We start from the raw sequence: 102,743 nt of genomic DNA on the forward strand, positions 1-102,743 counted from the left end.
AAGTTTTCTGTCCTTCGCCAGGATGAAAAGTTCGTCGCGCCGGCAACGGGAAGTGATGGAGACTGGCTCGTAAAACTTCCCGATCCGCAGTTTAGATTGTTGCCGCAGAACGAATTTGCCAGCATGGGATTGGGTCGACGCGTCGGCATTAACGTCCCCGCTGTCCGACTGGTTTCGCGTGACGAGCTTGAGGGCGTCCCCGATCGGTTCTGGAGGGGTGAGACGGAAGCATTCGTGATCGAGCGCTTTGACCGCGAGAATGGGGCACGCACCCATATTGAAGATTTCGCTCAGGTGCGTGGGCTTCGGGTGGACGATCGTTACGCAGGAAACTTCGAGACTCTCGCAGGCTATGTTTGGCGTCGTAGTCGAGACGAGGACTTGATCGAGTTCGTACGAAGGCTGACTCTGAACCTGATGATTGGGAACGATGACGCGCATCTTAAGAATTGGTCGGTCAGATATTCTGACCGAAAGCGGGCCGAGTTGTCGCCGGTCTACGACGTCGTTTCGGTCCAGGTCTACGACAGTGCTGGCCTCGAGCGGGGCACGGGACTGAAGCTCGCTAATTCGAGGCGGTACGAGGACGTGAACCTGGCTGCGTTTGACAGAATTGGCCGCAAGATCGGCTATCACACTATAGATCTTCGAGATGTGGTGCGAGAAACGGTAGGCCTCATCGAAACGAACTGGTCAGAGTATGAGTCGGACCTTCGAGATGACTCGTTTGTGCGACGCGTCCGTGAACATAAGGAACAGATGAAGCGGCGCCTGAGTTAGTGCTTGGCGGGCAGCCCAGTTCGTGCGTTTACGGCTTTGAGGCCGATGCTTTCGCGTGGTGTTGGGTAGCGCAACACAAGTCGGATGACCTCGAGCCTGTGGAACCTGAGCCCGTTCTGGCCGAGGACGAGACTGCATCTTCTGCACGAGAGCACTGTGGGCGCCCGGGCGCGGTGAGGGGGTGGGTCAGGCGCGGGTGGCCAGGAGATCCGCGTGGTGGATCGCCGCCACATCCGGGTGTGCGCGCAGCCGCGACTTCAGCGCATTCTCGCCGTAGCGGGCGTAGATCGGGTTCGTGGGGTCCTCGGTCACACCCCGCGAACGTGCCGCGAGCTCGGGCGGAAGCTGGATGAGCGGCAGCTGGGCATCGAGCGCCGGGTTGAAGAAGAACGGCACCGAGATGCGGTCCTCAGGGTAGCGGGGCGACACGACCCGGTGGTTGGTGGCGATGAGATACCCCTGGGTCGCGTACTCGAGGAGCTCGCCGATGTTGACGACGAACGCACCGTCGACCGGGGGAGCGTCGACCCATCCGCCGTCGCGCTCGACCTGCAGCCCGCCCTTGCCCGGCTCGACCCAGAGCAGGGTCAGGACACCGGAGTCCTTGTGGGCGCCGACGCCCTGCTGCGGCTCGGGCTCACGGCTGCCGGGATAGCGGACGATCTTGATGAGCGTGCCCGGGTCCGCGAAGTACGGGTCGAAGAAGTCCTCCGCGGCGCCCAGCGCCAGCGCCCACTGGCGCAGCAGCGTGATCGCGACCTCGCTCAGCCGGTCGTGCCACTCCTGCACGACCTCGCGCAGCTCCGGAAGAGCCGCGGGCCAGAGGTTGGGACCGGTGAGCCGGTCGAAGTCGGGAGCGGCGGGATCGGTCACGGCCTCCCGCTCCGGCCCGATGTCGATCTGCTCACGCCAGTCGATCTGGCCCTGCGTGCGCTCGCCGCCGATGCGTGTGTACCCGCGGAAGTGCGGACTGTTGACGTTCTCGATCGCCAGCTTGTCGGCCTCGGGCAGTGCGAAGAAAGCGCGCGCGACCTTCTCGAGGCGCAGCGCCAGGTCATCCACGCCGGTGCCGGTGAGGTAGAAGAAACCCACCTCATGGGTCGCGCGGCGCAGGTCGTCGCGGAAGGCGGCGGCCGCATCCTGGCCGCCGGACAGACGGGAGAAGTCGAGGACGGGAAGGCATGGCGTGCTCATGCACCGAAGGTACGTCCCGTCGTCGCGCCGCGGAGAAATGTTGCTGCGCGTTACCGCACGGCGTGGAATTTGCCTCCGGTCGTAACAGGAGTAATCTCGCTCCGGGCTTAGGTAAGCCTTACCAGAAAGAAGGATGTCGCGGTGCTGTCGAGTCTGCTGATCGGTCTGCGTGAAGGCCTCGAGGCCGCCATCGTCGTCGGCATCCTCGCCGCCTACCTCTCCCGGCTCGGCCGGCGTGACGTGCTGCCGAGGCTGTGGGTCGGCGTCGGGCTCGCCGTTCTCCTCTCGCTCGTGGTCGGCGCGGTCCTCACGTTCGGCGCCTACGAGCTCACCTTCCAGGCCCAAGAGATCCTCGGCGGTGGCCTCTCGCTCGTCGCCGTGGCACTGGTCACGTGGATGATCTTCTGGATGCAGCGCGCCGGACGTGGTCTCAAGCGGGCCCTTGAGGGCGACATCGACCGGGCCCTCGCGACCGGGGCGCTGTGGGGCATCGTGGTCATCGGGTTCATCTCCGTCGCTCGCGAAGGACTCGAGACGACGCTCCTGCTGTGGTCGATGGTGCAGTCCTTCGGCAACGCGCCCGCCGCCCTCGGCGGCGCGGTCCTCGGCCTCGCCCTGGCCGTCGTGCTCGGCGCGCTTATCTCGCGCGGCATGATCCGGCTCGACCTGCGGGTGTTCTTCACCTGGACCGGAGCCCTGCTCATCATCGTCGCCGCCGGCGTCCTCGCCTACGGCGTGCACGACCTGCAGGAGGCCGGCGTGCTTCCGGGCCCCTTCTCCGATGCCGCCACGATCGACGCGGCGACCGGTGTCGTGGGCGTGGGTCTTGCCGGATTCCCGTTCGGCTGGGCCTTCGACCTGTCGGCGATCATCGCCCCCGGCGGCCCCGTGGCGGTGCTGCTGCAGGCCACCGTCGGATTCATGCCGCAGATGACGTGGCTGCAGGTCGTCGCGTGGGGCGTCTACATCGTCGTGGTCGGCATCCTCTTCTTCCGCGGTGCGCGTCCGCACCAGCGGTCCCACCGAGCGCAAGAAGCCGTCGCTCCCGCACATCAAGGAACCCCATGACAGCTCCTCGTCTGATCGGCGGCGCCGCGGCGCTCGTCATCACTTCGCTCGCCCTCGCCGGATGCGTTGCCAAGGCCGACGTGGCCGCATCCGATGCCCTCGCCGTCACGGCGAGCGACTCGGGATGCGATCTGCCCACGGCGACCGCAACCAGCGGCACCCTGGCCTTCGACGTCACGAACACGGGCTCGCAGGTCAGCGAGTTCTACCTGCTCGCCGAAGACGGCCTGCGTATCGTCGGCGAGGTCGAGAACATCGCACCCGGCGCCTCGCGGACACTCACGGTCGTCGCGCAGCCCGGCAACTACTTCACGCTGTGCAAGCCCGGCATGGTCGGTGACGGCGTCGGGCGGGCCGGCTTCACCGTCACCGGCGACGCGATCGCCGCCGCCGGCGACGACGCCGAGCAGAAGCAGCAGGCGGTCTCGCTGTACGCCGCGTTCGTGAAGGACCAGGTCGAGCAGCTGGTCCCTGCCGTCGACGCCTTCACCGCCGCCTACGCCGCCGGTGACGACGAGACCGCCCGGACCTCCTTCCCGCAGGTGCGCTCCTTCTACGAGCGCATCGAGCCGGTCGCCGAGTCTCTGGGCGATCTCGACCCCAAGATCGACTACCGCGAGGTGGATGCGGTCGCCGAAGGTCTGGACTGGACCGGCTTCCACCGCATCGAGAAGGACCTCTGGGTTCCCGCGCAGGACGCGCTCAACGCCGACGGCGCCACCCCCGCGTGGCAGGACTGGACGCCCTCCACGCCTGAGCAGCGCACGGAGCACGCCGACCAGCTCGTCGCGGATGTGACGCAGCTCAACGACTACGTCCACTCCGACGACTTCGTCAGCGCGCTCGACGCGCAGGGCATCGCGGGCATCTCGAACGGCGCCATCGCTCTGCTCGATGAGGTCGCGAACGGCAAGATCTCCGGCGAAGAGGACTGGTGGAGCGGCACCGACCTCTACGACTTCGCCGCCAACGTCGAGGGCTCCAAGATGGCCTACTCGCTCGTGCGCGACTTCGCAGAGAGCAAGGGAGCGGACGGGCAGAAGCTCGTGACGGCCATCGACAAGGGTTACGCCGATCTCGAGGCGCAGCTGGCGACCTACGGCAGCGCGGACACCTCGTTCGTCGCGTACTCGACGCTGACCGGAGCCGACAAGCGCACCCTGACCGATCTCATCAACGCGCTCGCCGAGCCGCTGTCGCGTCTGACGGTGACCGTCCTCTCGTGAACGAACAGCAGTCCGACGCCCAGCCGATCGAGCCCGTCGGCGCCCCTTCCGGGCTCAGCCGACGAGGCCTGCTCGGTCTGCTGGGCGCCGGCGCCGCCGGCCTCGCCATCGGCGGTGCCGGCGGTGCAGCCGTCGCCACCGCGGTCGCAGGCTCCGCATCCGCCGGCGATGCGGACGGCGTCCACGCGTTCTTCGGCGAACACCAGGCGGGGATCACGACCCAGGCGCAGGACCACCTGCACTTCGCCGCCTTCGACCTCGACGACGATCTGACGCGCGACGACCTCGTCGCGCTCCTTCAGGACTGGTCGTACGCGGCATCGCGCATGACGCAGGGGCTCGACGTCAGCGCGTCGGGCGCGGTGGGCGGTTCGCCCCAGGCTCCGCCGGACGATACGGGGGAGGCGCTCGGGCTGCCCGCGAGCTCCCTGACGATCACCTTCGGATTCGGGCCGGGGCTCTTCGAGCGCAACGGGGTCGACCGCTTCGGGATCGCCGATCGTCGCCCCGATCTGCTGTCGCCGCTGCCGCGCTTCTTCGGCGACGATCTGGACCCGCTGAACTCGGACGGCGACCTCTGCATCCAAGCCTGCGCCGACGACCCGCAGGTCGCCGTCCACGCCATCCGCAATCTGAGCCGCATCGCGTTCGGACGCGCCCGCATCCGCTGGGCGCAGCTCGGCTTCGGGCGCACGTCGAAGACGACTGCCGCGCAGTCGACGCCCCGCAATCTGTTCGGTTTCAAGGACGGCACGGCCAACATCCTCGCCACAGACACCGCGGCGCTCGACGCATACGTGTGGGTCGGAGACGAGGGGCCCGCCTGGCTCGCCGGCGGCAGCTACCTCGTCGCCCGCCGCATCCGCCAGACCATCGAGACCTGGGACCGTCTGCGGCTCATGGAGCAGGAACGCACGATCGGGCGAGACAAGCGCGAGGGTGCTCCGCTGTCGGGTGGGGAGGAGTTCACCGCACCGGACTTCTCCGCGAAGGATGCGTCCGGCGCCCCCCGCATCGACCGCGCCTCCCATGTCAGCCTCGCCCACCCCGACAACAACGGCGGGATCCGCATCCTGCGCCGCGGCTACAACTTCGTCGATGGCAACGACGGGCGCGGCGCGCTGGAGGCGGGACTGTTCTTCCTGTCCTACCAGCGTTCGCCCGAGCAGTTCATCACGCTGCAGAAGGCGCTCGCGCGCGACCTGTTGGCGGAGTACCTCCGCCACGTCGGCTCGGGCATCTGGGCGGTGCCGGGCGGTGTCCGGGAGGGCTCGTTCGTCGGGGCCGACCTCTTCGCCTGAGCGCGTTTCAGCGACGCTCGGGAGCGCGGCGCGAACCGGTCGGGTCGCTGCGGTGCCCTTCGCGACGTGCGAGGGTGCGGTCGGCGAACAGCCACGACCAGCGCGGCTCGACGAGAGGGCGGAACACCCGGCGTACGGGCGCCGTCGCCAGTCCCAGCGCGATGAGCACGGATGCGGCGCAGACCACCGGCAGCCAGAACCAGGTCGGGTCGAGCCCGCGCAGCACGCCCGACTCCCGGAACGGGTAGAGCACGAAGGAGTGCAGCAGGTAGACGTACATCGTGTACTGCCCGAACGACGTCCACCAGGCGGCCCGCCTGGGCACGAGTGCGAGGAAGGCGGCGGTCAGCACCAGCGCGATCCCCATGAGCGCGACCCGGATGCCTCCGGCCCACCATTGCTCGCCGCCGAGGTCCGAGTAGGCGTCCTCGTAGAAGAGCCACGTGCGCAGATCGATGGCCCGCCAGACATCGATGAAGATCCACGCGACCGCGCCGGCGATCACCAGCACCGCTGTGGCGGCGATGCGGCTCCACCACGGCCGGGCCAGCAGTGAGAAGCGCTCGACGATGTCGTGCTCGCGCAGCCACCAGCCGAGGGTGAAGAAGAACAGGAGCCCCATCGTGCGCGACAGCGACAGGGTGGAGTCGATGTTCGGCAGATAGCCCACGCCGATCGAGACCACGAGCGTCCACAGCAGCGGCCAGCGCAGGAGAGCGAGGTAGGGCAGGACGACGCGGAACATCCCGAGCGCGAGCAGGAACCACAGCGTCCACGAGGGCTGCGTCGGGTTCGGGTTGGCGTCGCCCTCGACGAGGAACTTGGTGATCGTCCAGAGGGTCTCGAAGATGAGGTACGGCAGCAGGATGTCGGTGACGACGCGGGCCATCTGGCGCTTTCCCGGAACGCCCGCCTTCGAGAAGTAGCCCGAGATGACGGCGAAGGCGGGCATGTGGAAGGCGTAGACGAGGAGGTAGAGCGCGAGGGCTGCATCCGAGTCGTAGATGAGTCGCTGCGTCGCGTGTCCGAGCACGACCAGGACGATCGACGCGAAGCGCGCGTTGTCCCAGAACGGCACTCGGCGCTTCGGGCGCCCGGGCGCGGGGGTCGGCGGAAGGCTCATCGCGTGCGACCCTACCGGTGCGCGTGGTGCGCGTGTCGTCCGTTCGCGAAGGCAGTAGGGTGTGGCCACCGGTGAGGGGGTGTCGATGGTCGTGCGCGAGGATGCCGCCTGGCAGGATCGATCTCTCGGCGACGTGGACTGGCATCTCTTCCCGCCGGACGCCGTGCATGATGCCGTCATCACCCCGTCAGGGTCATTGGCCCGTGTTTCGCTCGGCCCCGCGGGCGGGCCCAGGGTTCTGCTCGTTCCCGGGGTGACCGGGTCGAAGGAGGACTTCCTCCTGGTCATGCCGCTGCTCGCCGCAGCCGGCTACCGCGTCGAGTCCTACGACCTGGCGGGTCAGTACGAATCGGCGTCGGCGGGGCCGGAGAACCTCGTGCCGCCCCGGCGGCACTACGACTACCCGCTGTTCGTGGACGACATGATCGCGGTGCTCGAGACAGGGTCCACCCCGGTACACGTGCTGGGATACAGCTTCGCCGGCCTCGTCGCGCAGCTCGCACTCGTCGCGCGCCCGGACCTCTTCGCGACCCTTGCGCTCGTGACCTGCCCGCCGGCCACGGGCCAGGTCTTCCGCGGCGTCAAGCGCATCGGGCGTCTCTCGGATGCGGCGGGGCCGCGCGCGGGTGCAGGGCTGATGCTGTGGGGGATCCGCAACAACCTCAACCGCGTGCCGCCGGGGCGGCTGCGCTTCGTGCGCGAGCGGTTCGCGCTGACCCGCCGTTCGAGCGTGACCGACATCGTGGGCCTCATGATGACGATGCCGGATGTCACGGCCGCCGTCGCTGGTCTCGACCTGCCCAAGCTCGTCGCCACCGGCACTCACGATCTCTGGCCCGAGTCCGAGTATCGCGCCTACGCGTCGCTGATCGGCGCTCGTGCTGTCGTCTATGACACCGGCCATTCGCCGAGCGAGACGGTGCCCCACCAACTGAGCAGGGATCTGCGTCATCTGTACGAATCGGCATCCGATCGCCGGGAATAACCTCGACCCCGACGCGTTATAGGGGATATATTCAATCGCATAGAAACGGATGCGGGCACGCACCCGGGAAGCGGAAGAGGAATCGTGAGCGAGAACACCACCTGGCCGGGAATGCAGTTCGGCATCTTCACGGTCTCGGACATCACCCAGGACCCGGTGTCGGGTCACACCCCGAGCGAAGCGGAGCGCATCCGCAACACCATCACGATCGCCAAGCACGCCGAGGAGGTGGGGCTGGACGTCTTCGCCCTCGGCGAGCACCACAACCCGCCCTTCTGGTCGTCGTCGCCCACCACGACGCTCGCCGCGATCGCCGCGCAGACCGAGCGACTGCTCGTGTCGACCGCCACGACGCTCATCACCACGAACGACCCGGTGAAGATCGCCGAGGACTTCGCAATGCTGCAGCACGTTTCGAACGGCCGCACCGACATCATGCTCGGCCGTGGCAACACCGGCCCCGTCTACCCCTGGTTCGGCAAGGACATTCGTCAGGGCCTGCCCATCGCGCTGGAGAACTACGCCCTGCTGCACAAGCTGTGGCGCGAGGACGTCGTGGACTGGGAGGGCAAGTTCCGCACCCCGCTGCAGGGCTTCACCGCCACGCCGCGCCCGCTCGACGGCGTGCCGCCCTTCGTGTGGCACGGCTCGATCCGCACGCCGGAGGTCGCCGAGCAGGCCGCCTACTACGGTGACGGCTTCTTCGCGAACAACATCTTCTGGCCGGCCGAGCACTACCAGCGCCTGATCGCGCTGTACCGCCAGCGTTACGCGCACTACGGACACGGCACGCCCGAGCAGGCGATCGTCGGACTCGGCGGACAGGTGTTCATGCGCGCGAACTCGCAGGACGCCGTCAACGAGTTCCGTCCCTACTTCGACAACGCCCCGGTCTACGGCCACGGCCCGTCGATGGAGGACTTCACGCAGATGACGCCCCTCACCGTCGGCTCGCCCCAGCAGGTCATCGATCGCTATGCGGGCATGCGCGACCTGTTCGGCGACTACCAGCGCCAGCTGTTCCTCATGGACCACGCAGGGCTCCCCCTGAAGATCGTGCTCGAGCAGCTCGACATCCTCGGTGGCGAGGTCGTGCCGGTGCTCCGCAAGGAGCTCGCGAAGAACCGTCCCGCTGAGGTGCCGGACGCGCCCACCCACGAGAACCTCGTGCGCAAGATGTACGGCGACGCCGAGCCCCGTCAGGCCACCCCGCGTGCCAACCGCGGTGACAACCTGACCTCGGGGTCGCCCTACCAGGACACCCCGCAGCCTGTCGGCGCCGCCTTCGGTGCCGCTGCCACTCGGAGCGCCTGATGAGCACCCGTCGTATCGCCGTCGTCTCGGCGGGTCTGTCGAACCCGTCGTCGACCCGGATGCTGGCCGACCGCCTGCTCGCCGCCACGGCGCGCGAGCTGGCGGAGCGCGACATCGAGATCACCGCTGACGTGTTCGAGCTGCGCGACTACGCGCACGACATCACGAACAACCTGCTCACCGGATTCGCGCCCACGGCCCTGGAGACGATGATCAACACGGTGGTGTCGGCCGATGCGCTCATCGTCGTGACGCCGATCTTCTCCACCAGCTACTCGGGACTCTTCAAGTCGTTCATCGACGTGCTCGACCCCGACGCGCTGCGCGGCAAGCCGGTGCTCATCGGCGCGAACGCGGGAACCGCGCGCCACTCGCTGGCGATCGATTACGCCATCCGGCCGCTGTTCGCCTACCTCCACGCGGATGCGGTTTCCACCGGCGTGTTCGCCGCCTCCGCCGATTGGGGCGGCAGCGGAGACCAGGTCGCGACGCTCTCGAGCCGCGTGGACAAGGGAGCGCGCGAGCTGGCCGAGGCCATCGCCCGCCGCAGCCCCGTCGTCGACGCCGACCCGTTCGATCCGGCGAACTACCTCGGGGAGGGCCGTTCCTTCGGCCACCTGCTCGGAGGCCTCTCGGGAGAATGACCCCTCCTCATCGAGTGAGGGGGCCGCGTCACCGGGGCCCCCTCACTCGTCTCGCGGCCACCGCATCCACGGCGAAGCCCAGACCCAGCGCGAGCACGATGGAGACGATCACCGCGACGACGGGGCCGCCGGGCACGACGGCGCCGACCGCCGCGCCGATCAGGCTCTGATAGATCGCCCAGCCCAGCGCCGCGAGTCCGCACGCGCCCAGGAACCTCGCCGGTCGCACGCGCGTGGCTCCCGCCGTGAGGGTGACGGCGACGCGTGCGAAGGGGATGAAGCGGGCGGTGAACACGACCGTCGCGGCGTTGCGGTGCAGACGCCCACGCGCCCAGGCGAACGCCGCCGCGACGCGGGGATGCCGCATCCATCGCCAGCGTTCGAGCCCGACCGTGCGTCCCAGCAGGTATCCCGCGGCGTCGCCCGCGAATGCCGCGGCGGCGGCGACGGCGACGACCGCGACGATCGGAGGTCGTCCGGTCGACACCGCCAGTGCGCCCATCGCGGTCACCGCGACCTCGCCCGGGATCACCACCAGAAGGGCATCGGCGAACACGAGCAGGGCCACGAGCGGCAGCGCCCACGGACTCGACGCGAGATCGGTCAGGAAGGGATCCGCCACGGGTGAAGCATCCCAGCGGCGGGTGAACGGCGACCCAACGGGGCACGTCCGGTGACGAGCCGTGGTGCATCGGGTGAACTCTCGACGATCCGCCCCGGTTCACGCCGTTCGGGCGCAGCTGCGGGAGCACCCTGGTCTCGTGAGAGTCGCGCTGATCGCCGAGTCCTACCTTCCGCACATGAACGGGGTGACCGGCTCCGTCCTGCAGGTGCTCCGGCACCTCGCCGCCGACGGTCACGAGACGCTCGTGATCGCGCCGCGCGGGGCTGAGTCCGTCGACGCGGTCGCAGCCTCTCGCACCGAGCTGCTCGCCTCGCTCCCGCTGCCGTCGTATCCGCAGGTGCGGGTCGTCTTCGCACGCGTGGCGCGTATCGCGGCGATCCTGCGCGAGTTCCGCCCCGACGTCGTCCACCTCGCTTCGCCCTTCGTGCTGGGGTGGCAGGGCGTGAACGCCGCCGAGTCCCTGCACACCCCATCCGTGGCGATCTACCAGACGGATGTCGTCGCCTACGCCCAGCGCTACCGGATGCCGCAGGCCGCGGCCATCGCTGCCGGCCATGTCGCGCGGCTCCACCGCCGGGCGACCCTCACCCTCGCGCCCTCGACCCCTTCGGTCGCGCAGCTGGAGCGGATGGGGGTGGACCGCCTGCGAATGTGGGCGCGCGGTGTGGACGGCGAGCGGTTCCGACCGGACCGTCGGAGCGAGCAGTTCCGTCGCCGCGTCGCGCCGGGCGAGCGCATCATCGGCTACGTCGGCCGTCTCGCCCCGGAGAAGCAGGTGGAGGATCTCGCGGTGCTGGCCGGTGTCGACGGCGCGCGGCTGGTGATCGTGGGAGACGGGCCTTCCCGGGCGCAGCTCGAGCGGCAGCTTCCCGGCGCGGTGTTCCTCGGGCATCTCGGCGGTACCGAGCTCGCCGAGGCGATGGCGTCATTCGACGTGTTCGTTCATCCCGGCGAGAGCGAGACCTTCGGCCAGACGATCCAGGAGGCGCACGCGAGCGGCGTCCCGGTCGTCGCCACGGGGACGGGCGGACCCGTCGACCTCGTGCGTTCGAGCATCGACGGATGGCTCTATCGCCCCGGCGACCTCGCGGATCTCCGTGCTCGCGTGGGTGACCTCCTGGGTGACGACGCGAAGCGGCAGGCCTTCTCGGTCGCCGCGCGCGACGCCGTCGCCGAGCGCACCTGGGCGTCGCTGTACGGTCAGCTCCTCGGGCACTACGACGACGCGCGGGAGCTGCGCCGGATCGATGACCGACTCCTGGCCCGCGGCGAGACGCGTCCCGCCATGCCGGCGCTGCTTCCGGCGCCGCGCCGGTGGGCGAGATTCGTCGCCCTCGGCGACTCGCTCACCGAGGGACTGTGCGACACCTCGCGCGCGCCGCACGGGCAGTATCGCGGCTGGGCCGATCGCCTCGCGCCGCTGCTCGCGCAGCAGCACCGCGGCGGCGAACCCTTCCGCTACGCCAATCTCGCGGTCCGCTCGCGTCGCGTGCGCGACCTCACGACGACGCAGATCCCGCGGGCGCTCGAACTGCGCCCCGACATCGTCTCGATCCTGATGGGGGCGAACGACCTCGTCGGTCATGGCGCGGCTCCGCGCGCGCTCGCCGCCGAACTGGAGGAGGGTGTCGTCGCGCTGCGGGGGGCGGGCTGCGATGTCCTCCTGGTCACGCCCTTCCTGCCGCACCGTCGGGCCGCGGGACTCTTCGCGCGCCGCTTCGCCCAGTACGCCTCCGAGCTGCGCCGCATTGCGCGCGTCCATGGCTGCATGCTCCTCGACCTGGACGCGCTGCCCGAGATCGGCGCGCTGGAGATGTGGGCCGATGACAAGGTGCACCTTCGCTCACGGGGCCATCGTTTCCTCGCCTACCGCGCCGCCGAGGTCTTGGGAATCCCGGATGCGGAGGCTCTGGGCGATCTGGACGCTGCCCTGCACGACGACGAACCCTCGGCGGCCGGCTGGTGGCGCCGCGATGCGCTGCCCTGGCTGTGGCGTCGGATGCGGGGGCGCACCGCCGGTGACGGGCTGGACGCCAAGCACGCCGACTACGTCGAGATGCCCGGAACAGGCCGCTCTCGCCGCGCCTCCTCGTCCGCCTGACGCGTCTTCGTCTCGCCTGCGGCTCGCTCAACGACCGGCGTCCCTGGTCGTTGAGCGAGCGGAGCGAGCCGAAACGCGGGTCAGTACCAGCCGGTGGCCTGCGAGTGGCCCCATGCGCCGCAGGGGGAGCCGTAGCGGCCCGAGATGTACGACAGGCCCCAGTTGATCTGGGTGGCGGCGTTCGTGCGCCAGTCGGCGCCTGCACTCGCCATCTTGTCGCCCGGCAGCGACTGCGGGATCCCGTAGGCGCCGCTGGAGGGGTTGAGTGCGTCGGCGCGCCAGCCGGACTCCCGGTTCCACAGCGACACGAGGCACGCGAACTGATCCTGCCCCCAGCCGTAGGCGCCGATCGCCCCGCGCGCGTACTCTCTGGCGCCCGCGGGGTCGACGACGACGGCACCGCCGGATGGAGGGACGGGCACCGGGGGCGCCGGGGGAGCGGGCGTGCCGGGGGACGGGGATGTGGGTGCCGGATTCGCCGGTTGCGCCGCGACCTGATTCGCCAACCGGTACCGACGCTCCAGGTCTGCCGTGGTGCCCTTGAGGGTCGCCAACTGCGCGTAGAGGGTGTCGGCCTGCGTCGTCAGCTCCGACACCGCGGTGGCCTCCGCATCCGCGGCCGATTGCGCGTCCGCGGCGGCGCGCTCGGCCGCCGCGGCGGCGTCTTCGCGCGCGGTGCGTGCGAGCGTGGCCTGATCATTGAGCGTTGCGAGGACGTTCGCCGCCCCCTGTGCTCGCGCCGCACGGCCTGCCCAGGCCGCACCCACGGTGTCGAGCAGGCCGAGCCGGTCGAGTAGGTCGTCGGGATCGGCGGCGCTCAGCAGTCGTGCGGCCAGCGGTCCGTCGGACTGCAGCCGGTACATGGAGGACGCGAGCGCTCCGGTGCGGGCACGCTCGGCCTCGGCCTCCGCCTGCGCGGTGGCCACCTGCTCATCGAGCGCTGCGGAGCGCTGCGCGGCGTCGTCCGCGCGTCGGCGGGCATCTTCTGCGATGCGCGCGGCATCCAGCGCCGCGGTGGCCGCGGTGGCGCTGCGCTCTTGGGCGGCGTCGAGCTCGGCCTCGATGCGGGCGACGAGCTCGGCTGCGGCCGCCTGATTGTTGCGCGCGTTCTGCACGTCGTTCCAGGAGGGGGAGTCGGCTGCCTGAGCGGGCGCGGCGGACCCGGCGAGCAGGGCGACGATCGCGACGGCGACAGCGAGCACGGCCGGGCGCAGCGCCCGAGGGCGTGGCGAGCGCTCGACGGTCATGCGCACCACGCTATTGCGTCACAGGCGTCACACCAACCCCACGAGTCACACCGACCAGCGGTACTCGCTCTCCGGGCGGCCCGGGCGACCATGGCGTGCACGTCGTTCGGCGGCACCGATCTCCACGAGGTGTTCCAGGTAGCGGCGGGCCGAGACGCGCGACAGACCCAGCAGGCGCGCCGTCTCGACGGCCGAGAGCGCCTGGCCCTCGCGGAGCGCGCGGCCCACCGCATCCAGCGTGTCCGGCGAGATGCCTTTCGGCGTCACCGGGATCGGGGCCGTGCGACCGGCCCCGAGCAGCGCATCGATCTCGGCCTGTGTCGCCCGCCCACGCGGAGTGCGCAGCTCGCGTGTCTGCGCGTACTGCTCGAGCCTCTCCCGGAACACGCCGAAGGTGAACGGCTTCACGAGGTACTGCACGACGCCGAGACTGGCAGTGGCACGCACGGTCTCGGCGTCGCGCACGCTGGTCACCGCGATCACGTCCACCGTGCTGCCTGCGGCCCGGATGCGGCGCAGGACATCCAGGCCGCTCGCGTCGGGCATCGTCATGTCGAGCAGAACGAGGTCGACGGCCGGTCGGGGTGCAGGGCCGATGAGCGCGCGCAGCGCGGCCGCCGCTCCCGCGCACAGTCCGCTCACTTCGAAACCGTCCAGGCGGCCGACGTACTGCCCGTGCAGCTCGAGAGTCAATGCGTCGTCGTCGACGACAAGGACCCGGATCATGCCCGCCCTTTCAACACGAGGACGAAGCGGGTCGGATCGGCAGCGTCGATGCGGATGCTGCCGCCCGACGCCGTCACGATGTCACGCACGAGCGCCAGGCCGACGCCGCGACCCTCCGCCCCCGCGGGTTTCGTGCTGAATCCCATCTCGAACACCCTCTCGCGCATCTCCGCGGGCACGCCGGCACCCGAGTCGGCCACCGTGAGGATCAGGTCCCGCCCCGACCGCGTCATCGTGAAATCGACGGTGCGCGGCGTGGGGCCGGCGGCCGCCGCATCCACGGCGTTGTCGAGCAGGTTACCCACGACCGTGACGGCGTCGACGGCGGAGAGCACCGAGCGGGGCGCGTCGGGAGCGATCTGCGTGCGCAGCAGCACCCCGCGCTCGGCCGCCTGCGACACCTTGCCGAGCACCAGGGCGCCCACGGTTGCGTCCCCTTCGGTGCGCGCCGTGACCTGATCGACCAGCTCCTGCGAGGCCTGGGCGGAGTCGGTGAGCAGAGCGATCGCCTCCTCTCGCCGGTCCATCTCGAGCAGGGCGACGGCGGTGTGGATGCGGTTGCCGTGCTCGTGCGTCTGCGCCCGCAGCGCCTCGCCGAGGGTGCGCATCGACTCGGCGCTCGAAAGCGTGTCGCGGATCTCGGATGCGGCGAGGTCGCCCGTCACGCGTCGCGCCTGTCCGCGCGCGAGCACCGCACCGACCAGGCCCGCGGCAAGCACGATGAGCGCGACCGCCAGCGCGAACGGCAGCCGGGCGGCGATCCCGTCGCCGATGCTGCCCAGCGTCACCCCCGCCGACACCCACCCCACGACCTCGTCGCCCTCGGTGACGGGGGCGATCGTGCGCACCGAGGGGCCGAGTGTCCCCGCGCGCTCCTCGGTCAGCGACTCAGGGGATGCGGGGATCGTGCCGATGTAGCGCTCGCCGATCCGGGCGGGATCGCGGTGGGTGAAGCGCACGCCGTCGGGCGACATGATCGTCACGAAGTCCAGATCGCTGGCGGCCATGACCGACTCCGCGAACGGTTGGAGGACGGCGGAGGGGCTGGTGGAGGTGACGCCGCTTCGAACGAACGGGTCCTCGGCGAGAGTGCGCGCGACGATCTGTGTCACGCGCTCCGCCTCGGCGCGTTCCGCGCGCTGCGCGTCCAGCACGAGCACCGCGCTGAGCACGGCCGCCGCCGCGACGGCAGCGGCGGCGATCAGCAGGAACAGGCGCGTGGCCGCGCTCGTCGGGAACTTCGTCGGTCTCACCGCATCCTCCGTGATCAATACGACCACAACTCGACCCCGTCCGTCAGCGGGCGTGAAGGTACGAGCGTGGCCACGATGAGGCGGCCCGATCGAGAAGGAGACGATGATGGCTCTGCGACTTCCCCGCACGACGACGGTGACCCTGCCGCGGCTGACACGCCGCCCCGGTCGCAAGAAATGGGACAAGCACACCTGGTTGTACGTCTCGGTGATCATCGCCGTGGTCGCCGGCGCCGTCGTGGGGCTGACCTTCCCGGAATTCGCGGTGGGCCTGAAGCCGCTGGGAACGGCGTTCGTGTCGCTCATCACGATGATGATCGCCCCCATCATCTTCTGCACGATCGTGGTGGGCGTGGGATCCATCGCCAAGGCGGCGACCGTCGGCAAGATTGGTGGCCTGGCCCTGGTCTACTTCCTCGGCATGTCGACCTTCGCGCTCGCGATCGGTCTCGTGGTGGGCAACATCATCCACCCGGGCGAGGGGCTGGACATGTCCGGTTCGACCTACCAGGCGACGGGCGAGGCGACCTCCACGGTCGACTTCCTGCTGCACATCGTGCCCGAGTCCTTCTTCGCGGCGTTCACCGGCGGCAGCGTGCTGCAGGTGCTCTTCATCGCGCTCCTGGTCGGCTTCGCGCTGCAGGGACTGGGGGAGAAGGGCAAGCCGATCATGACGGCTGTCACCCACCTTCAGACGCTCGTGTTCCGCATCCTGGGCATGATCCTCTGGCTCGCACCCGTCGGCGCGTTCGGCGCCATCGCCGCCGTCGTCGGCTCGACCGGTGTCGCCGCGATCCTCGGACTCGGTCTTCTGATGGTCGCGTTCTACATCACGTGCTTCGTCTTCATCGCCGGCGTCCTGGGCTCGCTTCTTTATGCGGTTGCCCGGGTGAACATCTTCTCGCTCATGAAGTACCTGGGCCGCGAGTACCTGCTGATCGTCGGTACGTCGTCGTCGGAATCCGCACTTCCCCGGCTCATCGCGAAGATGGAGCACCTCGGCGTCTCGAAGCCGGTCGTGGGCATCACGGTTCCCACCGGCTACTCCTTCAACCTCGACGGCACCGCGATCTACCTGACGATGGCCTCGCTGTTCATCGCGACGGGCATGGGCGCTCCGATGTCGATCCCCGAGCAGATCGGTCTGCTCGTGTTCATGATCATCGCCTCGAAGGGCGCTGCGGGCGTCACGGGGGCGGGACTGGCGACCCTGGCCGCCGGCCTGCAGACCTACCGCCCCGACCTCGTCGGCGGGGTGGGCATCATCGTCGGCATCGACCGCTTCATGTCGGAGGGGCGTGCGGTCACGAACTTCACCGGCAACGCGGTGGCGACCGTGCTGATCGGCACCTGGACCCGGCAGATCGACAAGGCGCGAGTGCGCGAGGTTCTCTCCGGTGCCCGCCCGTTCGACGAGTCCACGCTGACCGGCGGACACAGTGCGGATGCGCGAGAGACGGCGCCCATCGCAGCGCAGGCGGATGCGGGGGAGATGGCGACCAGTACCCGCTGAACGACGCAGAGGGGCGCCGCGCCCGCGCGGGGGCGGGGCCCCCCACGCGATGCGTGCCGCGCCCCTCTGCGTCGCGTGTCAGCCCTCGATGCCCTGCTCGAAGCCGTCGAAGCGCATCTCGCGTTCGAGCTGCGCCTGCAGCTGGGCCTCTTCGCGCGGGTCAGGGGTCTCGGGGGTGCCGTCGAGCAGCCCGTCCTCGACGAGCTGCTCCTCGCCGGAGGCAGCGGGCTCGGTGCCGGGCTCCGCGTCGCGGTCGGAGCCGGGGGTGGTGTCGTGGGTCATGACGTGTCCTCTCGTCGGTTCCGCTGGCGCGGCTGTGCGTTCCACGATAGGCGGCGTCGACCGGCGTGAGAACAGGTTGCCCTGGTAGGCTGAGGCGGATCGCTCTCTGCGATCGCCAACTCCATACGAGTTCACGGAGCAGGCCGGCGGGAAGCTGGTCCCCTGTGGTGGGTTCCTCGTCGTGCCTCGCACGCCGGGTGGTCTTCTACTGGTGGCCAGCGCAGGCTCTCTGCAGTCATGCCGCGCGCCCATAACCGCAGCCCTGCTCCTTCGCATGTCCGCTCGTCGCCCACACGGGGTGGCGAGCCTAAACAAAGAAGGAGGGACCTCTTGGAAGGTCCGGAAATCACCGCCGCCGAAGCCGTTCTCGACAACGGCCGATTCGGCACCCGCACTGTCCGGTTCGAGACCGGGCGACTGGCGCAGCAGGCACAGGGTGCCGTTGCCGCCTACCTCGACGAGGAGACGATGCTCCTCTCGGCCACGAGCGCCGGGAAGCACCCTCGTGAGGGCTTCGACTTCTTCCCGCTGACCGTCGACGTCGAGGAGCGCTCGTACGCCGCCGGCAAGATCCCCGGTTCGTTCTTCCGTCGTGAGGGACGCCCCTCGACCGAGGCGATCCTGGTCTGCCGCCTGATCGACCGCCCGCTGCGCCCGTCGTTCGTCGACGGCCTGCGCAACGAGGTCCAGATCGTCGTCACGGTGCTCTCGATCGCGCCGGGCGAGTTCTACGACGCGCTGGCCATCAACGCCGCATCCCTGTCGACGCAGATCTCGGGTCTGCCGTTCTCCGGTCCGATCGCCGGCGTGCGCCTCGCGCTCATCCCGGGTCACGGCGAGCACGCCGACCAGTGGATCGCGTTCCCGAAGGCCGAGCAGCTGCAGGAGGCCGTCTTCGACCTGATCGTCGCCGGTCGCGTCCTGGAGGACGGCGAAGTCGCGATCATGATGGTCGAGGCCGAGGCCACAGAGCACAGCTGGGACCTCATCAAGGCCGGTGCCACCAAGCCCAGCGAGGAGATCGTCGCGCAGGGTCTCGAGGCCGCCAAGCCCTTCATCAAGGAGCTCGTCGCGGCGCAGAACGTCGTGGCGAACACCGCGGCGAAGGAGATCCAGCCCTACCCGGTCTTCCCGCCCTACAGCCAGGAGACGTACGACTTCGTCGCCGAGCGCGCCTATGACAAGCTCGTCCCGATCTACCAGATCGCCGACAAGCAGGAGCGTCAGAACGCGGACGACGCGGTGAAGGATGCCGTCAAGGCAGAGCTCGTCGCCGCGGTCGAGGCCGAGCAGCTTCCCGCCGTGGCGACGCTCGAGTTCTCCGCCGCGTACAAGTCGGTCACGAAGAAGATCGTGCGCGGCCGCATCCTCGCCGAGGGCGTCCGTATCGACGGACGCGGTCTGGCCGACATCCGTGCGCTCGACGCCGAGGTGCAGGTCATCCCGCGCGTGCACGGTTCGGCGATCTTCCAGCGCGGTGAGACCCAGATCCTGGGCGTCACCACGCTGAACATGCTCAAGATGGAGCAGCAGATCGACTCGCTGAGCCCCACCACGAGCAAGCGCTACATGCACCACTACAACTTCCCGCCCTACTCGACCGGTGAGACCGGTCGTGTGGGCAGCCCGAAGCGTCGCGAGATCGGTCACGGCTTCCTGGCCGAGCGCGCCCTCGTTCCGGTGCTGCCCAGCCGCGAGGAGTTCCCCTACGCGATCCGCCAGGTCTCCGAGGCTCTCGGCTCCAACGGTTCGACGTCCATGGGCTCCGTGTGCGCCTCCACCCTCTCGCTGCTCAACGCCGGTGTGCCGCTGCGCGCCCCGGTCGCGGGTATCGCGATGGGTCTCGTGTCCGACGAGGTCGACGGCCAGACGCGCTACGCCGCGCTGACCGACATCCTCGGTGCCGAGGACGCGCTGGGCGACATGGACTTCAAGGTCGCCGGTACGAGCGAGTTCGTCACGGCCATCCAGCTCGACACGAAGCTCGACGGCATCCCGTCGTCGGTCCTCGCGGCAGCTCTCACCCAGGCCAAGGACGCGCGTCTGACGATCCTCAACGTGCTCAACGCCGCGATCGACGCTCCCGACGAGATGGCGCCCACCGCGCCGCGCGTCATCAGCGTGCAGATCCCCGTCGACAAGATCGGTGAGCTGATCGGCCCGAAGGGCAAGACGATCAACGCGATCCAGGACGAGACCGGTGCGCAGATCTCCATCGAGGAGGACGGCACCGTCTACATCGGCGCGACCGACGGCCCCTCCGCCGAGGCCGCCCGCGCCCAGGTGAACGCGATCGCCAACCCGACCAACCCCGAGGTCGGCGAGCAGTTCCTCGGCACCGTCGTGAAGATCGCCACGTTCGGCGCCTTCATCTCGCTGCTGCCCGGCAAGGACGGACTGCTGCACGTCAGCGAGGTCCGCAAGCTCGCCGGTGGCAAGCGCGTCGAGAACGTCGACGACGTGCTCAACGTGGGTCAGAAGCTGCTGGTGAAGATCACGAAGATCGACGACCGCGGCAAGCTGTCGCTCGAGCCGGTGCTCGAAGAGGCGGCCGACCAGGAGGGTCGCGACGCGGCCAACCCCGGTCCGGAGGCGCCCGCGGAGGGCTGATCCCCGAACGCCGCTGAGGCCCCCGTCGCGATATCGCGGCGGGGGCCTCAGCGGTTCGCGCGGAGGCCGTGACAAAAGAGTTATGCAATGTTTATCGATCTGTCGCCGTGGCGGGATCCGGTGACCGCGCGCTCACTTACTGTCTAAGTACGCGTCGAGCCACGCGGGAGTTCCACGGATTCCGCGTTCCGCGACACGAGAATGCGGAAGGGGTGCGCGTGAGAATCTTCGGAATCGGCACGGCGACGCATCCGGCCGCGCCGACGGATGTGGCCGAGATGCATCCTTCGGCCCCTATCCCCGTGCAGGGCCCCGGCGTCGGCGCCGGCATCCGTATCGACCTCGGCGAGAGCGGACAGCGCATCTTCCCCCTCATCCTGGGTGGGGCGGAGTTCGGGTGGAACGTCGACATCGACACGAGCCACACGATCCTCGACGCGTACGTCGAACGCGCGGGCAACGCCGTTCACACCGCGGACAGCTTCGCGGGCGGGCGCAGCGAGCACATCATCGGAGAGTGGCTGCGCAAGCGCCGCGTGCGCGATGACCTGGTGCTCATGACCCGGGTCGGCGCGCATCCTGACCACCCGGGCCTCGGCCCCGTCAACCTCATCCGCTCGGTCGAAGCCTCGCTCGTGCGTCTCGGCACCGACCGCATCGACGTGCTCTACATCGACGGCACCGCAGGAGTCGGCTCGCTCGAGAACACGCTTGCGACGCTGGAGTGGCTGATCGAGGCCGGCAAGGTGCGGGCCATCGGCGCGTACGGTTTGCGCGCGGAGCAGCTCGTGGAGGCGCGCATCCTCTCGTCGGCAGGGCTCCCGCGGTTCACGGTGCTCGACGTGCCCTACAACGTGTTGCGCCGCAAGGACTTCGACGGCGACCTCCGCCTCGTCGCCGGTGCGCAAGGTGTCGCGGTGACGCCCTCGCATCCGTTGGAGCACGGATTCCTCGCCGGCGCCCGGCGTACACGCGACAAGGCCGTCACCTCGGTCCGAGCGGCCCAGCTGGCCGGCAGCCTGACCAAGCGCGGCAGTCGCACGCTGAAGGCCCTGGATGCGGTGGCGGCGGAGTTCGGTGTGCCGGTGTCGGCGGTCGCGGTGGCCTGGCTGCTCGCGCAGCGGATCGTCGCCGCACCGATCGCGAACGCCTACGCGCCCGCTCACGTCGAAGAGGTGTTGCAGGGAGTGGGGCTCCGTCTCACCCGCAGTCAGCTGTCGGAGATCGCGCGCGCGTCGGAGTAGCGGGTTAGGGTGGATGAGACGCCGATGAGGCGTTCGACCTACTCGACGGAGCGACAGGCGTGACTCACTACATCTACCTTGTCCGCCACGGCGAGCATCAGGATGCGGAGCACGGCATCGACGACGGACCGTTGTCGCCGCGTGGTCGCCGCCAGGCTGAGCTGCTGGCCGACCGACTCTCGGGCGTTCCGTTCGATGCCGTGTGGCACTCGCCGCTCGTGCGCGCCGCGGAGACGGCCCGCGCGGTCGCCGAGCGCATGCCATCCATCACGCCGGAAGCGTCCTCATTGCTGTTCGACTGCGTACCGACCGGGATGACGGACGAGACCCCGGCGGTCTTCGAGCCGTTCTTCGGCGGTATCACGGAGGCCGCGGTGGATGCGGGTCGAGCGCAGATGGCCGATGCCCTCGCCGCTTTCCTGGTGCGCAAGCAGGGCGACGTGCACGAGCTGATCATCACCCACAACGCGGTGATCGGGTGGTTCGTGCGCGAGGTGCTGGGCGCGCCGGACTGGCGCTGGATGACGCTCAATCAGGCCAACGCGGGGCTCACGGTCATCGCGCAGCGCCACGGACGTCCGTGGACACTCGTCTCGCACAACGACCTCGCCCACCTGCCGTTCGAACTGCGTACGGGCCTCCCCGAGGTCCCGCCCGTCTGACGTTCGGGCACTCGGCCACGGCCGGTCCGGGGGTTCGGACGCTGGCGCGACAAGGCAGCAGCCGTTGTGTTCGAGCGGCGCGTCCGTGCTATCGGCGCGCAGGGCTCGTCGTTCTCAGGAAGCGGCGCGCTGCTTCACGCACGCGAGCGGTCAGTTCTTCGGCTCCACCGCCCATTCCGGTGTCGCTGAGGTCGAAGTCGTCGTCGAGCTCCGCCAGCCGGTCCAGTTCATCCGAAGAGCTCTCGTGGCTGAAGGTGTCGTGAACCCAGCGCGTCAGGTCGCGCTCACTCGTCTGGCCGGACAGAAGTGCCCGACACAACCAGCGCGCTGCGAGCAGGCGTGCGTCCGCATCCGTGTCATCGAGGCCTTCCTCCTCCGACAAACGGTCGATGAGCGCCTCGATCGCGAAAGGGCTCTCATCCGGCGGTGTCCCTGCCAGCTCCGCAAGCGCGGCGCTCTCCGAGCCCGCGAGGAGGGCCTTCACAGCAGCATCCACGAGCACCCGGCGACGTGCACGCCTCCGACGCGCCACCAGGCGATCGCTTCGGCAAGAAACGGGGGCTCTGAAGCCGGTGAGCCGGCCACGACGTCATCGTTCAATCGGGATCCTCGGGTCGCCAGGCGTCGACACGGCCCACGGCCGCCCGCCATCCCCAGACCTGGACACGTGAACCGATCCCGGTATCCCGGAAGTTGTTGGGCAGGGATGTGGGCGTGACCGGCGCGTTGGCGGTGACCTCAAATCCGCCCTCACGGAAGAGCGCCGTGCCCACGAGTGCCTGCTCCACGACGGTCAAGCCCGCGACATCCGGGGCCGTCGGGGTGTGGGCGCCGCGCCACGGCAGGACGCCCGCGATGAACGACACCCGGCTGCCCACGCCCGATCGGCGCAGGTCCACCACGTGCAGCGCACCCCAGAGGCCGTCCGTCCGGGGGATCGCGATGACGTCGCCCACCTCGAGGGACACGGTCGTCTCCGGAACGAACGGGAACTCCGAGGGTCGCGCCACGTCACAACGCCTTGCCGTACCAGCGCGTCGCGTTCTGGTTGTCGTTGTACGGCTCGATGGCGGTGAAGCCGCTGCGAGCGTAGAGCGACCCGGCGGCCTCGAGCGAGTGGTGCGTGTCGAGCACGAGCTCTGCGGCCCCGAAGGCCCGGGCCCGCTCCTCGAGCTCGGTGACGAGGAGACGACCGCCGCCGCTGCCGCGCGCCTCGGGCCGGACGAAGAGGTGCTTGAGTTCGTAACGCGTGCCCGTGGGCCCGTCGGGGATGCGACGGATGCCGCCGCATCCGATCGCCTCGCAGGCGTCGTCGAAGAGAACGAGGAACACGCCGTTCGGTTCCTCGAAGGCCGCGGGGTCGGGAAAGACCGTGCGGTATCCGCCGCCGGGAAATCCCTCGGCGCGACGGGCGAAGTACAGAGTGAGCAGCTCGTGACTGACGGGGTCGTCTGCGGGAAGGGCACGCAGGGTGGGCATACCGCGAGCGTAGCCGGGGTGCGCCTAGGGTGGAGACATGACGACGCGTGTGGCCATCGTGGGAGCAACCGGCAAGCTGGGAAGCATCATCCGCGGCGTGGTCGAGGGTGAAGAGGGCTTCGAGCTCGTCGCCGCCCTGTCGTCCCGCGACGACATCCAGACCATCGACGATGCAGACCTGGTGATCGACGCCTCGATCCCCGCCATCTCCATCGACGTCGTGCGCACCGCGATCGAACGCGGCAAGAACGTGCTGGTGGGCACCAGCGGGTGGTCGGCGGAGCGCATCGCGCTCGTGCGTCCCCTCGCGGATGCGGCCGACGTCGGCGTGGTGTTCATCCCGAACTTCTCCCTGGGCTCCGTGATGGGCTCGGCGCTTTCCGCCGCCGCAGCCCCGTTCTTCGATTCCATCGAGATCATCGAGGCCCACCGCGAGACCAAGATCGACTCGCCCAGTGGCACAGCGGTGCGCACCGCCGAGATGATCGCCGCCGCCCGCCACGGCACGGGCCCGGTCGAGGCGCCGCACGTCGACCAGCGTGCGCGTGGCCAGCAGGTGGCCAGCGTCCCGATCCACTCGCTACGGCGCCCCGGTGTCGTCGCGCGTCAGGAAGTCATCCTCTCGGGGGCAGGGGAGTCGCTCTCGATCGTCCACGACACGATCGAGCCGGCGTTGGCGTACGCCCCCGGCATTCGCCTCGCGCTCGCCGCCGCCCGCGACGCCCGTGGCGTTCACGTGGGGCTCGATAGCTTCCTCGACATCGGTATTCGCCTGCCCGGAACGCGCAGCACGGGCGCCGGGGTGACCGACGGCGCCGCGTCCGGCCAGATCGCCGCGACGACTCCATGAGCGCGCGCATCGGCGTCGCCGTCATGGTGGCGGCGTTCGCGCTGTACGCCGTGTTCGTCGGCCAGCGCGCCTGGCTGCTCCTGACCAGTGGGATGCCGCTGGGCGTCGCCGCGGGTGTCGCCCTGCTGGTCCTGCCGGTCATCGCCGTGTGGGCTGTCGGGCGGGAGCTGTGGTTCGGCGTGCGCGCGCAGGCGCTCGGCCGCCGGCTGGAGGCCGACGACGCACTGCCCACCGAGGCGCTGGAGACGCGGCCGAGCGGGCGCGTGCTGCGCGACGAGGCGGACGCGGTGTTCCCCGCCTACCGCCAGGACGTCGAGGAGGCGCCGGACGACTGGCGCGCCTGGTACCGGCTCGGACTCGCCTACGACGGATCGGGCGACCGGCGGCGCGCTCGCGCCGCGGTGCGCACCGCGATCCGGCTGGAGCGGCGCGACCGCGGCTGAGCGTCAGGCGGCCGGAACCGCCGCGGCGACCGCATCCTCCACCGTGGGATGCGTGAAGCGGTAACCGGTGGAGGTCAGCACCGTCGGCGAGAGGAGCACGTCGTTGGTCAGCAGCGCCTCGGTGGCATCCGCGCCGAGTGCCATGCGCACCGCCCACTCGGGGGCGCGCAGCACGTAGGGCCGGTTCATGCGGCGAGCCAGGGCGAATCCGAGGTCGTTCGCGGTGGCGTGGGTCGGCCCGGTCAGATTCACCGGACCCGTGATCTGCTCTGCCAGGATGTGGCGGATCGCCCCCACCTCGTCGGTCAGAGAGATCCACGGCCAGTACTGCGTGCCGCGCCCGATGGGCCCCGCGAGACCGAGCTTGGTGAGCAGCAGCAGGGGCTTGAGCACACCCTGCTCGTGCACGACGGGCGCCGTGCGCAGCAACGCGACCCTGGCACTCTCGCCCGCCTCACGCGCAGCCTGCTCCCACTCGACGGTGAGCCGCGAGAGGAAGCCTTCGCCCGGACCCGAGATCTCGTCCTGCGGCACCCCAGGGTTCGACCCGTAGAAGCCGACCGCGGAGGCGGAGACGAACGCGGGGGCGTCAGCGCCCAGCGACCGCAGCGCACGAGCAAGCGTGCGGGTGGGCGTGAGACGCGACCACAGCAACGTGCTCTTGTACGAGCGGGTCCACGGGAAGCGGCCGACGCTGGCACCGCTGAGCGAGACAACCGCATCCGCACCCTCGAGGGTGGCCGGATCCAGGGGCTCGGAATCCTGCAGCCACGAAACCTCGTCAGGGCTCTGCGCCGGGCGGCGCACCAGAGTCGTCACGCGCACGCCATCGGCGCGCAGCGACGCCGTCAGCGCTCCGCCGATCAGGCCGGACGCGCCGCCGACCACGACGTGGCGGGGCTCAGGCAAGCGTCGCCTCGAGCGTGATCTCGATGCCCGCGAGCGCCTGCGAGACGGGGCATCCCGTCTTCGCCTCGGTGGCGATACGGGCGAAGTCCTCGGACGACAGGCCCGGCACGCTCGCGTTGACGTTCAGGTGGCTGCCGCTGATCCCGGTACCGGGAACGAACGTGACGGATGCGGTGGTCTCGATGCTCTCGGGAGGGGTGCCGTTCTCGGTCAGTGCGTGCGAGAGCGCCATGCTGAAGCAGGACGAATGCGCCGCGGCCAGGAGCTCCTCGGGCGTCGTCACGGAGGTCGAGCCCTCGCTGCGAGCCTTCCAATTGACCGCCAGAGGGCCCTGGTTGGAGGACTCGAGGGCGACCTCGCCCGATCCCTCTGCGAGGCTTCCCTTCCAGCTGGTGCTGGCTTCGCTGGTGACACTCATGGTCGTCTCCCTCCGGCCGCGTTTCGGCCCTCGGGGCACAGCGTAACCGCCGGAACTTTGCGAAGGCGTCGGTCTTGACAGCGACGCCCGCTCAGACCGCGCGGGCGGTGCCGATGATGCCCGCGCGGGCGAGCACCAGATAGAGCTGGCAGCCGAGGCAGAGACCGAACACGGCGTTCAAGAAGGCGGCGACGAACGCGGCTGCGGCGGCGATCGGCAGCGCCCAGGGCACCCCGAGAAGATGCAGCGCCAGCCCGATCACCGTGACGAACAGCCCCACGCCCTGAGCGAAGCGCGGCGGACGCGGGTCCTCGAACTCCGTCGCCGGGCGCAGGCGCGGCTGCACGAGTCTGCGGTACAGCACGCCCCATGGCGCGGTGCGCGGTGACACCACCCCCCACAGGAAGAGAGAAGCGATCACGGCCAGCAGGATGAAGCCCGGATCCGCGACACGGTAGGCCAGCACCGCTCCCAGGGGCGCTGCTGTGAACGTTCCCTCGGTCAGCGGCTGGTACGCGAACCACCCGTACGCTCCCGCGGAGGGAGCGGCCGAGGCGCCGGTGAGGCCGAGAAGGACGGCGATCAGCAGGAGTACGGCGGTGATCGATGCGGCGAAGCGGGGGCCCCTCACATCGATGCGGGCGGGCGAGCGATCAGACACGGGTCGACTCCTCGGTCACGCGGGCGAGTTCCAGCTCCACCACGTCGCGGCGGGGTGTTCCGCCGAACCGTGTGCGCACGGTGCCCCGGTGATCGAGGATGAGCGTCGTCGGCGTCTGCAGCACGCGGAAATGCTGGGCGATGTCGGTGCGATGGGTGAGATCGACGTCGAGGTGCACGACGCCTTCGCGGTCGGCGGCGATGTCGGAGAGCGTGCGGTGAACGCCGGGGCAGCGTGCGCAGAACTCGGTGCTGAACTGCAGCAGCGTCGCGACCTCGCCGAGGGCGGGAGCACCGAGACGCGCCGGATCCACCACCTCGTCGGGATCCACCCGTCGCGGCCGGTTCTGACGCCAGCGCAGGGCGAGACCGAGGCCGACAGTCGCTGCGAGGAGCGCGGCCAGCACGGCGACGGCGATGAGGGGGTCCACGACATCCCAGGCTAGACCTGCGTGCATGCGCGGGCATCGATTCCGCCCAAGATGACGCACGTACGTAACACAGGGCCGGGATACGCTGGGAGGGTGAGTGACGCGTCCAGTGCCGAGATCCAGTTCCGCAGCGACGTGACGGTCGAGCTCGTCCGTTCCAGTGCCTCCGACTCCGACGTGCTCTTCGCCGCGCGTGTGTCGACGCAGGGGGAGCAGACGCTCGAGTCCGCCGCATCCGGTGACCAGGCGACCGCGCGCGATCGCGGACTCATCAACTACCTGATGCGCGACCGTCACGGATCGCCGTTCGAGCACAACTCCATGACGTTCTACGTGCAGGCGCCGATCTTCGTCTTCCGCGAGTTCATGCGTCACCGTATGGCCTCGTACAACGAGGAGTCGGGCCGCTACCGCGAGCTGCGTCCCGTGTTCTATGTGCCGGCCCGCGAGCGCAACCTCATCCAGGTCGGCAAGCCCGGCGCGTACGAGTTCCTCGCCGGCACCGACGAGCAGTTCGAGCTCGTCGACGAGACCACCCGCGCCGCCAGCATCCAGGCCTTCGAGGCCTACCAGCGGATGCTGGACGCCGGTGTCGCCCGCGAGGTTGCGCGGATCGTCCTGCCGCTGAACATCTACTCCTCGATGTACGTCACCATGAACGCCCGTGCGCTCATGAACTTCCTGTCACTGCGCACGAAGGTGGAAGGCACCCACTTCCCGTCGTTCCCGCAGCGCGAGATCGAGATGTGCGCCGAGAAGATGGAGGCGTTCTGGACCGAGCTCATGCCGCTCACCCACGCCGCCTTCAACGCCAACGGCCGCGTCGCGCCGTGATCACTCCTCGTCGATCGTGACGAGGTAGCCCTCGAGGCGACGGCGGATCTCGCCGTCCGCCCAATCCGGTTCGGGGACCGCGAACGCGTCGCCATCGTCCTCCACCGTGCGGGTGACACCGGGCAGCGGCTCGAGTTGCGCCGTGCCGGGGGACCGTTCGGACGTCAGCACGTACGGGGTCGGTCGTGCCTCGATCGCCCATTCCGCTCCCGGCGACGAGAAGCGCGTGATCTCCGGCGCCGGCGGCTGCCGTGAAACGCGCATCATCCGATGAGCCACGGTGAGTCCCGCCACCGAGCGCACGACGCCCGAGATGTGGAGCTCGGGCTCCCGCTCGTGGTGAGTCTCGACGAACTCGGGCTCCGCCGCGGGCGCGCACAGCTCGCGCACAGCCTCGTCGGCCGCAACGACGCCGAACTCGACGCGGTCGCCCACCGCGAACGGCTCGCCGCAGCACTCCCATTCCCACGCCCACAGCAGCACGTCCACCATGGGTTCACGATAGGCGCCGGCGCGTAGGCTCGGCCCATGGCGAAGACGGCTCTCATCACCGGTGCCAGCTCCGGACTCGGCGCGGAGTACGCCAGGCAGCTCGCCGCGCGCGGCGCCGACGTCGTGCTGGTCGGCCGCGACGCCCAGGCGCTGGAATCGGTCGCCCGCGAGGTGCGCGCCGCGTCCCGTGTCCGGGCTGAGGTTCTCGTCGCGGACTTGCTGGATGCGAGGGCGCGCCAGTCGGTCATCGATCGGCTGACGGATGCCGGGCGGCCGATCGAGATCCTCGTCAACAACGCCGGATTCGGTCTTCCCCTCGATTTCGAGCGCAACGACATCGAGGACGAGGTGCGGCACCTCGCCGTGCACGTCGAGGTGCCGATGCGGCTCATGCACGCGGCGCTCGGTCCGATGCTCGCGCGCGGCAGCGGCCGCATCCTGAACATCGCCTCCATCGCCGCGTTCATCCCGCGCTCCACGTACGGCGCCTCGAAACTGTGGCTCGTGTCTTTCAGCCGCTGGGCCGATGCGTCCTATGCGCCGCGCGGCGTGACGGTCACGGCCGTGTGCCCGGGCTACACGCACACGAGTTTCCACGAGCGGCTCGGTCTCGCCCCTGGGCAGGAGGGGATCGCGGGCTGGATGTGGTTGAACCCCGCCGACGTGGTGACGCCGTCGCTGCGTGATGCGGCACGTGGCAAGGCCGTGTCGGTGCCCACTGTTCGCTACCGCGCGCTCGCCGCGCTGGCGAGCGTGGCCCCTGATCGACTCGCCGCGAAACTCGGTCGACGGGGCCGCTGAGTCAGACGAAACGGCCGAGCCGGATGCCGACGTATGCGAGCGCTGCAACGGTCTCGCCATCGCTGATGCGGCCGTCCGCGACCATCGCGAGGGCCTCGGGCAACGGCACCCGGACGACCTCGTCGATGCCTTCTTCCGCCTGGGCGAGGGCGCTATCCGGGGCGGGGGAGAGGCCGCGCGCGAGGAACACGTGCTCGGGCGCGACGGCGATCCCGTTCAGCGCGTTCATGGTGCCGAGGTGCTCCCACTCCGCCGCGACCAAGCCTGTCTCCTCGGCGAGTTCCCGCTGAGCGGCGAGGAGCGGATCCTCGCCGTCGCTGCCTCCCGCCGGCACCTCCCACGAGGGGCCGGTGGTGTAGCGCTGCATCGACACGAGACAGACGTTGTCCTCGTCGTCGAGCGCCACGATGAACACGGCGGGATGCTGCATCTCGACGACGCCGTAGATCCCCTCGCCGTCCGGGCCGGTGACGTCGTCCTCCCTCACGCGGATCCATCGGTTCTCGTAGACGACGCGGCTTGCGGACGTGTGCCAGACCATGCCGCCACCTTACGGCGGCCGGCACGGCGAACCCGTGCCACCGCGACGTCTGCACGACGGATCGGCGACTATGCGCTCGTCGTGCGCGAGGGACAGCGCGTGCAGCGCGCGATCTCGGCGACGTTGTCACGGCGGCGGATCGCCTCCCTTCAATGACGTGACATCTGCCGCCCGTTGAGTCTCCCGTTGCCCCACATGCCGCGCGGGGTCGCACCAGCCCCAGCGATCGTGCGGATGTCGCAGCATCCGCGCGCCGCCTGCGGAAGGTGATCGGCGCTCATGCGGTGGGGCCGCGGCGGCCGGAACCGATAGCCTGGGACCATGACGCACACGGGCAACCCCTTCGGACAGGTGCTCGTCGCGCTGGTCACTCCCATGACCGCCGACGGTGAGGTCGATTGGCCCGCCGTCGAGAAGCACATGGACGACGTCATCACCGCGGGAGCCGACGGCATCGTGGTGACCGGGACGACGGGGGAGACCTCGACACTGACCGACCCGGAGAAGCTCCGTCTCGTCGAGGTCGGGAAGAGCGTCGCGTCCGGCCGGGCGAAGATCATCACCGGCGGAGGTTCGAACGAGACCGCTCACGCGATCGAGCTGTACCGGGCGAGCGAGAAGGCCGGCGCGGACGGCATCATGATCGTCACGCCGTACTACAACAAGCCGACCCAGGCCGGCATCCTCACGCACTTCCGCCTCGTGGCGGACGCGACGGATCTGCCCGTCATCCTCTACGACATCCCGGGCCGCACCGGCGTGCCGATCAAGTACGAGACGATCCTGCGCCTCGCCAAGCATCCGAACATCCTGGCGATCAAGGATGCGAAGGGCGACTTCAGCGAGGTGAGCCGCGTGCTCAACCAGACCGACCTGATGTACTTCTCCGGCGACGATGCGAACGTGCTGCCGCACCTCGCGATCGGAGCGTCGGGTCTCATCGGCGTCACCGCCAACATCGCGGCCGCCCCCTACCGTGCGATCGTGGACGCGGTGAACCGCGGCGACCTCGCCACGGCGACCGCCGAGCACAAGCGACTCGAGCCGCTCGTCCGGGCCGTCATGACGCACGTGCCGGGCACCGTGAGCGCGAAGTACATCCTCCACGGCCTCGGCCGCATCTCCAGCCCCCGCGTCCGCCTGCCCCTCGTGGGGCCGGAGGAGTGGGAGGCCGCCATCATCGAGGACGAACTCGCCCTGGTGCGCGACGTCCCCGGTGCCGATTTCTCCAACTTCCGTCCCGACCGCAACGCCGCTGCCGGCGGCGCGCTGCCGAAGGTGCACGGAACCACACGCTGACAACCGCTCGCCACGAGGCGAGCCCCATAGCCCGCTCCTTCATTCAGCGGGCAGAACACGGATGCGGCGCAGGCCGCATCCGGAGAGGTACGTATGGCCAACACTGTCTACGATCCGCCCGCACTCGCTCAGGGGACGCTGCGCGTCACGCCCCTGGGAGGGCTCGGCGAGGTCGGTCGCAACATGACGATCTTCGAGTACGACGGGAAGATCCTCGTCGTCGACTGCGGCGTGCTCTTCCCCGAGGAGCATCAGCCGGGCGTGGACCTGATCCTCCCCGACTTCGCGCCCCTGCGCGACCGGCTCGACGACATCGTGGGAATCGTGCTGACGCACGGCCACGAGGACCACATCGGTGCCGTGCCGTACCTGTTGAAGCTCAAGAACGACATCCCCCTCATCGGTTCGGGGCTGACGCTCGCCCTCGTGGAGGCGAAGCTCAAGGAGCACCGGGTCAAGTCGTACACGTTGACGGTCGCGGAGGGTCAGCGCGAGCAGGTCGGGCCCTTCGATCTCGAGTTCGTCGCGGTGAACCACTCCATCCCCGACGCCCTGGCCGTCGCCATCCGCACGCCCGCAGGCATGGCGCTGGCCACCGGCGACTTCAAGATGGACCAGCTGCCCCTGGACGGCCGTCTCACCGACCTCCGTGCCTTCGCCCGCCTGGGCGAGGAGGGGATCGACCTCTTCCTCGTCGACTCCACCAACGCCGACGTCCCCGGGTTCACCCCGCTGGAGCGCTCGATCGGCCCCGTGCTCGACCAGGTCATCGGTCGCGCGCCGCGCCGGGTGATCGTGGCGAGCTTCTCGAGCCACGTGCACCGCGTGCAGCAGGTCATCGACGCGGCGGCCGCCCACGGGCGTCGGGTCGCCTTCCTCGGGCGCAGCATGGTGCGCAACATGACGATCGCCCAGGACCTCGGCTACCTCAAGGTGCCGGACGGCGTGCTCATCGACTACAAGAAGGCGCGCGACCTGCCCGACGATCGCATCGTCTACATGTCGACCGGTTCTCAGGGCGAGCCCATGGCGGTGCTCTCGCGGATGGCCAATCTCGACCACGAGATCGAGCCCGGCCCCGGCGACACTGTGATCCTCGCCTCCAGCCAGATCCCCGGCAACGAGAACGCGATCTACCGCGTGATCGACGGGCTGACCAAGCTCGGCGCCAACGTCGTCCACAAGGGCAACGCGAAGGTGCACGTCTCGGGCCACGCCGCCGCGGGCGAGCTGCTGTACTGCTACAACATCCTGCAGCCGCGCAACGTACTGCCCGTGCACGGCGAGTACCGCCATCTGATGGCCAACGCGAAGCTCGCACAGGACACCGGCATCCCCGCCGAACGGACGATCCTCGCCGAGAACGGCACGGTCATCGACCTCAAGGACGGCGAGGCTCGCGTCGTCGGTCAGCGCGACATCGGCTTCGTCTACGTCGACGGCTCCACCGTGGGCGAGATCACGGATGCAGACCTCAAGGACCGCCGCATCCTCGGTGAAGAGGGCTTCATCTCCGTGATCGTCGTGGTGGACGCCTCCACGGGGCGCATCATCACCGGACCGGAGATCCACGCGCGCGGTTTCGCCGAGGACGACTCGGTGTTCGAGGACGTCAAGCCCAAGATCGCCGCGGCGCTCGCGGAGGCGGCCGGATCGGGCGTGCGCGACACGCACGCCCTCTCGCAGGTCGTCCGCCGCACGATCGGCCGCTGGGTGAACCAGCGTCTGCGTCGGCGCCCGATGATCGTGCCGCTGGTGATCGAGGCCTGACCGCTTCATCGCTATGATCCGGGCATGCCCGCGAGCTTCCGGATCCGCCCCGCCGAACAGGCGGACGGCGTGTTCCTCGCGGACATGGTGGTCGAGGCCGCGAACTGGCGGCCCGGTGCGGCACGTCCGCGGCATGAGATCCTCGCGGCCCCGGAGCACGCCCGATACATCTCTGGGTGGAAGCGGCCGGGCGACACGGGCTTCGTCGCCGTGAGCCCGGAGAGCGACGCGATCGGTGCCGCGTGGTACCGGATGCTGCCGCGCACCGAGCCGGGGTTCGGGTACATCGGCACGGGAGTCCCGGAGCTCGTGATCGGCGTGCGCCCGCTGTGGCGCGCCCACGGGGTCGGGCGCGCCCTGCTGCAGCAGTTGGTGGCGGCGGCGCGGGCCGAGGGCTACGCGCGCCTCAGTCTCAGCGTGGAGCGCGACAACTTCGCCGCGACGCTCTACCGCTCCGAGGGCTTCGCCGTCACGTCTCCCGCCCACGGGCGCGACACCATGGTGCGTCGCCTGCGCTGAGGCGCTTCGCCGCGTGGCTACCGGCCGCTGTCGCGGGTCGGATCTACCGTGGGAGCATGGCACGCAGTACCGCCTCGACGCGTCGCGCCCCCGCGAAGGGTGGTTCGTCGCGCGCGCGCAAGCCCGAACCCGCCACCAAGCGCTATGTGGGCGAGGACGATCGACCCTCGGTCGCCGTCCGCGCCTGGATGGGACTCGCGCACCTCACCGGCGGGCTGTTCCGCACGTTCGGACCCGAGACGCTGGAGAAGGACCAGCGCCGCGACGGGTTCCCGTTCCTGCTCGTCCTTCTCGCCGTCGCCGGCGCCGTCATCGAGTGGTTCTTCATCGGCACCGAGGTCTCCGCTGCCATCAGCGCGTACTCCATCGGTGGATTGGTCGGCCGGGTCTCCTTCATCCTCCCCGTCTTCCTCGTCCTTCTGGCCGGCTGGTTGTTCCGGCATCCCGCCTCGGTGCACGACAACGGCCGTATCGGAATCGGTTTCGCGCTCTTCATCCTGACCATCGCCGGTTTCTGCCACGTTCTCGGGGGTCGCCCGCAGCCGTCGGCCGGCCTTCCCGAACTCAGCACCGCCGGCGGGCTGTTCGGTTGGATGGCGGGGGAGCCCCTCGCGCTTCTGCTCCAGCCGGTCGGCGCCGGCATCGTGCTGACCCTGCTGGCCGTGCTCAGCGTGCTCATCCTCACCCGTACGCCCCCGAATCGCATTGGTCGTCGCCTCGGCGACCTGTATGCGTGGATGTTCGGAGCCGAGCGCCAGGAGCCGGTGGAGAAGGCCGAGCCTTCGAAGGGCGCAGCGGGCTCTGTCGCCGGCGACGACGATGAGACCGAGGCGATGCCGTGGTGGCGTCGCAACAAGACCGGACGCGAGCAGGACCCCGACGAGGGAGCAGGCTCGCAGGATCTGACCGAGCTGCTGTTCACCGACACCCCGGTCGCGGGTGGGTTCGACAACGCACTCGAGCCCGCGCGTCCTGCACCCCCCCTGCCGGGTGCGCCGGATGCCCTCACCGAGGTCATCGATCCCTCGGTGATCGCCGCGGCCGAACGAGCGGTCGCGGACAGCCGCGCCGCTGCCGGCCTGCAGGACGACGGCGACTCCGGTCCGCAGCCCACCCTCGACGGCATCGAGGGCTTCGGCGGCAGCGGCGACCGCGTTCCGCCGGCGGCCTCCTACTCGCTGCCCTCGGTCGCGGCTCTCGCTGCGGGATCGGCGCCGAAGACGCGCTCCGAGGCCAACGATGCGGTCGTGCGCGCCATCATGGGCGTGTTCGAGCAGTTCAAGGTCGACGCGAAAGTCACCGGCTTCTCACGAGGCCCGACGGTCACCCAGTACGAGGTCGAGGTCGGCCCGGGAGTGAAGGTCGAGCGCATCACGGCGCTGACCAACAACATCGCGTACGCCGTCGCGTCCAACGAGGTGCGCATCCTCGCTCCGATTCCCGGTAAGAGCGCCATCGGTGTCGAGATTCCCAACACCGACCGCGAGATCGTGACGCTGGGCGACGTGCTCCGTTCGCAGAACGCGCTGCAGTCCACGCATCCGATGACGATCGGTGTGGGCAAGGACGTCGGCGGAGGTTTCGTCGTCGCCAATCTCGCGAAGATGCCTCACCTCCTGGTTGCCGGCTCCACCGGCTCCGGAAAGTCCAGCTTCGTCAACTCCATGATCACGAGCCTGCTCATGCGCTCGAAGCCGTCCGAGGTGCGGATGGTGCTCATCGACCCGAAGCGCGTGGAACTCACCTCCTACGCCGGCGTCCCGCACCTCATCACGCCGATCATCACGAACCCCAAGAAGGCCGCCGAGGCGCTCCAGTGGGTCGTGAAGGAGATGGACATGCGCTACGACGACCTCGCGTCGTTCGGGTTCCGCCACATCGACGACTTCAATAAGGCGGTCGTGGCGGGGCAGATCCAACTGCCCGCCGGCAGTGAGCGCGTGCTGAAGCCGTATCCCTATCTCCTCGTCGTCGTCGACGAGCTCGCCGACCTCATGATGGTCGCGCCGCGCGACGTCGAGGACTCCATCGTGCGCATCACCCAGCTGGCGCGTGCGAGCGGCATCCACCTGGTGCTGGCGACCCAGCGCCCGAGCGTCGACGTCGTCACGGGCCTCATCAAGGCCAATGTGCCCTCGCGCCTCGCCTTCGCCGTCACGAGCGTCACCGACTCCCGCGTCATCCTCGACCAGCCCGGCGCCGACCGGCTCATCGGTCAGGGAGACGGTCTCTTCCTGCCGATGGGCGCGTCGAAGGCCATCCGCGTGCAGGGAGCGTGGGTCAGCGAGCCCGAGATCGAGAAGGTCGTGCAGCACGTCACCGGCCAGGCTCGTCCCGAGTATCGGGCGGATGTGGCCGCGGTCACCGAGAAGAAGGAGATCGACGCCGACATCGGCGACGACCTCGAGCTGTTGCTCGCGGCGGCGGAGCTCGTCGTCGGCACGCAGTTCGGATCGACCTCGATGCTGCAGCGCAAGCTGCGCGTGGGCTTCGCCAAGGCGGGACGCCTCATGGACCTCATGGAGTCGCGCGAGATCGTGGGTCCGTCCGAGGGTTCCAAGGCCCGTGACGTGCTGGTGACGCCGGAGCAGCTGCCCGGTGTCCTGGCCCGCCTCCGCGGCGAGGACCCGCCCGCAGGCGGTGCCGTCGACGACCGCTACGGAACGGATGCGGTGCACGCACAGTTCGATGGACTCGAGGTGGTCGACGGCGACGAGGGCTCCGAGGACGCCTGGAGTCTTACCGGGCGCGACTGAACGCCCCTCGCTCGCTAGGCTCGCATCGTGGCGGTTCCCCGACAGCTTCCCAACGCGATCACGGTCGTGCGCATCCTGTGTGCGCCGGTCTTCCTCTGGCTCCTGCTCGCCGACGCAGGCGAGGGCGGTGCGATGCGATGGGCGGCGACCGTGCTGTTCATCGTGGCGATCGCCACGGACGGCATCGACGGGTACCTCGCCCGGCGCTACGAGATCGTCACCGATCTCGGCAAGCTCCTGGATCCGATCGCAGACAAGGCGCTCACAGGATGCGCCTTCGTGGGCCTGTCGATTCTCGGTGAACTGCCCTGGTGGGTCACCATCGTCGTGCTCGTTCGAGAGGTCGGCATCACGGTGTACCGCTTCGCCGTCGTCAGCGACCACGTGCTCGCCGCAGCCTGGATGGGAAAGCTCAAGACCGTCGCTCAGGCCGTTGCGCTCTCGCTGGCGCTCGCGCCATTCGCTCCGCTGGTCGGGGAGTGGATCCACGTCGTGAACACCGTCACGATGTGGATCGCCGTCATCCTCACGATCGCCAGCGGCATCGACTACGTCATCAGCGAGGTGAGGGGACGCCGAGCGCGCCGCGGGGGAGACGCGCATGTCGAATGAGCGCTTCATGGATGACAGCACCCTCGACGAGCAGACCTCGATCGTCGGCGGGCGACGTACGGACGCGGAGCACATCGTCCAGCGTCTCGGCGAACTGGGCTGGACCATCGGCATCGCCGAGTCGCTGACCGGCGGTGAGGTGTGCAGCCAGCTGGTTGCTGTCGCCGGCGCGTCGAAGGTCGTGCGCGGCGGCATCGTCGCCTACGCCACGCAGCTCAAGCAGAGCCTGCTCGGCGTCGACCCGCTCGTGCTGGAGCTCGGCGGCCCGGTGCAGGCGAAGGTGGCGCGCCAGATGGCCGAAGGGGTGCGGGAGTCGGTCGCGGTGGACGGCGCCGGCGCGGATGTCGGTGTGGCGACGACCGGGATCGCCGGGCCCACATCGTCGGACGGGCAGCCCGTCGGGACAGTCTTCGTGGCGGTGTCGACGCCGCTGGGAACGAGAGTCGAGTTGCTGCAGCTCGACGGCGATCGGGAGCAGATCCGCCAGCGCACCACGCGCCGCGCACTACGAATGGTGCTCGAGGCGCTCTGAGGGAACAGATCGGGTTACCACTGGGTTACGTTGTGCGATTCTCATCCGTCACCCAGCGGCGCGGGATTAGATTGGCCGCACGCACTGTTGTAGCGTTATGCACCCGGTGCACGACGGATTCGGTAAAAGGAGGGCTCGAAATGATCCTGGTACGTCATGAGATCGGCGAAGTCCTTCGTGAGCTCCGTCAGCAGAAGGGTCGCACCCTGCGTCAGGTCGCCAGCCGCGCGAGTGTCGCGCTGGGATATCTGAGCGAGGTCGAGCGCGGGCAGAAGGAAGCCTCGAGCGAGATCCTCGGCGCCGTCGCCGAGGCGCTGGATGTTCCCATCTCCACGATCATGCGTGAGGTCTCGGATCGGCTCTCGGTGCTGGAGGGCATCAACTCCTTCCCGGACGTCGTGCCGGACGAGCTGGTCGCGATGGCATCTCCCGAACTCTCGCTGCGCTGAATGCGCCGCAGCGAGTTCGATCGCGCCGTCCGAGACGAGTTCGGCTCGCGTGGGGCGTATCTGGTCGATGATCTGGTGCTCGCCGGTGCCGGCGACCGCACGGCCGCGCAGGCGTTGGCGGCGGGGGAGCCGACGCGCGACGTCTGGCTCGCGCTGTGCGCGGAGATGGATGTCCCGCCGAACCGCCGGTACGGAGTGGGGCGGCTCGAACCGGGTCGATGACGACGGCGTGTCGTCGAAGATCTGTTCGATTCACGCGTAGTGTTCTGCACAGACGGCGTCCGAGGGATGTCTGTCCACGGATGCGGAGTGTTCCGACGCGATGTCGGAGGCCCTGCCTACCGTGGGAGATGTCGCAACGACACGTACGCCTTGCCGCCGAAGCCGGACCCTGTGCCGGGTGGACGCGGCAGCCTACAGGCGACCGACATCGAGCAGAAGGAACCCTCATGCCCTCACCCGCAGACCGCGAGAAAGCCCTCGAATCGGCACTCGCCCTGATCGACCGGCAGTTCGGAAAGGGCTCGGTCATGCGACTGGGCAGCGAAGACCGCGCCCCGGTCGAGATCATCCCGACCGGTTCCATCGCTCTGGATGTCGCACTCGGCGTCGGCGGCCTGCCGCGCGGACGCATCATCGAGATCTACGGTCCGGAGTCCTCCGGTAAGACCACGCTGACCCTGCATGCGATCGCCAACGCGCAGCGTGCGGGCGGAATCGCCGCCTTCATCGACGCCGAGCACGCGCTCGACCCCGACTATGCCAAGAAGCTCGGCGTCGACATCGACCAGCTCCTGGTGTCGCAGCCCGACACGGGTGAGCAGGCGCTCGAGATCGCCGACATGCTGGTGCGCTCGGGCGCCATCGACCTCGTCGTCATCGACTCGGTCGCGGCCCTCGTGCCCAAGGCGGAGATCGAGGGCGAGATGGGTGACAGCCACGTCGGTCTGCAGGCGCGCCTCATGTCGCAGGCGCTGCGCAAGCTGACGGGTGGTCTGAACCAGACGAAGACGACCGCCATCTTCATCAACCAGCTCCGCGAGAAGATCGGTGTGTTCTTCGGTTCGCCGGAGACGACCGCGGGTGGAAAGGCGCTCAAGTTCTACGCGTCGGTTCGCCTCGACATCCGTCGTATCGAGACGCTGAAGGACGGCACGGAGGCGGTCGGTAACCGCACCCGCGTCAAGGTCGTGAAGAACAAGATGGCGCCGCCCTTCAAGCAGGCCGAGTTCGACATCCTGTTCGGCACCGGCATCTCCCGCGAGGGAAGCCTCATCGACTTCGGTGTCGATCAGGGCATCGTGAAGAAGTCTGGCTCCTGGTTCACCTACGACGGTGAGCAGCTCGGGCAGGGCAAGGAGAACGCCCGCAACTTCCTGCGCAACAACGCCGACGTCGCCGCCGAGATCGAGCAGAAGATCAAGACCAAGCTCGGTATCGGCCCTGTCGTCGAGGTGCCCGTCGAAGACGAGCTGGCTCAGCGACGCCCGGCATGACCCACGAGGACGACCGGGGCGAGGTGGACGCCCTCGCCCCGGTGATCCCGCTCTTCGGGCCTCGCTCGGCTGCTCCCGCGAGCTCACCCGCGGAATCAGTGCAGCGGGGGACAGGCCCCTTCTTCGTCCCCGGACCGGAGCATGCGCGCGACACCTCGCCGTTCGACGCCTCGCATGACGTCGATACCGATTCCGATACCGATTCCGAGCCCGAGTCCGATGACGCGGCGCTCGCGCAGGCGGCGTCCGACGCGCTGCTGCGCAAGCTCCGGGCGCGCTCGCTCTCCGAGCGTGAGGCGCGCACCTTCCTCGCGCAGCGCGACCTGTCGCGCGATGCCGTCGAGGAGATCGTGGCGGGCTTCCTCCGCCTGTCCTACCTCGATGACGCGGCGCTGGCGGAGCAACTGGTGCACGTCGGTGTCTCTCGGAAGGGTGAAGGCCGCATCGCGATCGCGCAGGCGATGGCCCGCCGCGGCGTGCCGCGCGATGTCGCCGATGCCGCGCTGGAAGCGGTAGGTGACGACGACGCCGAGCGCGCCCTCGAGTTCGCGCGTCGCAAAGCGACCTCGATCGGCGGCCGCGACGACGACGCCGCACTGCGCCGACTCGTCGGTCAGCTCGCTCGCCGGGGCTACCCTTCGTCCGTCGCGATGACCGCAGCCCGGCAGGCGCTCGCGGAGGCTCGGCGCCCCGCTGTCCGCGGGCCGCGCTTCGACTGAGCGGACGCCGCTTCCGGCTGCGGTCCCGGTCGATCGCCGAACGTAGAATGGCTCCCATCATGACGATCCCCTCGAGCGCTCCGACCCTCATCGCCGCCTCGCCCGCCGCGCACGACGCCGACGGACGTGCGCGGACGTATGAGGTGCGCACCTTCGGCTGCCAGATGAACGTGCACGACTCCGAGCGTCTCTCGGGATCGCTGGAGTCGGCGGGCTACGTCCCCGTCGAGCCCGGTGCCGAGGCCGACGTCGTCGTGATCAACACGTGCGCCGTGCGCGACAACGCTGCAGGCAAGCTCTACGGCACCCTCGGGCACTTGAAGTCCCGCAAGAGCACTCACGCGGGCATGCAGATCGCCGTCGGCGGCTGCCTGGCGCAGATGGACAAGCAGACGGTCGTCGACAAGGCGCCATGGGTCGACGTCGTCTTCGGAACCCACAACATGGGCTCACTGCCCAAACTCCTCGAGCGGGCGCGGCACAACGAGGAGGCCGAGCTCGAGATCCTCGAGTCTCTCGACGTCTTCCCCTCGACGCTGCCCACCAAGCGCGACAGCGTGTACAGCGGGTGGGTGTCCATCTCGGTGGGCTGCAACAACACCTGCACGTTCTGCATCGTTCCGAGCCTGCGCGGCAAGGAGAAGGACCGCCGCCCGGGCGACATCCTGAGCGAGATCCGGTTGCTGGTCGACGACGGCGCCATCGAGGTCACGCTGCTCGGCCAGAACGTGAACTCCTACGGTGTGGAGTTCGGTGATCGTCAGGCGTTCGGCAAGCTCCTGCGCGCCGCGGGCGAGATCGAGGGCCTCGAGCGGATCCGCTTCACGAGCCCTCACCCCGCCGCCTTCACGGACGACGTCATCGACGCGATGGCCGAGACGCCCGCGGTCATGCCGCAGCTGCACATGCCACTGCAGTCCGGCAGCGACCGCATCCTCAAGGCCATGCGCCGTTCCTACCGATCGGAGCGCTTCCTCGGCATCCTCGATCGCGTGCGCGCGCGCATCCCGCACGCCGCGATCTCCACCGACATCATCGTCGGGTTCCCCGGCGAGACGGAAGAGGACTTCCAGGAGACCCTGCGGGTCGTCGAACAGGCGCGGTTCGCGAGCGCCTTCACCTTCCAGTACTCGATCCGCGAGGGCACCCCCGCTGCAACGATGGCCGACCAGGTGCCGAAGGAGATCGTGCAGGAGCGGTACGAGCGCCTCGTCGCCCTTCAGGAGCGCATCAGCCTCGAAGAGAACCAGAAACAGGTGGGGCGCCGCCTCGATGTGCTCGTCTCGGCCGGTGAAGGAAAGAAGGATGCGGCCACGCGCCGCCTCACCGGTCGCGCCGAAGACAACCGGCTCGTGCACTTCGAGGTGCCCGAAGCATCGCCGGTGCCGCGCCCGGGAGACGTCGTCTCTGTCGTGGTGACGCACGCGGCTCCCTTCCACCTCCTGGCTGATTCGCCCGACGGCGCTGCGCTCGTGATCCGTCGCACCCGTTCCGGTGACGCGTGGGATCGCGCGGAGGCCGACTCCTGCGGCGTGCCCACCCCCGCGGGTTCCGGGCCGAAGGCGGTCTCTCTGGGTCTCCCGTCGCTTCGTCGGGACCAGTGATGTCCGCGCCCCGGCTGTGGATCGTGGCCGGGGCCACCGGCACGGGTAAGACCGGGATCTCGCTCGCGCTGGCGGAGGAACTGCGCGCACGTGGACGGGCGGCGGAGATCGTCAACGCGGACGCCATGCAGCTGTACCGCGGCATGGACATCGGAACGGCGAAGCTCCCCGTCGCCGAGCGCCGTGGGATCCCGCATCACCTCTTCGACGTGCTCGAGGTGACCGAGGAAGCCGCCGTGGCCGACTACCAGCCGCGCGCCCGGCAGGCGGTCGAGGCGATCAACGCCCGCGGCGCCGACGCGATCCTCGTCGGCGGTTCGGGACTGTACGTCTCCGCGGTCGCGTACGACTTCCGCTTTCCTCCGAGGGACCAGGCTCTGCGTGCGGCGCTGGAGGCGGAGTTGGACGAGCTCGGTCCCGGAGCGCTGTACGAGCGCCTGCGCGGCATCGACCCGGTCACCGCGGGGCGCGTCGATCCGCACAATGGCCGGCGGATCGTGCGGGCGCTCGAGATCCTGGCCCAGGGCGCGGCGACGCACGGTGCTGCGCTGCCCGAGGACCCACGTCTCTGGCACCCGCGTACCCGCCTGCTGATCGCCCATGAGGAGCGCGACGTGCTCGTGCCGAGGCTGGATGCCCGCGTCGATCAGATGTGGCGAGACGGCCTCCTGGACGAGGTCGCGGCCCTGCGCGCCCGGGGGCTCGACGCCGGGGTCACGGCGCGGCGGGCCATCGGTTACGCGCAGGCCCTCGGCGAGCTCGACGGCCGGCTGAGTCGCGACGAGGCGATCGCGCAGACGCAGGCGCTCACCCGGCGGTACGCACGGCGTCAGGTCTCCTGGTTCCGTCGCTACACGGCAGCCCGCCGCATCACGGCGGGCATGGCGGTCGCGGATATCGTCGAGGCGTGACGACGCCTCGACGCGCGGACGGCCCGGCCCTGCCCCGCCCGTAGACTGGCGGCATGTCGCGCACGCTCTCGTTCACCAAGGGCCACGGAACCGGGAACGACTTCGTGATCCTCTCCGATCCCGACGGAGAGCTCGCTCTCAGCGACGATCAGATCGCGGTCCTGTGCGATCGCCGATTCGGGATCGGCGCAGACGGACTCCTGCGTGTCGTGCGTTCCGGGCGGATCCCCGAGGGGGCGGACGCGGCTCGAGCCGGCGCCGAGTGGTTCATGGACTACCGCAACGCCGACGGATCGAAGGCCGAGATGTGCGGCAACGGCACGCGGGTCTTCGCGCGCTTCCTCGAGGACCAGAATCTGGCGTCGCTCGACGCGCCGTTGCGCATCGGTACCCGTGCCGGGGTCAAGACGCTCACGCGCAGCGAACGCGGTTTCGAAGTGGATCTGGGGGAGTGGGTCGTCGACGAGAACGACGTTCTCGTGCGGGCTCGCGGTCTGGACGTCGCGCGCCCGGGCCAGCCGGTCGATGTGGGCAATCCCCACGTCGTCGTGGCGCTCTCGTCCGAGGCCGAGCTGGAAGCGCTCGATCTGACGGTGCAACCCCTGCTCGACCCTCAGCCGCCCGCCGGTGCGAACATCGAGTTCGTCGTTCCGAGCGACCCCCTCGTCGTGGGCGGTGTCGGCGGCATCCGGATGCGGGTGTTCGAGCGGGGCGTCGGAGAGACCCTCAGTTGCGGCACCGGCGTGGCCGCCGCAGCGCTCGCGGTGCGTCACTGGGCAGGCTCCGGGGCGCCCGATGCGTGGGTCGTGGATGTGCCCGGCGGGACGCTGGGCGTCCGCATGCAGGACGGGCACGTGCTGCTCTCGGGGCCCGCGTCGCTGGTCTTCCACGGTGAAGTGACGCTCGCCTAGTGGGATAGGGCGCGCGCTCCTGCCTTGGCGGAGGCAGCGCCGACGACGCCCATCGCGAGCAGGACGAGCGTTGCGCTGAGCACAGGCAGGAATCCCCAGGCAGCCCCCAGGTTCTGCGCCAGCAGCCCGGACAGAGCGGAGCCCGCCGCGATGCCGAGGACGATGCCGCTCGTGGTGAGGGTCAGCAGGATACCCGCCCGTCCCTCGTCTGCGGCGTCGCCCACGACCCGGAAGATCGTCAGCAGCAGCGGGCCCTGGAACGCGCCGGCGACCAGTCCGGCTCCGATGATCCAGACGACATCGTCGGCGACGAGCATGAGCGACGCGCCCAACGTCATCCCGCAGGCGGCTACGCTCCAGCGTGTCCACGTGCCGATCCGCTCCGGGATCAGCACCATCGACAGTGTTGTGATCGCCGAGCCCACCGCCATGACGGCGTAGAGGAGCGCACCCGCATCCGGAATGCCGATGCGCCCCGCGAAGGCGGTCAGACCGGTCTGGCTCGCCCCGAAGAACGTGCCCATGGCCAGCATCCCGACGAGTGCGGTGACCAGCAGGGTCCGGCGGCGGGCCGGCGCTGCTGTCCGGGGCGGCGCCTGTCGCCTCCGCGGCACGCTTCGGTGCGTGCGGTGCACGGCGAACTGCGTCGCGAAGGCTACGACGAGCGCGCCGGCGAGCAGCGTGGCCGCCTGCGGCGAGACGAACGCGGCGGTCAGGCCCACGATCGCGGGCCCGAAGATGTAGGAGATCTCGTCGATGACGCCCTCGAAGGCGAAGGCGGTCGGCAGATCGTCCGGCGCGAGGGAGAGCCACCGCGTGCGGGAGAACGCGCCGACCTGCGGCAGGCTCAGCCCGATTCCGGCGGCAAGGGCGACCGCCCCGGCGTCGGAGACGTGCCCTGCGCCCCACGTCAGGACGAGCAGCAGCGCGACGTGCACGACGACGCCGGCCAGGAGCACAGGACGCTGTCCGATGCGGTCGGCGATCGCACCGGAGGCCGGAGCGCCGACGGCCTCGCCGATCGCGGCAGCGGCGGCGGCGAAGCCGCCGACGGCGATCGACCCCGTGGCGGAGGTCACGAGCGTCAGGACGGCGAGCGGGACCATCGACAGAGGAAGACGCCCGAGGCTCGTGGCGACGAGGTAGTCCCATCCCGCGATGCGCGGCAGGGCACGGTACGAGCGGATGCCGACGGAGGAGGAAGAGGGCATGAGGAGACTCCGATCGGCGCATCCCCCGCCCGAACTGCGCCCTCAGCCCATCAGTCTTTGTGAGGCGAGCGTATCACCGTCACGGCAGCGGGATGGGAGCGGTGGCCTCGGCTCCGTGGCGCCGGATCTTGAGCACGCGGAAACCGCGCGCCGTCGCGGTGCGGTGCACGCTGAAGCCGGCCGGGAAGGATGCGGCGAGCCAGCGCTGCAGCGAATCGGCGCCGAGGTTGCGGGCGACGACGAGCCACGCGTCGGAGCGCTCGTCCAGTCGGGGGATCCACCGCTCGAGCATGCCGTGGAGCTCGTTCTTGCCGACGCGGATCGGCGGGTTCGAGCGGATGGTGCGGAAGGCGATGTCCTCGGGAACATCATCCGGCGTCACAGCGTTGACGTTGGTGAGGCCGAGGTTCTGCGCGTTGCGGCGGACGAGATCGAGGGCACGCTGGTTGACATCGACAGCCCACACCGTGGCGTGTGGCGACGAGAGTGCCAGCGAGATCGAGATCGGGCCCCAGCCGCATCCGAGGTCGAGGAAGTGGCCGCCGGCCGGGGGCGGCGGTGTGTTGCTCAGCAGCACGGCGGTGCCCGCATCCAGTCGATCCGGGCTGAACACTCCGCCGGCGGTCGTCACATCGATGTCGCGACCGGCCACGGTGACACGAATGGTGCGGAGGTTCTCGGGACTGGCGGGTGACGCGGTGAAGTAGTGGTCACTCCCCATACACGAAGCGTAGCGGTAAGTCTCCGAAGGCGGGAGGCTAGAGTGAGCGGGCGCGAGACGCCCCGAAAGGAAACGATGACAGAAACACCCCCGTCCACCGACGAGCAGCGGCTCGACGACGTCGACCGGGTGCTCTCGCGAGCTGATTCTCGCGCACGGACGCGCGGCCCCCTGGCCGCAGCGCAGGCGCTGCAGGATGCGGCGACCGTCGCCGACGGCTTCGACGACGGTGACCAGTTCGACCGTGAGGAGCGTCAGGCGCTGCGTCGCGTCGGCGGCCTGTCGACCGAGCTCGAGGACGTCACGGAGGTCGAGTACCGCCAGCTGCGGCTCGAGAACGTCGTCCTCGTGGGCGTCCACCCGCAGGGCGCGACCGAGGACGCCGAGAACTCGCTGCGCGAGCTCGCGGCCCTCGCCGAGACGGCGGGCGCCGTCGTGCTCGACGGCGTGCTGCAGCGTCGACCGCATCCCGACCCGGCGACGTACATCGGCCGCGGCAAGGCGGAGGAGCTGCGCGACATCGTCGCCGCCGTCGGCGCCGATACCGTGATCGCCGACACCGAGCTCGCCGCGAGCCAGCGGCGCGCGCTCGAAGACGTCGTCAAGGTCAAGGTGATCGATCGCACGACGGTCATCCTCGACATCTTCAGTCAGCACGCGAAGAGCCGCGAGGGCAAGGCCCAGGTCGAGCTCGCGCAGCTCGAGTACCTCCTGCCGCGCCTGCGCGGTTGGGGTGAGTCGATGAGCCGGCAGGCCGGTGGGCAGGTCGGCGCCGGTGGCGCCGGTATGGGCTCGCGCGGACCCGGTGAGACGAAGATCGAGCTCGATCGCCGCCGCATCCGCACCCGCATGGCGCAACTGCGTCGTCAGATACGCGACTTCGCCCCGGCCCGTGATGCCAAGCGTGCCGAACGCAAGCGCAACACGATTCCCGCCGTGGCGATCGCCGGATACACGAACGCCGGCAAGTCCAGTCTCCTGAACCGGCTCACGCGCGCGGGCGTGCTCGTCGAGAACGCGCTGTTCGCCACCTTGGACGCCACCGTCCGACGCTCGGTGACCGAGGACGGGCGCATCTACACGCTGACCGACACCGTCGGTTTCGTTCGCAACCTCCCGCACCAGCTGGTCGAGGCGTTCCGCTCGACGCTCGAAGAGGTCGGCGACGCCGACGTCATCGTGCACGTCGTCGACGGCTCGCATCCCGATCCCGCCGCTCAGCTCGCGACCGTCCACGACGTGATCGGCGACGTGGGGGCGCGTGACACTCGGGAGATCGTCGTGTTCAACAAGGCCGACCTCATCGACGACGACGCGCGCCTCCTGCTGCGAGGGCTCGTGCCCTCAGCGGTGTTCGTGTCGTCCCGCACGGGCGAGGGCATCGACGAGCTCCGGCAGGTCATCGAGGATGCGCTTCCGTTGCCGGAGATCGAGCTGCGGGTCCTGCTGCCGTACGATCGCGGCGACCTGGTCTCGGCCGTGCACGAGCACGGGATGATCTACGAGGAGACGCACGAGCTGGACGGCACGGCCCTCCACGCCCGCGTCGGTGCTGCGCTCGCCGGCAGGCTCGAGGCCTTCCTCGCCTGAGCGCGGCTCATTCCCCGTCGAGGGTGGGGAGGAGGACGAACAGGTCCGGATCATCCTCCGTCGCGGTGAATCCCGCCGCTCGTACGGTCTCGGCCCACTCGGTGGTGTGCGGGCGGACGAAGAGGGGCCTCAGGGGCTCGCGCGAGACGACGACGCGGAGGTCGCGCTCCGCGTGCGCGGAATCGCCCGCGGGGTCTATGAACACCTCTCGTCCGCCGTCGCCGTCGGCGATGCGCAAGGCGCCGATCGACAGGGCAATCTCGGGGGCGTCGGGGACGAAGCCGAACACCTCGCCGAGGAAGGCCAATTCCGAGGCGAGCGCGTGGATCGTGGTCTCCCGGCGTCGGAACCCGTGCCCTTCGCCCTCGTAGAGGACGTACGCGTGCGGAACACCGTGCGCTCGCAGAGCATCGCGGATGGCCTCGGCCTGCGCCGGCGGCACGACCCGGTCCTCGCTGCCCTGCAGGATCAGCAACGGCACGCGGAAGCCTTCGGGGTGTGTCAGCGGCGAGCGTTCGACGTAGACCTCCTCCGTTTCCGGCAGCGGACCGATGAGGCCATCGAGATAGCGCGACTCGAAGTCGTGCGTGTCCGCCACGAGCGCGCGCGCGTCGCCGACGCCGTAGCGCGAGACGCCCGCGGCGAAGACGTCACCGCGTGTGAGCGCCGAGAGCACCGTCCAGCCACCTGCTGACCCTCCTTCGATCGCCAGTCGGTCCGGGTCTGCGAGACCGGCCGCGGCGACGTGCCGGGCGGCCGCGATCACATCGTCCACGTCGGCGACGCCCCACTGCCCGCGCAACCGTTCACGGTAGGCGCGCCCGTAGCCGGTCGAGCCGGAGTAGTTGACGTCGAGGACTCCGATACCGCGGCTCGTGAAGTACGCGATCTTGCGGGATGCGGCCGGGCCCACATGAGCGGTCGGTCCGCCGTGAACCCACACGAGGCAGGGGGCGAGCTCGTCGTCGGGTCCGCGCAGCTCCGGATGCGTCGGCGGGTAGAAGTAGGCGTGCACGGGGCCGTGGGGTCCGTCGGCGGTCACCGTGCGGGGTGCGGGCAGCCACGGCTCGAGCGCAGAGAGATCGTCACCGGCGAGCCGTTCCGGTGCCGCTGTGCCGTCGGCATCCAGGAGCCAGAGCCCGAGCGGAGCGGATGCGGAAGCCGTGGTGATCAGCACACGCGTACCGCGCGCATCCTCGAGGAAGGTCTGGGACGCGCCGTCGACGCCGACGGAGCGGGTCGAGCCGTCCGCGGGATCGATCACCACGACCGAGTCCTCGCCGTTCGTGCGCACAGCGACGATCCGTCCGTCTTCGAGGGGGGCGAACCACCGCATCCCGAGCATCCACAGCGCGCCGCCCGTGTCGGCGTCGTCGTGGGTGAGGGTGCTGCGCTCGCCGGTGTCCGGTCGCACGCGCTGCAGCTGCCACCGACCGGACGCGTCATCGGTGTAGAGCAGCTCGTCGGAGCCGCTCCACACCGGCTGGAGCACCGAAGCCGCGCCGTCGGTGACGCTGACCGCATCGCCGACCACCCCGTCACGCAGACGCCCGACGTGCAGGCGCGTGCGGTCCCAGGGCAGGTCGGGGTGGTTCCACCCGATCCACGCGAGATGCCGACCATCCGGAGACAACGCGGGCTGGGCGACGAAGTCGTCACCGTGTGCGACGACCCGCGCGCCGGTGCCGTCCAGCGAGATCTCGACGATCGCGCGTTCGCCGCCGGATGTCGCCGTGCGCTCGCGCACTGCGAGCAGACGGCCGGCCGCCCACACGAGCCCCCCGAACGCCGTGCCGTCCTCCTCGGTCGTCAGCGGGGTCGGAGCGTCGTCGGAGGCGAGGACGTAAACGCGCTGATCGCTGCCTTCGACGAAGAACAGTCGGCCGTCCTCGGTCGCGCACCACGCGCCGCCGCCGTACTCGTGCACCCGTGATCGGGTGCTCCACGGAGCGGGAAGGACGTCCGCCGTCCGACCGTCGCGCTGTCGGCGGCGCACCGCCATGCGGCCGCCCTCTTCTGGGACCGACTGCGCCCACCAGATCTCCTCGCCGATGAACCGCGCACCGTCGAAGCGTGTGGAAGAGCTCGCCACGTCAGCGGCGGAGACGGGCGAGGGCCAGGAACCGTACGAACTGGAGGCGATCATGCTCCCACGCTACGCGGCGGCCCTCCGACCGCCCAGCGGAAGGAAGGGAGTGGGAGGGGTCAGACCGCGCGCATGAGCGCGACGACCTTGCCGAGCACGACGGCATCGTCGCCGAGGATCGGCTCGAAGGCTGTGTTGCGCGGCAGCAGCCACACGTGTCCGTCGCGGCGCCGGAACGTCTTCACCGTCGCCTCGCCGTCGAGCATCGCGGCGACGATGTCGCCGTTCTCCGCCGTCGGCTGTGAACGCACCACGACCCAGTCGCCGTCGCAGATCGCGGCGTCCATCATCGATTCTCCCGACACCTTCAGCATGAACAGATCTCCCTTGCCCACGAGCTGTCGCGGCAGCGGGAAGATCTCCTCGACATGCTGGTCTGCGGTGATCGGCACGCCGGCCGCGATACGCCCCACGAGCGGAACAAGCGCGGCATCGCCCACGGCGGGTGCGGCATCGGCCGGGTTCTCGGCGGCGGTGCCCGGCAAATCGATCAGGACCTCCATCGCACGCGTCTTGCCGGGGTCGCGCCGGAGGTAGCCGGAGAGCTCGAGCTGGTTCAGCTGGTGCGTGACGCTCGAGAGCGACTTCAGTCCGACCGCGTCGCCGATCTCGCGCATGCTCGGCGGGTAGCCGTGGCGGGCGATCGAGTGCTGGATGACCTCGAGGATCGCGAGCTGCTTGTCGCTGAGGCTCTTGCGCCGGCGGGTCTGCGGCTTCTGGTTGGTGGCCATGCGGCACTCCCGTCGGGTCTGTTCCGTTCGAATGTCGGAGGTCGATGATTCGGTGTCTTCAGCCAAACCGTAGCGGGAATCGGCGGCGATCCAGTCCTTGCCCAGGGCGTGTCGTCTTCGAAACTCGGCCGGTTTCGCGATCGCTTGACAGTACCGTAAATCGAAGATAGCTTCGGAAGAGAAGTTCGTACCCGGCTCTCCCGGCCGGAGCGTCGGGTACGAATCTCTTCCCGTCCTGAAGGAGTCGTCATGAGCACGATCGAGTTCGCCGCCCCCGTCGCCACCCGCCTGCGTCTGACCGCGCGCGGTCGTCGGGTGCTCGCCTGGCTCGTCGCTCTGCCCGTCGTCGCCGCGTTGGCCGTCGGGGTGATCAGCGGCGGTTCCGCGCTCGCCTCCCGCGAGCCCGGCGCGGCCGACGGCTCGTTCGAGATGGTGACGGTGATGGCGGGGGAGTCGCTGTGGTCGATCGCGGAGGAGGTCGCCCCGCAAGACGACCCGCGCGACGTCGTCGACGCCATCATGCGGCTCAACACCCTGCCGGGCGCTCAGGTGAGCGCCGGTCAGCGTCTGGCCATCCCGGCGGAGTACGCCTCGGGCGAGTGAGGTCCGGCGCGGTTCTACGATGGACCGCGTGACGATCAGCCTCGACGATTTGCCGATCCGCGACGACCTACGCGGACTCAAGCCCTACGGCGCGCCCCAAGCGCCTCTTCCGGTGGCGTTGAACGTCAACGAGAACACGCATCCCGTCCCGGCAGACGTGGCGTCCGACATCCTCGCGTCGATCGGCGCAGCTCTCGAACAGGTCAACCGCTACCCCGACCGGGAGTTCACCCGCTTGCGTCAGGCTTTCGCAGGCTACCTCGGCGGCGGTCTCGCAGCGGAGCAGATCTGGGCGGCGAACGGATCCAACGAGGTCCTGCAGCACGTCCTGCAGGCTTTCGCGGGTCCGGGGCGCACCGCGTTCGGCTTCGCCCCCACGTACTCGATGTATCCGCTGCTCACCCGGGCGACGGGTGCGGACTGGGTCGCCGGCACCCGCGCCGAGGACTACAGCCTGAGCGCCGCATCCGCCGCCGAACAAGTACGTCAGGCGGATGCGGATGTGATCTTCCTCTGCGCGCCGAACAACCCGACCGGCACGCCGATGACGCTCGACGTCATCGAGGCGGTGTACGAGGCCAGTCGCGGCATCGTCATCGTTGACGAGGCGTATCAGGAGTTCGCCCCCCGGGACACCGTGTCCGCGATCTCCCTTCTGTCCGGGCGCGAGCGGCTGGTCGTCTCCCGCACCATGAGCAAGGCGTTCGCCTTCGCGGGTGCGCGAGTCGGCTACCTGGCTGCCGATCCCGCCGTCGTCGACGCGCTTCGTCTGGTGCGGCTGCCGTATCACCTCAGCGCGCTGACCCAGGCGGCCGCGGAGGCGGCGTTGCGTCACGCCGACACGATGCTCGGCATGGTCGACGAGATCGTCGCCCAGCGCGATCGCATCAGCCGAGAGCTGACGACGATGGGGTACCGTCCACACGAATCGTGGACCAACTTCGTGCTCTTCGGCGGCGTCACCGATCCTGCTGCTGCGTGGCAGGCGCTCTACGAGCGCGGTGTGCTCATCCGCGACGTCGGCATCCCCGGTCACCTGCGCGTCACGGCGGGGACCGAGGCCGAGACGACGGCGTTCCTGGCGGCCCTGGCGTCGATAGACTCGCAGGTATGACCGCGCAGCCCGCATCGCACCGCACCGCCGAGCTCAGCCGGGCCACGAGCGAGTCGCAGATCGAGCTCTCGCTCGACCTCGACGGCACCGGAAAGAGCTCGATCTCGACGAGCGTGCCGTTCTTCGACCACCTGTTGACGGCATTCGCCAAGCACTCGCTCACGGATCTGACGGTGCGGGCCACGGGCGACACTCACATCGACGCACACCACACCGTGGAAGACGTCTCGATCGTGCTCGGTCAGGCGATCCGCGCCGCTCTGGGGGACAAGAGCGGCATCGCGCGTTACGGCGACGCACTCGTGCCGCTCGACGAGGCGCTCGTGCAGGCGGTCGTCGACATCAGCGGTCGTCCGTATCTCGTCCACGACGGCGAGCCTGAAGGGTACGCGTTTCACCTGATCGGCGGGCACTTCACCGGGTCGCTCGTGCGCCACGCGTTCGAGGCCATCGCCTACAACGCGGCGCTCACCGTGCACGTGCGCGTTCTGGGCGGCCGCGACCCTCACCACATCGCCGAGGCGGAGTTCAAGGCGTTCGCGCGTGCGTTCCGTCAGGCCAAGGCTCTCGACCCGCTCGTCGACGGCATTCCGAGCACGAAGGGTGCACTGTGAGCGATGCGCCCCTGGTCGCAGTCCTCGACTACGGCTCGGGCAACGTCCACTCGGCCGTGAAGGCTCTGGCCGCAGCCGGTGCCGACGCACGGCTCACCGCCGACCGTGGACTCATCCAGGATGCGGACGGACTGCTCGTCCCGGGTGTCGGAGCCTTCCGAGCAGTGGCGGAGGCATTGCGCGCGAGCAGAGGTGACGAACTCATCGGGCGGAGGCTGGCCGGTGGACGAGCCGTGCTCGGCATCTGCGTCGGGATGCAGGTGCTGTTCGAGCAGGGTGTCGAACGCGGTGACGCGACCGACGGGCTGGGGGAGTGGCCGGGCACGGTGACCGAGCTCGACGCGCCCGTGCTGCCGCACATGGGTTGGAACACGGTCTCCCCGGATGCGGGCTCGCGCTTGTTCGCGGGGCTCGAGGACGAACGCTTTTACTTCGTGCACTCCTTCGCGGCGCAGCAGTGGATCATGCCGCCTCAGACGCCGTTCACCGAGCCGGTGCTCACATGGGCCACACACGGCTCCCCGTTCCTCGCCGCCGTCGAGAACGGACCCCTCAGCGCCACGCAGTTCCATCCCGAGAAGTCGGGGTCCGCGGGCATCCGTCTCCTCGCCAATTGGATCAGCACGCTGCGACCCCAGTAGTCTCTTACCTCGTGCCGCACGCCGGGGATCCGCCGGGTGCGCGAGCGCACGAGGAGCCATGAACGATTTCGCGTCCACCCCTGAACTCATCCTTCTGCCGGCGGTCGATGTCGCCGATGGGAAGGCCGTCCGTCTCACCCAGGGCGAGGCCGGTAGCGAGACCAGCTACGGCGACCCGGTCGACGCTGCCGTCGAATGGGCGCGACAGGGCGCGCAGTGGATCCATCTCGTGGATCTCGACGCGGCTTTCGGCCGCGGCAACAACACGGCGGTGATGCGCCGGGTCATCAAGCAGGTGAAGGGGGTCCAGGTCGAGCTGTCGGGCGGGATCCGTGACGATGAGAGCCTCGACGCCGCCCTCGAGTCGGGTGCGGCGCGCATCAACCTCGGTACGGCGGCGCTGGAGAACCCCGAGTGGGCGGCCGATGTCATCGGCCGGTACGGCGAGGCCGTCGCTGTCGGGCTGGACGTGCGCGGCACGACGCTGGCCGCGCGCGGCTGGACGCGCGAGGGCGGCGACCTCTGGGCCGTGCTGGACCGCCTGGAGGATGCGGGCTGCAGCCGCTACGTCGTGACCGACGTCACCAAGGACGGCACGCTGCGTGGGCCCAATGTGGAGCTGCTGCGCGAGGTCACGGCGCGCACCCCGAAGCCGGTCGTCGCCTCGGGCGGGATCTCGAGCCTCGACGACATCGCGGCGCTTCGCGAGCTGGTGCCGCTGGGCGTCGAGGGCGCCATCGTGGGCAAGGCACTCTATGCCGGCGCCTTCACGCTGGCCGAGGCGCTGGATGTCGCGGGACGCTGACGCGAGCTGCGGACACGACTCCGCGGGCGTCCCCTGGGAGGGGCGTCGCTTCCAGCCGAACACCCACGCGGGTGACGACGGCTCCGCGGATGCGGCATTGCTCGCCGCGCTGACGGCCTTCCGTGCTGGGGAGGGCGACGCTGTCGCTGTCGTCGATGCTTATCGCCGTGCGCGCCTGCTGATCCCCCTCATCGCCGAGAAGGGGGAGGAGGGCACGGCTCCCAGCGGGCTGCGCGTGGACAAGACGCAGGAGTTGTCGATCGTCACCGTCGCCGGACCCGACGGGCGCCGCGTCCTTCCGGTCTTCAGCTCCGTCGAGACCATGGCTCGGTGGGATCGGACCGCACGGCCCGTGCCTGCCGACGGCATCCGCACCGCGCTCGCTGCCGCGGGCGACGACACCGATCTGATCGTGATCGATCCGGGCTCGCCCACGGAGTTCGTGCTTCGCCGGCCCGCCGTCTGGGCGATCGGCCAGGGGCACGCGTGGGAGCCGAGCCCTGTCTCGCCCGAGGTCTTCGCAGGGCTGCAGGAGAGCATCGGCGGCGAACTCGCCGTGCTCGACCTCTCGGTGGCTGCGGGCGATCCCGACGCGCGCCTGCGCGGTCCCGAGCTGATCGTGGAGCTCCACCTCATCGATGGTCTCGACAAGGAGCAGCTCGATGCGGTCCTCGCCCGTCTCGCCCGCCGCTGGTCGGTCGATGACCGCATCGCGGTGCTCGTCGACTCGTTGACGGTCAAGCTCCGCCGGTCGCGCTGAGCCGGCAGCAGCCTCCGGTCAGGTGACGGGGCCCGTCCACTTCTCGCCGGGGCCCTTTCCGATCGGGTCGGGGATCACAGAGGCTTCGCGGAACGCGAGCTGCACCGAACGCAGACCGTCGCGCAGCGAGCGGGCGTGCATGTCGCTGATCTCCGGGGCTCCCGCGGTGATCAGGCCCGCGAGGGCGTTGATGAGCTTGCGCGCCTCGTCGAGGTCGGTCTGCGTCTCGGGGTCGTCCGCGAGGCCGACCTTGACGGCCGCGGCGCTGAGCAGGTGCACGGCGGTCGTGGTGATGACCTCCACCGCGGGGACGTCTGCGATGTCGCGGGATGCGGCAGTGGCCGCCGCCTCCTGACGCTCCCAGCGCTCCTGGTTGGCGCGTGCCTGCGCGTCGATGTCGGCGGCCTGGTCGTACGGAGTCGAGTCCACGTTGCTCTTTCTGCTAAAGTGGGCGAGCACCGGAGCGTCTGCTCCGATCGAAAGAGGATCACATCCCACCCGCGCTTGCCGCTCCAGGCTACCGGGTCATTGCACTCCGCCTCCTCGTGAGGGGGCAGTCAGGGTGCGAGAAAGCCGGCGCTTCGCGTCGTGCCGGGTGGCGTGGTCTTCTTCCGCCCGGGAATGTCGTCGACATCCCGGTGGCCCCATCCGCTACGTCAGAGGAGTTCCGCATCAGCGATCCCCGCACCAACGACCGCATCCGCGTTCCCGAGGTCCGCCTCGTCGGACCCGCGGGTGAGCAGGTCGGCGTCGTCCGCATCGAGGTGGCGCTGCGCCTGGCCCAGGAGGCCGACCTCGATCTCGTCGAGGTGGCCCCGAACTCGAAGCCCCCCGTGGTCAAGATCATGGACTACGGCAAGTTCAAGTACGAGGCTGCGCAGAAGGCCAAGGAAGCGCGTCGCAATCAGGCCAACACCGTCCTCAAAGAGGTGCGTTTCCGCCTGAAGATCGAAGCTCACGACTACATCACCAAGCTCAAGCGCGCCGAGGGCTTCCTGCAGGCCGGCGACAAGGTCAAGGCCATGATCCTGTTCCGCGGCCGCGAGCAGTCGCGTCCCGAGCAGGGCGTGCGTCTGCTGCGAAAGTTCGCGGAGGACGTCGCCGAGTTCGGCACCGTGGAGTCCAACCCCACGATCGACGGACGCAACATGGTCATGGTGGTCGCCCCGCACAAGAACAAGTCCGAGGCGAAGGCGGAGCAGAACGCTCAGCGCGCGGCGAACAAGGAAGCCGCCCGTCAGGCACGCACCGGGGACGCCCCGGAGCCTGCCACCGCAGACGCGGCCGAATAAGGCCACACACCTGATCCCGCGCCACGCGGGAGTCACAACGAAGGAAGAGAAGATGCCGAAGCAGAAGACCCACTCGGGTGCCAAGAAGCGCTTCAAGCTGACCGGAAGCGGCAAGCTCATGAAGCAGCAGGCGGGCATGCGTCACAACCTCGAGGGCAAGTCGAGCCGTCGCACGCGCCGTCTGAACCAGGAGCAGGTCCTGGCTCCCGGTGACGCCAAGCAGGCCAAGAAGCTCCTCGGCCTCTGATCGCCGACGCACGTAAGTAAGGGAAAGAAATGGCTAGAGTCAAGCGGGCGGTAAACGCCCACAAGAAGCGTCGCGTCATCCTCGAGCGCGCCTCCGGTTACCGCGGTCAGCGTTCGCGCCTGTACCGCAAGGCCAAGGAGCAGGTCACCCACTCGCTGGTCTACGCGTACCGTGACCGCCGCAAGCGCAAGGGCGACTTCCGCCGCCTCTGGATCCAGCGCATCAACGCCGCTGCTCGCCAGAACGGCATCACCTACAACCGCTTCATCCAGGGTCTCGGCCTCGCGGGTGTGCAGGTCGATCGTCGCATCCTGGCCGAGCTCGCCGTGAACGAGCCCGCCACGTTCGCGTCGCTCGTGGCGACGGCGAAGGCGGCTCTGCCGACCGACGTCAACGCCGCCAAGGCCTCGGCGTAATCCGAACACCCCGAAGGGGCGTCCTCCACGCAGAGGGCGCCCCTTCGGCGTGCCCGCGTCACCCTAGACTGGGAACGTGCTGGAGAATCCCCGATCCCCACGCGTGCGCGCGGTCGCCAAGCTCGCCAAGCGGGCTGCCCGCGACGAGACGGGCCTGTTCCTCCTGGAGGGCCCGCAGGCCGTCCGCGAAGCCCTCGCCTTCCGGCCCGAGAGCATCGTCGAGCTGTTCGCGACCCCGACCGCTCTCGAGCGACACCAAGACCTGCGCGACGCCGCGGCCGAGGCCGGGCTCGACATCGAGTACACCGCCGAGCCGGTGCTCGAGGCGATGGCCGACACCGTGACGCCGCAGGGGATCGTGGCTGTCGCCCGCCAGTTCCCCACCTCGCTGCGCGATGTCCTGGCCGCCGGGCCGCGGCTGCTGGCGATCTGCGAGGAGGTGCGCGACCCCGGAAACCTCGGGACCATCATCCGCGCTGCCGACGCCGCGGGCGCCGACGCCGTGATCCTGACCGGCCGCACGGTCGATCCCTACAACCCCAAGGTGGTCCGTGCGACCACCGGATCGCTCTTCCACATCGCGCTGTCTCGAGCCGGTGAGCTCGCCAGTGCGGTCACCGCCATCCGTGGGGCGGGGCTCCGCGTCGTGGCCGCCGATGTCAAGGGAGACGACCTGCTCGAGGCGCGGTCCACCGGCCTGCTCGCTCAGCCCACGGCGTGGCTGTTCGGCAACGAGGCGCGCGGACTCGAGGACACGGCGCTCGAGCTGGCGGATGCGGCGCTGCGGCTTCCGATCTACGGCAGCGCCGAGTCCCTCAACCTCGCGACGGCGGCCAGCGTGTGCCTCTACGAGTCCGCCTTCGCGCAGCGCAGCTGACGTCACGCCCGGGGCCGGGCGAACGTTAGAAGTCGGTGAGAGATCCGTCAAGAGTCCCCGAGGTGCACTGGGGCGATTCATAGTCTGTCCAGATGACGCCCTCGGATGCCGCACCCCCGACTTCGAACATCACCGTGCGTCGCGGCGACCCGCTCGTCGTGCTCACCGACGTCCAGAAGCACTATGGCGACTTCCAGGCGCTGACCGATATCGACCTCACCGTCAACCGAGGCGAGGTCGTCGTGGTCATCGGGCCATCCGGCTCCGGCAAGTCGACGCTGTGCCGCACGATCAACCGGCTCGAGACGATCACGAGCGGCACCATCACGATCGACGGCGAGAAGCTCCCGAGCGAGGGGAAGCAGCTCGCGGCGCTCCGCGCGGATGTCGGGATGGTCTTCCAGTCGTTCAACCTCTTCTCGCACCTCACGATCCTCGAGAACGTCACGCTCGGCCCGATCAAGGTCAAGCGCATGAAGAAGGCGGATGCCGAGCGCGAGGCGAAGACGCTGCTCGAGCGGGTCGGCGTGGCGCATCAGGCGAACAAGCTCCCCGCCCAGCTCTCCGGCGGCCAGCAGCAGCGCGTCGCGATAGCCCGCGCCCTGGCCATGACGCCGAAGGTCATGCTCTTCGACGAGCCGACCAGTGCGCTGGACCCGGAGATGATCAACGAGGTCCTCGACGTCATGACCTCGCTCGCCGAGTCCGGCATGACCATGATCGTCGTGACGCACGAGATGGGATTCGCGCGCAAGGCCGCCGACCGGGTCGTCTTCATGGCCGACGGACGCATCGTCGAAGAGGCCGCGCCCGACGCCTTCTTCACCTCCCCGACGAGCGAGCGAGCCAAGGACTTCCTCTCGAAGCTCATCACCCATTGACCCCCGCACGTATTTCCCGCACCAATCCCCCCACAGCAAGGAGAGAGAAATGCGCACCACACGACTGACCGCCCTTCTGGGGCTCGCGGCCGTCGCCGCCCTGGGCCTCACCGCGTGCAACAGCGGATCGCCGACTCCCGGCGGCGCCGCCGGTGGCTCGGAGGGCACCGACGAGAGCTCGGTCTGGTTCGAGACCGCCACCGACGTCTCGCTCGAGGGCAGCCCCACCTTCGATCGCATCACCGAGCGCGGCGGCGTGATCGTCGGCGTCAAGGAGGACCAGCCGGGTCTCGGCTTCCTCGACGTGACGACCAACGAACGCACCGGATTCGACATCGACATCGCCCGCTGGATCGCGGCATCCCTCGGCTACGGCGAGGAAGACATCACGTTCCAGCCGATCGCCTCGGCGAACCGCGAGCAGGCGATCGTGAACGGCGACATCGACTACTACGTCGGCACCTACTCGATCACCGACAAGCGCAAGGAGCAGATCGACTTCGCCGGACCGTACTTCATCACGGGACAGGGCCTGCTCGTCGCCAGCGACAGCGACATCGCCAGCGAAGCGGATCTCGGCCCCGACACCAACGTGTGCTCGGCCACGGGCTCCACGCCGATCCAGAACATCAAGGCCAACTTCCCGGGTGTGCCCACCACGGAGTTCGACGTCTACTCGGCCTGCGTCGAGGCGCTGCTGAACGGCCAGGTGGATGCTGTCACCACAGACCAGGCCATCCTGATCGGCTACGCGGCCCTGTATCCGGACGAGCTCAAGGTCGTCGGCGAGCCGTTCAGCGAGGAGCGTTACGGCGTCGGCCTCGAGAAGGGTGACACCGTCCTGCTCGAGCACATCAACGAGATGTTCACCGAAGGCGGCGACATCTGGCAGGCCATCTTCGACAAGAACCTCGGTGCGTCCGGGATCACTGTCGAGCAGCCCGCGGTCGACGCAGCCAGCTGACAGACCCTGAGGTGAGGGCGGTCTCCCCGGCGGGACGGCCCTCACCGGATCACGGTAAGGACCTCTGAGATGAACGTGATCGTAGACAACCTCGACATCTGGGGCATCGCGCTGCGCAACACGCTGCTGCTCTTCTTCGCGGGCGCGCTGATCGCGCTGGTGCTCGGCACGCTCGTGGGTGCCATGCGCGTCTCCCCGGTGCCGATCGCCCGCGGCGTCGGCACGGTGTACGTCAACATCGTGCGCAACACCCCGCTCACGGTCATCTTCTTCTTCTTCGCCTTCGGATACCCCGCGCTGGATCTGCCGAACCCTGGCTACACCGTGCTCGCGATGTGGGCGCTCGGGATCTACACCGCCACCTACGTTGCGGAGGTCCTGCGCTCGGGCATCAACACCGTGCCTGTCGGTCAGGCCGAGGCGGCCCGTGCGCTCGGACTGACGTTCGGGCAGGTGATGACACTCGTGATCATGCCGCAGGCGTTCCGGTCTGTGGTGCCGCCCATGATGAGCGTGCTCATCGCACTACTCAAGAACACGACCATCGCTGCGGGCTTCTCGGTCGCCGAGCTCGGCGTGATCCGCGCGAACCTCAGCGAGCGCGGCGAGAACGCGCTCGTCGTCCTGTTGTGGGTCGCAGCCATCTTCGTGGTCATGGTGCTGGCGCTCTCCGTGGTGCAGCGACGACTCGAGAACCGATGGAGGGTGGCGCGATGAGCTCCGTTCTGTACGACCTGCCGGGTCGCCGCGCGATCATCCGGAACCGGATCATCGCCGCAATCACGGTCCTCGTCATCCTCGGCCTCGGCGGCTTCGTCGTCTACCGACTCATCGTGACCGGTCAGTTCTCGGCCGAGAAGTGGTACATCTTCACCTTCACGACGGTGTGGGAGCAGATCCTCGCGGCCACGGGTCGCACCCTGGCCGCGTTCGCCGCCGCCGCGGTGGCCTCCGTCGTCCTCGGATTCGTCCTGGCCCTGGGGCGAATGTCCGACCACGCCTGGCTGCGGTGGCCCGCCACGGCCATCATCGAGCTGTTCCGAGCGGTGCCGGTGCTGATCCTCATGATGCTGCTCTACTACGGCCTTCCGGTCGTCGGCGTGCGCCTCGAGGCGTACTGGGCCGTGGTGATCGCCCTCGCCGTCTACAACGGCTCCGTGCTCGCCGAGGTGATCCGCGCCGGCGTCGAGTCGCTGCCGCGCGGCCAGAGCGAGGCAGGGTACGCACTGGGGCTGCGCAAGGCGGGCGTGATGCGCCTCATCCTGCTGCCGCAGGCGGTGCGGGCCATGCTCCCCGTTATCGTCGCTCAGCTGGTCGTGACGCTCAAGGACACGGCGCTCGGCTACATCATCACGTACAACGAGCTGCTGTACTACGCCCGTCTGATCGGCACCCAGGCGCAGTTCGACCGCCCGATCCTGCAGGCGGGGATGGTGGCGGCCGCGATCTACATCGCCCTGTGCCTGGTGCTGGCCGGCATCGCGAAGTGGGTCGAGATCCGGATGCGCTCGTCGCAGCGGGCGGGTCGCGGGCCTCAGGCCGCCCCGTTGGGCCGTGCTACGACCGACACGGAGGTCATCGCGGCGCAGCGGGGGGCGGGCAAGTACGACTCCAGCGCTCTCTGAAGTCAGCGCACGCCGCGCGCGGTCAACGCCTCGCCGACGTCGTCGGCGTGCTTGAGAGCGAGAACGAGGAAGGGTACGGCGAAGGGGCGGATGCCACGGCCGGCCCCTCGCGCACGCTGCGCCTCGCGCACCTGATGCGCCAAGCGGATGAGCGTCGGGACCGCGCCGAACGCCACGACGAGCAGGAGCGCGGCCCGGTTCGGGTCCCGCCCGATGACGCGCAGCGGCGACAGCGCGCGCTCGAAGACCTCCCACAGCGCCGTGACGGGCGTCGTCAGGGCGAGGAGTGCCGCCAGTGCGACGGCCGCGGTGATGCGGACCGTGCCGATCGTCGCCGCTTGGAGACCGAGGAAGATCGCCTGGCCGATGAAGCTCATCACGACGAGCAGTCGAAGCGCCCACATCTGGCGCGCCAGTCGCACCCACCCCACCCCGGGTGCGGCGTAGCAGAGCAGGGTGAGACCCGCGGCGACGGCGCACGACGGCCAGGTGGCGGGCAGAATCGACACCCCGAGCACGAGAGCGAGCAGGAGGAGCGTCTTGCGTCCGGCGGGCATCCGATGCCAGGGCCCGGCGCCCGGTCGGTAGAGGCTCAGCATCCGAGGCTCGTCGCGTAGGAGCGCACGACGTCCCGCGCCTCGCCGACGGCGACCACGCGGCCGCCTGCCACGTGGACGGCCGCTTCGCAGCGCTCGGCGAGGGAGAGGTCGTGGGTGACCAGCAGCAGACGATGCCCGGTGTCCGCAAGGAGGTGGTCGGACACGACCCGGGCATTGCGGCCGTCGAGATAGGCCGTGGGTTCGTCGGCGACGACGAGTTCCGGTTCGCGCACGAACGCGCCGCACAACGCCAGCAGCTGCTTCTGCCCTCCCGACAGGTCGTGCGCCGAGCGGTCGCCGAGCCCGCCGAGCCCGAAACGATCGAGCGCGGCCGCCACCCGTTCCGCCCGTTCGGTGTGACTCATCCTCCCCCCGCGCAGCGAGAAGGCGACGTCTTCGGCGACGGTCGGCATGATGATCTGGGCGTCGGGGTTGCTGAAGACGATCGCCACGCGGCGGCGGAGCTCGGCGGCGTCGCGGACCGGGTCGAGCTGCAGCACCCGGGCCGATCCGGTGGACGGTGCGACCAGGCCGCCGACCACGCGCGCGAGCGTCGACTTGCCGGAGCCGTTGTCGCCGACGACGGCGACCGTGCGGGCGTCGAGATCGAGGTCGAGGTCGCGGAGCACCTCGGTGTCGCCGAGGCGCACGCCGAGCCGGTCGAGTCGGATCACGCTCACCTCACCACCTCGACGACCATCGCGATTCCCAGGCCGCCGCCCACGGACGCTGCGGCGACACCGATGCTCCCGGACGGGCGCCCGGCGCGTACCAGTCGTGAGAACAGCCGCACGAGCGCGACGGCGCCACTCGCGCCCCACGGGTGGCCGAGCGCGAGAGCTCCGCCGTCGGCGCAGACCCGCGCGTCGTCGTCGGCGAGCCCGAGCCGACCCAGGACCGCGAGCGACTGCGCCGCGAATGCCTCGACGATCTCGAACGCCGCGACCGCCGCCAGCTCCGTGCCGGATACGGCCAGCGCCGCCTCGATGGCCGGTGCCGCACCGAGCCCGGGGTAGGCGGGGTCGACCCCGACGACGGCGTGCGCGCGCACGAGGAGCCCCGGTACGCGTGCGCGCCGCTCTGCGCTGACGAGGGCCACCGCGGCTGCCCCGTCGCCGATGCGCGTGGCCGTGCCCGCCGTCACGGTGCCGTTCTCGCGCAAGGGTGTGAGCCGCGGGAGCAGGGCCAGTGCTCCGCCGACGGCGTCATCTGCGCTCACCCCGTCGATCGGGACGATCTCCGCCGCGAAGCGCCCCGACTCGCGGGCCGCGGCGGCGCGCCGGTGGCTGCGGGCGGCGGCTGCGTCCTGGCGATCACGGTCGATGCCGTCGAGGCGGGCGAGCGCGTCGGCGGCGTCGATCATGTCGGGGTCCGGCCAGCCGGCGGGAGCGAAGGGGGCCCGTTCGAAGCAGACGCCGTCGATGCGTCGTTCCGGCGCCGTCGAGGCGCTCTCCACACCGCCGGCCAGCCGGGGGCGTTCGTCACCGGCGGCGATCGCCTGTGCGGCATCGACGACCGCGGCCAGCCCGCTGCCGCACTGCCGGTCCACCGTCGCACCGGGGGTGTGCACGCCGAAGCCGGCCGCCAATGCGGCGAGCCGGGCGGTGTTGCCGCCCGGGCCGCGACAGTTGCCGAGGACGACATCCGCGATGTCCAACGGTGCGCCGGTCGCGTGCGCGGCGTCGTCGGCGGCGGCACGCAGCACCGGTGCGGCGAGACGGTCGGCGCTCACTCCTGCGAACGCCCGGCCCCTCGTCGTGAGCGCGGAGCGGCGTGCCGAAACGATCAGCACGTCAGACACGGGGCACCTCTCCCGACGCCAGTCGTCGCTCCACCTCGGCGCGAGCGATCTTGCCGGACGAGGTGCGGGCAATCGTACCGGCGAACCACAGACGCGGCCGGTGGGCCGGCGCGAACAGGCGGGATGCCGCGGCACGGAGCATCGCCGCATCCACGCAACCGGGGCGGACCGGTTCGATGAGGGCGGCCACGAGCCGGCCGACGCCGGGCGCGGGCAGGCCGACCACGGCCGCATCCGCAACGCCCTCCAGGGTGCGCAGCGTCCGTTCGATCTCCGACGGGATGACCGTGGCGCCGGCCGTCTGGATCGCATCGTCCGCACGGCCCGCCACGCGCAGTCGGCCGTCCTTCAGCTCGCCACGGTCGCCGACACTGGCCCATGCGCCGTCGCGCCGGAGCGGACCGGGCTCGCCCAGGTAGCCGAGCGCGCTGTACGGCGATCGGGCCCAGATGACGTCACCGCGCACCGCGATCTCGACGCCGGGGAACGCGCGCAGGCCTCTCCCGTCATCGTCGTACGCCACGAACGACAGCTCTGCTGCGCCGTAGTACTCCACGACGCGGATGCGGCGGGCGAGGGCTTCGGCGCGGATGTCGGCGGGCAGCGTCATCCCTCCGACGAGCGCGGCGCGCAACTGAGGTGCCCCGCCGGAGGCGAGGATCGCGGCGAAATGGGTGGGGGTGCCGTGGAAGAGCGTCGCGCGCGAGCTCGTGGCGGCGAGCTCGGGTGCGGGGCCGCCCGCCAGTGCGTGGGCCAGGGAGAAGAGCGTCAGTGACGAGCTCGGCGGCGCCGGCAGTAGCACGACGTCTCCGGGGAGCGCGCCGAGCAGCTGTTCGACCACGGGGAAAGAGCTCGCCCAGGACGCATGCGTGCGCACCACGACGCGGGGAGCGGCCGAGCTGCCCGAGGTGAGAGCCGCCCACTCCGCCCCGGCGGGCGCGGGCGTCTGCGCGAGGAGGGAGAGGATGCCGGCGCGCACCGGTGCGGGCCAGCGCTCATCGAGCACAAGGGGAACGCAGCCCGATCGCCTGAGCAGGGAGAGGTGCGCCGGCGCATCGCGCGCTTCGACCGCAACGACGAACGCGCTCACGCGGCGGTGGCCGGGCGCGCACGCCACTGACGCCGGAAGGCCCGCGGATATCCGCGCACGAGGGTGCCGACGATCAATGTCGTGGCGATGACCTTGAGGAGATCGCCCGGCAGGAACACGAGGCTCGACAGTGCTGCCTCGCCGAGCCCGATCCGCAGCACGAGGGCCTGCATCGGGATGCCGACGGCGTAGACCACGAGCACGCCGCCCACCAGGGTGCCGAGGAAAGTGCGCCACCAGACCGGGCGGCGTCCGGCGGCGTGCACGATGAGGCCGATGACCACGACTCCGATGAGCCACCCGAGCAGATAGCCGCCCGTGGGCCCGAAGAAGACCCCGACCCCACCCCGTCCGCCCGCGAGGAGCGGGAGGCCCGCGGCGACCAGGGCCAGCACGGCCGTGACCGAGAGCGCCCCCACGGCGGGGCCGAGGATGGCGCCGGCGAGCATGACGCCCAGCGTCTGGGCCGTGATGGGCACCGCGCCGAGGATGGTGAACGCTCCGGGGACGCCGAGCACGGCGATGACGGCGGCGAAGACGCCGGCTCTGGCGATGTCGGTGGCGTCGAGTCGCCGACGCGCCGAGGGGACGAGAGCGGTCATGAATCCTCCTGAACGGCGTTCATGTGAACACTGTTCAGGTACAGTACCCGCATGGTGGCCGACGGCTCAAACTCCTCCCGCGCGCCCCGTCGTTCGAAGACGGACGTCGTGGATGCGGCCCTCGCGCTTCTGGATCGTGTGGGGTTGCCGGACCTGTCGATGCGCCGGCTCGCGGACGAGCTCGGCGTGCAACCGAGCGCCCTCTACTGGCACGTGGAGAACAAGCAGGAGCTGCTGGCCGCCGTCAGCGCGCGCATCCTCGCTCCCGTCGCCGCCGGCGACGTGCTCGGTGCGACACGGCCGCTGGGCGAAGCGGCCCGGATGCTGGGGGAGCGCCTGCACGACCGTCTGCTCGCCCACCGGGACGGCGCCGAGGTCGTCTCCAGCTCCCTCGCTCTCGGTCTGGTGGAATCGCCCCTTCACCTCGCGCTCGCCGAGCGCTATCCGGATGCGGGGCACGCACCGCAGGTCGTGGCCGACGCGGTCACGCACTTCGTCGTCGGGTACACCTTCCACGAGCAGCAGCGCACCGCCGCCGACACCCTCGGGGTCGCCGCCCGCTCAGCCGCGCTCACGCCGGACGGGGCGACGAGCCGGCGCCCGGATCCCTTCGCCACGGCGCTCGCGCTGATCACGGCCGCCGCAGATCTCCCGGCCGCTTCGGAGCCCTCGGCGCGCCGGTAGACTCGATCACCGTGTCCGACGCACCCCAGAACGAGATCACTCCTGATGCGGTGAGCACCGCGGTCGACGAGGCCCTGGCCGCCATCGCCGCAGCCGCCGACTCCGCCGCCCTCAGGGCAGCGCGCAGTGCCCACGCCGGAGAGGGCTCGCCGCTCGCGCGGCTGAACGCCCGCCTCCGCGACATCCCGAACGAGCGCAAGGCCGAGTTCGGCAAGCTCGTCGGGCAGGCGCGAGGCCGCGTGAACCAGGCGCTCGCCGCCCGCGAGGCGGAGATCGAGACGGCGGAGACGGCGGCACGTCTCGAGGCCGAGCGCGTCGACATCACGGCGATCCCGGTCCGCACGCGGGTCGGCGCGCGGCATCCGCTCACTCTGCTGCAGGAGCAGATCGGCGACATCTTCGTCGGAATGGGGTGGGAGATCGCAGAGGGGCCGGAGCTCGAGCACGAGTGGTTCAACTTCGACGCTCTGAACTTCGACGTCGATCACCCCGCGCGCCAGATGCAGGACACGTTCTTCGTCGACCCTGTCGATCGCCACCTCGTCATGCGCACCCACACGAGCCCCGTGCAGGTGCGGTCCATGCTCGAGCGCGAGCTTCCGATCTACGTCGTGTGCCCCGGCCGGGTCTACCGCACCGACGAATTTGATGCCACACATCTTCCGGTCTTCAGTCAGTTCGAAGGGCTTGTGATCGACAAGGGGATCACGATGGCGCACTTGAAGGGCACGCTCGACCACGTCGCGCGCCAGCTGTTCGGTCCGGAGGCCAAGACCCGCTTCCGCGCCAACTATTTCCCCTTCACCGAGCCCAGCGCCGAGCTCGACCTCTGGCACCCCACCTTCAAGGGCGGCGCCCGATGGATCGAGTGGGGCGGTTGCGGCATGGTCAACCCCAACGTGCTGCGCGCGGCGGGCATCGATCCGCAGGAGTACTCCGGCTTCGCCTTCGGCATGGGGATCGAGCGGACCCTGATGTTCCGCAGCGACGTCCAGGACATGAGGGACATGGCCGAGGGTGATGTGCGATTCAGCGAGCAGTTCGGGATGGTGGTGTGATGCGCGTTCCGCTGTCGTGGTTGCGTGAGTTCGTCGAGGTTCCTGCCCACGCCACTCCCGAGGACGTGCTGGCCGCCTTCGTGCGGGTCGGGTTCGAGGAGGAGGACGTCCACCGCTTCGAGCTGCAGGGGCCGATCGTCGTGGGCGAAGTGCTCTCGTTCGAAGAGGAGCCTCAGTCCAACGGCAAGACGATCCGGTGGTGCCAGGTGCGCGTCGCGCCCGAGGGTGAGACGGCGGCTGACGGCGGGGCTGACGTCCACGGCATCGTCTGCGGTGCCCGCAACTTCTTCCCCGGCGACAAGGTCGTCGTGACGCTGCCTGGTTCGGTGCTTCCCGGGCCTTTCCCGATCGCGGCGCGCAAGACCTACGGCCACGTCTCCGACGGCATGATCGCCTCGGCGAAGGAGCTGGGGCTCGGCAGCGAGCACTCCGGCATCCTGCGCCTCGTCGAGCTCGGAATCGACGCACCCGTCGGCACCGACGCCATCTCGCTGCTGGGGCTCGACGACGTCGCCGTCGACATCAACGTGACCCCGGATCGCGGTTATGCGCTCTCGATCCGCGGTGCGGCCCGCGAGTACTCGCACGCGACGGGCGCTGCCTTCCGCGATCCCGCCGATCGCCCGCTCGACGAGCCGGGCACGGGCTTCCCCCTCGCCGTGTCCGACGAGAACCCGATCCGCGGCCGTGCGGGCGTCACGGAGTTCGTCGCCCGCGTCGTGCGGGGCGTCGACGCCTCCCGCCCCACGCCGCCGTGGATGATCACGCGTCTGACGCTCGCCGGCATCCGCTCGCTCGGCATCCTGATCGACATCACCAACTACGTCATGCTCGAGCTCGGCAACCCGATCCACGGCTACGATCTCGACAAGCTGACCGGTGGGATCACCGTGCGCCGGGCTCGAGCGGGGGAGAAGCTGGAGACCCTCGACGGGACCGTCCGCACGCTCGACGCCGAGGACCTGCTGATCACCGACGACTCGGGCCCCATCGGCCTCGCCGGCGTGATGGGCGGCGCCACCACCGAGATGAGCGATGCCACCACGAACGTGCTGATCGAGGCGGCGATCTTCGATCAGGTCTCGATCGCCCGCACCGCCCGGCGCCACAAGCTGCCGTCTGAAGCGTCGCGCCGCTTCGAGCGCGGAGTCGATCCGGCGGTCCCGTACGCCGCCGCCCAGCGTGTCGTCGAGCTCATGGTGCAGTATGCCGGCGGTACCGCGGACGCGACCGGCGCGGCGCTCGGAGCGGAGCTCGAGCGCGAGGCGATCGCGCTCGAGTACGACTTCGTGTCCGGTCTCATCGGCGTCGACTACACGCGAGAGCAGATCGTCGCCGCCCTCGAGCTCATCGGGGCGACGGTGCACGACACCGGTTCGGCGTGGTTCGTCGATGCGCCGACGTGGCGCCCCGACCTGACCGACGCGTGGACGCTCGCGGAGGAAGTCGCCCGCATCGAGGGATACGACCGCATCCCCTCGGTGCTGCCGGTCGCCCCCTCGGGGCGCGGCTGGACGCCGGCGCAGCAGGGCCGGCGCCGCGTCTCGAACGCGCTCGCCGCCGCGGGATACGTCGAGACGCCCTCGTTCCCGTTCGTCGCGCGCGAGCAGAACGAGCTCCACGGCAGTGCCGACGGGGCCCCGGTGCCGAGCATCAAGCTCGCCAACGCACTCGACTCGCAGGCGGCGTATCTCCGCCGTTCGCTGGTGCCGGGTCTGCTCCAGGTCGCGCATCGCAACGTCGCCCGCGGACTCGTGGACCTGAGCCTCTTCGAGGCGGGGTCGGTGTTCCTTCCCGAGCCCGGCGTCACGTACGGTACGTCGTTCGTCCCGCCGCTGGCGGTGCGCCCGGATGCGGCGACGCTCGCGCAGCTGGACGGGTCGATCCCGCCGCAGCGCCGCCACGTGGCCGTCCTCGTGGCGGGCGCCGTCTCGCCCAAGCAGCCGGGGCGCTCCGCGGAGGCCGCGGGTCTCAGCGAGGCGCTCGACGCCGTGCGCGTGATCGCGGCCGCGGCGGGTGTGGAGGTGACGATCACGCAGGGTCTGCGTGCGGCCCTGCATCCGGGCCGCACCGGCATCGTGTCGGTCGCGGGCACCGCCGTCGGTTACGTGGGGGAGCTGCTTCCCGCCGTCTCCGAGGCCGCCGATCTGCCGGGGCGGATCACGGTGGCCGAGCTGGATCTCGATCTCCTCGTCGAGATCGCGGGTTCACGCGTCGTCGCCGCGTCGCTGTCGGGCTATCCCGCGGCGACGCAGGACGTCTCGCTCGTGGTTCCCGCCGACGTCGCGGCTGCGGATGTGCGTGCAGCGCTCGTCGACGGAGCCGGAGCGCTGCTCGAGTCGGCGCGGCTCGTGGACGACTATCGGGGCCAGGGGATGGACGACGGTTCGAAGAGCCTGACCTTCGCGCTGCGCTTCCGTGCGGAGGACCGCACGCTGACCTCGGCGGAGGCGACGGACGCGAAGCTCGCGGGCGTGGCGGTGGCCGCCGAGCGGTTCGGAGCCGTCCTGCGCGACTGAGCTCTCCGGCGTTCGTGCGTCACATGTCGTGGTGGGCGGAAACGGTGCCGCTACCCTGAGCACGTGCGCGCGGTGTTGCGCGTGCCTCGGGAAAGGCGTCTGGGGATGTCATCGTTTCTTTTCCGCGTGGGCCGCTTCGCCGTGCGCTGGCGCTGGGCGGTCATCGCAGGATGGCTCGTGCTCGCTATCGGCGGCGGGGCGCTGTCGCAGGCGCTCGGCGGCACGCTCGCATCGACGTTCGAGATTCCCGGGACGCCGTCGCAGCAGGCCCTCGATCAGCTCCAGCAGCGCCTGCCACAGCTGAGCGGCGCGACCGCCCGCGTGGTGATCGTCGCGCCCAGCGGAACCCCCGTCACGGACCAGGCGGACGCGATCGCGACGGCGTGCGAGCACCTCGCCGCGGTCGACGGCGTCGCGGGTGTGACGTGTCCGGTCGCGATGTCGGCATCCGGTGCCACCCCCGCATCCTCCGGCGAGCCCGCGCAGATCTCGCGTACCGGCGAGATGGCGTTCATCACCGTGCAGCTGAGCGTGGCCGCCACCGACATCGACGAGAGCCTCGTCGCGGCGATCGAGGAGGCCGCGCAGCCGGCCGCAGCCGGCGGCGCGACGCTGGCGTACTCGGGGCTGGTGGCGAGCGCACAGGACGGTGTGGACTGGACGGAGGTCGCCGGCATGGCGATCGCGTTCATCGTGCTGGCGATCACCTTCGGCGCCGTCGTGGCCGCGGGCGTGCCGCTGGTGACGGCCATCATCGGCGTGACCGTCGCGTCCAGCTCGATCCTCATCGTCGCGGCCTTCGCCCCGGTCTCGTCCACGGCGCCACTGCTGGCGACCATGCTCGGACTGGCGGTCGGCATCGACTACGCGTTGCTGATCGTCTCGCGACACAGGGCGCAGTTGGCCGAGGGGATGGACGCGCGCGAGTCGATCGCCGTCGCGATCGCCACTGCCGGAACCGCCGTCGTGTTCGCGGGGCTCACGGTCATGATCGCGCTGCTCGGTCTCGCCGTCGCGGGCATCCCGTTCCTCACCGTCATGGGTGTCGGGGCGGCGGGCGCGGTGCTCGCGGCGCTGGCGGTCGCCGTCACGCTGCTCCCGGCGGTGCTCGCGGTCCTGGGCCGCACGGTGCGTCCGCGGGCGCGGCGTCGCCTGAGGACGCGCTCCACGCGACCGCCGGTGTGGGTACGGCTCGCGACCCGGGTGCCGGCGGCGACGATCGGAGTCGTGGTGATCGCCCTGATGGTGGTCGCGACACCGGCGCTGAGCCTGCGACTGACCCTGCCGGATGCGGGCTACGACCCGCCGTCGTCGCAGGCGCGGATCGCGTACGACCTGCTCGACGAGGGCTTCGGCCCCGGGTTCAACGGGCCGCTGCTGATCACCGCCGACATCTCCGGCACCCTGCAGATACAGGATGCGCTCGACGCGCTCGATGACGCCTTCTCGGGCATCCCGGATGTGGTGGCCGTCTCGAAGGCCTTCACGAACGAGGCCGTCGACCTCGCCGTCCTCAGCATCACACCGGCCAGCTCACCGTCCTCCGACGCGACCACGGACCTCGTTCGCACGCTCCGCGACGACGAACCCGCCTTCGCCGCCGCGCACGGCTTCGGATACGCGGTGACGGGGCAGACGGCGCTGGCGATCGACATCTCCGACCGCCTGGGTGCGGCGCTGCTGCCCTTCGGCATCGTCGTGGTCGGGCTGTGCCTCGTGCTGCTGACGATCATGTTCCGCTCGATCGCGGTGCCGTTGTCGGCGACGCTGGGGTATCTTCTGTCGGTCGTTGCGGCCCTCGGGGTGACCTCCGCGGTGTTCGAGTGGGGCTGGGCAGCGGATCTGCTCGGAGTGGGCAAGGTCGGTCCGGTCATCAGCTTCCTGCCCATCCTCGTGATGGCCGTGCTCTTCGGTCTCGCGATGGACTACCACGTGTTCCTCGTCTCACGGATGCGGGAGCATTACGCCACGTCGGGGGATGCGCACGGCGCCGTCCTCGGTGGGTTCAGCGCCTCGGCCCGGGTCGTGACGGCCGCGGCGCTGATCATGTTCTCGGTGTTCTTCTCGTTCGTGCCGGGTGGGAACGCGATCATCCAGCCGCTGGCGACCGCGCTCGCCGCCGGTGTGCTGATCGACGCTTTCGTCGTACGGATGACCCTCATCCCGGCGGTCATGGCTCTGCTGGGGCACCGGGCTTGGTGGCTGCCGGCATGGCTCGGTCGGCTGCTTCCCGACGCGGACATCGAAGGCGAGGCCGTCGAGCGGATGCGGGCGCAGCGCAGCTGGCTCGCCGGGCGTGCGGACGGCGGGGCCGCCGGTGACGGTGTGCTCGCGCACGGTGTGCGGATCGGCGGCGAGGACATTTCCGATCTCGTCGCGCCGCGCGGATCCGTCGTGCTGGTGGAGGGTCCCGCCGCGGTCGCCGCGCGCTTCGTGGCCGCCGTCGCCGGCCGCACGGCGGATGTCGAGGGCGATCTCGTCGTCCATGGGCGCCTGCTGCCCTTCGAACGCGCGGCGGTGGCCTCCCAGGCCGCGTACGTTCCCGCCGCCCCAGAACGAGCAGACGCGAGCTCGCTGGCGGAGCACCTGCGCCGAAGCCTACGCGCCGACGGCGTCGGTGTGCTTCGCGCCCACGAGGCGGTGATCCGCGCTGCCGCGACGTTCGACGCACTGCTGGCGGTGGTGTCGGGAAGCTCGGCACACGAGGTGAGTGAGAGGACGCCGATGGGACAGCTCAGTGACGCCGAACGCTGGGCGGCCGATGTAGCCGTCGCCGCGACCAGCGGGCTGGCGCTCGTGTCGATCGACCTCGGCGACCGGGCCGATGCGCAGGCGCTGGCGCAGATCGTGGTCAGGGCGATCGACCCGGGCATCACGATCGTCCTCGGCTCCAGCGCAGCCGTTCTCGATGCGTCGCCGGAGAGACCCGTCGTCCGCGTCGACGCGGGCGCGCCCGCCGAGAGCGAAGGGGGACGGCGATGACGACGTTGTGGAGCCTGATCGCCGCGCCCGCTCGCGGCCAGCGGAGATGGCAGCTCGCCGCCGTGCTCGTCCTGGTCGTGCTCGCGCCGCTGGCGATCGTGCTGACGCTCGCTCCCTCGGCCGACGAGCGCCCGCCCGTTGCGCTGGTCAACCAGGACTCCCCGATCCTCACCGGAACCACGCCGGTGGCGGCGGGCAAGCTCCTCACCGAGAACCTCATCACCTCGGTCCCTTCCGTGAAGTGGGTGCTCACCGATGCGAAGACCGCGAGCGAGTCGCTCGCGAACGGCGACGTGCTGGCCACCGTGACGATCCCGACCGACTTCTCGGCGCACGTGACGACGATCGGCTCCGGCGCGCCGCAGCAGGCGGAGCTGACGGTGCAGACCAGTACGCAGCACGGCTACCTCGGGGGCATCATCGCCGAAGCGCTGTCGGCGAGCCTGCCCGCCGGCGTCGCAGCCCAGCTCACCCAGCAGTACGTGACCGGAACGCTCACGGCCATGTCTCAGATCGGCTCCGGCATGGATCAGATGGCTCAGGGAGCGTCCGCGATCACCGGTGGACTGGCACAGGCGCAGAGCGGCGCCGGGGCGCTGGAGGGGTACACGGCTCAGTTGGCGGACGGACTGCGAAGCATGGACGATGTGCTCTCCGAGCTGCCGAGGGGCGCGCGAGGACTCGGAGATCTCACGGCAGCCGGGGCCGTCGCGTCGGGGGATCTCTCGCTGCGTCTGGCCGAGCGTGCTCTCGATGCGGGCGTGGCCGAAGCCGCGCAACAGGACGTGCAGACCCGCCTCGCCGCGCTCGCCGCCTTCTCGGCGCAGTTGACGCCGTCGCAGCAGCAGGAGTTCGCGGCTCTGCTCGCGCCCACGAAGGATGCGGCGGACGGTGTCTCGGCGCTGCTGGCCGGCCAGGCCGATGCGCTCGGCAAGGACGCGGAGACCGCGGCCGGGGTCGCCGTCGGTGCCGGAGCGATCTCGGCGGTCAGCGGCCCCGTGGCGGACGGCCTCGGCCGGCTGTCGGACGCGCTGGGATCCGCCGCGTCCGGGGCGGACGGCCTCGCGCAGGGAAACGGTCAGCTCGCCGAAGCGCTCGGGACCCTGGGGCAGGGCAGCGCGCAGCTCGCCGCCGGGTTGGACTCGGCGCGGGCGGCGATTCCCCGGTACGACGACGCCCAGCAGACGCAGATCGCCCAGGTCGTCGCCAGACCGATCGGCGTGGACAGCACCTCGACGACCGGACCCCGCAGTGCCCTCGCTTCGGCGATGGCCGTCTTCGGGCCGGTGGCGCTGTGGCTCGGAGCGATCGGCGTGATGCTCGCGCTGCTGCCTTTCGCCCGTTCAGCACTGACCTCCGCCGCATCCGCCGCGCGACTCGCGCGCTCCGCGGCGGTGGTCATCGTGGCCGTCGCCCTCGCGCAGGCCGTCCTCGTCTGGGGTGCCGTCGCGCTGTCGGGGGTGGCGCCCGAGCGCGCGCTGGTGGCGGCGGGGCTGACCGCGGTCACCGCCATCGCATTCGCTCTCGTGCACCAGGGGCTGGTCGCCTTCCTCCCGCGCGCCGGACTCGTCGTGTCGCTCGTGCTGCTCGGACTGCAGGTGATCGCCGCGGGCACCCTGGCCGCGCCGGGAACCACGCCCGCCGCGACGGGGCCGCTGGCCGGCCTCCCGCTGAGCCTCGCCCTGCAGGGGGCGCAGGCACTCGTGGGCGGTTCGCTGCATGCGGTGCTGAACGCCGCGGTCGGGTTGATGCTGTGGGGCGCCGTCGGTGCGCTCGCCACGGTGTTGGCGATCCGGCGTGCCCGGGCCCGGGCGCTGGTCGCATCCGTGCTCGCCCGCGCCTGAGCTAGCGACTGCCCCAGTTCCAGGCGGGGACGTCGAGGAACCCCTGTCCGTCGACGACAGTGCCGTCGGAGGTGCGCGCCAGGCGGTGCGCGAGGGCTCCGGCATCCTCGAGTCGGCGAGCGAGCTCGGCCGCATGGGTGACCACGATCACCTGCGTGCGCCCCGACGCCGAGACGATGAGCTCTGCGAGAGGAGCGAGCAGGCTCTCGTGCAGACTCGCCTCCGGCTCGTTCAAGACGATGAGAGGGCCGGGGGATGCGGGAAGCAGGGCGGCGCACAGCAGGAGATAGCGGAGGATGCCGTCGCTGACCTCCGCGACGTCGAGCGCACGCAGCAGCCCGGGCTGATGAAGCCGCATCCGGAGCCGTCCGTCCTCCGCGTCGATCTGCACCCGCATCCCGGGGAAGGCGCGTCCGACCTCCGCGTCGAGGGCGTCGCCCGCACCCGCTTCGCGCACGCTCGCCCAGAGCGCCGCGATGTCCTCCCCACCGTGGGAGAGGGCGCGCGTGCGCGTGCCCACCTGGGGGGAACGGGCGGGAGCGTCCGCATCCACACGGAAGTGGTCGTAGAAGCGCCAGCTCGCGAGCGTCCGCCGCAGCGACAGCAGCTCCGGTCCGGTGTCGCCGTCGGCGAGGTCGACGAGGATGCTCTCGAACGGGGCGAGCGACTGATCCAGTGTGATCCAGGCATCCTCGCGCACGCGCGTGGCGCTCCGGCGGCGATCGATGAGCAGGGACGAGGTCTTCGCGACCGCGCCGGCGAACACCTGCTCGCGCTTGATCTCCGGATCGCGCGAGAAGAGGCTCCGCCCGTCGGTCTGCGGCAGGCCGAGATCCACCAGGTAGCCCAGCTCGTCGGACGCGAAGCCCAGCCGCACGGCCACGGGATCGCGCCGCAGAGTGCCCTGATCGCCGCCACCCTCGGGACCCGCCCACAGCAACGACGACAGGCCACCCTCCCGCGCGACCGCCTCGACCATGCCGCCGGTGGCGGCCCCCGCCAGCAGGCGCAGGGCGCGGTAGAGGTTCGACTTTCCGGTGCCGTTCGCGCCGGTGACGACGGTGAGCCCGCCCAGCGGCACGGCGACGTCACGGAGTGAGCGATACCCGGAGACGGCGATGGTGCGCAGCATCGCACCAGTCTGGCGGGAACGTCCGACGTGCGCCGAGTTGCGGATGCGGTGTGCACACGGCTATCGTCGGCGCATGTCCTCGGCCCGGTTCCACAGCGCACAGCGCGTGGTCGTGCGCCGACGTCTGGGAGACCGCCGAATCTAGGCGATGCGTGCCGCACCGGTCCGGGTGCGCGGGCGTCGCCGATGCCGCCGGTGCGCGCGAGCGCACAGCTCCCAGACTCTAAGGTGGAACCCATGCCCTATTCGGTCGCCGTATCCGGCGCGTCCGGCTATGCAGGAGGCGAGATCCTCCGCATCCTCTCCGCGCACCCCGACGTCGAGATCCGCACGGTCACCGCGCATTCGAATGCCGGGACGCCGCTGATCTCACAGCAGCCGCACCTGCGCTCGCTCGCGCACCTCGAGCTCCAGCCGACGACGCCGGAGGTGCTCGCCGGTCACGACATCGTCGTGCTCGCGCTGCCGCACGGGCAGTCCGGTCAGTACACCGATGCCCTCGCCGACGTCGCACTCGTCATCGACGCCGGGGCCGATCACCGGCTCACCTCCGGCGAGGCATGGGCGGCCTTCTACGGCGGCGACTTCCACGAGCCGTGGACCTATGGCGTGCCGGAGCTTCTCGTCGACGGCGCCAAGCAGCGCGAGCGGCTCGTCGGAGCCTCGCGCATCGCCGCTCCCGGCTGCAACGCGTCGACGGTCTCGTTGAGCCTCGCCCCCGGTGTCGCTGCCGGTGTCATCGATCCGGGCGACATCGTCAGCGTCCTCGCCGTCGGCCCCTCCGGTGCGGGAAAGAGCCTCAAGCCGCACCTGCTCGCGAGCGAGATCCTCGGCACAGCGAACCCCTACGCCGTCGGCGGAACCCATCGCCACATCCCGGAGATCCAGCAGGCGCTCGCCGCAGCCGGTGCCCGGGGCGACGTGCGCATCTCCTTCACGCCCGTCATCGTCCCGATGTCGCGCGGCATCCTCGCCACCTCCACCGCGCCCATCGCGCCCGGCGTCACCGACGCCGAGATCAGGGAGGCCTGGGAGACGGCTTACGCGCACGAGACGTTCGTGCAGCTGCTGCCGGAGGGGACCTTTCCCCGCACGGCGGATGTGCTGGGAGCCAACACCGCGTTGCTCGGGCTCGCCATCGACCGCGCGGCGAACCGCGTGGTCGTCGTCGCCGCCGTCGACAATCTCGTCAAGGGCACGGCGGGCGCCGCCGTGCAGTCCATGAACATCGCGCTCGGCCTTCCCGAACATCGGGCGCTCACCGTGAACGGAGTCGCGCCGTGACCGTCACCGCCCCCGCAGGATTCGAGGCGGCCGGTGTCGCCGTCGGCCTGAAGTCGACCGGCAAATCCGATGTGGCCGTCGTCGTCAACCGAGGACCGCTCAAGGTCGGCGCCGCGGTCTTCACCTCCAACAGGGCCAAGGCCAACCCCATTCTGTGGTCGGAGCAGGTGATCACCGATGGCGTCGTCGAGGCCATCGTGCTCAACTCCGGCGGCGCCAACTGCTTCACGGGCTCCTTCGGCTTCCAGACGACCCACCAGACCGCCGAGAGGGCGGCCGAGCTGCTCGGCGTCGCGCCCGGCGACATCCTGGTGTGCTCCACCGGTCTGATCGGAACCGGCGACGAGACCTTCCGCGCGAAGGTGCTCGAGGGCGTCGATGCCGGTATCGCCGCCCTGTCCGCCGACGGCGGCCTCGATGCGGCGCACGCGATCATGACCACCGACTCCGTCGCGAAGACGAGCGTGTACGCCGGCGACGGGTGGACGATCGGCGGCATCGCGAAGGGCGCGGGCATGCTCGCGCCGGGTCTGGCCACGATGCTCGTGGTCATCACGACGGATGCGGTGCTGACCGCATCCGATGCCGACGCGCACCTGCGTGCCGCGACCCACGTGAGCTTCGACCGCCTCGACTCCGACGGCTGCATGTCGACGAACGACCAGGTGAGCCTTCTCGTCAGCGGCGCGAGCGGTGTCGCGCCGGATGCGGCGGCCTTCCGCGCGGGTCTGGTCGCGCTGTGCGATGACCTGGCGCGGCAGCTGCAGGGCGACGCCGAGGGTGCGAGTCACGACATCACGATCCGGGTCGTGCACGCCGCATCCGAGGATGACGCCGTCGAGGTGGGCCGCTCCATCGCCCGCAACAACCTGTTCAAGGCGGCGATCTTCGGCAACGACCCGAACTGGGGGAGGGTGCTGGCCGCGATCGGCACGACGCAGGCCGCCTTCGACCCCTACGACGTCGACGTCTGGATGAACGGCGTGCGGGTCTGCTCCGCCGGCGGCCCTGACGCCCCGCGCGAAGAGGTCGATCTGACTCCGCGCGCGACCGACCTCGTCGTGGACCTCAAGGTCGGCGACGTCGAGGCGACGATCCGCACCAACGACCTCACGCACGACTACGTCCACGAGAACAGCGCGTACTCCTCATGACAGGTATCGATCTGCAAGACACCGACCCCGCCGCCGCGAGTGCCAAGGCGGAGACGCTCATCGAGTCGTTGCCGTGGCTCAAGCGCTACCGCGAGCAGATCGTGGTCGTGAAGTACGGCGGCAACGCGATGGTCTCCGACGAGCTGCAGGACGCCTTCGCCGCCGACATCGCCTACCTCCGCTACGTCGGCGTGAAGCCGGTCGTCGTGCACGGCGGCGGACCCCAGATCTCCAACATGCTGGACCGGCTGGCGATCCCGAGCGAGTTCAAGGGGGGCTACCGCGTCACTTCCACGGAGGCGATCACGGTCGTGCGCATGGTGCTCACCGGTCAGATCAACCCGCAGCTGGTCGCCAAGATCAACGCGCACGGTCCGGTCGCGACCGGGCTCTCGGGCGAGGATGCGGGACTGTTCGGCGGACGCCGCCGCGGCGTCGTCGTCGACGGCGTCGAGCACGACCTCGGCCGGGTCGGTGATGTCGTCTCGGTCGACCCGCAGCCGATCATCGACCAGCTCGAAGCCGGACGCATCCCCGTCGTCTCCTCCATCGCGCCCGATCTCGACCACACCGGACACTCCCTCAACGTGAACGCGGATGCGGCTGCGGCGGCCCTCGCCGTGGCGCTGGGTGCCGTGAAGCTCGTGGTGCTGACCGACGTGCCCGGCCTCTACGCGGACTGGCCGAACCGCGATTCCCTCGTGTCGCATCTGACCTCCGCGGAGCTCCGGGAGATGCTGCCGCGTCTGGAGTCGGGGATGATCCCGAAGATGCAGGCCTGCCTCGACGCGGTGACGGGAGGCGTGCCCACGGCGGCGATCATCGACGGACGGGTGCCGCACTCGGTGCTCGTCGAACTCTTCACTCAGAAAGGCATCGGAACAGAGGTGGTGGCGTGATGGCCGAACAGACTGTGACCCCGTGGCAGGACGACGCCGGACGCGACCTCGTCCGCAACGTCGGCGACCGTATGGCGCTCTTCGTGCGCGGTGAGGGCGCCTACCTCTGGGACGGCGACGGTCGACGCTACCTCGATTTCCTCGCGGGCATCGCCGTCGACGCCCTCGGCCACGCCCATCCGGTGTTCGTCGACGCCGTCGCCTCCCAGGCGGCGCGCCTGGCTCACGTGTCGAACTACTTCGCGACGCCGCCGCAGCTCGCGCTCGCGGCGCGGCTGAAGCGCCTGTCCGGCGCCGGCGAGACGGGGCGGGTGTACTTCGGCAACTCGGGCGCCGAAGCCAACGAGGCGGCGTTCAAGCTCGCCCGCCTGCACGGCGGCGCCGAGCGGCCCCGCATCCTGGCGCTCAACGGCGCATTCCACGGCCGCACGATGGGAACCCTGGCACTCACCGGGAAGCCGGCCATGCAGGAGCCCTTCCTGCCGATGGTGCCCGGCGTCGAGTTCCTCGACTCGACCATCGAGGCGCTGGAGGCGGCGATGGACGAGCGCGTGGCCGCCCTGTTCGTCGAGCCCATCAAGGGCGAGGCGGGCGTTCTGCCGCTGCCGGCGGGCTATCTCGAGGCGGCGCGGGAGATCACCGCGCGCCACGGCGCGCTGCTCATCGTCGACGAGATCCAGACCGGTGCGGGTCGCACCGGTGCATGGTTCGGGTTCCAGCACGCCGGCATCACTCCCGACGCGATCACGGTCGCCAAGGGTATCGGCGGCGGGTTCCCGATCGGCGCGCTGATCACCTTCGGGGCGGCCGGCGACCTGTTCTACCCCGGAACGCACGGTTCGACCTTCGGAGGGAACGCTCTGGGCACCGCCGTGGCGGGCGCCGTGCTCGAGGAGATCGAGCGTGCGGGCCTGGTCGAAGCAGCGGCCGTGCGCGGTGCGCAGTTGCGGGAGGCGATCGCGGGGATCGAGTCCGACCTCATCGACGGCGTGCGCGGGCAGGGCCTGCTCCTCGGTGTCGCGCTCACGCATCCCGTCGCACCGGCGGTCGTCGCCGCGGCCCAGCAGCACGGGCTCGTCGTCAACGCGCCCAATGACCAGACGATCCGCATCGCACCGCCGCTCACCATCGGCGATGTCGAGATCGACGAGTTCACCCGGCTCTTCTCCGCAGCGCTGGCCACGGTGGCCGACGCGCTGCTGCTGGAGAGCGCATCGCCCGACACGGAGGCCCACGCATGACCCGTCACCTGCTGCGCGACGACGACCTCACCGGCGCCGAGCAGGCGGAGATCCTCGATCTGGCCCTGGAGCTGAAGGCGGACCGCTGGGCGGCGAAGCCGCTCGCCGGTCCGCAGACCGTGGCGGTGATCTTCGACAAATCCTCCACACGCACGCGGGTCTCATTCGCGGTCGGCATCGCCGATCTCGGCGGCTCCCCGCTGATCATCTCGACCGCCAACAGCCAGCTCGGCGGCAAGGAGACGCCCTCCGACACGGCGCGGGTGCTCGAGCGCCAGGTGGCGGCGATCGTCTGGCGCACCTACGCGCAGGCGGGGCTCGAGGAGATGGCGCGCGGCACCCGCGTGCCCGTCGTGAACGCGCTGAGCGACGACTTCCACCCCTGCCAGTTGCTCGCCGATCTGCTGACGATCCGCGAGCACAAGGGCGAGCTCAAGGGGTTGACCCTCGCGTTCTTCGGTGACGGTCGCTCGAACATGGCGCACTCGTACGCGCTGGCGGGAGTCACCGCCGGGATGCACGTGCGCGTCGCGTCGCCGGAGTCCTACGCGCCGCGCGAGGATGTCGTGGCCGCCGCCGACCGCCGCGCCGCCGAGACCGGGGGCTCGCTCACTCTGCTCACGGATCCGCTGGAAGCCGCGGCAGGTGCCGACATCGTCGTCACCGACACGTGGGTCTCGATGGGCAAGGAGGAGGAGAAGCTCGCCCGTCTTCGCGACCTCGGCGCGTACAAGGTGACCGAGGAGACGATGGCTCTCGCCGATCCCGGCGCGATCTTCATCCACTGCCTCCCGGCCGATCGCGGCTACGAGGTGGACGCCGCGGTGATCGACGGGCCGCAGAGCGTCGTGTGGGACGAGGCCGAGAACCGGCTGCACGCCCAGAAGGCACTGCTTGTCTGGCTGCTGCGTCAGAGCTGATCGGAACCCGCGGGAATGAGGCGGGCGCTGGCGCGACTGAGCGGACCCGACCGTCTGGGCGGGATCGATCTGGCCCGTGGCCTCGCGGTCATCGGGATGCTCGCCGCTCACCTCCTGACGATCGAGGAGCCATTCGAGCTGACCCGCCCGCAGACGTGGCTGGACATCGTCAACGGACGATCATCGATCCTGTTCGCCGTTCTCGCGGGAGTGTCGATCGCTCTGACGACGGGAGGGGCTTCCCCCGTCTCGGGAGAGCGATTGCGCGTGGCACGCGGTCGTCTGCTCGTGCGGGCGGGACTCATCTGGGTGCTCGGCATCCTTCTGATCCTCACGGGGGTGCCGGTCTACGTGATCCTGCCCGCCTACGCCGTCCTGTTCCTACTGGCGCTGCCGCTGCTGCGACTCGGCGCCGGTGCCCTGTTCGCGGTCGCCGCGGCGCTCGTAGTGGTCATGCCGTTCGTCCAGGCGGCGCTGGGACTGCTGCCGTTCTGGGACACCGCAGCGGGGGACAGCGTCGCGCTCGTCATCGGCTGGGCCTACCCGTTCCCGCTGTGGATCGGATTCCTCGTGCTCGGTCTCGCGCTCGGGCGCACCGACCTGCGCGATGCGCGCATCGCGGCGATCCTCGTCGTGATGGGGATCGGAACGGCCCTGTTCGCCTACGGTGCGGGTGGTCTCGCCGCACCCGCGACGACCGCATCCGACTACTGGGGCGTGGCGTTGAGCACCTCCCCGCATTCTGGGGGGTTGCCCGAGGTCGTCGGCGGCGCGGCCACCGCCGTCGCGGTCCTGGGCGGATGTCTGCTCATCGCACGCACCCCCGTGACGTGGGTGCTGCTGCCGCTGCGCGCGACCGGAGCGATGCCGTTGACGGCCTACACGGCCCAGCTGCTCGTCTGGGCTGCGTGGGCTCTGCTCGCACTCGGCGAGACCGGGGCGCTCTGGGAGTTCCGGGATCTCGCGCCGTTCTGGCCGGTGACGATCGCGGTCGTGACCGGATGTACGGTGTGGGCGCTGACGATGGGGCGGGGGCCGCTCGAGCGACTGTTCGCCTGGGTCGCGCGCCGCAGCGTGCGCACGGCCGCCGAGCGTGCTCGGTAGGCTGGTCGGGTGAACGACGCGACCCACGACGCCACCCACCGCGGTTCCCTGTGGGGAGGCCGCTTCGCTTCCGGCCCCTCGCCCGAGCTCGCCGCGCTGAGCCGATCCACGCATTTCGACTGGATCCTCGCGCCGTACGACCTCGCCGGATCGCACGCGCACGCCGCCGCCCTCGAGGCGGCCGGATACCTCGACGCCGATGAGGCGCGACGCATGCACGAGGGCCTGGACGCCCTGGCCGCGGCCGTGGCCGAGGAGCGCCTGGTGCCCGCCGACGATGACGAGGACGTGCACGGCGCCCTCGAGCAGGCGCTCATCGCCGAGGTCGGTCCCGAGCTCGGCGGCAAGCTGCGTGCCGGGCGCAGCCGCAACGACCAGATCGCCACTCTGGTCCGTCTGTACCTGCTCGATCATGCCGCCGTCATCGCGCGCGATGTCGTCCGGCTCATCGATGCCATCGTCGCCCAAGCCGAGGCGCATGCGGATGCCGCCATGCCCGGACGCACCCACCTGCAGCACGCCCAGCCCGTGCTGCTCGCCCACCACCTGCAGGCGCACGCCTGGCCGCTCGTGCGCGAGCTCGAACGCCTCCGGGATTGGGGCGTCCGCGCCCGCGTGTCTCCCTACGGCGGCGGAGCGCTCGCGGGCTCGACGCTGGGGCTCGACCCGCAGCTCGTGGCCGAGCACCTCGGACTCGACCGGCCGGCGGAGAACTCGATCGACGGCACGAGCTCGCGCGACGTGGTGGCCGAGTTCGCCTTCATCGCGGCCATGATCGGCGTCGACCTCTCGCGCTTCGCCGAGGAGATCATCGTCTGGAACACGCGCGAGTTCGGCTTCGTGAGACTCGATGACGGGTTCTCGACGGGGTCGAGCATCATGCCGCAGAAGAAGAACCCCGACATCGCGGAGTTGGCGCGCGGAAAGTCCGGCCGCCTCATCGGCAACCTCTCGGGCCTGCTCGCAACCCTCAAGGCATTGCCGCTCGCGTACAACCGCGACCTGCAGGAGGACAAGGAGCCGGTCTTCGACTCCATCGCCACCCTGGAACTCGTGCTGCCTGCTTTCGCGGGCATGGTGGCAACGGCGCGCTTCGACACGGAGCGGATGGCGGAGCTCGCACCGCAGGGATTCTCGCTCGCCACGGATGTGGCCGAGTGGCTCGTCAAGCGCGGCGTTCCGTTCCGCGAGGCGCACGAGATCTCAGGTGCGCTCGTGCAGGCGTGCGAGCAGCGCGGCATCGAACTGCACGACGCGGACGACGCGATGCTGGCCGCGGTCTCGCCTCGCCTGGAGCCCGGTGTGCGCGAGGTGCTGACCGTGCCGGGGTCGCTGGCCAGCCGCGACGGCGTCGGCGGAACATCGCCGCGCCGCGTGGCCGAGCAGCGCGGCGAGCTCGTCTCCCGCACGCAGACGCTCGCGCACGAGCTCGGTCTCTGAGCGTGCTCGCGCCGCGGTAACCCGCGCCTCGCCCGCCCGACGTCTGCCGTTCACCCGCAGGACGGCGGGCGTCGACCTGCGCCCGCCACGCTTCGGACGCGCCCCTCTGCTCAGGTGCGCTTCGAAGGAGAGACGATGCCTGCGCACTTCTTGTACGCGCGGTTTCCGGAGCGGTCGCACCGCGCCGCGGTCGACTGGTTGCGCGCCGTCGAGGACGTGTTGGCCGTGCACGGCGACAGCGTGCGCGTCGCGGGGGCCGGGGCTCCCGTCGCCGGAACGGTCGTCGGCTGGCGTCTGCTGACCGAGAATCACCGCGAACTGGGACGCAGCGCCCGGTTCTCCGCCTCCGAGGGGGCGGCGCGCGCCGATGTCGCCGGACTCATCAGCGTCGCCCATCGGCTGAGTGTCCGCTCCGATCCGGAGCCGGGCATGCGCACCACCGGCTGGTTCGTCGTCCTCGACGAGGAGATCATCATGATCGGTGCCCGCCGCTACGAGAATCGCTCCGTCGCGCGCAATGCCGGCTCGCTGGCGGTGCGGCTGCTCCTGGCGATGCGGGAGGAGTCCCGCGCCGGTTCCTCCTCCGAGCTCGTGCGGTGAGCGACATGCTCCTCGCGGGGCGTTTCCGGCTGCGTTCGCTCCTGGGCAGCGGCGGAACCGCCGCGGTGTTCGCCGCCGAAGACACCCGCAGCGGTGAGAAGGTCGCCCTCAAGCTCCTCCACCCACACCTGGCCGAGGACCCCGCGCGATGGGACGCCTTCTTCGAGGAGGTGCACGCCGCTCAGGCCGTCGACCACGAGAACATCGCCAGGGTCGTGGATGCGGGCGTCGCGGACGACGGGACACAGGTGGTCTGGATCGCGATGGCGCTCGCTCAGGGGGTGACCCTCGCGGACCACGTCCGCGAGCACGGACCGCTGGAGCCTTCCCGAGCGCGGGAGGTCGCGGATCGTGTCCTCGCGGCCTTGGGGGCCGCTCACGCGGCGTCGGTGGTGCATCGCGATGTCACGCCGGTCAACATCATGATCGATCCGGATGCGTCCGACGCCGACGTCGGCCGCAGCGTCACGCTGCTGGACTTCGGGCTCGCCGACGTTCCGGGTCGCTCCACGGTCGGCGCCGACGCACTGCTCTCGGCGGCGGCGGCCGCGGGGGAGGGAGTGGTGGCAAGCGTCGCCTACGCCTCGCCGGAACAGCTGCGCGGCGCACCGGTGACGGAGGCGAGCGATCTCTATCAGGTCGGCGCCGTGCTGTTCTTCATGCTCACCGGTCGCGCGCCCTACACGGGCGATGCGGCAGAGATCGCCCGTGCGCACCTGGCAGCGCCGCCGCCGCTGCCATCCGCTCGTCGGCGGGGCGTGCCGCGGTCTCTCGATCGCGTCGTGGCGACGGCGATGCTCAAGGATCCGGCCGATCGCTACCCGGATGCCGAACGGATGCGGGACGCCCTCGCTTCCCCTCCGGTCGCCGAGGTCTCCGACGCGGTGACCGCACCCACCCGCCACTACCGTACGGTGGTGCCCGCATCCGCGGACGGGACAGTCGCGGTGGACGCCCGCGCCGCAGCGCAGCCGGTTTCCACGCCGATGCGGGGACGGTGGCCGTTGTGGACCGCGGCAGTCGCCGTCACATCGTGCGTGGTCGCCGTGATCGCCGTCTCGGCAGCTGCCGGCTCGGCTCCCTCGGCGGCTCCCTCGCGCCCAGCCTCGACCGCGGTCGCCCTCGCCAGCCCGGAGCCGACAGCGACTGAGACGACGTCGCCTCCGCCGACGACGGTCCTCGTGCCTCGGCTCGCCGGGCTCACTCTGACCGACGCCGCCCGGGTCCTCGAGAATGCAGGGCTGCGGGTCGGAGATCTCGTCCGCGTCGACGCCGCCGCAGCGGCCGACGTCGTGCTCGGCGCCGAGCCGGCGGAAGGGTCTGCGGGCGAGCTCGGTTCGTCCGTCTTGCTACGGGTGGCGACCGGCAACAACGCGGTGCCGCCCGTGACGGGGATGACGCTCGCCGACGCCGAGGCGGCCGTCGTCGCGGCGGGCTTCCGGTCCGCCACGGAGTACAGCGGTCGCGGGGCCGGCGGCGTCGCGCTCGCGATCTGGCCCTCGGCGGGTGAACTGCTGCCGTTCGGCTCCGCCGTGACGCTCGTCGCAGCGCGCCCCGAGCCTTCCCCGACGCCGGTGTCGACACCCACGCCGACGCCATCGCCGTCGATGTCGACGCCGCCCACCCTCGCCCCGGCCCTCCCATGAACCGACGGCACCCGCGGCACAAGAGCACGTCACCCGCAGGACATGTCCGCAGCATCCGGCATTCATCCGGCGGCGGGATGCTGACGGCCAAGCCCTGGGGAGGGCTCCGCCTGCCCGAAAGACGGAGGAACAGTTGAGTGACGCCACCACGGAGGTGATCGCGCCGAGCGCGGTCGCCTCCACCGCACCGCGGCGTTCGCTGCGTTCGCGACCGGTCCTGGGCGATCGTGTGTTCCGTACCGTGGCGTACGCCGCCGGTGGCGCGACGGTGGCGATCATGCTCGCCGTCGGGGTCTTCCTCACGGCGCGCGGCGGACAAGCGCTGGGCACCTCGGGGTTCTCGTTCCTGTGGACCCAGAGCTGGGAACCGCAGGAGGGCGTGGCCGGCTCGTTCGGCATCGCGGCGGTGCTGTTCGGAACGATCACGATCGCTGTCGTCGCCCTGGCCTTCTCCTTCCCGCTCGCGCTGGGGACGGCGCTGCTGATCAGCGAGGTGCTGCCGGGCGGCGTCAAGCGGGCGATGGTGACGATCGTCGACCTGATGGCTGCGGTCCCGAGCGTCGTCTTCGGTCTGTGGGGCGTGCAGTTCCTGCAGGAGAACGCGGTCCCCGTCGCGCAGTGGCTCTCCACTTATTTCGGTTGGATCCCCGTGTTCGCGGTGACGGAGGACGGCCAGCGCCTCACGGAGGCCAGTTCGTACACCTCCTCGGCGTTCATCGCGGGTATGGTCGTCGCGCTCATGGTGCTGCCGACGCAGACCTCGATCATGCGCGAAGCCTTCTCGCAGGCCCCGATCGGTGAACGAGAAGGAGCGCTCGCCTTGGGATCGACGCGCTGGGGGATGATCCGCACCGTCGTGCTGCCCTTCGGTCGCGGCGGCATCATCGGCGGGATGATGCTGGGGTTGGGTCGCGCGCTCGGCGAGACCATCGCGGTGTACATGATCATCTCGCCGATCTTCACGATCAACGGGGAGGTGTTGAAGACCGGATCGAACTCGGTCTCGGCGCTGATCGCGCTCCGGTACGGCGAGTCGAGCGAGTTCGGGCTCTCGGCTCTCATGGCCGCCGGTCTCGCTCTGTTCCTGATCACGCTCGTGATCAACTTCACCGCGTCCTCGATCGTCGCGCGGTCCCGTTCCGGAGCGGAGAGCACCTGATGACTCTCATCGACGACACCGCGGCGTCCAAGGATGCGGCGGGGGCAGCCCTACGGCCCACGGGCGAACCGCGCACCCGCGTACCGGTCGGGCACCCGGAGCAGGCGCGACCCGAGCGGCGCCGGCCCGGCCGCGCCTCGCTCTCGGACGGCTACGACCTGATCGGCGCTCTGCTGGCGGGCGTCTCGGTGGCGACGCTGCTCTTCGGCTGGATCGCGCCGCTGACCGGCCCGGTGGGGTGGATCGCCGTGGCGTTCGTGGTGTTCATCGTCGCCTACGCCGGCCTGGTCTCGCTCACCGCCGACCGGTTGGCCGTCGTCAACCGCGTGGTCACCGTCCTCCTCTACAGCGCGGGTCTGACCGTGCTCGCCGCGCTCGTGTTCGTGGCGGTGTACACGCTCGTTCGCGGGGTGCCCGCCCTGTCGAACGCCAACTTCTTCGTCGAGACCATGCGTTTCGCGGGACCGCTCGACCCGCTCTCGGTGGGCGGCATCTCCCACGCGGTCGTCGGAACCCTCATCCAGATCGGCATCGCCCTGGCCATCACGGTCCCGCTGGGCATCACGACGGCGGTGTTCCTCAACGAGATCGGCGGTCGTTTCGCCCGCTTCGTGCGCACCGTCTCGGACGCGATGACCGCTCTGCCCTCGATCGTCGCGGGGCTCTTCGTGTACGCGGCGATCATCACCTTGGTCACCAAGGAGCGTTCCGGTTTCGCCGCATCCATCGCGATCACCGTGATGATGCTCCCGATCGTGATCCGCTCGGCAGACGTCGTGCTGCGACTCGTGCCCCATCAGCTCCGTGAGGCGTCGTACGCGCTCGGGTCGTCCAAGTGGCGGACGGTGTGGCGGGTGGTTCTGCCGACCTCGCGTTCCGGGCTCGCCACCGCGGTCATCCTCGGGACGGCGCGCGGCATCGGCGAAACGTCGCCCGTTCTGCTCACCTCCGGCATCACCGCGCAGATGAACACCGACCCGTTCTCGGGGCCGATGATCTCCCTCCCGCTCCAGGTGTTCACCTTCGTCCAGTCGCCCGAGCCCAACATGGTGGCGCGCGGGTTCGGCACGGCGGCGGTGCTCATCCTGCTCGTGCTCGGTCTGTTCGTCATCGCCCGCCTCATCGGCGGTCGCGGTGCCGGTGTGCTCTCCGAGGGGCAGCGCTACCGTGCCGCACGCCGCTCGCGCGAAGACCTCATGCGCATCCTCCGTCGTCCCCCTCTGCTCGAGGGCGCCGTCCCGGCGCACTCGACCCGCCCGCAGGAGAACCCGTGAACCGCCCCCGCCGCCGTGCTCTGCACGCCGCCCTCGCCGCACTCGTCGTCGGCGCCTTCACACTCGGAGGCGCCACGGCCGCGCGAGCCGACACCTACGTCGCCATCTCGGGTTCCGGCTCGACGTGGTCGCAGAATGCGCTGGACCAATGGCGCCGGAACGTGGCCAACAACTACGGCATGACGATCAGCTTCAGCGGCACCGGCTCCTCAGCGGGCCGCAACGACTTCATCCGCGAGACGGTCGACTTCGCTGTCAGCGAGATCCCGTTCCAGGCGCAGCCGGAGGATGGTTCGCCCTCCGAGGTTTCGACGCGGCCCTATGCCTACCTCCCGATCGTGGCCGGCGGCACCTCGCTGATGTACAACCTGAGGATCGGCGGCAAGCTCGTCACCGACCTGCAGCTGCCCGGCGATGTCGTCGCGAAGATCTTCACGGCCCAGATCACCCGCTGGAACGATCCCGCCATCCAGGCGGAGAACCCGCAGCTCGTGCTTCCCGACCGTGCCATCACGCCGGTCGTGCGCTCGGACGGTTCGGGGTCGACGGCGCAGTTCACGAAGTGGATGTCGACGCAGTACCCCCAGACCTGGGGGACCGGCATGACCTCGCAGTTCCCGCCGTCGTTCAAGTTCAAGGCGCAGAGCGGCTCGCTCGGTGTCTCGGGCTATGTCAGCAACCCGACCAACGGAGAAGGCTCGATCACGTACGTCGAGTACTCCTATGCCATGAAGTCGGGCATCCCCGTCGTGAAGCTCAAGAACGTCGCCGGCAACTACGTCGAGCCGACGGCGGCGAACGTGGAGATCGCGCTGCGCGAGGCGCGGATCAACGAGGACCAGTCGTCACCGGACTACCTCACGCAGATCCTGGACGGCGTCTACAACAACGCCGACCCCTCCGCGTATCCACTCTCGAGCTACTCGTACATGATCGTGCCGACCCAGGTGGGCGGGATCTTCACCGAACGCAAGGGCTACACGCTGGGCGCATTCGTCAAGTACATCGTGTGCGAGGGGCAGAAGCAGGCCGGTGCGCTGGGGTACTCACCGTTGCCGAACAACCTCGTGAAGGCCGCGTTCGACCAGATCTCCCGCATCCCGGGATCGAATGTCGGTCCTTACAACGCGGACTCCTGCAGCAATGCGGGCGCGGGAGAGGGGACCGCGCCCGCATCGGGAACCGACGGTGCGGGGGCGTCCGGGGCGGGTGCCGCCGCGGCGACGGGAGCAACCGCGGCCACCGCTTCGGACGCGGTGTACGACGCGAACGGCAACCTGGTCTCGGGTTCCGGAGCGCAGGGCACGGCGGTGTCGACACCGTTCACTCTCGCGTCCGAGAGCTGGGGCCCCTCGCAGACGGGGATGCTCGTCGCGGTCGTCCTCGTGGCGGTGGCGCTTCTGGCTCCGCCGTTGCTGCTGCGGTCGCGGGGGCGCGGCCGCTGAGCTGCGGCACCCGCCGTTCACCTGCCGGAAGGCAACCCGACGGCCGGCGGAGCCGGTCATTCCCAGTGCGGACACAGTCGATTCGCACGGGATTCCTAACGTGTCGTGTGGTCGCTGGGGCGGCCGGAACTGGGGTGTTCTCGTGGTCCGAAACGGACTCGTCCGCACGTGGGTGCGATCCGTCGCGGCGGGCGTCGTGACCTGCGCGGCCGTGCTGTCGGTGTCGCTCGCCGTGACGGGCGCGGCGCGCGCGGAGGACACCTCGTCGTCGGCAGTGACGGTCTCTGCCCGAGACCAGGACATCTATCTCGGCGACGCGCCGATGCCCGACCTCAAGGTCACCGTCTCGCAGACCGCCGACCTCGTCGCGCAGGCCGTATCGGTCTCGTGGACCGGTGGCAAGGCATCCACCCTGCCGAGCGGTCAGACCGGCGGTGAGAACTTCCTGCAGATCATGCAGTGCTGGGGCGACGTCATCAACGATGACGCCGAGTACCTCCCGTCCCGGACCACCTGCCAGTTCGGCGGCTTCGCCACGCCGGGTGCGCGCCGGGACGACGGACGCGCCTCGACCGAGGCCATCGCGCCGGAGGATGCCCGCTACTCCTACTTCGGCAAGGGCGGGCTGGACGCCTCCTACACCGGTATCCCCTTCCGCACCATCCCGGATGCCAACACGGGCATCTCGGACGTGGTGCGCAGCATCGACGATCACAACCAGAAGATCCCCGGCGTCAACCTGAACGAGAACGCCTACTTCACCCGGTATACGACCAACGAAATCCCGTGGGCGGGCTCGAACAGCTCGGGGACGGGGGCCGTCACCTTCGAGCTGCAGACCGCCCTGCAGTCGCCGGGCCTCGGCTGCGGCGCCGCGGTGACCGGTGCCGACGGGGCGGTCACCGGGCAGCCGTGCTGGCTCGTCGTCGTTCCGCGCGGTGCGGGCACGAACACCGCGTCCCCCTTGTTCTGGGAGCAATGGAAGCACCGGATCGCCGTGCGGCTCGACTTCCAGCCCGTGGGCACGCACTGTGCGATCGGTGTCGGTGAGCAACAGCTGGCGGGTTCCGAGCTCGCGAGCGATGCGGTCTCGTCCTGGCAGCCGAACCTCTGCGGCGCGAAGGACGGCGACGCCTACACCCTCATCACGACGACCGACATGGATGCGGCGGAGAGCGCCAACACGGTGGCGGATTCTCCGCTCGCGCTGACGTCGCAGCCCGTGCGACCGCGCGACGGCGAGGTCGACGCGCTCACGTACGCACCCATCGCGCTCACCGGCGTCGCGGTCACGTTCGCCGTCGACCGGTACCCCTCGGCCGTGGCGCCGCCGGAAGAACAGGATGCTGCGCGGCGCCCGTTCGAGCAGATGAACCTGACACCGCGTCTGTTGGCGAAGCTGCTCACGTCCAGCTACACCGACGCGCTGCCGACGAACGCCGACACGAGCCATCTCGGTCGCAACCCCCGCAACATCGTCTTCGACCCGGAGTTCCTCTCCGTCAATCCCAGCTGGCGGGATCAGGCCATCGTGAGCCCGGCGGTCGCCGACCTCATGGTTCCGCTCGGACGCTCCGGCTACGCGCGAGCGGTGTGGAACTACATCCTCGCCGACACGGATGCGGCGGCATTCCTCGCGGGAGAAGCGGACCCGTGGGGTATGAGGGTGAACCCCTACGCCTCCACGGATGCAGCCGTCAACCCGACCGGCAATGCGCTCGAACTGCCGCGCGACGACTTCCCGAAGGTCGACCCCGAGGAGGCGTATGCCGGAGAGCCGCGCGTTCTCAACTCCGTCGCATGGCGGCCATACACGAACGATCTCGTGTCGGGGGCGTACTACGCCCTCCGTGGTGACGGGCTGAACGTGGGGGAGTGGGATCCGATCTCGCAACCGCCGAAGTGGCAGCGCAAGGCGCGCGATCTCGTCGGCGACCGGAAGGTCATCGCGATGACGGACACCTCGTCCGCCGATCGCTATCAGACGGTCACCGCGAAGCTGCGCACCCCCGCGGGCACGTTCGTCGCCCCCGACACGGCCAGCATCCTGGCGGCGGCGTCGCTGATGACGGCTTCCGCGACGCAGCCGCAGGTTCTCGCTCTCGACCCGTTCTCGGCGGCCGTACGCGCCGACGAGAAGGCGTATCCGTTGTCCATCCCGGTCTACGCGGCGACGAACGCGTCCCTCAACTCGGATGCGGTGGCGGCCAGCTACGCACGATTCGTCCGTTTCGCGGCGCAGGACGGGCAGACGCCCGGCAACCTCCAGGGACAGCTGCCGGAGGGGTACGCGCCGTTGCCCGCGGCATGGCGGACGCAGGCGCTCGCCGCCGCGGACGCCATCGACGCGAAGGCGTCGGCACCCGCGACGAGCCCGGCCCCGGCGGCGGCCGCGCCGGCATCGGCGCCCCCTCCCGCGCCCGCCGCTCCCGCCGCCGCATCCGCCGCGAATCCCGTCGCATCCGGCGCCCCGTCCGGCGCCCTGTCGGCCGGTGCGACGCCGGACGATCCGCAGACGGGCGCGCTGACCCAGGCGCTTCCGGTCAGCCTGCTGGCCGGTGTCGCCGCCGCCGGTGCTGTCCCCTTCGTCGGCCGTCTGCGCCGACGACTCTGACCTCTCTTCCGCATCATCCCTCTTCACCCGACAGAAAGAGAACACCATGAAGTTCAAGCGGCTTGCTGCCGTGACGGCGGCGCTCGGCGTCGTCGTCGCGGGCGGGTTCGTGGCGGGCTCGGCGAACGCCGAGGTCGTGTCCAACAGTTATGTGCTCGTCGGTTCCGACACCCTTCAGGATGCGGCGAACGCCCTGGCCAACGGCACCTCGGTCACCGGATCGAACGTCCGCGTCAAAACCGCCGCCGGCGACACGATCGGCTCGTTCGACGCGTTCCCCTCCACGGGGACGGGCAGCCAGATCCAGACCAAGTCCGGTGGGCCCTACTTCCAGCGGCCCTCGGGCTCGGGCAACGGCGTCACGGCGCTGCGCGCCTCGATCACCGGCACCGCCTACAACGGCAAGACCATCACCGGTCAGGTCGACATCGCCCGTTCCTCCAGCGGCCCCGGCAGCAACCAGAACGCCGACGGCAAGCTCGCCTATGTGCCGTTCGGTCGCGACGCCGTGTCCTACATCTACAAGGGTGGCACCGCGGCGTGGGCGAACCTCACCGCTGCGCAGCTGAAGCAGATCTACGAGGGCACGCTGACCTCCATCGACGGCGTCGCCGTGAACCCCCGACTGCCTCAGAACGGATCCGGGACGCGCTCCTTCTTCCTCGGGGCCATCGGCAACCCGAGCCTCAAGGCCGGCATCGACACGAGCAACACGACGCCCGAGAACGACGCGACGGTGTTGGCCGCGGGGGAGATCATCCCGTTCTCGGTCGCCAGCTGGACCGCTCAGGTGACCGGCGCAGCCGGCGTGAACAGCATCGCTGCGGCGCCAGGCGTCTCGCTGGGCAGCGCCGTGTCGGGAACCACCGCCGTGACCGGCTCCGGCGCGAGCACGGTGCCCAACGCCACCTACTACGCGAACACGACGTTCGGTCGCGATACCTACCTCGTCGTTGAGCGCGCTCGCATCACTCCCAATGACCCCAAGTACGACGCCTCGCTCGCTGCCCTGGTCGACCCCACCGTCACCACGAGCCTCACCAACTTCACCGGCGCACTCGCGGGCACCCCCCGTCGTGTCAAGGAGAAGTTCGGCTTCCTCGCGCCGTCGCAGACGGCACCCCTCTACGCATTCGTGACGCTCTGAGCCCGAAACCCGAAGGACATCTCGACATGAAGCTCTCGATCACCAAGGTCGCGGCCGCCGGCCTCGCCCTCTCGCTCGGACTGGGCATCGCCGGATTCGGTGCCACCGCAGCCTCCGCTGCCGTGGGCGACTGGACTCCCAACGGGACGCCCGAGCCCTACTTCCTCTACTCACTGGACAGCGGCGCCGTCGTGCCTTCAGGCACGCCGTTGACCTACACGACGGGACTCGTCGCCGCTCCCAGCGCCACCGACCCCGACCAGCGCTTCGCCGATGCGCCCTCAGGCGCGGAATCGACGTACATCTTCATCTCCCCTCGCGGCAAGGAGTCCTCGATCGCCGACTGGGCGACGCGCGTCGACATCGGCTTCGAGCCGGGCACGAACCGCGTGCTCCAGGCCCCCGCTTCGCTCAACCGGTTCCCCTCGAACTCCTTCGCGTCCATCAAGGCCGCCGGGGGCGACTACAGCATGGGTATCGCGTACACGAAGAACAACGGTGTGACGTTCGTCGGGCTCGGCGCCTTCGCCTACATCCACATCACCGCGGGCACGGCGGACTGGACGTACGAGTACCCGACGCAGGCGACCACGCCCACAGACCCGACCGACCCGACGGGCCAGATTGCGATCGAGGCGCCGGTGGCGGCTCCCGTCGACGGCGCGCTCTCGCTGAGCATTCCCACCGGTGAGAAGGCCACGCTGGGCTCGGCCGCGCTGGACAACACGGGCAAGTCGGTGTCCACCGGTATCCTGCCCACCTTCCAGGTCAGCGATGAGCGCTACGCGACCAAACCGGGCTGGACGGTGAACACCTCGGTGGCGACCTTCACGAGCGGGTCGAGCACGATCGATCCCACCGCGTTGGCGATCGTTCCGGCCGTCAAGAGCACCTCGACCGCTACCGGGGTCTCCGTCGTGTCGGCGCTCACCGGCGCCAAAGAGGCCGCGAAGTTCGCGGAGGCCGAAGCGGGCAAGGGAACCGGCAAGACCGACCTGTCGGCCGCGCTGACGCTGACCGCTCCGCTGGGCACCCCGGCGGGCACCTACACCTCGACGATGACGGTCACCGTGGTCTCGAAGTGAGTTCCCGGGGGTGGGTCGCACGCGCGTCCCACCCCCACCCGCCGCGTCCGGGGTCGCACCCGGGAGCGGCGGACCGCTCGATCCTGTTCGCCGCTCGTTCACTGCGTGGACGCGCGGCGGACAGCCAGATATGGAGTAAATAGTCCGTGTTCGATACCCGAACCCGAACGGGTGCCCTTGCGCTGCGCGCGATCATCGCGCTGGCGGCGACTCTGTTGACCGCGAGCCTGCTCGTCGTCGTTGCTCCGTCGGCCGCGCACGCCGACGACACCGAGGCGATCGCCGGCGGCCCCTGCGACGACACGGGAGCCGCCGACGGTCGTTCGCGGTACACCTATGACGCGGCACCGGGGCAAGAGGTCGCGGACTGCTATCGCGTGCAGAACACCGGCACGACGGCGCAGCGCGTGACCGTGTACGCCACCGATGCCTTCAACACGGAGAGTGGGGACTTCGCCCTCCTGGATGCGAACGAGGCCGCCAGCGACTCCGGTTCGTGGGTCCTGCTGGAGGACGGCTCCACGCGGATGCAGTTCGATCTCGCTGCCGGAGACGCTCGCGCGATCCGCTTCTCGGTGCAGGTTCCGGCTGATGCGCCCCCCGGAGATCACGCGGGTGGGCTCATCGTGTCCTCCCAGTCACCGTCCGATCAGATCCTCGTGGATCGCCGCGTGGGCACGCGCATGTACGTGCGGGTGGCCGGCGACCTGCAGTCGCTCTTGAACATCACAGGGATGACGGCGACATACAACCCGGCACTCAACCCGTTCGACGGCAGTGCCAGCGTCACCCTCACGGTCACCAACGAGGGCAACGTCGCCCTCGCGCCGACGCTGGTGCTCATGGCGAAGAGCTTCTTCGGCACGGATCTCATCGAACGTCGGCTCGAGAACCTCGACGAGCTCCTGCCGGGCGCCTCCCGCACGGTCACGTACGATCTCGGTCCGATCGGTCAATACGTGTACGTCGGCGCGACGGCATCCTTGTACTCGCGAGGCGATCAGACGGGGGCGACGGGTCAGGCGCCGCCTGCTCCGCAGGTGGACCGCGAGGCGGGTCTCTGGGCCGTGCCGTGGATTGTCGTCGCCCTCCTCGTGCTCGGAGGACTCTTCGTGGTGTATCTGCGCTGGCGTCGTCGCCGCGACGACAAGCGGGCTGCCGAGTGGATGGCGTTCACCCGCGCCGAAGCCGCGCGGGCCGCCGCGGAGCGCGAGACCGTCGGAACGGGGAGCTGACGTGTCGCCGAACCGAGTGCGCGGCTGGGCGCGCAGCATCCTCGCGACAGGCGCGGCGCTCGTCGCCGTGTCGCTCATCGCGTTTCCGGCGCACGCGGACGACGCGGATGCGGACGGCATCGGCATCAGCGTTCCCGTCGTCGGGACATCCGCCCCCGCCAAGAGCACGCCGCCGGTGGGGAGAACGGCGTCCGCGGCGTCGCAGACATCCGGGGCGAACACCGTCGCGACGGACTCACCCGCCCCCGTTCCCGCGGCGGGTGACATGGAGATCGCCGGCGGTCTCTACCTCAGCGACATCAGCGGCACGTCGCGGCCGACGCTCAATCCGCTGGAGGGGACGACGGAGCTGTGGGTGACGCTGCGCAACCTCTCGTCGGAGACGATCGACGCCACCGCCGACTTCAGCCTCGCCACCGCATTCGGCACGCGTATCGACGGGGCAGGGGTGCACGTCCGCTCGCTCAAGCCGAAGGAGACCCGAGTGGTGACCGCGACGTTGAGCGGCTCCGGGCAATGGCCCTTCGTCGTCGGACGGGTGACGCTCACTCCTCCCGCCCGGATCGACGGGCAGGAGACGGCGGCCGTCAGCCGTGCGGCGGTGGTCTACGTCCTGCCGTGGCTGTTGCTGACGGGGTTCGCGCTCATCGCGCTCGCGGTCGTGCTCCTGCGGATCACCGCGACGACGATCGGCGCGCCTTGCGCCGTCCCCTCTGCGGGCGTCGCGTGAGTGCAGGAGCGGTCATGGTGCAGGAACCGCCGGCGCCACCGCGGGAGACGGCGAGACCCTCGGGAAGACCCCCACGGATGCCCCGCCGCCCCCCGAGCCCGCCGCGGCCTCCGTTGACACCGCGCCAGGCCGTCGTCCGCGCGACCCTCGTGATGATCGCGACCGTCATCGCGACGTTCCTGCTCTCCATCGCGGTGGTCGGCAACATCACGTATCACGCCAGTCAGCAGCAGCTGCGGGACCGCTTCCGTGCCGAGCTGGCCGACGGGACCGCGCCGGTCTCGGAAGGTGACTTCGAGGACGTGCTGCTCGCGGATGGAGCTCCTGTGGCGATCATCGACATCCCGGAGATCGGCCTCCATGACGTCGTCGTGGAGGGGACATCGGGCGCCACCTTGATGGACGGGCCCGGACACCGCCGCGACACCGTGCTTCCCGGCCAGGTCGGAGTCAGCGTGATCATGGGGCGATCTTTCGCCTACGGCGGCCCCTTCGGATCGCTGTCCCACCTGGCTCCCGGCGACCGCTTCACGGTGACGACCGGGCAGGGGGAGCTGGTCTTCGAGACCATGGGAACGCGGTACGCAGGCGACCCCGCGCCCGCTAACCCGCGAGCGGGTGAGAGTCGCCTCATTCTGATGACCGCTCGTGGCGGCCCGCTCGCCCCGGTGGGTGTGCAGTACGTCGACGCGATGCTCGTAGGGGAGGGGAAGCCGCGCGGCGCGCGCCAGACAACCTCGGTCACGCTCCCGCCGCAGGAGCGGGCGCTGGCCACGGATGTCCGGACGGTGTGGGCGCTGATCTTCGGTCTGCAGTTCCTCGTGGCGGCGGAACTGGGCGCCATCTGGTCGCTGCGCCGATTCGGCTGGCGCAGGACCTGGATCGTCTTCGTCCCGCTCGTGGGCCTCGCGGGTCTCGTCACCGCCACACAGGTCGCGGTCCTTCTGCCCAACCTCATCTGACTGGAGCACTTCCACATGTCGACACCTCACGACGAGCCCGCGTCCTCGGCCGAAGGCGCCGCGCTGTCCCACGCGACCCCGTACGACGAGACCATCACCGAGGTGGTATCGATCACCGATGCCACCGAGCGGCCGCCGTCGCAGACGTCGGCATCCCTCGCATCGGATGATCCGGTGACCGAAGTGGTTCTGGACTCCGTTCCCCCGGCGATGGTCGTCCCCGCATCCCGCCGCGATCAGCGGCAACAGCCGCGCTTTCTCGGCCGTGCACTCGGTCGCGGCGGCACGGCGGCGCCCGCGCCCTCGGCGATCGTGCTCACCGGCGGCGCGGCCGCGACGCGCGAGCGTCTCGAGTTCGCCGCGGCCCGGCTCGCCGCCGGTGCGCTCGTCGCGCCCGCGCAGCTCGACGCCCGGTTGATCTCCGCGTGGTTCGGCGAGCATCAGGTGCTGCAGGACGTCTCGCTCACCATGCCCGCCGGACGGATCACTGCGTTGATCGGGCCGTCCGGATGCGGAAAGTCCACCTTCCTGCGCATTCTGAACCGCATGCACGAGTTGGTCCCGTCCGCATCGCTGGCCGGGGAGGTACTCCTCGACGGGGAAGACATCTACGAGCCGACCCTGCCTGTCGTCGACGCGCGCAAGCGCATCGGGATGGTGTTCCAGAAGCCGAACCCGTTCCCCGCGATGTCCATCTACGACAACGTGCTTGCGGGCCTCGCGCTCACCGGAATCCGCGCCGATCGCGAACGTAAGGACTACCTCGTGGAGACCTGCCTGACCAAGGCCGGTCTCTGGTCCGAGCTGAAGGACCGGCTGCGCTCACCCGGCGGCGGGCTCTCGGGCGGCCAGCAGCAGCGACTCTGCATCGCACGCTCGCTGGCGGTGCGCCCCCGTGTCCTGCTCATGGACGAGCCCTGCTCGGCGTTGGACCCGACCTCGACGCGCGTCATCGAGGAGACGATGCTGGAGCTTGCTCAGGAAGTGACGATCGTGATCGTCACTCACAACATGCAGCAGGCGCAACGCGTCTCGGACCAGTGCGCCTTCTTCCTGGCTTCGCAGGGGCAGCCCGGGCACATCGTGGAGCACGGCGAGACGGAGGCGATGTTCGCCGATCCGCTCGACGCCCGCACCTTCGACTACGTCAACGGCCGATTCGGCTGAGATAAGCAATATGCTTATTTTGGTAGAAAATTAGTCATTAGCTTATTCTTGCGTCATGGCAATCGTTGTGACGGCGGACATCGTCGGATCGCGGGCGCTCGCGGACCGCACCGGCGCGCAGCGACGGATCGAGACCGTGTTCGCCTCGGTCGAAGCCGACCTGCCTCTGGCGGATCGGATGCTGTCCGCAACCGTGGGCGACGAGTTTCAGGGGGAGTACCCGGACCTCGGCGCGGCTCTGGCCGGCATCCTGCTGATCACGCTGGCGCTCCCGGACGGTCTCGAGTGCCGCTTCGGGGTCGGTGTCGGCGAGGTGTACACCGTGGATGCGGCAGCGGGCGAGCTGGCCGAGGGGCCGGCGTGGTGGGCGGCCCGCGCCGCGATCGACGCCCTGCATGCCAAGCAGGTCCGCGCGATGCCCGCAGTGCGCACCTGGATCGCCGCCGCGGAGGACGAGGACTCGGCGGTGCATGAGCAGGTGCGTCTGGCGAACGCGTACGTCTGGGCCCGTGACGAGCTCGTGAGTGCCATGGGCGAGCGCGCGCGACGTCTGGTCTACGGGCGCTGCCTGGGGCTCACGCAGCGGGAGCTGGCGGCACGCGAGCACATCACGCAATCCGCCGTGTCACAGCTGCTCACCGCATCCGGAGCCGCGGGCCTCGTCGAGGGCTTCGCGCAGTGGCGTCGGTGAGGCGTATCAGAAGATCGCGAGGCGCACGAGTGCGCCGACCACTCCTGCCCACAGGAGACTGGCGAGTGTCCCGACGATGAAGCGCTCGCGGGCCGCCGAGGTGGCGAGCTCTGAGAAGCGGCCGATGCCCTTGATCGCGACGACGACGGCGATGGCCTCCGGGAACCCCGCCAGCAGCGACAGCACGACCGCGAGCCGCTCGAGGTAGCCGATCGTGGTGCCGCCGCGCAGCACTTCCTCCAATCCGGACTCCGTGCTCTCGCCGGTGCGCGATCGGAAGACGAGGATGCCGCCGGCATCCCCTTCTCGGACCTGACCGTGCGTGGCGATGTCGAGGATGCGTCGGGTGACGGGGTCGCCGCCGGTCACCGCGAGCGCGGTTCCGAGTAGCGCGAGCGGAAGGCCGACGATCAGCGGGATATCCACGGGGAGTACGACGACGCTCACCAGCCCCACGAGCACGAGCCCCGTGGCCACGGCGAGAGCGCCATCGGCGGGGCGACGACGCGCGACGAGCACCAGGATCAGCGCCGCCGCCAGGGCGAGCAGCAGCGCGAGGCTCGTGACGCCGGCGACGATCAGCTCGGGGGAGAGGGCGAACATGCTGCCAGTGTCCCAGCCCCCTCCGACTCGCATCGTCCTCCCGCGCCGGAGGGCGGTGGAGCCCCGGCCAGTTGCTACGCTGGCACGCGTGTCTACGCCCGTTGTGAGCGCGACCGCCCCCGCCAACGACCCCTCGTTCTCGAACGTGTGGGACGAACTGGTCTGGCGCGGCTCCGTGCATGTGTCCACCGATCCCGAGGCGCTGCGCGCCGTGCTGGGCGAGGGGCCGATCACGTATTACTGCGGCTTCGACCCCACGGCGCCGAGCCTGCACCTCGGAAACCTCGTGCAGCTGATCGTGATGCGCCGGCTGCAGCTCGCGGGCCATCGCCCGCTCGGGCTGGTCGGAGGATCCACCGGGCTGATCGGTGACCCGCGCCCGTCGGCGGAGCGCACGCTCAACACCCGCGAGACCGTCGAGGAATGGGTCATGCGCCTGCGTGCGCAGGTCGAGCGCTTCCTCAGCTTCGACGGCGAGAACGCGGCGCGCATCGTGAACAACCTCGACTGGACCGCGCCGCTGTCGGCGATCGATTTCCTCCGCGAGGTCGGCAAGCACTTCCGTGTCGGCACCATGCTCAAGAAGGACGCGGTCAGCGCGCGCCTGAACTCCGAGGCGGGCATCAGCTACACGGAGTTCAGCTACCAGATCCTGCAGGGGCTCGACTACCTGGAGCTGTACCGCCAGTACGGCTGCGTCCTGCAGACGGGTGGATCGGACCAGTGGGGAAACCTCACCAGCGGCACCGATCTCATCCATCGCGTCGAAGGGGTCTCGGTCCATGCGATCGGCACCCCGCTGATCACCAACAGCGACGGCACGAAGTTCGGCAAGAGCGAGGGAAACGCGGTCTGGCTGGATGCAGAGATGTGCAGTCCGTACCGCATGTACCAGTTCTGGCTGAACACCGACGACGCCGACGTGATCGATCGTCTGAAGGTGTTCACCTTCCTCACCCGCGAGGAGATCGACCGCTACGCCGACCAGGTGCAGGCCGAGCCCTTCCGCCGCGCGGCGCAGAAGCGGCTCGCGCTGGAAGTGACGGCGCTCGTGCACGGACTCGAGGCTGCGGAGGCGGTCGTCGCCGCATCCGAGGCGCTGTTCGGGCAGGGTGATCTGACCGCTCTGGATGCGGCGACGCTGCGGGCGGCGATCGACGAACTGCCTCACGCTGCGATCGAGCCGGGCATGACCGTGGCACAGGCGCTTCTCGCCACGGGACTCGTCTCCTCGTTGAGCGAGGCGCGCCGCGCCGTGGCGCAGGGCGGGGTGAGCCTCGACGGTGAACGCGTCGCCGACGAGTCGGCGACGATCCGGGCCGGGCTGCCGGGGGGCGTGTCGATCGTCCGCCGCGGCAAGAAGACGCTCGCGGGGCTCATCCCGCGCGGCTGATCCATGCCTTTCACGCCGAGCCACGCCGTTGCCGCGTTGCCGTTCGTGCGGACGCCGCTGGTTCCCGCGGCGATCGCGGTGGGGGCGATGACGCCGGATCTTCCGTTGTTCGTGCGCGGGCTGCCGGTGACCTACGGGCTCACGCACGACCTGCGATGGCTTCCGGTGACGATGCTCGTGGCGCTCGCCCTCCTGCTGCTGTGGCGAGCGCTTCTGCGTCCGGCCGCGCGGGAGCTCGCGCCCGGACCGATCGCGGAGCGCCTGCCGGCGGGGTGGGATGCTCCGGCGCGCACCATCTGGCGGGAGACGTTCGGCGTGTCCGCGGGCGCGGTGCTGCTCCTGGTGGCATCGCTGGCGATCGGCGTCGCGAGCCACATCGCCTGGGACGCCTTCACGCACGAGGGGCGACTGGGTTCGCAGATCTTCCCGGCGTTGGAGCAGCAGTGGGGCCCCCTCGTGGGGATCAAGTGGCTTCAGCACGGCTCCAGCGCGATCGGCCTGGTGATCATCGCGGTGTGGGCGCTGCTGTGGTTGCGCCGTCGTCCCCGTGTTCCGTACGCGCCGCGGACGCCGCGATGGGTCGGTGCCGTGTGGGTGACGGCGCTTCCCGCCGTGCTGATCGCGGCATGGGGGATCGGGCTCGCGGTCTACGGCCCGCTCACCTCCGAGTTCGCCGTCGCCCATCTGGCGTACCGCGTGCTGCCGCAGGCCTGCGCCGTGTGGGCTGTGGGCACGCTCGTGCTTTGCGCGGTCGTCGTCCGGCGCCGCTCGCGCGGCATCGCGACGCGATAAGGAGCAGAATCGAGGGGTGACCGCTGCGCTGCCCGCCCTGACCGAGATGCCCGAGCCCCGCTACGTGATGGTGGGCGAAGGGCACCGCATCGCCACCTACTCCTGGGGGGAGCCCGACGCGCCGACAGCGGTCGTGGTGCACGGGTTCGCCTCGAGCACGCGGGACAACTGGGTCAGCACCGGATGGGTGCGCGACCTGCAGCGTGCGGGCTTCCGCGTGGTCGGTCTGGACCAGCGCGGGCACGGAGCGAGCGACAAGCCGCACGAGTCTCGTGACTACGACCTGCGCGAACTCGCCCGTGACGTCGAGTCGGTCATGGACACCTACCTCATCGACGACGCGGTGTACGTGGGCTATTCCCTCGGAGCCCGGGTGGGGTGGGAGGTCCTTCGCGATCTCCCCGAGCGCGTGCTGCGGGGGGTGCTGGGCGGCGTGCCCGACGGCGTCCCGCTGGGGCGTCTCGACCTGGATCAGGTCAGAGCCCTCATCGAGGACGGCACGCCGGTCACGGATCGCGTCACCCAGAACTACATCGCCCTCACCGAGCGGGTGCCGGGAAACGATCTGCGCGCGCTGTGGGCGATCGCGCAGGGGCTGCGATCGTCGGGGACCGCCGACCCGGACCCTCTGCTGGCGCCGACGCAGCCCGTGCTGTTCGCCACGGGTACGCAGGACGCGATCATCGAGGGCTCGCGTGCCCTGGCTGCGGCCACACCGCGCGGCACGTTCCTGGAGATCCCGGATCGGCACCACTTCAACGCCCCGGGCTCACGCGTGTTCCGTGCGGCGGCGATCGAGTATCTGGCGGGGGAGTGATCCCACGCGGACCGCGGAAACATGCGCGACACGCCCGGGGTGTGCGCTCGAGTTGGCAGATGGCCGGAACCCACGTAACTTATTACTTGTTCGCCCCACAGGGAAGAGCGGAGAGGCCGAGAGGCCCGGCGCCCCCTCAAGCGGAGAACCAACCCTCATCCTGAAGATCTCGACTTGAGATCTTGTCGCAGATGCGAGTAGGATGAGGATCCCGAACTCCACGAGTCAGATCTTGGGACCACTGCTCTGTCAAGAGCGAAGCGCCGATCCGACACCGAGCCGGGAGAAACGAATAGTTGCCCCATGATGACGACCGAGAGGTCCGATGGTGGGAGCATCCGTTCCTTGAGAACTCAACAGCGTGCACTTGTCAAATGCCAAATAACCTCGTTCCAGCTTCGGCTGGGTGAGATTCCTTTGGATCAAGTCCAACCCTTTGGGGTTGGCGTTATGGATTG

Annotated in this window: 101 protein-coding genes (1 of these 101 running past the window's edge); 72 read left to right on the forward strand and 29 right to left on the reverse strand. The window is 70.0% G+C overall.

Annotated features, from left to right (window positions below; genetic code table 11):
* Positions 1–780, forward strand: partial view of a type II toxin-antitoxin system HipA family toxin gene (locus SK224_RS15565; protein WP_320435550.1) — the 3' portion only. 429 nt of this gene lie to the left of the window's left edge; only the last 780 of its 1,209 coding nucleotides appear in the window; the start codon falls outside the window, past its left edge; its stop codon occupies positions 778–780.
* A gap of 186 nt (positions 781–966) precedes the next feature.
* Here SK224_RS15565 and SK224_RS15570 read toward each other — a convergent pair whose 3' ends face one another.
* Positions 967–1,974: an isopenicillin N synthase family dioxygenase gene (locus SK224_RS15570; RefSeq protein WP_320435551.1), complete on the reverse strand. Its 1,008-nt coding sequence runs from the start codon at positions 1,972–1,974 to the stop codon at positions 967–969.
* Between the two features lie 141 nt (positions 1,975–2,115).
* Between SK224_RS15570 and efeU the strand changes: the two genes are divergently transcribed.
* Genes efeU through efeB form a run of 3 tightly spaced genes read left to right on the forward strand, consistent with a single transcriptional unit; the run spans position 2,116 to position 5,569 of the window.
* Positions 2,116–3,042 carry an iron uptake transporter permease EfeU gene (gene efeU, locus SK224_RS15575; RefSeq protein WP_320435552.1) on the forward strand — a complete coding sequence of 309 codons (927 nt, stop codon included), beginning with the start codon at positions 2,116–2,118 and terminating at the stop codon, positions 3,040–3,042.
* Positions 3,039–4,268 (forward strand): iron uptake system protein EfeO, encoded by a 1,230-nt coding sequence (gene efeO / locus SK224_RS15580; RefSeq protein WP_320435553.1) that lies wholly within the window; start codon positions 3,039–3,041, stop codon positions 4,266–4,268. Before efeU ends, efeO begins: the two co-directional genes overlap by 4 nt.
* Complete coding sequence (gene efeB, locus SK224_RS15585; RefSeq protein ID WP_320435554.1) at positions 4,265–5,569, forward strand: iron uptake transporter deferrochelatase/peroxidase subunit; 1,305 nt, start codon at positions 4,265–4,267, stop codon at positions 5,567–5,569. The genes efeO and efeB overlap by 4 nt, the downstream gene beginning before the upstream one ends.
* A 7-nt stretch (positions 5,570–5,576) precedes the next feature.
* Here the strand turns inward: efeB and SK224_RS15590 are convergent, their stop codons facing one another.
* Positions 5,577–6,692: an acyltransferase family protein gene (locus tag SK224_RS15590; RefSeq protein WP_320435555.1), complete on the reverse strand. Its 1,116-nt coding sequence runs from the start codon at positions 6,690–6,692 to the stop codon at positions 5,577–5,579.
* A gap of 85 nt (positions 6,693–6,777) precedes the next feature.
* Here SK224_RS15590 and SK224_RS15595 point away from each other — a divergent pair, with 85 nt between their 5' ends.
* The 3 genes from SK224_RS15595 (at position 6,778) to SK224_RS15605 (ending at position 9,635) form a co-directional block, all read left to right on the forward strand.
* Positions 6,778–7,677, forward strand: a complete 900-nt coding sequence (locus SK224_RS15595) for an alpha/beta fold hydrolase (protein ID WP_320435654.1) — start codon at positions 6,778–6,780, stop codon at positions 7,675–7,677.
* A 111-nt stretch (positions 7,678–7,788) separates the two neighbouring features.
* A complete protein-coding gene (locus SK224_RS15600) occupies positions 7,789–8,991 on the forward strand; it encodes an LLM class flavin-dependent oxidoreductase (RefSeq protein WP_307325824.1) in 1,203 nt (400 codons plus the stop codon).
* A complete protein-coding gene (locus tag SK224_RS15605; RefSeq protein WP_137416548.1) occupies positions 8,991–9,635 on the forward strand; it encodes an FMN reductase in 645 nt (214 codons plus the stop codon). The genes SK224_RS15600 and SK224_RS15605 overlap by 1 nt, the downstream gene beginning before the upstream one ends.
* A gap of 28 nt (positions 9,636–9,663) precedes the next feature.
* On the opposite strand, the gene SK224_RS15610 is transcribed toward SK224_RS15605, so the two are convergent.
* Complete coding sequence (locus tag SK224_RS15610) at positions 9,664–10,257, reverse strand: DedA family protein (protein ID WP_320435556.1); 594 nt, start codon at positions 10,255–10,257, stop codon at positions 9,664–9,666.
* 139 nt (positions 10,258–10,396) lie between these two features.
* Between SK224_RS15610 and SK224_RS15615 the strand changes: the two genes are divergently transcribed.
* Positions 10,397–12,361, forward strand: coding sequence for a GDSL-type esterase/lipase family protein (locus SK224_RS15615; RefSeq protein ID WP_320435557.1), 1,965 nt, complete (start codon positions 10,397–10,399; stop codon positions 12,359–12,361).
* A gap of 80 nt (positions 12,362–12,441) precedes the next feature.
* Here SK224_RS15615 and SK224_RS15620 read toward each other — a convergent pair whose 3' ends face one another.
* The 3 genes from SK224_RS15620 to SK224_RS15630 are packed head-to-tail and all read right to left on the reverse strand — an operon-like array spanning position 12,442 to position 15,587.
* A complete protein-coding gene (locus SK224_RS15620) occupies positions 12,442–13,608 on the reverse strand; it encodes a hypothetical protein (protein WP_320435558.1) in 1,167 nt (388 codons plus the stop codon).
* 45 nt (positions 13,609–13,653) lie between these two features.
* Positions 13,654–14,334 carry a response regulator gene (locus tag SK224_RS15625; RefSeq protein WP_320435559.1) on the reverse strand — a complete coding sequence of 227 codons (681 nt, stop codon included), beginning with the start codon at positions 14,332–14,334 and terminating at the stop codon, positions 13,654–13,656.
* Positions 14,331–15,587 carry an ATP-binding protein gene (locus SK224_RS15630; RefSeq protein ID WP_320435560.1) on the reverse strand — a complete coding sequence of 419 codons (1,257 nt, stop codon included), beginning with the start codon at positions 15,585–15,587 and terminating at the stop codon, positions 14,331–14,333. The genes SK224_RS15625 and SK224_RS15630 overlap by 4 nt, the downstream gene beginning before the upstream one ends.
* Positions 15,588–15,693: 106 nt before the next feature.
* Here SK224_RS15630 and SK224_RS15635 point away from each other — a divergent pair, with 106 nt between their 5' ends.
* Positions 15,694–17,100: a cation:dicarboxylate symporter family transporter gene (locus SK224_RS15635; RefSeq protein WP_320435561.1), complete on the forward strand. Its 1,407-nt coding sequence runs from the start codon at positions 15,694–15,696 to the stop codon at positions 17,098–17,100.
* 78 nt (positions 17,101–17,178) lie between these two features.
* Here the strand turns inward: SK224_RS15635 and SK224_RS15640 are convergent, their stop codons facing one another.
* Complete coding sequence (locus SK224_RS15640) at positions 17,179–17,382, reverse strand: hypothetical protein (protein WP_309732380.1); 204 nt, start codon at positions 17,380–17,382, stop codon at positions 17,179–17,181.
* 330 nt (positions 17,383–17,712) lie between these two features.
* Here SK224_RS15640 and SK224_RS15645 point away from each other — a divergent pair, with 330 nt between their 5' ends.
* The 3 genes from SK224_RS15645 (at position 17,713) to SK224_RS15655 (ending at position 21,898) form a co-directional block, all read left to right on the forward strand.
* Positions 17,713–19,992 carry a polyribonucleotide nucleotidyltransferase gene (locus SK224_RS15645; RefSeq protein ID WP_320435562.1) on the forward strand — a complete coding sequence of 760 codons (2,280 nt, stop codon included), beginning with the start codon at positions 17,713–17,715 and terminating at the stop codon, positions 19,990–19,992.
* Between the two features lie 218 nt (positions 19,993–20,210).
* Entirely contained in the window at positions 20,211–21,236 is a 1,026-nt protein-coding gene (locus SK224_RS15650) for an aldo/keto reductase (RefSeq protein ID WP_413816797.1), read from the forward strand.
* Positions 21,237–21,295: 59 nt separating this feature from the next.
* Complete coding sequence (locus SK224_RS15655; RefSeq protein ID WP_320435563.1) at positions 21,296–21,898, forward strand: histidine phosphatase family protein; 603 nt, start codon at positions 21,296–21,298, stop codon at positions 21,896–21,898.
* A gap of 88 nt (positions 21,899–21,986) precedes the next feature.
* Here the strand turns inward: SK224_RS15655 and SK224_RS15660 are convergent, their stop codons facing one another.
* From SK224_RS15660 to SK224_RS15670, 3 genes are all read right to left on the reverse strand, one after another.
* On the reverse strand, positions 21,987–22,382 hold the full coding sequence (locus SK224_RS15660; RefSeq protein ID WP_320435564.1) for a hypothetical protein: 396 nt from the start codon (positions 22,380–22,382) through the stop codon (positions 21,987–21,989).
* A 112-nt stretch (positions 22,383–22,494) separates the two neighbouring features.
* Positions 22,495–22,908: a hypothetical protein gene (locus SK224_RS15665; protein ID WP_320435565.1), complete on the reverse strand. Its 414-nt coding sequence runs from the start codon at positions 22,906–22,908 to the stop codon at positions 22,495–22,497.
* 1 nt (position 22,909) lies between these two features.
* Entirely contained in the window at positions 22,910–23,377 is a 468-nt protein-coding gene (locus SK224_RS15670) for a GNAT family N-acetyltransferase (RefSeq protein WP_320435566.1), read from the reverse strand.
* 37 nt (positions 23,378–23,414) lie between these two features.
* On the opposite strand from SK224_RS15670, the gene dapB reads away from it, so the two are divergent.
* Positions 23,415–24,227, forward strand: a complete 813-nt coding sequence (gene dapB / locus SK224_RS15675; protein ID WP_320435567.1) for a 4-hydroxy-tetrahydrodipicolinate reductase — start codon at positions 23,415–23,417, stop codon at positions 24,225–24,227.
* On the forward strand, positions 24,224–24,670 hold the full coding sequence (locus SK224_RS15680) for a hypothetical protein (protein WP_309732371.1): 447 nt from the start codon (positions 24,224–24,226) through the stop codon (positions 24,668–24,670). The genes dapB and SK224_RS15680 overlap by 4 nt, the downstream gene beginning before the upstream one ends.
* A 3-nt stretch (positions 24,671–24,673) precedes the next feature.
* On the opposite strand, the gene SK224_RS15685 is transcribed toward SK224_RS15680, so the two are convergent.
* The 4 genes from SK224_RS15685 to SK224_RS15700 form a co-directional block, all read right to left on the reverse strand.
* Positions 24,674–25,579, reverse strand: a complete 906-nt coding sequence (locus SK224_RS15685) for a TIGR01777 family oxidoreductase (protein ID WP_320435568.1) — start codon at positions 25,577–25,579, stop codon at positions 24,674–24,676.
* Positions 25,572–25,997: an OsmC family peroxiredoxin gene (locus tag SK224_RS15690; RefSeq protein ID WP_320435569.1), complete on the reverse strand. Its 426-nt coding sequence runs from the start codon at positions 25,995–25,997 to the stop codon at positions 25,572–25,574. Before SK224_RS15690 ends, SK224_RS15685 begins: the two co-directional genes overlap by 8 nt.
* A gap of 91 nt (positions 25,998–26,088) precedes the next feature.
* Positions 26,089–26,658, reverse strand: a complete 570-nt coding sequence (locus SK224_RS15695) for a DUF4395 domain-containing protein (RefSeq protein WP_320435570.1) — start codon at positions 26,656–26,658, stop codon at positions 26,089–26,091.
* Positions 26,651–27,088: a TlpA family protein disulfide reductase gene (locus tag SK224_RS15700; RefSeq protein WP_234073236.1), complete on the reverse strand. Its 438-nt coding sequence runs from the start codon at positions 27,086–27,088 to the stop codon at positions 26,651–26,653. The genes SK224_RS15695 and SK224_RS15700 overlap by 8 nt, the downstream gene beginning before the upstream one ends.
* Positions 27,089–27,181: 93 nt before the next feature.
* Here SK224_RS15700 and thyX point away from each other — a divergent pair, with 93 nt between their 5' ends.
* Positions 27,182–27,922: an FAD-dependent thymidylate synthase gene (thyX, locus tag SK224_RS15705; protein WP_309732364.1), complete on the forward strand. Its 741-nt coding sequence runs from the start codon at positions 27,182–27,184 to the stop codon at positions 27,920–27,922.
* Here the strand turns inward: thyX and SK224_RS15710 are convergent, their stop codons facing one another.
* Complete coding sequence (locus tag SK224_RS15710) at positions 27,923–28,414, reverse strand: DUF6578 domain-containing protein (RefSeq protein WP_320435571.1); 492 nt, start codon at positions 28,412–28,414, stop codon at positions 27,923–27,925.
* 36 nt (positions 28,415–28,450) lie between these two features.
* Between SK224_RS15710 and SK224_RS15715 the strand changes: the two genes are divergently transcribed.
* Complete coding sequence (locus SK224_RS15715) at positions 28,451–29,215, forward strand: SDR family NAD(P)-dependent oxidoreductase (RefSeq protein WP_320435572.1); 765 nt, start codon at positions 28,451–28,453, stop codon at positions 29,213–29,215.
* A gap of 1 nt (position 29,216) precedes the next feature.
* Here SK224_RS15715 and SK224_RS15720 read toward each other — a convergent pair whose 3' ends face one another.
* Positions 29,217–29,756, reverse strand: coding sequence for an NUDIX hydrolase (locus tag SK224_RS15720; RefSeq protein ID WP_320435573.1), 540 nt, complete (start codon positions 29,754–29,756; stop codon positions 29,217–29,219).
* 321 nt (positions 29,757–30,077) lie between these two features.
* Between SK224_RS15720 and dapA the strand changes: the two genes are divergently transcribed.
* From dapA to dapF, 13 genes are all read left to right on the forward strand, one after another.
* A complete protein-coding gene (gene dapA, locus SK224_RS15725) occupies positions 30,078–31,055 on the forward strand; it encodes a 4-hydroxy-tetrahydrodipicolinate synthase (protein WP_320435574.1) in 978 nt (325 codons plus the stop codon).
* Between the two features lie 93 nt (positions 31,056–31,148).
* Positions 31,149–32,825 (forward strand): ribonuclease J, encoded by a 1,677-nt coding sequence (locus SK224_RS15730; RefSeq protein WP_137419079.1) that lies wholly within the window; start codon positions 31,149–31,151, stop codon positions 32,823–32,825.
* Positions 32,826–32,849: 24 nt separating this feature from the next.
* Entirely contained in the window at positions 32,850–33,344 is a 495-nt protein-coding gene (locus SK224_RS15735) for a GNAT family N-acetyltransferase (protein ID WP_320435575.1), read from the forward strand.
* A gap of 56 nt (positions 33,345–33,400) precedes the next feature.
* The gene (locus SK224_RS15740; protein ID WP_320435576.1) at positions 33,401–36,100 is read left to right on the forward strand and encodes a DNA translocase FtsK; all 2,700 of its coding nucleotides are present in this window, start codon (positions 33,401–33,403) and stop codon (positions 36,098–36,100) included.
* 27 nt (positions 36,101–36,127) lie between these two features.
* Complete coding sequence (gene pgsA, locus SK224_RS15745) at positions 36,128–36,712, forward strand: CDP-diacylglycerol--glycerol-3-phosphate 3-phosphatidyltransferase (RefSeq protein ID WP_320435577.1); 585 nt, start codon at positions 36,128–36,130, stop codon at positions 36,710–36,712.
* A 7-nt stretch (positions 36,713–36,719) separates the two neighbouring features.
* Positions 36,720–37,244, forward strand: a complete 525-nt coding sequence (locus tag SK224_RS15750) for a CinA family protein (RefSeq protein ID WP_320435578.1) — start codon at positions 36,720–36,722, stop codon at positions 37,242–37,244.
* 140 nt (positions 37,245–37,384) lie between these two features.
* Positions 37,385–37,693, forward strand: a complete 309-nt coding sequence (locus SK224_RS15755; RefSeq protein WP_137416575.1) for a helix-turn-helix domain-containing protein — start codon at positions 37,385–37,387, stop codon at positions 37,691–37,693.
* Entirely contained in the window at positions 37,694–37,915 is a 222-nt protein-coding gene (locus SK224_RS15760; protein ID WP_320435579.1) for a DUF3046 domain-containing protein, read from the forward strand. It begins immediately after the preceding gene.
* Positions 37,916–38,142: 227 nt separating this feature from the next.
* A complete protein-coding gene (gene recA / locus SK224_RS15765) occupies positions 38,143–39,189 on the forward strand; it encodes a recombinase RecA (RefSeq protein ID WP_243227207.1) in 1,047 nt (348 codons plus the stop codon).
* Positions 39,186–39,908, forward strand: a complete 723-nt coding sequence (locus SK224_RS15770) for a regulatory protein RecX (RefSeq protein WP_320435580.1) — start codon at positions 39,186–39,188, stop codon at positions 39,906–39,908. Before recA ends, SK224_RS15770 begins: the two co-directional genes overlap by 4 nt.
* A gap of 59 nt (positions 39,909–39,967) precedes the next feature.
* On the forward strand, positions 39,968–41,512 hold the full coding sequence (miaB, locus tag SK224_RS15775; protein ID WP_320435581.1) for a tRNA (N6-isopentenyl adenosine(37)-C2)-methylthiotransferase MiaB: 1,545 nt from the start codon (positions 39,968–39,970) through the stop codon (positions 41,510–41,512).
* Positions 41,512–42,423, forward strand: coding sequence for a tRNA (adenosine(37)-N6)-dimethylallyltransferase MiaA (gene miaA, locus SK224_RS15780; RefSeq protein WP_320435582.1), 912 nt, complete (start codon positions 41,512–41,514; stop codon positions 42,421–42,423). Before miaB ends, miaA begins: the two co-directional genes overlap by 1 nt.
* A 53-nt stretch (positions 42,424–42,476) precedes the next feature.
* Positions 42,477–43,334, forward strand: coding sequence for a diaminopimelate epimerase (gene dapF, locus SK224_RS15785; protein WP_320435583.1), 858 nt, complete (start codon positions 42,477–42,479; stop codon positions 43,332–43,334).
* On the opposite strand, the gene SK224_RS15790 is transcribed toward dapF, so the two are convergent.
* Both SK224_RS15790 and SK224_RS15795 read right to left on the reverse strand, forming a co-directional pair.
* Positions 43,331–44,545 carry an MFS transporter gene (locus SK224_RS15790; protein WP_320435584.1) on the reverse strand — a complete coding sequence of 405 codons (1,215 nt, stop codon included), beginning with the start codon at positions 44,543–44,545 and terminating at the stop codon, positions 43,331–43,333. The two genes, dapF and SK224_RS15790, sit on opposite strands and share 4 nt — an antisense overlap.
* Before the next feature lie 79 nt (positions 44,546–44,624).
* Positions 44,625–45,266: a class I SAM-dependent methyltransferase gene (locus SK224_RS15795; protein ID WP_309732321.1), complete on the reverse strand. Its 642-nt coding sequence runs from the start codon at positions 45,264–45,266 to the stop codon at positions 44,625–44,627.
* Positions 45,267–45,341: 75 nt separating this feature from the next.
* On the opposite strand from SK224_RS15795, the gene hflX reads away from it, so the two are divergent.
* Entirely contained in the window at positions 45,342–46,856 is a 1,515-nt protein-coding gene (gene hflX / locus SK224_RS15800; RefSeq protein WP_320435585.1) for a GTPase HflX, read from the forward strand.
* Positions 46,857–46,863: 7 nt separating this feature from the next.
* Here the strand turns inward: hflX and SK224_RS15805 are convergent, their stop codons facing one another.
* Together SK224_RS15805 and lexA are read right to left on the reverse strand one after the other, a co-directional pair.
* Positions 46,864–49,002, reverse strand: a complete 2,139-nt coding sequence (locus SK224_RS15805) for a prolyl oligopeptidase family serine peptidase (protein ID WP_320435586.1) — start codon at positions 49,000–49,002, stop codon at positions 46,864–46,866.
* Between the two features lie 59 nt (positions 49,003–49,061).
* Complete coding sequence (lexA, locus tag SK224_RS15810; RefSeq protein WP_320435587.1) at positions 49,062–49,733, reverse strand: transcriptional repressor LexA; 672 nt, start codon at positions 49,731–49,733, stop codon at positions 49,062–49,064.
* A 249-nt stretch (positions 49,734–49,982) separates the two neighbouring features.
* On the opposite strand from lexA, the gene SK224_RS15815 reads away from it, so the two are divergent.
* From SK224_RS15815 to SK224_RS15840, 6 genes are read left to right on the forward strand one after another with little or no spacing between them, the layout of a single operon-like run.
* Complete coding sequence (locus SK224_RS15815) at positions 49,983–50,336, forward strand: LysM peptidoglycan-binding domain-containing protein (protein ID WP_320435588.1); 354 nt, start codon at positions 49,983–49,985, stop codon at positions 50,334–50,336.
* A gap of 19 nt (positions 50,337–50,355) precedes the next feature.
* Positions 50,356–51,450, forward strand: coding sequence for a histidinol-phosphate transaminase (locus SK224_RS15820; RefSeq protein ID WP_320435589.1), 1,095 nt, complete (start codon positions 50,356–50,358; stop codon positions 51,448–51,450).
* The gene (gene hisB, locus SK224_RS15825; RefSeq protein ID WP_320435590.1) at positions 51,447–52,064 is read left to right on the forward strand and encodes an imidazoleglycerol-phosphate dehydratase HisB; all 618 of its coding nucleotides are present in this window, start codon (positions 51,447–51,449) and stop codon (positions 52,062–52,064) included. Before SK224_RS15820 ends, hisB begins: the two co-directional genes overlap by 4 nt.
* Positions 52,061–52,705 carry an imidazole glycerol phosphate synthase subunit HisH gene (gene hisH / locus SK224_RS15830; RefSeq protein ID WP_320435591.1) on the forward strand — a complete coding sequence of 215 codons (645 nt, stop codon included), beginning with the start codon at positions 52,061–52,063 and terminating at the stop codon, positions 52,703–52,705. The genes hisB and hisH overlap by 4 nt, the downstream gene beginning before the upstream one ends.
* A gap of 58 nt (positions 52,706–52,763) precedes the next feature.
* Complete coding sequence (priA, locus tag SK224_RS15835) at positions 52,764–53,510, forward strand: bifunctional 1-(5-phosphoribosyl)-5-((5-phosphoribosylamino)methylideneamino)imidazole-4-carboxamide isomerase/phosphoribosylanthranilate isomerase PriA (RefSeq protein WP_309732311.1); 747 nt, start codon at positions 52,764–52,766, stop codon at positions 53,508–53,510.
* A complete protein-coding gene (locus SK224_RS15840) occupies positions 53,494–54,270 on the forward strand; it encodes an SseB family protein (protein WP_320435592.1) in 777 nt (258 codons plus the stop codon). Before priA ends, SK224_RS15840 begins: the two co-directional genes overlap by 17 nt.
* 18 nt (positions 54,271–54,288) lie before the next feature.
* On the opposite strand, the gene SK224_RS15845 is transcribed toward SK224_RS15840, so the two are convergent.
* Positions 54,289–54,666: a DUF1844 domain-containing protein gene (locus SK224_RS15845; protein WP_309736596.1), complete on the reverse strand. Its 378-nt coding sequence runs from the start codon at positions 54,664–54,666 to the stop codon at positions 54,289–54,291.
* A gap of 242 nt (positions 54,667–54,908) precedes the next feature.
* Here SK224_RS15845 and infC point away from each other — a divergent pair, with 242 nt between their 5' ends.
* From infC to SK224_RS15885, 8 genes are all read left to right on the forward strand, one after another.
* Complete coding sequence (infC, locus tag SK224_RS15850) at positions 54,909–55,562, forward strand: translation initiation factor IF-3 (protein ID WP_243227224.1); 654 nt, start codon at positions 54,909–54,911, stop codon at positions 55,560–55,562.
* A 52-nt stretch (positions 55,563–55,614) separates the two neighbouring features.
* Complete coding sequence (gene rpmI, locus SK224_RS15855) at positions 55,615–55,809, forward strand: 50S ribosomal protein L35 (RefSeq protein WP_055968051.1); 195 nt, start codon at positions 55,615–55,617, stop codon at positions 55,807–55,809.
* A gap of 29 nt (positions 55,810–55,838) precedes the next feature.
* Complete coding sequence (rplT, locus tag SK224_RS15860) at positions 55,839–56,225, forward strand: 50S ribosomal protein L20 (protein ID WP_137416599.1); 387 nt, start codon at positions 55,839–55,841, stop codon at positions 56,223–56,225.
* A gap of 76 nt (positions 56,226–56,301) precedes the next feature.
* The gene (locus SK224_RS15865; protein ID WP_320435593.1) at positions 56,302–57,102 is read left to right on the forward strand and encodes an RNA methyltransferase; all 801 of its coding nucleotides are present in this window, start codon (positions 56,302–56,304) and stop codon (positions 57,100–57,102) included.
* Positions 57,103–57,194: 92 nt separating this feature from the next.
* The gene (locus SK224_RS15870; protein ID WP_320435594.1) at positions 57,195–57,983 is read left to right on the forward strand and encodes an amino acid ABC transporter ATP-binding protein; all 789 of its coding nucleotides are present in this window, start codon (positions 57,195–57,197) and stop codon (positions 57,981–57,983) included.
* A gap of 49 nt (positions 57,984–58,032) precedes the next feature.
* Positions 58,033–58,947 (forward strand): glutamate ABC transporter substrate-binding protein, encoded by a 915-nt coding sequence (locus SK224_RS15875; protein ID WP_320435595.1) that lies wholly within the window; start codon positions 58,033–58,035, stop codon positions 58,945–58,947.
* Positions 58,948–59,016: 69 nt separating this feature from the next.
* Positions 59,017–59,664, forward strand: coding sequence for an amino acid ABC transporter permease (locus SK224_RS15880; RefSeq protein WP_309732306.1), 648 nt, complete (start codon positions 59,017–59,019; stop codon positions 59,662–59,664).
* Entirely contained in the window at positions 59,661–60,572 is a 912-nt protein-coding gene (locus SK224_RS15885) for an amino acid ABC transporter permease (protein WP_320435596.1), read from the forward strand. Before SK224_RS15880 ends, SK224_RS15885 begins: the two co-directional genes overlap by 4 nt.
* 2 nt (positions 60,573–60,574) lie before the next feature.
* On the opposite strand, the gene SK224_RS15890 is transcribed toward SK224_RS15885, so the two are convergent.
* From SK224_RS15890 to SK224_RS15910, 5 genes are read right to left on the reverse strand one after another with little or no spacing between them, the layout of a single operon-like run.
* The gene (locus tag SK224_RS15890; RefSeq protein ID WP_320435597.1) at positions 60,575–61,171 is read right to left on the reverse strand and encodes an energy-coupling factor transporter transmembrane protein EcfT; all 597 of its coding nucleotides are present in this window, start codon (positions 61,169–61,171) and stop codon (positions 60,575–60,577) included.
* Positions 61,165–61,851 (reverse strand): ABC transporter ATP-binding protein, encoded by a 687-nt coding sequence (locus SK224_RS15895; RefSeq protein ID WP_320435598.1) that lies wholly within the window; start codon positions 61,849–61,851, stop codon positions 61,165–61,167. Before SK224_RS15895 ends, SK224_RS15890 begins: the two co-directional genes overlap by 7 nt.
* Complete coding sequence (locus SK224_RS15900; protein WP_320435599.1) at positions 61,848–62,972, reverse strand: thiolase family protein; 1,125 nt, start codon at positions 62,970–62,972, stop codon at positions 61,848–61,850. The genes SK224_RS15895 and SK224_RS15900 overlap by 4 nt, the downstream gene beginning before the upstream one ends.
* Positions 62,965–64,062, reverse strand: a complete 1,098-nt coding sequence (locus SK224_RS15905; protein ID WP_320435600.1) for a fatty acid--CoA ligase family protein — start codon at positions 64,060–64,062, stop codon at positions 62,965–62,967. The genes SK224_RS15900 and SK224_RS15905 overlap by 8 nt, the downstream gene beginning before the upstream one ends.
* Positions 64,059–64,664 carry a biotin transporter BioY gene (locus SK224_RS15910; RefSeq protein WP_320435601.1) on the reverse strand — a complete coding sequence of 202 codons (606 nt, stop codon included), beginning with the start codon at positions 64,662–64,664 and terminating at the stop codon, positions 64,059–64,061. Before SK224_RS15910 ends, SK224_RS15905 begins: the two co-directional genes overlap by 4 nt.
* A gap of 51 nt (positions 64,665–64,715) precedes the next feature.
* Here SK224_RS15910 and SK224_RS15915 point away from each other — a divergent pair, with 51 nt between their 5' ends.
* The 5 genes from SK224_RS15915 (at position 64,716) to SK224_RS15935 (ending at position 73,751) form a co-directional block, all read left to right on the forward strand.
* A complete protein-coding gene (locus SK224_RS15915; RefSeq protein WP_320435602.1) occupies positions 64,716–65,348 on the forward strand; it encodes a TetR family transcriptional regulator in 633 nt (210 codons plus the stop codon).
* Positions 65,349–65,359: 11 nt separating this feature from the next.
* Positions 65,360–66,406 carry a phenylalanine--tRNA ligase subunit alpha gene (pheS, locus tag SK224_RS15920; protein WP_320435603.1) on the forward strand — a complete coding sequence of 349 codons (1,047 nt, stop codon included), beginning with the start codon at positions 65,360–65,362 and terminating at the stop codon, positions 66,404–66,406.
* Positions 66,406–68,925, forward strand: coding sequence for a phenylalanine--tRNA ligase subunit beta (gene pheT, locus SK224_RS15925; protein WP_320435604.1), 2,520 nt, complete (start codon positions 66,406–66,408; stop codon positions 68,923–68,925). The genes pheS and pheT overlap by 1 nt, the downstream gene beginning before the upstream one ends.
* A 105-nt stretch (positions 68,926–69,030) precedes the next feature.
* Positions 69,031–71,907, forward strand: a complete 2,877-nt coding sequence (locus tag SK224_RS15930; RefSeq protein ID WP_320435605.1) for an MMPL family transporter — start codon at positions 69,031–69,033, stop codon at positions 71,905–71,907.
* Positions 71,904–73,751 carry a hypothetical protein gene (locus SK224_RS15935; protein WP_320435606.1) on the forward strand — a complete coding sequence of 616 codons (1,848 nt, stop codon included), beginning with the start codon at positions 71,904–71,906 and terminating at the stop codon, positions 73,749–73,751. The genes SK224_RS15930 and SK224_RS15935 overlap by 4 nt, the downstream gene beginning before the upstream one ends.
* A 1-nt stretch (position 73,752) precedes the next feature.
* Here SK224_RS15935 and SK224_RS15940 read toward each other — a convergent pair whose 3' ends face one another.
* A complete protein-coding gene (locus SK224_RS15940; RefSeq protein ID WP_320435607.1) occupies positions 73,753–74,883 on the reverse strand; it encodes an AAA family ATPase in 1,131 nt (376 codons plus the stop codon).
* A gap of 237 nt (positions 74,884–75,120) precedes the next feature.
* Here SK224_RS15940 and argC point away from each other — a divergent pair, with 237 nt between their 5' ends.
* The 20 genes from argC (at position 75,121) to SK224_RS16040 (ending at position 98,680) form a co-directional block, all read left to right on the forward strand.
* Positions 75,121–76,167, forward strand: a complete 1,047-nt coding sequence (gene argC, locus SK224_RS15945) for an N-acetyl-gamma-glutamyl-phosphate reductase (RefSeq protein WP_320435608.1) — start codon at positions 75,121–75,123, stop codon at positions 76,165–76,167.
* Positions 76,164–77,321, forward strand: a complete 1,158-nt coding sequence (gene argJ, locus SK224_RS15950; protein WP_320435609.1) for a bifunctional glutamate N-acetyltransferase/amino-acid acetyltransferase ArgJ — start codon at positions 76,164–76,166, stop codon at positions 77,319–77,321. Before argC ends, argJ begins: the two co-directional genes overlap by 4 nt.
* Entirely contained in the window at positions 77,318–78,220 is a 903-nt protein-coding gene (argB, locus tag SK224_RS15955) for an acetylglutamate kinase (protein WP_320435610.1), read from the forward strand. Before argJ ends, argB begins: the two co-directional genes overlap by 4 nt.
* Positions 78,220–79,461, forward strand: a complete 1,242-nt coding sequence (locus tag SK224_RS15960) for an acetylornithine transaminase (RefSeq protein ID WP_320435611.1) — start codon at positions 78,220–78,222, stop codon at positions 79,459–79,461. The genes argB and SK224_RS15960 overlap by 1 nt, the downstream gene beginning before the upstream one ends.
* Entirely contained in the window at positions 79,458–80,381 is a 924-nt protein-coding gene (gene argF, locus SK224_RS15965) for an ornithine carbamoyltransferase (RefSeq protein WP_320435612.1), read from the forward strand. Before SK224_RS15960 ends, argF begins: the two co-directional genes overlap by 4 nt.
* Before the next feature lie 15 nt (positions 80,382–80,396).
* A complete protein-coding gene (locus SK224_RS15970; RefSeq protein WP_320435613.1) occupies positions 80,397–81,485 on the forward strand; it encodes a heparan-alpha-glucosaminide N-acetyltransferase domain-containing protein in 1,089 nt (362 codons plus the stop codon).
* 9 nt (positions 81,486–81,494) lie between these two features.
* Positions 81,495–82,925, forward strand: coding sequence for an argininosuccinate lyase (argH, locus tag SK224_RS15975; RefSeq protein WP_320435614.1), 1,431 nt, complete (start codon positions 81,495–81,497; stop codon positions 82,923–82,925).
* 135 nt (positions 82,926–83,060) lie between these two features.
* On the forward strand, positions 83,061–83,525 hold the full coding sequence (locus tag SK224_RS15980; protein WP_320435615.1) for a hypothetical protein: 465 nt from the start codon (positions 83,061–83,063) through the stop codon (positions 83,523–83,525).
* 5 nt (positions 83,526–83,530) lie between these two features.
* Positions 83,531–85,171: a serine/threonine-protein kinase gene (locus SK224_RS15985; RefSeq protein ID WP_320435656.1), complete on the forward strand. Its 1,641-nt coding sequence runs from the start codon at positions 83,531–83,533 to the stop codon at positions 85,169–85,171.
* Between the two features lie 133 nt (positions 85,172–85,304).
* Positions 85,305–86,330, forward strand: a complete 1,026-nt coding sequence (gene pstC / locus SK224_RS15990; protein WP_320435616.1) for a phosphate ABC transporter permease subunit PstC — start codon at positions 85,305–85,307, stop codon at positions 86,328–86,330.
* On the forward strand, positions 86,330–87,604 hold the full coding sequence (gene pstA, locus SK224_RS15995) for a phosphate ABC transporter permease PstA (RefSeq protein WP_320435617.1): 1,275 nt from the start codon (positions 86,330–86,332) through the stop codon (positions 87,602–87,604). The genes pstC and pstA overlap by 1 nt, the downstream gene beginning before the upstream one ends.
* A complete protein-coding gene (gene pstS / locus SK224_RS16000) occupies positions 87,601–89,049 on the forward strand; it encodes a phosphate ABC transporter substrate-binding protein PstS (RefSeq protein WP_320435618.1) in 1,449 nt (482 codons plus the stop codon). Before pstA ends, pstS begins: the two co-directional genes overlap by 4 nt.
* 142 nt (positions 89,050–89,191) lie before the next feature.
* Positions 89,192–91,663: a hypothetical protein gene (locus tag SK224_RS16005; protein WP_320435619.1), complete on the forward strand. Its 2,472-nt coding sequence runs from the start codon at positions 89,192–89,194 to the stop codon at positions 91,661–91,663.
* A 46-nt stretch (positions 91,664–91,709) separates the two neighbouring features.
* Positions 91,710–92,810, forward strand: coding sequence for a hypothetical protein (locus SK224_RS16010; RefSeq protein ID WP_320435620.1), 1,101 nt, complete (start codon positions 91,710–91,712; stop codon positions 92,808–92,810).
* Between the two features lie 26 nt (positions 92,811–92,836).
* Positions 92,837–93,895 carry a hypothetical protein gene (locus SK224_RS16015; RefSeq protein ID WP_320435621.1) on the forward strand — a complete coding sequence of 353 codons (1,059 nt, stop codon included), beginning with the start codon at positions 92,837–92,839 and terminating at the stop codon, positions 93,893–93,895.
* 146 nt (positions 93,896–94,041) lie between these two features.
* Positions 94,042–95,130: a WxL protein peptidoglycan domain-containing protein gene (locus tag SK224_RS16020; protein WP_320435622.1), complete on the forward strand. Its 1,089-nt coding sequence runs from the start codon at positions 94,042–94,044 to the stop codon at positions 95,128–95,130.
* Position 95,131: 1 nt separating this feature from the next.
* The gene (locus SK224_RS16025) at positions 95,132–95,860 is read left to right on the forward strand and encodes a hypothetical protein (protein WP_320435623.1); all 729 of its coding nucleotides are present in this window, start codon (positions 95,132–95,134) and stop codon (positions 95,858–95,860) included.
* A 77-nt stretch (positions 95,861–95,937) separates the two neighbouring features.
* Positions 95,938–96,822, forward strand: a complete 885-nt coding sequence (locus SK224_RS16030) for a sortase (protein WP_320435624.1) — start codon at positions 95,938–95,940, stop codon at positions 96,820–96,822.
* Between the two features lie 414 nt (positions 96,823–97,236).
* Positions 97,237–97,989, forward strand: coding sequence for a phosphate ABC transporter ATP-binding protein (locus tag SK224_RS16035; RefSeq protein WP_320435657.1), 753 nt, complete (start codon positions 97,237–97,239; stop codon positions 97,987–97,989).
* A gap of 55 nt (positions 97,990–98,044) precedes the next feature.
* Positions 98,045–98,680, forward strand: a complete 636-nt coding sequence (locus SK224_RS16040; RefSeq protein WP_320435625.1) for a SatD family protein — start codon at positions 98,045–98,047, stop codon at positions 98,678–98,680.
* A gap of 6 nt (positions 98,681–98,686) precedes the next feature.
* Here SK224_RS16040 and SK224_RS16045 read toward each other — a convergent pair whose 3' ends face one another.
* Positions 98,687–99,283, reverse strand: a complete 597-nt coding sequence (locus tag SK224_RS16045; RefSeq protein WP_320435626.1) for a hypothetical protein — start codon at positions 99,281–99,283, stop codon at positions 98,687–98,689.
* A gap of 103 nt (positions 99,284–99,386) precedes the next feature.
* On the opposite strand from SK224_RS16045, the gene tyrS reads away from it, so the two are divergent.
* Genes tyrS through SK224_RS16060 form a run of 3 tightly spaced genes read left to right on the forward strand, consistent with a single transcriptional unit; the run spans position 99,387 to position 102,285 of the window.
* Positions 99,387–100,676: a tyrosine--tRNA ligase gene (gene tyrS / locus SK224_RS16050; RefSeq protein WP_413816804.1), complete on the forward strand. Its 1,290-nt coding sequence runs from the start codon at positions 99,387–99,389 to the stop codon at positions 100,674–100,676.
* A 3-nt stretch (positions 100,677–100,679) separates the two neighbouring features.
* On the forward strand, positions 100,680–101,468 hold the full coding sequence (locus SK224_RS16055) for a DUF4184 family protein (RefSeq protein WP_320435628.1): 789 nt from the start codon (positions 100,680–100,682) through the stop codon (positions 101,466–101,468).
* Between the two features lie 16 nt (positions 101,469–101,484).
* On the forward strand, positions 101,485–102,285 hold the full coding sequence (locus tag SK224_RS16060) for an alpha/beta hydrolase (RefSeq protein ID WP_320435629.1): 801 nt from the start codon (positions 101,485–101,487) through the stop codon (positions 102,283–102,285).
* Between the two features lie 249 nt (positions 102,286–102,534).
* Here the strand turns inward: SK224_RS16060 and SK224_RS16065 are convergent.
* On the reverse strand, positions 102,535–102,743 hold a 209-nt coding region (locus SK224_RS16065), incomplete at its 5' end, for a hypothetical protein (protein ID WP_320435630.1).

The organism is Microbacterium sp. BG28, assembly GCF_034044005.1.
Classification (GTDB): domain Bacteria; phylum Actinomycetota; class Actinomycetes; order Actinomycetales; family Microbacteriaceae; genus Microbacterium.

What these genes read in the sequence shown, in the direction of transcription:
- priA (WP_309732311.1), top strand. Translation starts at nt 52,764, where the DNA reads ATGAACGATTTCGCGTCCACCCCTGAACTCATCCTTCTGCCGGCGGTC.
- SK224_RS15620 (WP_320435558.1), bottom strand. Translation starts at nt 13,608, where the DNA reads ATGACCGTCGAGCGCTCGCCACGCCCTCGGGCGCTGCGCCCGGCCGTG.
- SK224_RS16045 (WP_320435626.1), bottom strand. Translation starts at nt 99,283, where the DNA reads ATGTTCGCCCTCTCCCCCGAGCTGATCGTCGCCGGCGTCACGAGCCTC.
- SK224_RS15840 (WP_320435592.1), top strand. Translation starts at nt 53,494, where the DNA reads ATGTCGCGGGACGCTGACGCGAGCTGCGGACACGACTCCGCGGGCGTC.
- argB (WP_320435610.1), top strand. Translation starts at nt 77,318, where the DNA reads ATGACAGGTATCGATCTGCAAGACACCGACCCCGCCGCCGCGAGTGCC.
- pheT (WP_320435604.1), top strand. Translation starts at nt 66,406, where the DNA reads ATGCGCGTTCCGCTGTCGTGGTTGCGTGAGTTCGTCGAGGTTCCTGCC.
- SK224_RS15910 (WP_320435601.1), bottom strand. Translation starts at nt 64,664, where the DNA reads ATGACCGCTCTCGTCCCCTCGGCGCGTCGGCGACTCGACGCCACCGAC.
- SK224_RS15880 (WP_309732306.1), top strand. Translation starts at nt 59,017, where the DNA reads ATGAACGTGATCGTAGACAACCTCGACATCTGGGGCATCGCGCTGCGC.
- SK224_RS15815 (WP_320435588.1), top strand. Translation starts at nt 49,983, where the DNA reads ATGAGCACGATCGAGTTCGCCGCCCCCGTCGCCACCCGCCTGCGTCTG.
- miaB (WP_320435581.1), top strand. Translation starts at nt 39,968, where the DNA reads ATGACGATCCCCTCGAGCGCTCCGACCCTCATCGCCGCCTCGCCCGCC.
- recA (WP_243227207.1), top strand. Translation starts at nt 38,143, where the DNA reads ATGCCCTCACCCGCAGACCGCGAGAAAGCCCTCGAATCGGCACTCGCC.
- miaA (WP_320435582.1), top strand. Translation starts at nt 41,512, where the DNA reads ATGTCCGCGCCCCGGCTGTGGATCGTGGCCGGGGCCACCGGCACGGGT.
- SK224_RS15740 (WP_320435576.1), top strand. Translation starts at nt 33,401, where the DNA reads ATGGCACGCAGTACCGCCTCGACGCGTCGCGCCCCCGCGAAGGGTGGT.
- SK224_RS15940 (WP_320435607.1), bottom strand. Translation starts at nt 74,883, where the DNA reads ATGCTGCGCACCATCGCCGTCTCCGGGTATCGCTCACTCCGTGACGTC.
- SK224_RS15790 (WP_320435584.1), bottom strand. Translation starts at nt 44,545, where the DNA reads ATGCCCTCTTCCTCCTCCGTCGGCATCCGCTCGTACCGTGCCCTGCCG.
- lexA (WP_320435587.1), bottom strand. Translation starts at nt 49,733, where the DNA reads ATGGCCACCAACCAGAAGCCGCAGACCCGCCGGCGCAAGAGCCTCAGC.
- SK224_RS15890 (WP_320435597.1), bottom strand. Translation starts at nt 61,171, where the DNA reads ATGCTGAGCCTCTACCGACCGGGCGCCGGGCCCTGGCATCGGATGCCC.
- SK224_RS15795 (WP_309732321.1), bottom strand. Translation starts at nt 45,266, where the DNA reads ATGGGGAGTGACCACTACTTCACCGCGTCACCCGCCAGTCCCGAGAAC.
- argC (WP_320435608.1), top strand. Translation starts at nt 75,121, where the DNA reads ATGCCCTATTCGGTCGCCGTATCCGGCGCGTCCGGCTATGCAGGAGGC.
- SK224_RS15595 (WP_320435654.1), top strand. Translation starts at nt 6,778, where the DNA reads ATGGTCGTGCGCGAGGATGCCGCCTGGCAGGATCGATCTCTCGGCGAC.
- SK224_RS15980 (WP_320435615.1), top strand. Translation starts at nt 83,061, where the DNA reads ATGCCTGCGCACTTCTTGTACGCGCGGTTTCCGGAGCGGTCGCACCGC.
- SK224_RS15680 (WP_309732371.1), top strand. Translation starts at nt 24,224, where the DNA reads ATGAGCGCGCGCATCGGCGTCGCCGTCATGGTGGCGGCGTTCGCGCTG.
- SK224_RS16055 (WP_320435628.1), top strand. Translation starts at nt 100,680, where the DNA reads ATGCCTTTCACGCCGAGCCACGCCGTTGCCGCGTTGCCGTTCGTGCGG.
- rpmI (WP_055968051.1), top strand. Translation starts at nt 55,615, where the DNA reads ATGCCGAAGCAGAAGACCCACTCGGGTGCCAAGAAGCGCTTCAAGCTG.
- SK224_RS16015 (WP_320435621.1), top strand. Translation starts at nt 92,837, where the DNA reads ATGAAGCTCTCGATCACCAAGGTCGCGGCCGCCGGCCTCGCCCTCTCG.
- SK224_RS15935 (WP_320435606.1), top strand. Translation starts at nt 71,904, where the DNA reads ATGACGACGTTGTGGAGCCTGATCGCCGCGCCCGCTCGCGGCCAGCGG.
- dapF (WP_320435583.1), top strand. Translation starts at nt 42,477, where the DNA reads ATGTCGCGCACGCTCTCGTTCACCAAGGGCCACGGAACCGGGAACGAC.
- SK224_RS15960 (WP_320435611.1), top strand. Translation starts at nt 78,220, where the DNA reads ATGGCCGAACAGACTGTGACCCCGTGGCAGGACGACGCCGGACGCGAC.
- SK224_RS15770 (WP_320435580.1), top strand. Translation starts at nt 39,186, where the DNA reads ATGACCCACGAGGACGACCGGGGCGAGGTGGACGCCCTCGCCCCGGTG.
- SK224_RS15715 (WP_320435572.1), top strand. Translation starts at nt 28,451, where the DNA reads ATGGCGAAGACGGCTCTCATCACCGGTGCCAGCTCCGGACTCGGCGCG.
- SK224_RS15710 (WP_320435571.1), bottom strand. Translation starts at nt 28,414, where the DNA reads ATGGTGGACGTGCTGCTGTGGGCGTGGGAATGGGAGTGCTGCGGCGAG.
- SK224_RS15805 (WP_320435586.1), bottom strand. Translation starts at nt 49,002, where the DNA reads ATGATCGCCTCCAGTTCGTACGGTTCCTGGCCCTCGCCCGTCTCCGCC.
- SK224_RS15870 (WP_320435594.1), top strand. Translation starts at nt 57,195, where the DNA reads ATGACGCCCTCGGATGCCGCACCCCCGACTTCGAACATCACCGTGCGT.
- SK224_RS15970 (WP_320435613.1), top strand. Translation starts at nt 80,397, where the DNA reads ATGAGGCGGGCGCTGGCGCGACTGAGCGGACCCGACCGTCTGGGCGGG.
- SK224_RS15750 (WP_320435578.1), top strand. Translation starts at nt 36,720, where the DNA reads ATGGATGACAGCACCCTCGACGAGCAGACCTCGATCGTCGGCGGGCGA.
- SK224_RS15670 (WP_320435566.1), bottom strand. Translation starts at nt 23,377, where the DNA reads ATGCCCACCCTGCGTGCCCTTCCCGCAGACGACCCCGTCAGTCACGAG.
- SK224_RS15875 (WP_320435595.1), top strand. Translation starts at nt 58,033, where the DNA reads ATGCGCACCACACGACTGACCGCCCTTCTGGGGCTCGCGGCCGTCGCC.
- pstA (WP_320435617.1), top strand. Translation starts at nt 86,330, where the DNA reads ATGACTCTCATCGACGACACCGCGGCGTCCAAGGATGCGGCGGGGGCA.
- argF (WP_320435612.1), top strand. Translation starts at nt 79,458, where the DNA reads ATGACCCGTCACCTGCTGCGCGACGACGACCTCACCGGCGCCGAGCAG.
- SK224_RS15755 (WP_137416575.1), top strand. Translation starts at nt 37,385, where the DNA reads ATGATCCTGGTACGTCATGAGATCGGCGAAGTCCTTCGTGAGCTCCGT.
- SK224_RS15760 (WP_320435579.1), top strand. Translation starts at nt 37,694, where the DNA reads ATGCGCCGCAGCGAGTTCGATCGCGCCGTCCGAGACGAGTTCGGCTCG.
- SK224_RS15605 (WP_137416548.1), top strand. Translation starts at nt 8,991, where the DNA reads ATGAGCACCCGTCGTATCGCCGTCGTCTCGGCGGGTCTGTCGAACCCG.
- SK224_RS15885 (WP_320435596.1), top strand. Translation starts at nt 59,661, where the DNA reads ATGAGCTCCGTTCTGTACGACCTGCCGGGTCGCCGCGCGATCATCCGG.
- SK224_RS15720 (WP_320435573.1), bottom strand. Translation starts at nt 29,756, where the DNA reads ATGGTCTGGCACACGTCCGCAAGCCGCGTCGTCTACGAGAACCGATGG.
- hisB (WP_320435590.1), top strand. Translation starts at nt 51,447, where the DNA reads ATGACCGCGCAGCCCGCATCGCACCGCACCGCCGAGCTCAGCCGGGCC.
- SK224_RS15570 (WP_320435551.1), bottom strand. Translation starts at nt 1,974, where the DNA reads ATGAGCACGCCATGCCTTCCCGTCCTCGACTTCTCCCGTCTGTCCGGC.
- SK224_RS15600 (WP_307325824.1), top strand. Translation starts at nt 7,789, where the DNA reads ATGCAGTTCGGCATCTTCACGGTCTCGGACATCACCCAGGACCCGGTG.
- SK224_RS15915 (WP_320435602.1), top strand. Translation starts at nt 64,716, where the DNA reads ATGGTGGCCGACGGCTCAAACTCCTCCCGCGCGCCCCGTCGTTCGAAG.
- SK224_RS15625 (WP_320435559.1), bottom strand. Translation starts at nt 14,334, where the DNA reads ATGATCCGGGTCCTTGTCGTCGACGACGACGCATTGACTCTCGAGCTG.
- SK224_RS15690 (WP_320435569.1), bottom strand. Translation starts at nt 25,997, where the DNA reads ATGAGTGTCACCAGCGAAGCCAGCACCAGCTGGAAGGGAAGCCTCGCA.
- SK224_RS15985 (WP_320435656.1), top strand. Translation starts at nt 83,531, where the DNA reads ATGCTCCTCGCGGGGCGTTTCCGGCTGCGTTCGCTCCTGGGCAGCGGC.
- efeO (WP_320435553.1), top strand. Translation starts at nt 3,039, where the DNA reads ATGACAGCTCCTCGTCTGATCGGCGGCGCCGCGGCGCTCGTCATCACT.
- SK224_RS15640 (WP_309732380.1), bottom strand. Translation starts at nt 17,382, where the DNA reads ATGACCCACGACACCACCCCCGGCTCCGACCGCGACGCGGAGCCCGGC.
- SK224_RS15820 (WP_320435589.1), top strand. Translation starts at nt 50,356, where the DNA reads ATGGACCGCGTGACGATCAGCCTCGACGATTTGCCGATCCGCGACGAC.
- SK224_RS16010 (WP_320435620.1), top strand. Translation starts at nt 91,710, where the DNA reads ATGAAGTTCAAGCGGCTTGCTGCCGTGACGGCGGCGCTCGGCGTCGTC.
- SK224_RS15730 (WP_137419079.1), top strand. Translation starts at nt 31,149, where the DNA reads ATGGCCAACACTGTCTACGATCCGCCCGCACTCGCTCAGGGGACGCTG.
- SK224_RS15635 (WP_320435561.1), top strand. Translation starts at nt 15,694, where the DNA reads ATGGCTCTGCGACTTCCCCGCACGACGACGGTGACCCTGCCGCGGCTG.
- SK224_RS16040 (WP_320435625.1), top strand. Translation starts at nt 98,045, where the DNA reads ATGGCAATCGTTGTGACGGCGGACATCGTCGGATCGCGGGCGCTCGCG.
- SK224_RS16030 (WP_320435624.1), top strand. Translation starts at nt 95,938, where the DNA reads ATGCCCCGCCGCCCCCCGAGCCCGCCGCGGCCTCCGTTGACACCGCGC.
- hflX (WP_320435585.1), top strand. Translation starts at nt 45,342, where the DNA reads ATGACAGAAACACCCCCGTCCACCGACGAGCAGCGGCTCGACGACGTC.
- SK224_RS15735 (WP_320435575.1), top strand. Translation starts at nt 32,850, where the DNA reads ATGCCCGCGAGCTTCCGGATCCGCCCCGCCGAACAGGCGGACGGCGTG.
- SK224_RS15590 (WP_320435555.1), bottom strand. Translation starts at nt 6,692, where the DNA reads ATGAGCCTTCCGCCGACCCCCGCGCCCGGGCGCCCGAAGCGCCGAGTG.
- dapB (WP_320435567.1), top strand. Translation starts at nt 23,415, where the DNA reads ATGACGACGCGTGTGGCCATCGTGGGAGCAACCGGCAAGCTGGGAAGC.
- SK224_RS15930 (WP_320435605.1), top strand. Translation starts at nt 69,031, where the DNA reads ATGTCATCGTTTCTTTTCCGCGTGGGCCGCTTCGCCGTGCGCTGGCGC.
- rplT (WP_137416599.1), top strand. Translation starts at nt 55,839, where the DNA reads ATGGCTAGAGTCAAGCGGGCGGTAAACGCCCACAAGAAGCGTCGCGTC.
- dapA (WP_320435574.1), top strand. Translation starts at nt 30,078, where the DNA reads ATGACGCACACGGGCAACCCCTTCGGACAGGTGCTCGTCGCGCTGGTC.